The sequence below is a fragment of the Fibrisoma limi BUZ 3 genome, from assembly GCF_000296815.2.
Classification (GTDB): domain Bacteria; phylum Bacteroidota; class Bacteroidia; order Cytophagales; family Spirosomataceae; genus Fibrisoma; species Fibrisoma limi.
This window is the reverse complement of record NZ_CAIT01000006.1, coordinates 1,842,816-1,958,158: the sequence shown is the minus strand read 5'-3', so window position 1 is coordinate 1,958,158 and position 115,343 is coordinate 1,842,816. Positions and strand designations below refer to the sequence as shown.

At 53.3% G+C, this 115,343-nt stretch carries 101 protein-coding genes (2 of these 101 cut by a window edge); 55 read left to right on the top strand and 46 right to left on the bottom strand.

Features of this window, described 5'->3' with window-relative positions:
• Positions 1-852 carry the 3' end of a DNA mismatch repair protein MutS gene (gene mutS, locus BN8_RS15990; protein WP_009282949.1) on the top strand. 1,800 nt of this gene lie to the left of the window's left edge, so the window shows 852 of its 2,652 coding nt (coding positions 1,801-2,652); the start codon falls outside the window, past its left edge; its stop codon occupies positions 850-852.
• A gap of 49 nt (positions 853-901) precedes the next feature.
• Positions 902-1,405 (top strand): Rad52/Rad22 family DNA repair protein, encoded by a 504-nt coding sequence (locus BN8_RS15985; protein WP_009282948.1) that lies wholly within the window; start codon positions 902-904, stop codon positions 1,403-1,405.
• A 50-nt stretch (positions 1,406-1,455) separates the two neighbouring features.
• On the opposite strand, the gene BN8_RS15980 is transcribed toward BN8_RS15985, so the two are convergent.
• The 9 genes from BN8_RS15980 to BN8_RS15945 all read right to left on the bottom strand — a co-directional run bounded on the left by BN8_RS15980 (position 1,456) and on the right by BN8_RS15945 (position 11,834).
• Positions 1,456-2,976, bottom strand: coding sequence for a GH3 family acyl-acid amido synthetase (locus BN8_RS15980; protein ID WP_009282947.1), 1,521 nt, complete (start codon positions 2,974-2,976; stop codon positions 1,456-1,458).
• 142 nt (positions 2,977-3,118) lie between these two features.
• On the bottom strand, positions 3,119-3,331 hold the full coding sequence (locus tag BN8_RS15975; protein WP_009282946.1) for a heavy-metal-associated domain-containing protein: 213 nt from the start codon (positions 3,329-3,331) through the stop codon (positions 3,119-3,121).
• Between the two features lie 33 nt (positions 3,332-3,364).
• Positions 3,365-5,644, bottom strand: a complete 2,280-nt coding sequence (locus tag BN8_RS15970) for a heavy metal translocating P-type ATPase (protein WP_009282945.1) — start codon at positions 5,642-5,644, stop codon at positions 3,365-3,367.
• Positions 5,645-5,814: 170 nt separating this feature from the next.
• Positions 5,815-5,988: an alpha/beta fold hydrolase gene (locus tag BN8_RS33335; protein ID WP_192579059.1), complete on the bottom strand. Its 174-nt coding sequence runs from the start codon at positions 5,986-5,988 to the stop codon at positions 5,815-5,817.
• The gene (locus tag BN8_RS15965; RefSeq protein WP_009282943.1) at positions 5,979-6,683 is read right to left on the bottom strand and encodes an alpha/beta fold hydrolase; all 705 of its coding nucleotides are present in this window, start codon (positions 6,681-6,683) and stop codon (positions 5,979-5,981) included. The genes BN8_RS33335 and BN8_RS15965 overlap by 10 nt, the downstream gene beginning before the upstream one ends.
• A 66-nt stretch (positions 6,684-6,749) precedes the next feature.
• On the bottom strand, positions 6,750-7,331 hold the full coding sequence (locus tag BN8_RS15960) for a Crp/Fnr family transcriptional regulator (protein WP_051041068.1): 582 nt from the start codon (positions 7,329-7,331) through the stop codon (positions 6,750-6,752).
• 156 nt (positions 7,332-7,487) lie between these two features.
• The gene (locus BN8_RS15955) at positions 7,488-9,683 is read right to left on the bottom strand and encodes a M28 family peptidase (protein WP_009282941.1); all 2,196 of its coding nucleotides are present in this window, start codon (positions 9,681-9,683) and stop codon (positions 7,488-7,490) included.
• A 155-nt stretch (positions 9,684-9,838) separates the two neighbouring features.
• On the bottom strand, positions 9,839-10,558 hold the full coding sequence (locus BN8_RS15950) for a DUF4292 domain-containing protein (protein WP_009282940.1): 720 nt from the start codon (positions 10,556-10,558) through the stop codon (positions 9,839-9,841).
• Positions 10,559-10,682: 124 nt separating this feature from the next.
• Positions 10,683-11,834 (bottom strand): hypothetical protein, encoded by a 1,152-nt coding sequence (locus BN8_RS15945; protein WP_040006153.1) that lies wholly within the window; start codon positions 11,832-11,834, stop codon positions 10,683-10,685.
• Positions 11,835-11,989: 155 nt separating this feature from the next.
• Between BN8_RS15945 and BN8_RS15940 the strand changes: the two genes are divergently transcribed.
• The 9 genes from BN8_RS15940 (at position 11,990) to BN8_RS15900 (ending at position 22,955) form a co-directional block, all read left to right on the top strand.
• Positions 11,990-13,210: a nucleoside permease gene (locus BN8_RS15940; RefSeq protein ID WP_009282938.1), complete on the top strand. Its 1,221-nt coding sequence runs from the start codon at positions 11,990-11,992 to the stop codon at positions 13,208-13,210.
• Between the two features lie 270 nt (positions 13,211-13,480).
• On the top strand, positions 13,481-13,969 hold the full coding sequence (locus tag BN8_RS15935) for a hypothetical protein (RefSeq protein WP_009282937.1): 489 nt from the start codon (positions 13,481-13,483) through the stop codon (positions 13,967-13,969).
• A 9-nt stretch (positions 13,970-13,978) separates the two neighbouring features.
• Positions 13,979-14,755, top strand: coding sequence for an exodeoxyribonuclease III (locus tag BN8_RS15930; RefSeq protein ID WP_009282936.1), 777 nt, complete (start codon positions 13,979-13,981; stop codon positions 14,753-14,755).
• Positions 14,756-14,877: 122 nt separating this feature from the next.
• Positions 14,878-15,459 (top strand): pseudouridine synthase, encoded by a 582-nt coding sequence (locus BN8_RS15925; RefSeq protein ID WP_040005872.1) that lies wholly within the window; start codon positions 14,878-14,880, stop codon positions 15,457-15,459.
• 317 nt (positions 15,460-15,776) lie between these two features.
• Complete coding sequence (locus BN8_RS31850; RefSeq protein ID WP_009282934.1) at positions 15,777-17,147, top strand: sensor histidine kinase; 1,371 nt, start codon at positions 15,777-15,779, stop codon at positions 17,145-17,147.
• Between the two features lie 95 nt (positions 17,148-17,242).
• Positions 17,243-17,836 (top strand): RNA polymerase sigma factor, encoded by a 594-nt coding sequence (locus BN8_RS15915; protein ID WP_009282933.1) that lies wholly within the window; start codon positions 17,243-17,245, stop codon positions 17,834-17,836.
• A gap of 48 nt (positions 17,837-17,884) precedes the next feature.
• Positions 17,885-18,673: a hypothetical protein gene (locus tag BN8_RS15910; RefSeq protein ID WP_009282932.1), complete on the top strand. Its 789-nt coding sequence runs from the start codon at positions 17,885-17,887 to the stop codon at positions 18,671-18,673.
• 14 nt (positions 18,674-18,687) lie between these two features.
• On the top strand, positions 18,688-20,172 hold the full coding sequence (locus BN8_RS15905) for a S8 family peptidase (protein ID WP_009282931.1): 1,485 nt from the start codon (positions 18,688-18,690) through the stop codon (positions 20,170-20,172).
• Positions 20,173-20,180: 8 nt separating this feature from the next.
• Positions 20,181-22,955 (top strand): CHAT domain-containing protein, encoded by a 2,775-nt coding sequence (locus tag BN8_RS15900; RefSeq protein WP_051041067.1) that lies wholly within the window; start codon positions 20,181-20,183, stop codon positions 22,953-22,955.
• On the opposite strand, the gene BN8_RS15895 is transcribed toward BN8_RS15900, so the two are convergent.
• The 5 genes from BN8_RS15895 to BN8_RS15875 form a co-directional block, all read right to left on the bottom strand.
• The gene (locus tag BN8_RS15895; RefSeq protein WP_009282929.1) at positions 22,947-23,561 is read right to left on the bottom strand and encodes a 3'-5' exonuclease; all 615 of its coding nucleotides are present in this window, start codon (positions 23,559-23,561) and stop codon (positions 22,947-22,949) included. The two genes, BN8_RS15900 and BN8_RS15895, sit on opposite strands and share 9 nt — an antisense overlap.
• A gap of 107 nt (positions 23,562-23,668) precedes the next feature.
• Entirely contained in the window at positions 23,669-24,904 is a 1,236-nt protein-coding gene (locus BN8_RS15890; RefSeq protein ID WP_009282928.1) for a helix-turn-helix domain-containing protein, read from the bottom strand.
• Positions 24,905-24,988: 84 nt separating this feature from the next.
• Positions 24,989-25,321, bottom strand: coding sequence for a hypothetical protein (locus tag BN8_RS15885; protein ID WP_009282927.1), 333 nt, complete (start codon positions 25,319-25,321; stop codon positions 24,989-24,991).
• A gap of 24 nt (positions 25,322-25,345) precedes the next feature.
• On the bottom strand, positions 25,346-25,960 hold the full coding sequence (locus BN8_RS15880) for a hypothetical protein (RefSeq protein WP_009282926.1): 615 nt from the start codon (positions 25,958-25,960) through the stop codon (positions 25,346-25,348).
• A gap of 14 nt (positions 25,961-25,974) precedes the next feature.
• Positions 25,975-28,416, bottom strand: coding sequence for a TonB-dependent receptor domain-containing protein (locus BN8_RS15875; protein ID WP_040006149.1), 2,442 nt, complete (start codon positions 28,414-28,416; stop codon positions 25,975-25,977).
• 310 nt (positions 28,417-28,726) lie between these two features.
• Here BN8_RS15875 and BN8_RS15870 point away from each other — a divergent pair, with 310 nt between their 5' ends.
• Both BN8_RS15870 and BN8_RS15865 read left to right on the top strand, forming a co-directional pair.
• Entirely contained in the window at positions 28,727-29,191 is a 465-nt protein-coding gene (locus BN8_RS15870; protein ID WP_040005871.1) for a hypothetical protein, read from the top strand.
• Between the two features lie 319 nt (positions 29,192-29,510).
• The gene (locus tag BN8_RS15865) at positions 29,511-30,005 is read left to right on the top strand and encodes a toxin-antitoxin system YwqK family antitoxin (protein ID WP_144051681.1); all 495 of its coding nucleotides are present in this window, start codon (positions 29,511-29,513) and stop codon (positions 30,003-30,005) included.
• 294 nt (positions 30,006-30,299) lie between these two features.
• Here BN8_RS15865 and BN8_RS15860 read toward each other — a convergent pair whose 3' ends face one another.
• On the bottom strand, positions 30,300-30,731 hold the full coding sequence (locus tag BN8_RS15860) for a ribose-5-phosphate isomerase (RefSeq protein ID WP_040005869.1): 432 nt from the start codon (positions 30,729-30,731) through the stop codon (positions 30,300-30,302).
• A 167-nt stretch (positions 30,732-30,898) separates the two neighbouring features.
• Here BN8_RS15860 and zwf point away from each other — a divergent pair, with 167 nt between their 5' ends.
• Both zwf and pgl read left to right on the top strand, forming a co-directional pair.
• Complete coding sequence (gene zwf, locus BN8_RS15855) at positions 30,899-32,398, top strand: glucose-6-phosphate dehydrogenase (RefSeq protein WP_009282920.1); 1,500 nt, start codon at positions 30,899-30,901, stop codon at positions 32,396-32,398.
• Positions 32,399-32,486: 88 nt separating this feature from the next.
• Positions 32,487-33,215, top strand: coding sequence for a 6-phosphogluconolactonase (pgl, locus tag BN8_RS15850; protein ID WP_040005868.1), 729 nt, complete (start codon positions 32,487-32,489; stop codon positions 33,213-33,215).
• 9 nt (positions 33,216-33,224) lie between these two features.
• On the opposite strand, the gene BN8_RS15845 is transcribed toward pgl, so the two are convergent.
• The 5 genes from BN8_RS15845 to BN8_RS15825 form a co-directional block, all read right to left on the bottom strand.
• Entirely contained in the window at positions 33,225-34,208 is a 984-nt protein-coding gene (locus BN8_RS15845) for a glycosyltransferase family 2 protein (protein WP_229368035.1), read from the bottom strand.
• Positions 34,196-35,302: a dipeptidase gene (locus BN8_RS15840; protein ID WP_009282917.1), complete on the bottom strand. Its 1,107-nt coding sequence runs from the start codon at positions 35,300-35,302 to the stop codon at positions 34,196-34,198. Before BN8_RS15840 ends, BN8_RS15845 begins: the two co-directional genes overlap by 13 nt.
• An 8-nt stretch (positions 35,303-35,310) precedes the next feature.
• On the bottom strand, positions 35,311-35,700 hold the full coding sequence (locus tag BN8_RS15835; RefSeq protein ID WP_009282916.1) for a RidA family protein: 390 nt from the start codon (positions 35,698-35,700) through the stop codon (positions 35,311-35,313).
• Between the two features lie 74 nt (positions 35,701-35,774).
• A complete protein-coding gene (locus BN8_RS15830) occupies positions 35,775-37,391 on the bottom strand; it encodes an FAD-binding protein (RefSeq protein ID WP_009282915.1) in 1,617 nt (538 codons plus the stop codon).
• A gap of 30 nt (positions 37,392-37,421) precedes the next feature.
• On the bottom strand, positions 37,422-37,823 hold the full coding sequence (locus BN8_RS15825; RefSeq protein ID WP_009282914.1) for a hypothetical protein: 402 nt from the start codon (positions 37,821-37,823) through the stop codon (positions 37,422-37,424).
• A gap of 161 nt (positions 37,824-37,984) precedes the next feature.
• On the opposite strand from BN8_RS15825, the gene BN8_RS15820 reads away from it, so the two are divergent.
• On the top strand, positions 37,985-38,740 hold the full coding sequence (locus BN8_RS15820) for a helix-turn-helix domain-containing protein (RefSeq protein ID WP_009282913.1): 756 nt from the start codon (positions 37,985-37,987) through the stop codon (positions 38,738-38,740).
• 88 nt (positions 38,741-38,828) lie between these two features.
• Positions 38,829-39,179 carry a VOC family protein gene (locus BN8_RS15815; protein ID WP_009282912.1) on the top strand — a complete coding sequence of 117 codons (351 nt, stop codon included), beginning with the start codon at positions 38,829-38,831 and terminating at the stop codon, positions 39,177-39,179.
• A 124-nt stretch (positions 39,180-39,303) separates the two neighbouring features.
• Here the strand turns inward: BN8_RS15815 and BN8_RS15810 are convergent, their stop codons facing one another.
• From BN8_RS15810 to BN8_RS31845, 7 genes are all read right to left on the bottom strand, one after another.
• Positions 39,304-40,293: a glycoside hydrolase family 43 protein gene (locus BN8_RS15810; protein ID WP_040005866.1), complete on the bottom strand. Its 990-nt coding sequence runs from the start codon at positions 40,291-40,293 to the stop codon at positions 39,304-39,306.
• 81 nt (positions 40,294-40,374) lie between these two features.
• Positions 40,375-41,457 (bottom strand): DUF3592 domain-containing protein, encoded by a 1,083-nt coding sequence (locus tag BN8_RS15805; RefSeq protein ID WP_009282910.1) that lies wholly within the window; start codon positions 41,455-41,457, stop codon positions 40,375-40,377.
• Between the two features lie 68 nt (positions 41,458-41,525).
• Positions 41,526-42,935, bottom strand: coding sequence for a phosphoglucosamine mutase (glmM, locus tag BN8_RS15800; RefSeq protein WP_040005865.1), 1,410 nt, complete (start codon positions 42,933-42,935; stop codon positions 41,526-41,528).
• A 177-nt stretch (positions 42,936-43,112) separates the two neighbouring features.
• Entirely contained in the window at positions 43,113-43,970 is an 858-nt protein-coding gene (locus BN8_RS15795; RefSeq protein ID WP_009282908.1) for a transglutaminase family protein, read from the bottom strand.
• Between the two features lie 27 nt (positions 43,971-43,997).
• A complete protein-coding gene (locus BN8_RS15790) occupies positions 43,998-44,732 on the bottom strand; it encodes a proteasome-type protease (protein ID WP_040005864.1) in 735 nt (244 codons plus the stop codon).
• A gap of 94 nt (positions 44,733-44,826) precedes the next feature.
• The gene (locus tag BN8_RS15785) at positions 44,827-47,433 is read right to left on the bottom strand and encodes a DUF11 domain-containing protein (RefSeq protein ID WP_009282906.1); all 2,607 of its coding nucleotides are present in this window, start codon (positions 47,431-47,433) and stop codon (positions 44,827-44,829) included.
• A 106-nt stretch (positions 47,434-47,539) separates the two neighbouring features.
• Positions 47,540-47,827: a DUF2721 domain-containing protein gene (locus BN8_RS31845; RefSeq protein WP_083882507.1), complete on the bottom strand. Its 288-nt coding sequence runs from the start codon at positions 47,825-47,827 to the stop codon at positions 47,540-47,542.
• A 95-nt stretch (positions 47,828-47,922) separates the two neighbouring features.
• Here BN8_RS31845 and BN8_RS15775 point away from each other — a divergent pair, with 95 nt between their 5' ends.
• Together BN8_RS15775 and BN8_RS15765 are read left to right on the top strand one after the other, a co-directional pair.
• Positions 47,923-48,417, top strand: coding sequence for a hypothetical protein (locus tag BN8_RS15775; RefSeq protein ID WP_009282904.1), 495 nt, complete (start codon positions 47,923-47,925; stop codon positions 48,415-48,417).
• Between the two features lie 247 nt (positions 48,418-48,664).
• Entirely contained in the window at positions 48,665-50,905 is a 2,241-nt protein-coding gene (locus BN8_RS15765) for a T9SS type A sorting domain-containing protein (protein ID WP_192579058.1), read from the top strand.
• Between the two features lie 94 nt (positions 50,906-50,999).
• Here BN8_RS15765 and BN8_RS15760 read toward each other — a convergent pair whose 3' ends face one another.
• The 6 genes from BN8_RS15760 to BN8_RS15735 all read right to left on the bottom strand — a co-directional run bounded on the left by BN8_RS15760 (position 51,000) and on the right by BN8_RS15735 (position 58,394).
• A complete protein-coding gene (locus BN8_RS15760; protein ID WP_009282902.1) occupies positions 51,000-53,501 on the bottom strand; it encodes an alpha/beta fold hydrolase in 2,502 nt (833 codons plus the stop codon).
• Between the two features lie 112 nt (positions 53,502-53,613).
• A complete protein-coding gene (locus BN8_RS15755; protein WP_009282901.1) occupies positions 53,614-54,150 on the bottom strand; it encodes a hypothetical protein in 537 nt (178 codons plus the stop codon).
• A gap of 29 nt (positions 54,151-54,179) precedes the next feature.
• On the bottom strand, positions 54,180-54,755 hold the full coding sequence (locus tag BN8_RS15750; RefSeq protein ID WP_009282900.1) for a hypothetical protein: 576 nt from the start codon (positions 54,753-54,755) through the stop codon (positions 54,180-54,182).
• Between the two features lie 203 nt (positions 54,756-54,958).
• On the bottom strand, positions 54,959-56,077 hold the full coding sequence (locus tag BN8_RS31840) for a sensor histidine kinase (RefSeq protein WP_009282899.1): 1,119 nt from the start codon (positions 56,075-56,077) through the stop codon (positions 54,959-54,961).
• Positions 56,078-56,130: 53 nt separating this feature from the next.
• On the bottom strand, positions 56,131-56,982 hold the full coding sequence (locus BN8_RS15740) for a CPBP family intramembrane glutamic endopeptidase (RefSeq protein WP_009282898.1): 852 nt from the start codon (positions 56,980-56,982) through the stop codon (positions 56,131-56,133).
• Positions 56,983-57,089: 107 nt separating this feature from the next.
• The gene (locus tag BN8_RS15735) at positions 57,090-58,394 is read right to left on the bottom strand and encodes a hypothetical protein (RefSeq protein WP_009282897.1); all 1,305 of its coding nucleotides are present in this window, start codon (positions 58,392-58,394) and stop codon (positions 57,090-57,092) included.
• Between the two features lie 91 nt (positions 58,395-58,485).
• On the opposite strand from BN8_RS15735, the gene BN8_RS15730 reads away from it, so the two are divergent.
• The 4 genes from BN8_RS15730 (at position 58,486) to BN8_RS15715 (ending at position 64,134) form a co-directional block, all read left to right on the top strand.
• Positions 58,486-58,773 (top strand): YciI family protein, encoded by a 288-nt coding sequence (locus BN8_RS15730; protein WP_040005861.1) that lies wholly within the window; start codon positions 58,486-58,488, stop codon positions 58,771-58,773.
• Between the two features lie 72 nt (positions 58,774-58,845).
• Positions 58,846-59,511: a hexitol phosphatase HxpB gene (gene hxpB / locus BN8_RS15725; protein WP_009282895.1), complete on the top strand. Its 666-nt coding sequence runs from the start codon at positions 58,846-58,848 to the stop codon at positions 59,509-59,511.
• Positions 59,512-59,521: 10 nt separating this feature from the next.
• Complete coding sequence (locus tag BN8_RS15720) at positions 59,522-60,328, top strand: PhzF family protein (protein WP_009282894.1); 807 nt, start codon at positions 59,522-59,524, stop codon at positions 60,326-60,328.
• 356 nt (positions 60,329-60,684) lie between these two features.
• The gene (locus BN8_RS15715; RefSeq protein WP_229368032.1) at positions 60,685-64,134 is read left to right on the top strand and encodes an ATP-binding protein; all 3,450 of its coding nucleotides are present in this window, start codon (positions 60,685-60,687) and stop codon (positions 64,132-64,134) included.
• A 24-nt stretch (positions 64,135-64,158) separates the two neighbouring features.
• Here BN8_RS15715 and BN8_RS15710 read toward each other — a convergent pair whose 3' ends face one another.
• The 3 genes from BN8_RS15710 to BN8_RS15700 form a co-directional block, all read right to left on the bottom strand.
• Positions 64,159-65,352: an N-acetylmuramoyl-L-alanine amidase gene (locus BN8_RS15710; RefSeq protein WP_040006143.1), complete on the bottom strand. Its 1,194-nt coding sequence runs from the start codon at positions 65,350-65,352 to the stop codon at positions 64,159-64,161.
• A 37-nt stretch (positions 65,353-65,389) separates the two neighbouring features.
• Entirely contained in the window at positions 65,390-65,800 is a 411-nt protein-coding gene (locus tag BN8_RS15705; protein WP_051041064.1) for a DoxX family protein, read from the bottom strand.
• 282 nt (positions 65,801-66,082) lie between these two features.
• Positions 66,083-67,468: a hypothetical protein gene (locus BN8_RS15700; RefSeq protein ID WP_144051680.1), complete on the bottom strand. Its 1,386-nt coding sequence runs from the start codon at positions 67,466-67,468 to the stop codon at positions 66,083-66,085.
• Positions 67,469-67,521: 53 nt separating this feature from the next.
• Between BN8_RS15700 and BN8_RS15695 the strand changes: the two genes are divergently transcribed.
• The 8 genes from BN8_RS15695 to BN8_RS15660 all read left to right on the top strand — a co-directional run bounded on the left by BN8_RS15695 (position 67,522) and on the right by BN8_RS15660 (position 74,565).
• Entirely contained in the window at positions 67,522-67,974 is a 453-nt protein-coding gene (locus BN8_RS15695; protein WP_009282889.1) for a GNAT family N-acetyltransferase, read from the top strand.
• Positions 67,975-68,077: 103 nt separating this feature from the next.
• Positions 68,078-68,464, top strand: a complete 387-nt coding sequence (locus BN8_RS15690) for a hypothetical protein (protein ID WP_009282888.1) — start codon at positions 68,078-68,080, stop codon at positions 68,462-68,464.
• A gap of 253 nt (positions 68,465-68,717) precedes the next feature.
• Entirely contained in the window at positions 68,718-69,608 is an 891-nt protein-coding gene (locus BN8_RS15685) for a YitT family protein (protein WP_009282887.1), read from the top strand.
• A gap of 25 nt (positions 69,609-69,633) precedes the next feature.
• Positions 69,634-70,182, top strand: a complete 549-nt coding sequence (locus tag BN8_RS15680; RefSeq protein ID WP_040005860.1) for a hypothetical protein — start codon at positions 69,634-69,636, stop codon at positions 70,180-70,182.
• A gap of 106 nt (positions 70,183-70,288) precedes the next feature.
• Entirely contained in the window at positions 70,289-71,542 is a 1,254-nt protein-coding gene (locus BN8_RS15675) for a cation:proton antiporter (RefSeq protein WP_009282885.1), read from the top strand.
• A 37-nt stretch (positions 71,543-71,579) separates the two neighbouring features.
• On the top strand, positions 71,580-72,716 hold the full coding sequence (gene hemW, locus BN8_RS15670; RefSeq protein WP_009282884.1) for a radical SAM family heme chaperone HemW: 1,137 nt from the start codon (positions 71,580-71,582) through the stop codon (positions 72,714-72,716).
• 104 nt (positions 72,717-72,820) lie between these two features.
• The gene (gene mtgA / locus BN8_RS15665; protein WP_009282883.1) at positions 72,821-73,642 is read left to right on the top strand and encodes a monofunctional biosynthetic peptidoglycan transglycosylase; all 822 of its coding nucleotides are present in this window, start codon (positions 72,821-72,823) and stop codon (positions 73,640-73,642) included.
• Between the two features lie 326 nt (positions 73,643-73,968).
• Positions 73,969-74,565: a YceI family protein gene (locus tag BN8_RS15660; RefSeq protein WP_009282882.1), complete on the top strand. Its 597-nt coding sequence runs from the start codon at positions 73,969-73,971 to the stop codon at positions 74,563-74,565.
• Between the two features lie 82 nt (positions 74,566-74,647).
• Here the strand turns inward: BN8_RS15660 and BN8_RS15655 are convergent, their stop codons facing one another.
• Complete coding sequence (locus tag BN8_RS15655; protein ID WP_009282881.1) at positions 74,648-76,174, bottom strand: PKD domain-containing protein; 1,527 nt, start codon at positions 76,172-76,174, stop codon at positions 74,648-74,650.
• Between the two features lie 265 nt (positions 76,175-76,439).
• Here BN8_RS15655 and BN8_RS15650 point away from each other — a divergent pair, with 265 nt between their 5' ends.
• Positions 76,440-77,201, top strand: a complete 762-nt coding sequence (locus BN8_RS15650; protein ID WP_040006140.1) for a M48 family metallopeptidase — start codon at positions 76,440-76,442, stop codon at positions 77,199-77,201.
• 75 nt (positions 77,202-77,276) lie between these two features.
• Here the strand turns inward: BN8_RS15650 and BN8_RS15645 are convergent, their stop codons facing one another.
• Positions 77,277-77,615, bottom strand: coding sequence for a winged helix-turn-helix transcriptional regulator (locus tag BN8_RS15645; RefSeq protein ID WP_009282879.1), 339 nt, complete (start codon positions 77,613-77,615; stop codon positions 77,277-77,279).
• A 92-nt stretch (positions 77,616-77,707) separates the two neighbouring features.
• Here BN8_RS15645 and BN8_RS15640 point away from each other — a divergent pair, with 92 nt between their 5' ends.
• Positions 77,708-78,451 (top strand): SDR family NAD(P)-dependent oxidoreductase, encoded by a 744-nt coding sequence (locus BN8_RS15640; RefSeq protein WP_009282878.1) that lies wholly within the window; start codon positions 77,708-77,710, stop codon positions 78,449-78,451.
• 220 nt (positions 78,452-78,671) lie between these two features.
• Here the strand turns inward: BN8_RS15640 and BN8_RS15635 are convergent, their stop codons facing one another.
• The 3 genes from BN8_RS15635 to BN8_RS33615 all read right to left on the bottom strand — a co-directional run bounded on the left by BN8_RS15635 (position 78,672) and on the right by BN8_RS33615 (position 79,614).
• Positions 78,672-79,211: a cupin domain-containing protein gene (locus BN8_RS15635; protein WP_040005859.1), complete on the bottom strand. Its 540-nt coding sequence runs from the start codon at positions 79,209-79,211 to the stop codon at positions 78,672-78,674.
• Between the two features lie 147 nt (positions 79,212-79,358).
• Entirely contained in the window at positions 79,359-79,466 is a 108-nt protein-coding gene (locus tag BN8_RS33915) for a hypothetical protein (protein WP_374755527.1), read from the bottom strand.
• A gap of 4 nt (positions 79,467-79,470) precedes the next feature.
• Positions 79,471-79,614 (bottom strand): hypothetical protein, encoded by a 144-nt coding sequence (locus BN8_RS33615; protein ID WP_009282876.1) that lies wholly within the window; start codon positions 79,612-79,614, stop codon positions 79,471-79,473.
• A 24-nt stretch (positions 79,615-79,638) separates the two neighbouring features.
• Between BN8_RS33615 and BN8_RS15630 the strand changes: the two genes are divergently transcribed.
• Positions 79,639-80,190 (top strand): sensor histidine kinase, encoded by a 552-nt coding sequence (locus BN8_RS15630; RefSeq protein WP_040005858.1) that lies wholly within the window; start codon positions 79,639-79,641, stop codon positions 80,188-80,190.
• Positions 80,191-80,510: 320 nt separating this feature from the next.
• Here BN8_RS15630 and BN8_RS15625 read toward each other — a convergent pair whose 3' ends face one another.
• From BN8_RS15625 to BN8_RS15610, 4 genes are all read right to left on the bottom strand, one after another.
• Positions 80,511-81,695 (bottom strand): DUF2911 domain-containing protein, encoded by a 1,185-nt coding sequence (locus BN8_RS15625; RefSeq protein WP_009282874.1) that lies wholly within the window; start codon positions 81,693-81,695, stop codon positions 80,511-80,513.
• A gap of 296 nt (positions 81,696-81,991) precedes the next feature.
• A complete protein-coding gene (locus BN8_RS15620; RefSeq protein WP_009282873.1) occupies positions 81,992-82,798 on the bottom strand; it encodes a helix-turn-helix domain-containing protein in 807 nt (268 codons plus the stop codon).
• Positions 82,799-82,956: 158 nt separating this feature from the next.
• Positions 82,957-83,685 (bottom strand): SDR family NAD(P)-dependent oxidoreductase, encoded by a 729-nt coding sequence (locus BN8_RS15615; RefSeq protein WP_009282872.1) that lies wholly within the window; start codon positions 83,683-83,685, stop codon positions 82,957-82,959.
• Positions 83,686-83,701: 16 nt separating this feature from the next.
• A complete protein-coding gene (locus BN8_RS15610; RefSeq protein ID WP_009282871.1) occupies positions 83,702-84,697 on the bottom strand; it encodes an SDR family NAD(P)-dependent oxidoreductase in 996 nt (331 codons plus the stop codon).
• 357 nt (positions 84,698-85,054) lie between these two features.
• On the opposite strand from BN8_RS15610, the gene BN8_RS15605 reads away from it, so the two are divergent.
• Complete coding sequence (locus BN8_RS15605) at positions 85,055-86,224, top strand: adenylate/guanylate cyclase domain-containing protein (protein WP_009282870.1); 1,170 nt, start codon at positions 85,055-85,057, stop codon at positions 86,222-86,224.
• 702 nt (positions 86,225-86,926) lie between these two features.
• Positions 86,927-88,735 (top strand): glycoside hydrolase family 97 protein, encoded by a 1,809-nt coding sequence (locus tag BN8_RS15595; RefSeq protein WP_202806393.1) that lies wholly within the window; start codon positions 86,927-86,929, stop codon positions 88,733-88,735.
• 46 nt (positions 88,736-88,781) lie between these two features.
• Here the strand turns inward: BN8_RS15595 and BN8_RS15590 are convergent, their stop codons facing one another.
• Entirely contained in the window at positions 88,782-89,651 is an 870-nt protein-coding gene (locus BN8_RS15590) for a helix-turn-helix domain-containing protein (protein ID WP_040005856.1), read from the bottom strand.
• Between the two features lie 156 nt (positions 89,652-89,807).
• Between BN8_RS15590 and BN8_RS15585 the strand changes: the two genes are divergently transcribed.
• From BN8_RS15585 to BN8_RS31820, 19 genes are all read left to right on the top strand, one after another.
• Positions 89,808-91,283, top strand: a complete 1,476-nt coding sequence (locus BN8_RS15585) for a c-type cytochrome domain-containing protein (protein ID WP_009282867.1) — start codon at positions 89,808-89,810, stop codon at positions 91,281-91,283.
• A 3-nt stretch (positions 91,284-91,286) separates the two neighbouring features.
• Complete coding sequence (locus tag BN8_RS15580; RefSeq protein WP_009282866.1) at positions 91,287-94,568, top strand: DUF1553 domain-containing protein; 3,282 nt, start codon at positions 91,287-91,289, stop codon at positions 94,566-94,568.
• 6 nt (positions 94,569-94,574) lie between these two features.
• Positions 94,575-96,053: a DUF1501 domain-containing protein gene (locus BN8_RS15575; RefSeq protein ID WP_009282865.1), complete on the top strand. Its 1,479-nt coding sequence runs from the start codon at positions 94,575-94,577 to the stop codon at positions 96,051-96,053.
• 423 nt (positions 96,054-96,476) lie between these two features.
• The gene (locus BN8_RS15570; protein ID WP_009282863.1) at positions 96,477-97,289 is read left to right on the top strand and encodes an alpha/beta hydrolase; all 813 of its coding nucleotides are present in this window, start codon (positions 96,477-96,479) and stop codon (positions 97,287-97,289) included.
• Positions 97,290-97,331: 42 nt separating this feature from the next.
• Complete coding sequence (locus BN8_RS15565; RefSeq protein ID WP_009282862.1) at positions 97,332-99,023, top strand: right-handed parallel beta-helix repeat-containing protein; 1,692 nt, start codon at positions 97,332-97,334, stop codon at positions 99,021-99,023.
• A 21-nt stretch (positions 99,024-99,044) separates the two neighbouring features.
• Positions 99,045-99,332: a LamG domain-containing protein gene (locus tag BN8_RS15560; RefSeq protein ID WP_009282861.1), complete on the top strand. Its 288-nt coding sequence runs from the start codon at positions 99,045-99,047 to the stop codon at positions 99,330-99,332.
• Positions 99,308-99,556: a protein of unknown function DUF1080 gene (locus BN8_RS33330; RefSeq protein WP_009282860.1), complete on the top strand. Its 249-nt coding sequence runs from the start codon at positions 99,308-99,310 to the stop codon at positions 99,554-99,556. The genes BN8_RS15560 and BN8_RS33330 overlap by 25 nt, the downstream gene beginning before the upstream one ends.
• A 4-nt stretch (positions 99,557-99,560) precedes the next feature.
• Positions 99,561-100,745, top strand: coding sequence for an ATP-binding protein (locus BN8_RS15555; protein ID WP_009282859.1), 1,185 nt, complete (start codon positions 99,561-99,563; stop codon positions 100,743-100,745).
• Positions 100,746-101,676: 931 nt separating this feature from the next.
• Positions 101,677-101,826: a hypothetical protein gene (locus BN8_RS33325; RefSeq protein ID WP_009282858.1), complete on the top strand. Its 150-nt coding sequence runs from the start codon at positions 101,677-101,679 to the stop codon at positions 101,824-101,826.
• A gap of 62 nt (positions 101,827-101,888) precedes the next feature.
• Positions 101,889-102,695: a hypothetical protein gene (locus BN8_RS15545; protein ID WP_009282857.1), complete on the top strand. Its 807-nt coding sequence runs from the start codon at positions 101,889-101,891 to the stop codon at positions 102,693-102,695.
• A 105-nt stretch (positions 102,696-102,800) separates the two neighbouring features.
• Complete coding sequence (locus BN8_RS15540; RefSeq protein ID WP_040005852.1) at positions 102,801-104,159, top strand: DUF418 domain-containing protein; 1,359 nt, start codon at positions 102,801-102,803, stop codon at positions 104,157-104,159.
• An 87-nt stretch (positions 104,160-104,246) separates the two neighbouring features.
• Positions 104,247-105,110, top strand: a complete 864-nt coding sequence (locus BN8_RS15535) for a hypothetical protein (protein ID WP_009282855.1) — start codon at positions 104,247-104,249, stop codon at positions 105,108-105,110.
• Between the two features lie 413 nt (positions 105,111-105,523).
• Entirely contained in the window at positions 105,524-105,826 is a 303-nt protein-coding gene (locus tag BN8_RS15530; RefSeq protein WP_040005851.1) for a hypothetical protein, read from the top strand.
• Positions 105,827-105,932: 106 nt separating this feature from the next.
• The gene (locus BN8_RS15525; protein ID WP_009282854.1) at positions 105,933-107,204 is read left to right on the top strand and encodes an alpha/beta hydrolase-fold protein; all 1,272 of its coding nucleotides are present in this window, start codon (positions 105,933-105,935) and stop codon (positions 107,202-107,204) included.
• Positions 107,205-107,283: 79 nt separating this feature from the next.
• Positions 107,284-108,438 (top strand): DmpA family aminopeptidase, encoded by a 1,155-nt coding sequence (locus BN8_RS15520; RefSeq protein ID WP_040006137.1) that lies wholly within the window; start codon positions 107,284-107,286, stop codon positions 108,436-108,438.
• Positions 108,435-110,441 carry a tetratricopeptide repeat-containing sensor histidine kinase gene (locus BN8_RS31825; protein WP_009282852.1) on the top strand — a complete coding sequence of 669 codons (2,007 nt, stop codon included), beginning with the start codon at positions 108,435-108,437 and terminating at the stop codon, positions 110,439-110,441. Before BN8_RS15520 ends, BN8_RS31825 begins: the two co-directional genes overlap by 4 nt.
• A 10-nt stretch (positions 110,442-110,451) precedes the next feature.
• Complete coding sequence (locus tag BN8_RS32515) at positions 110,452-113,184, top strand: tetratricopeptide repeat-containing sensor histidine kinase (protein ID WP_009282851.1); 2,733 nt, start codon at positions 110,452-110,454, stop codon at positions 113,182-113,184.
• Positions 113,185-113,310: 126 nt separating this feature from the next.
• Entirely contained in the window at positions 113,311-115,245 is a 1,935-nt protein-coding gene (locus BN8_RS15505) for a S9 family peptidase (RefSeq protein ID WP_040005850.1), read from the top strand.
• Positions 115,246-115,301: 56 nt separating this feature from the next.
• A protein-coding gene (locus BN8_RS31820) for a sensor histidine kinase (protein ID WP_009282849.1) crosses the window boundary here: on the top strand, positions 115,302-115,343 show its start. 3,636 nt of this gene lie beyond the right edge of the window; only the first 42 of its 3,678 coding nucleotides appear in the window; the start codon lies at positions 115,302-115,304; the stop codon falls past the right edge of the window.

The following is a 115,343-nucleotide window of genomic DNA, read 5'->3' as shown; positions in this document are numbered from 1 at the left end:
GTGATTGAACAACAACTGCCGCCCGGCGAGCCGTACATTCCAAATGACGTTTACCTGGACGATGAAACGCAGCAAATCGTAATCATCACCGGCCCGAACATGGCGGGTAAATCGGCCCTGCTGCGGCAAACGGCCCTGATCGTACTGATGGCGCAGTCAGGGAGCTTCGTACCGGCATCATCGGCGGAAATCGGGTTAGTCGACAAGATTTTTACACGGGTTGGGGCTTCGGATAACCTGTCGCGGGGTGAGTCGACGTTCATGGTCGAGATGACCGAAACGGCCAGCATCCTGAACAACCTCAGCGAACGAAGCCTGGTGCTGATGGACGAAATTGGCCGGGGAACGAGTACGTACGACGGCGTATCGATTGCCTGGGCCATTACGGAGTACCTGCACAATCACTCCGATTGCCGCCCGAAAACGCTGTTTGCGACCCACTACCACGAACTGAACGACCTGGCGAACGACAACCCACGGATTAAGAACTATAACGTAGCCGTCAAAGAGATGGGTAATAAAGTCATCTTCCTGCGCAAGTTGCAGGAAGGTGGTAGCGAGCACAGCTTCGGTATCCACGTTGCCCAAATGGCCGGAATGCCGGGCTCAGTCGTTAACCGGGCGGGGCAGATATTGAAGCAGTTGGAAGCCTCGCACATCCGCGAAGCGAACAAGGAAAAGATCAGCATGGCCGGCCCCTCGCAGGAACAGGAGATTGCGCTAAAGATTTTTGAGGCCGGTGATCCGAAAGCAGAAGCGCTGAAAGAAAAGCTCCGCGCCATCGATGTGAACCGCCTGACACCAATCGAAGCGTTATTGAAGTTGAACGAGCTGGCGAAGCTGGTGGAGTGATGAATCTTAATCTACAGTCAAATTGGAAAATACAGTAAACAACAACCCAATGGAGTTAACCATACTCACCGCCCCACTGACACCACAGGAAGTTGAATGGCGGGTGCAAAGCCAGACCAAAGACGGCCAGAAGATCATCGTCGTGCCGTATATCACCAACCGTTGCGTCATGCAGCGATTTGATGAACAGTTCGGCTGGTCGAACTGGCAGAATGAAATCAAGGAAATCGAAGGCGGCTTCCTCTGCACGATCTCGGTCGTCATGCCCAGCGGTATGATCGTCCGTAAGACCGACGGAGCGAGCCGAACGGACATTGAGCCCGTGAAAGGCGGTATCAGCGACGCCATGAAGCGCTGTGCGGTGCAGTTTGGCCTTGGACGGACCCTGTACGATTTTCCGCGGGTTTTTGTACAAACCACCGACAAATACATACCGGACTGGGCCACGCCGTTGCTGGACAAGATGGTGGAGAAAATCAACGCGGGCGGCACTGTTCGCGATGTGGTAGTGCTCAAACCCGAACACGCCAAGCCGGCCGCCAGAGCCGTTTAGCAAAAAGCCCCGCCAGCGCTGGCGGGGCTTTTTGCTGATCCCTGTGACATTTAAGCAATGCTGTGGATGTACTGCTCAAATTCCAGAAAATCCTCTTCTTTCATCACCCGCGGAATCTTGGTCTGGCCACCGAGCTTTTTGTATTCTTGACTCCAGCGGTGAAACTTCTCGACCGGAATCACTTCGGCTTCCACGCCCTTCAGCGATTTGGTGCGGGCAACCTTGTAGTTCTTGTTCAGTTCGCACAATTCGCCGTCCAGCGAAGCTGCCACGTTCTGATCATCAATGGGCCGGTTGGAGCCGATGAACCATTTGTTGATGTATTCGCCGTTTTTGCGTACAGCCGCGACTACAAACTCTTCAATCGCAATATCGTACTGATCCTGTAGCTTCTGCATCGCCTGGTTCATCTGGTGAACCGACAACTGTTCGCCCACTACGTTCAGAAAATGCTTGGTCCGGCCGGTAATTTTGATCTCCGACCGCTGCTTGTCAGTAATCATGACCGTATCGCCGATCATGTACCGCCACGTACCCGAAACGGTTGAAATCAGCAGTACGTAATCAACGTTCTCCTGCGCTTCTGCCAGCGACAGAATCGTCGCGTCCTGTTTCACCCGCCCATCTTCGTCCATGTTCTCGTTGGTGAAGGGTACGAACTCGAAAAAGATGCCATTGTCCAGAATCAGGGCCATCGACGACGTATCGGGCCGTTTCTGGGTAGCTAGATAGCCTTCCGATGCCAGATACGTATCAATGTAGATAAGCGGTCTGGCCAGTAGCGCTTCAAAGCTTTTTCGGTACGGTTCGAACGCTACGCCCCCCGACGTGTAGACCTGAAGGTTAGGCCAGATGTCGTGGATGGTATTCAGGCGGTTGTGCGAAATCACCTCCTTCAGCATCATCTCAATCCACGACGGGATGCCGCTGAGGCTGCCGATATCCCATTTCGGGGCTTCCTGCGCGATGCGATGTACGCGCTCGTCCCAGTCTTTGATCGACGCAATGTCGACCCCAGGTTTGTAGAATCCCCGGAACCAGGTCGGGAGGTTTGCCGCGCTGATGCCGCTGATTTCGCCCTCCTCGTGGTCGTCTTTTTCAATCAGGCTGACGCTGCTGCCCAGCATCATGATCTGCTTCTCGAAGAAATCGCCGGGCAGATCGAAGTTTTTCAGACTCATCACCTGCTGAATACCCGACTTGCGAATAGAATCGAGCATATCGTCGGTCACGGGGATGTATTTGCTGTTGCTGGTGGTGCCGCTGCTCAGGGCAAAATACCGCTGACCGCCCGGCCAGGTAACGTTCTGATGCCCTTCCAGCAGGTAATGCCACCAGTCGCCGTACATTTTATCGTAGTCATGGACCGGGACTTCCTGCTGAAACGCTTTAACTATGTCGTCGCTGTTGAGGATCTGGGTGAAGTTGTGTTTTTTTCCGAAAGCGGTGAGTCTGGCTTTTTCCAGCAGGTTTTTCAACACCTCGCGCTGGGCCTTCGCCGGGTCAGGTTCCGACGTAATGGAGCCGTAGACATCAATCGCTTTCTTAATTAACTCGCCGATAACAGTCATGGATAATTCGTTCTTGTACAAACACTGCCTGAATTAACCTGATCGACCGGGCTTTGTTCGGTTACCGCATAAAGTAGGGCCCTGGATACAAAAAAGCGGTCTGGTTTCAAAACCAGACCGCTCATCCTGAGGCACGTATTAATTACGCCACTGGCTCAGCTTTATAACCCGCTGTTTCTACGGCTTTTTTTACCGTACCAGCGTCGGCACCTTCGGTTTCGACCGTCAGCGTCCGGTTGGGATCTTTCAGGTCAACTTCCCATTTCTCGATGCCCTCTACAGCGTTGAGGTGGGGCGTAACGGCAGCGACACAGTTGCCGCATTTTATGTTGGTTTTGAATTTCAGCGTTTCCATGAGGTTGTATTGTTGATTCTGATTTTGACTTAACTACAGTTTGAAAGTTCTCAGTCGCAAGCTGTTACTCACAACCGATACGGAACTCAGTGCCATCGCGGCCCCAGCGATCATGGGGTTCAATTGAAAACCGAAAATTGGATACAACACCCCGGCCGCAATCGGAATACCAATCAGGTTGTAAATAAACGCCCAGAATAGGTTCTGCCGAATGGTACGTACCGTCTGGCGCGATAGTTTCAACGCTTTCGGTACCAGATTCAGGTCGGACGTAATGAGTGTCATCTTCGCTACGTCCATGGCAATGTCGGAGCCTTTACCCATCGCAATGCTGACGTCGGCCTGAGCCAGTGCCTGCGAGTCGTTGATACCGTCGCCGACCATCGCTACGATCTGCCCTTTGTCTTGTAAGTCTTTCACGAAGGCGGCTTTGTCGGCCGGTAGAACCTCTGCCCGAACGTTGTCAACCCCGACTTGCTGAGCCACAGCCTGCGCCGTTGCTGCATTATCGCCTGTGAGCATGTACACCGTAATGCCTTGTCGTTGCAGGTCGGCTACGGCTTGCCGGGAGGTTTCTTTCACTCGGTCAGCGATGGCCAGAGCGGCCAGCACCTTCGTTTGGTTGGCGAAATAAATAACCGTTTTGGCTTCCTGCTGCCATTGATTGGTGAGGTCCTTCACTACGTCCGGAAGTTGCAGTCCACGTTGCTCAACCAAGCCCCGGTTACCAACCCAGAACCGTTCGCCATCGCGCTCGGCCGTAATGCCCTGACCGGTCAGGCTGTCGAAATTGCTCATCGCAATCCGTTCGACAGTCTGCTCAGACAGCGCTCGCACAACGGCTTCGGCCAGTGGGTGCTCCGATTTCGCTTCCATCGACAACAGCACGGATTGGTACGTTCTCTGTTGAGTTGGCTCGATTGTCCAGGACCAGTCCGTTACGTCGGGTTTGCCTTCGGTAATCGTCCCGGTTTTATCCAAAACGACGGCCGTTACGCGCTGACCAAGCTCCAGGCTTTCGGCGTCTTTGATGAGGATGTTGTTCTCAGCTCCCTTACCAACACCAACCATAATGGCGGTTGGTGTTGCCAGGCCCAGCGCACACGGGCAGGCAATGACCAGGACCGTAACGGCGGCTAACAACCCTTGTGTAAAGGCATTGTCTCCCCCTGCTGCTACCCAGGCCACTAAGCTAAGCAGCGCAATGCCAAGCACAATCGGTACAAAGATGCCCGCAATTTTGTCGACCAGCTTCTGCACCGGTGCTTTGCTACCCTGCGCTTCCTGCACCATGCGGATAATCTGGGCCAGGATCGTGTTACCACCAACCTGCTCGGCTATGAACTGGAAACTACCTTTCTGGTTCACCGTTCCGGCAAAGACCCGATCTCCGGCTTTCTTCTCGACCGGTACCGGCTCCCCGCTGATCATGCTTTCGTCCACGAACGACTGGCCGTTAGTCACGCGACCGTCGACGGGAATGCGTTCGCCCGGCCGGACGATGATGGTTTGTCCAACAGTTACCTGCGCTATGTGAATGTCCTGCTCGGCGCCATCAACCAGAACGCGCACCGTTTTGGGTTGCAGACCCATCAGCTTTTTAATAGCCGACGACGTATTCGACTTAGCGCGTTCTTCCAGCAGCTTACCAAGCGAAATAAAAGCAATAATGACGGCCGCGGCTTCAAAATACATATCAGGCGCAAGTCCGCGACTTGTCCAGTATTCGGGGTAAATTGTATTGAAGGCGCTGAAGATAAAGGCAATGCCAGTCGACAAGGCCACCAGCGTATCCATGTTGGCTTTGCCGTGACGCGCCTGTTTGAACGCGTTAACGAAGAACTGCCGACCAAAACCGAACACTACCGGGGCCGTCAAAATCAGAGAGCCCCAGCGAATCAGGGTATGATTTACGCCGGGCAGCTCCATAACGAACATGCCCAGAATCACGACCAGCGCAGCCAGCACGGACGCACCGATGGTTTGCCGTTTCAAGGCTACGTAGCGCCGTTGCTGGGCTTCTTCCTGCTGCCGACGGGCCTCTTCTTCGTCTTCAATAACTAAATCGTAGCCGATGGACTGCACCGTCTGGCGCAGAGCCTCGGGGTTTGTCGCCGTATCGTCGTATTCAACCCAGGCCGATTGATTCGCGTAGTTTACGCCTGCGTCGCGTACCCCGGCGGCTGTTTTCAGCATGGATTCCACACTGACAGCACAGGCTGCGCAACTCATTTCTAATACCGGGAAGGTTTTCTTAACTATATGTCGGTTGCCAGCTTTTCCGGCCGGTCGAACCACGGTTTGTGCTTCCATACCCTTACCTATTTTGGAACAGTTCTGAGCGCTCAGAACGGCCCATCATTTACATAACAAAGGTACGGCCTTTGGGGTGCACAAAGTATTACACAATTCGAGAGAGAAGGTACAGGATTGTCGGCTAGCTGGCTGGTTATCCCGAACCTACCCAATGCGGCTGAACAACCTTACTTATCCATAAAAAAAGCAATAGCCTGGGCCACCTCCTTCGGGTGTTCTTCCTGTGGAAAATGCCCGCTTAAGGGTAGTTCATAGACCTGGGCCTGCGGAAAGCCGCTTCGAAACTTAACCAGTTGAGTGGGTTTGATCAGCTTATCCACTAAACCCCAGATTAAAAGCATCGGTTTGTTTTCAAGCCGGCTTCTCTGTTGCCATAACTGGTCAAACCAAGCCTGATCCTCAGCCAAAGAACGAGCAAAAGCCAGGGGGCAGTCCGGCTCGAAAGCTTGCGAAAGGGGTGTATGTATTGCGCTCGAATCGCCTTGGTCAGTTTATGCTGTCCAAACGAGGCTGGTAGCAAAAAACGGGGAGAAACGTTCAGGTATCGGTACAAAAATGGCAACAAGGGACTACGAAGCACGGCTTGAATCCGTCGGAAATCGGCATCTTCCTGGTTGCTCCAGAGCCAGGAGTTTAAAACTACAAGCTTGCGGATTCGTTGCGGGTGCTCTAACGCATACCGGAATCCAATCGGCCCTCCGAAGTCATGCATGACCAGGGTGATATCGGTCAACTGAAGTTGATTTATGGCTTTCTCCAGAGTTAAGCTATGATTTAACGTAGAGTAATCATAGGTAACCGGCTTGTCCGATAAGCCAAATCCAATGTGGTCAAAGGCGATACAGCGAAACCGATGCTGAAGGTTCTTGATTACGTTCCTGAAATCAAAACTCCAGGATGGGGTGCCATGCACAAAGACCAGCGTATCCCCCGTGCCTTCGTCGATGTAATGCTGCCGATAGCCGTTGACCATCAGGTAACGCGATTGAAACGGATACTCATGCCGATCCACCCAGTTTGGTGTTGTGTCTTCCATGATCTGTTATGATTGGTAAGACAAAACAAGCTGACCCAACCCAAACAAATGTTGGTGTAAACCAAGCTAATCCAGGCGCACGGAGTTGAACAGTTTGCTGAAATTAGTCGGATCGATGTGTAGATAAGAAGCAATATGTTTATGCGGAATCGTCAGCAGCAGTTGCGGACTACGGGCGGCAAAGCTTTTGAAGCGCTCTTCGATTGACAAGGCATGCAACTCAAGGTGTCGATGAATAACACCTGCCAGCGTAGCCTCGGTTAGCTTGCGGAACAGCCTTTCTAACGCGGGCGTATGATCAAAGATACGGAGCAGTTCATGGTAGGTGATAGCGAGAAACTCACTATCCGTTAAACATTGCAGGTAGTGTTCGGAGGGCTTCTGAAACGAAAAGGAGTCGGGAATGGCTGACAGATTCGGCGAGTGAGTGAAGACAATAATGTGCTGCTTGTCGCCAACAATGGCGTAGGACATTTGTATGCCCTTTCGTACGAATAACAATTCGCGCTGAATGTCTCCCGGACAAACAATATAATCGCCTTTGTTATAAGCTTTAAACCGTAGGCAGGCCATTAGTTGGTCAAATGCATCAGCTTTAATGTCGTAAAAACGGCGGAAGTATAGCAGAAGATCAATTGGGTAATCCATTGATGAGGGATTTGTACCGATGCTTATTGCTGTGTACACGCCACCCGGCATGGCGTATACACAGCATCAGCTTTCCTAACCTTATTGTGAGGTATTACTCGTAGCAAACTCGATATATCAGGTTCATCGTTCTGTTGAGCATTCTGATTGTAACGCCTAGCGACTACCCCCGCCGAGCATGGCCGGAGCCCCCATGCCCTGGCTCAGTGCCAGCAACCGCTCACTTAACGTATTGATGGCTTTCTTGTACCGCGCTTCGAGGTCCGGTAGGTTGGCTGTTGACTTTAGCGATGCTTCATACAGGAATCCCGGTAGCATCCAGGAAGCGTAACCGCTGTACGGGTCCGACGACGCGTAAAGCGACCGGTACCACGCACCAAATGCCATACCTTTCGGGTCGATGAACGACTGCTCCAATTGTCGTAACCCTTTGTTCAGCTCGGCCAGTTTATCCGTACGGCCGCTTTTCAGGTACGTCTGTCGGGCGTTTTCGCAGGCGTCAGCGTTCTTTTTCAACTCGGCGACGGCCGCTAATAGCGGTTCAATGGAATACGTAGGCGAGTAGGCTTTAATGGCTTTTTCGGCCGCTTTCAGGTGTGTTGCCAGATCGGTTGGATAGCGGGCGAGGTCGTAGGGCAACAGGTCGGCATTGGCCAGCCGGAGCGACATGGTACCAACTACCTGCTCCACCATCGGGCCCATCTTGTACGTTGGGTCGGCAAACTTGTCGTAGAAAAACAGATCATCGTTAGCCGAGTGATAGAGCGTCGGGCCACCCGTTCCGGCGTTGAGCGACGGAATACCGACGTGCATGTACGGGCCGATGTGGTCGGAACCACCACCCAGGTTGCCGATAACCGGTTCGTTCTCAGCAACGGCCGGGGCCGACGAACCCGTCACGCGGGTCGAGCCGGGCTTGGCTCCGCTCTGCGCCAGCCAATGCTGGTAAACCGTTTTGTTGGAATCCGGATACTGTACGGTCTGTGTGGCTTCGATCAGCAATTTTTTCATCGACGGCGACGCACTGGCCCCAAAGATCCGGCCCGATACGGCCGCATCGTAATTCATGTAGGCAACGGCTTTCTGCGTCAACTCATCGCGGAACTGCTCCGACCATTCGGCCGAGCCAATCACGCCAAATTCCTCAGCATCCCAATGGGCGACTTTGATGGTTCGGCGCGGCCGCTGACCCGCTTTGGCCAGCTTGCCTAATGATTCCGTCATGCTTAACAGCATAGCCGTGCCGCTGTTGGGGTCAGTTGCGCCGTATGACCAGGCGTCGTAGTGGCATCCGGCAATGATCCACTCGTCCGGGAACTCGGAGCCTGTCAACGTACCCACAACCTCATACACCCGCGTGATGGCTTTCTCCTGCTGCACTTTCAGGCGTACTTTCAGACTTGAGCCACCTTCCAGCCGGTACGTAAACGGCAGACCACCCTGCCAGCCGGCCGGTACGGCTTTCGCGCCGGTCATGCGCTTCAGTATCTCGACGGCCGAACCGTAGGGGAGGGGCGTCACCGGAATCTTATGGAGCGCTACGTCCTTCGGATCAAGTCGCTTGATTTTGGTCTTGCCGTCCATCGGCAGGGCTGGCTCGAACGGTGTCAGTGGATCACCCGTGTACGGAACCGTCAGCAGAGAGCCGCGCTGGATGATGCTTTCGCTGGGTTGTGGACCTTCCGGAAAGGTGAGCCCTTTCATGTAGCCACTGTCGGCGGGGTCGGTGTAGATAATAACACCCGCGGCACCGGCGGCCTGGGCGTGCTGGGCTTTGTAGCCCCGGAAGTTTGCCCCGTAGCGGGCCATCACGATCTTGCCCTGCACCGAAATACCCATCGCTTTCAGGCGCTCGAAGTCTTCCTTCGTACCGTAGTTGGCATACACTACCTCCGCCGTTACGTCGCCGGAGCCGGAGTAGGCATTCCAGCCGGGCATCACGCGCGGATCTTTGCTGTATTTGTCTTCGGCGAAGATGTACTCCCGAATGTTCAGCGGCTGCCGAACCGGTTCAACCAACTCCACGGCAATCTCGCCGGGGCCTTTGGGGAGGTAGATGTCGTGCGGGTAAATGTCGACCTGCCAGCCAGCCTTGCGCATGGTTTCGGCAATGTAGTCCCGAACGCGCTCATTTTCGGGCGAACCCGCTACGTGCGGGACGCTGCTGAGTGCTTCAAGGTGTTTCTTGAACGCTGCTGACGACTGTTGTTGCTTAAAATCGGCTTCCAGTTTGATCTGGGCTTCCTGGCGGCCAGGTGCGAAACCAGTCAGCGTTTGTGCCTGTGCTGCGCTCAGGCTGAGGCTGAGCGCCAATATCCCGAAGCGGGCGATACGTGAGGAATGGTGTTGCATTGATACAGGTTGTTCAGGTTAACGTGGGTAGGAAGATACTGAAAATAAGCGAGTAGATTTAGCCGGATACGCAAAAAGGCCGGTTCCTACGTAGGAACCGGCCTTTTTGCATGGTGTCAGATTATGAACCCCACACCACTGAGTAAAACAGCGGCTTACTTCGGCATCGCGAAAATAGCCGGATCGATGGGTGCATTGAGCGTCAGCTTCGTCATTTTGGCAACGACGGGAGCCGGTAGATTAGCGCTCGAGATTTCAGCCGTAAACGGCACCGTCAGGCCGTCGACCTGCTTGAAGTCTGAATACGTAGCGACGGCTTCGGCCTGCTGCCCCTGCGCATTGATCAGGGCTTTTGAGCCGAGCAACTGGTACGTATTAGCGTCGATGTAATAATTATAGGTGCCTTCGGGTTGGGATACCTTGATGTTAAATACATCCTTTTCGTTCCGCTTTTCCTTGCCGACCAGTTCGTACGGGTATTTATTTTGTTTGAGGTAAGCCAGTTGCGTGCCGAGAATCTGGCTGTTGGCTTTCGACAGTTTCACTTCCTCAGGTGTCATCTCCTTCGGGGTGGTGCCGCCCATCATCGGGTTCACGGCCCAGCCTTTGTCGCCATCAACGACGTTGGTGATTTGCTGCCCCATGATCGAGAGATCGCTCCGCGACGATTTGCCGACCACAACGGCAGTTTTAGCGGTCAGCTCCTGACCCATCACCGACATGGTCTGCTCGTACTGAGCCGTTTTCACCGCGTTGATTTTGTCCTGTCCGCCCAGTGCGGCAATGTGCTTGGTAAGCACGTCATCGGCCGTTTGTGCAAACGCAGCCGCTGGAATCGCCACAAAGGCAAACAAAGCAATCAGTTGTTTTTTCATGAATAGTTGATTGTAAGCAGAATCAAAGATACCTATTTAACGAAAAAAGGCATTCGTTCGATACTCAGATTCTTGGGCAGCGAGCGAAAAACGGAGTTGGTAGTGGCTCCGTCTGGCCCGTACGTTACAAGTCCATGTGGCGGGACTCCAGCCGGTGCTTAGCCAGCTCTTTTTTCAGGTCCTCCGCCAGTTCGGCGTACTTCTTACCGTCGGAGGTGTCGTAGTCGTTTTTAACGAGACCATTGGCTTCTTCGATGGCTTTGTCGGGCTGGTCGAGGAAGTAATACAGCTTGGCCAGGTTGTAGTAAGCTGAGTACCGCATTTTCCGCTCCTGTTTATCATCCCCGGCGTATTTGGTTTTGAGCGTCTGGAAGTATTCTATCACCGGCTGTAGGTTCTGCGTCAGCGTGGCCACCGACTGCGTGGCCGACATCGTCTTCATCAGGTCTTTGACGGCTTTGATGGCTTCCTGCTGCACGTCGAATTCGGGGTGTTTCTTCGAATCCAGAATCCATAGGTGTTCCCGGTTCTGCACCGGTACGTAGCCATACCAGCCGTTCAGGCTGCCGTTCACTGCCTGAATGGCATCGTTCACGTACTTGTTGATCAACTCCGTTTTGATAGAAGCCTGATTCTGTTCAAAGTAGCGGGACGCATCAATGCCCGAAGTAAACTCTTTGGTAGTGTACGTTATCTGGCTGGGAAACAAGCCACTTGATGTGAGCGACTGGTTGGCGGGGGCCTGCTGGGCAGAAACCGTTACGGCCTGCAAAAACCGGTTGGGTTTAGCATCTTTGTCAGGTTCTTCGGTACGTTTTTTGGCGGGAGCATCGGTGCGGGGGCCGTAGATCCGATACACACCGCCGGCGCTGTACGTCGCCGTCAGGGTGTAATACGTCGTCCGGCTGGTTACCTTGCCTTCTTTGTCTTTATTCTCGACCGTTCGCGTGCGCATATCGGTCTTCTCGAACCGGACGTTCTCGAACCGTACCTGAACGCCCACGGTAGGGTTCGATTCGGTTTTCTGATAGCCAAACAGCCTGATCTTTTCGTAGATCTCGGCTTCGGGATAGGCCGACGCAACGGTGGCGGCTGTTTCGACGCGAACGCCGTAGGAACGCTGATCCGGTTCGACAAACTCCCGCGGCAGACTCAGGTAGCTGACCTCAAAATAAAAGCGGTCGAGGTCCACTTTCTGACCGAGACCGAGCGTAGTGATCAGACAGAGCGCAGCCAGCAAGAGCAGGGCTTTGCGAGTACAGGTAAAAAGAAGCATAGATACGATGGAGTAATAGCGAAAGAACAAACGTAGGGACATTCGTTGAGTTTGCCGCCCGTAAGTTCGTAATCGGCAACTTTGCGGGTGGCCACTTGTCACTTCAATGCCGGTTATCTATATTCATCCATTCAAAACAATTAACAGAACCCACAATGTCCGTTACGTCCCGTTTTCAACTCTCCGCCATGATGTTCTTGCAATTCTTCATGTGGGGAGCCTGGTACGGCCAGATGAGTAAATACCTGCTGACACAACTCAACGCAACCGGCGATCAGGTTGGGAATGCATACACGGCGTTTTCGCTCGCCATGATTGTCGCGCCGTTCTTCGTCGGGATGATTGCTGACCGCTATTTTGCCGCCCAGAAAGTGCTGGGTGTCCTGAATTTAGCCGGGGCTGCCGTGCTGTACTTCCTGATCCAGGAGCAGAATCCGGATACGTTCTTCTGGCTGATTCTGACGTACTGCCTGACCTTCGCCCCGACGCTGGCCCTGACAACGTCCATTGCCATGCAGCAGATGACCACTCCGGAAAAGGAGTTTCCGGGTATTCGGGTGCTGGGTACCATCGCCTGGATCATCGTGACAAACATCGTGGGTTTCTATGGCTTTGGCGATAAGGTGACAATCTTCCAACTGTCGATGTATACGGCGGTTGTATTTGGTGTTTTCTCGTTTTTCCTGCCCAACACCCCACCAAAGCAGACTGGCAATGCGTCGTTTGCGCAGATTATCGGGCTGGATGCGTTCAAGCTGTTCAAAGACCGCTCGTTCGCTATTTTCTTCCTGTCGTCGGTGTTGATCTGTATTCCCCTGTCATTCTACTACGCCATGGCAAACCCTTCGCTGACGGACGGCGGTATGCAGAACGTAGAGAATAAAATGTCGCTGGGGCAGGCTTCGGAGGTGATTTTCATGCTGCTGATTCCGCTGGCCTACACCCGGCTGGGCGTCAAGAAAATGCTGATTGTCGGTCTGGTTGCCTGGATTGTGCGGTTTATCTGCTTCGGTTATGGCACTGTCTCGACGGAGTGGATGCTGTACATCGCTATTGTGTTGCACGGCGTCTGCTACGACTTCTTCTTCGTAACGGGCCAGATCTATACCGACAACAAAGCCGGGGCCAAAATCAAATCGTCGGCGCAGGGACTCATTACGCTGGCGACCTACGGTATCGGCATGGGTATCGGCTCGAAGCTGTCGGGAATTGTGCTGGATATGTACACCCGCCCCGATGGTACAAAAGACTGGACGTCGGTCTGGCTCGTTCCGGCGGGTATTGCGGCCGTAGTACTCGTGGTGTTTGCCCTGATGTTTACGGATAGGCAGAAGGCCGTTCCGGCGCAGGAAGAACTGGCCACGGGGCCGCTGTAAAAAGCGCTGTTTTAATTGCCTAAAAAGGTCATAGAGCAATCTGTGACCTTTTGCATTCTTGAGAAATTTGCATTATTTGACAATAGGTATGGAAAGAAAGCGCATTACATTGTACAATGACCTCAACGAACCGCATAAGCGGCAGGTAGAGAAAGGCGCTGCTGAAACGCCCAAGGAACGATATGCAGGTTTCTTTAGAATGCAAGCACGCCTATGGGCATTAAAAGGCCGACCTAGTATTGTCAAGCGCATAACTATTAGTAAGCCTTCATGGATTTAGAGAACGAAGAGTTTAGATTGTTTGCCGAAAACGCTCAAAGGACTCAGCTTAAATATCTTGTGATTGGCGGCTTTGCTATGTATCTGAATGGGTTGTCGCGAAACACGGAGGATGTCGATATCTGGTTAGAGCCAACCCAGGAGAACGGCGGGCGATTCATTGAAACACTCATCGGTATGGGTTACGATGAATCAGAAATTGAGGTAGTAAGACAGCTTGATTTTACGGAACCCCAAGTGTTTGGATTGAATAATTATATCGATATCCTGACCTATGTCCATCGTAAGTTCGATTTTAATGAATCGTATGCCCGTTCGCGATCATTTCAAAACGATCATGGTCACACGATTTATTTTCTGCATCTTAATGACTTACGTGAGCAGAAGGTAGTGGCTCATCGAATGCAGGACTTACGGGATATTATAATGATTGACGAATTCATCGCTCAGCAAAAACAGTTCGGCGAATCTGAGCAGTAAAAACCTATAATGCAACTCATTTCCTACAACATCAACGGCATCCGGGCGGCTCTGCGCAACGGCCTTGCCGACTGGCTGACGCAACATAATTTTGACATCCTGTGCTTTCAGGAAGTAAAAGCCACGGCCGATGTGGTCGACCTCTCCATATTCGAATCCCTGGGGTATCGTTACCACTGGCATGCGGCCGAGAAAAAAGGCTACTCCGGCGTTGCTACGTTCTCCCGTATTGCCCCTGATAACGTAATCCTTGGCTGCGGCATACCGGCCTACGACTGCGAAGGGCGAATCCTACGTACTGATTTCGGCGACCTGACGCTGCTGAACTGCTACTTTCCCTCTGGCACAACCGGCGAGGTCCGGCAGGGCGTTAAAATGGAGTTTCTGGATGATTTCTACAACTACGTACAACGACTGCGGCAGGAGCGGCCGAAACTCATTGTGGTCGGTGATTATAACATCGCGCACAACGCCATCGACATCCACGACCCTATCCGCAACAAGAATACGACCGGCTTTCTGCCCGAAGAACGGGCCTGGATGAATAAGTGGTTCGGCAGCGGCATGACTGATGCGTTCCGCTACAAACACCCCGACGAGGTTGCGTACAGTTGGTGGAGCTACCGAGCCGGTGCCCGGACGAATAACAAAGGCTGGCGCATCGATTATGTTTCCGTTACCGATAATCTCCGCGACCAAGTGGAAGACTGTCGGCAATTACCTGATGCCGTGCACGCCGATCATTGTCCGGTGTATTTGTCAATGAGCGAAAGAGTGAAAGAGTGAAAGAGCGAATGAGCGCGTGAACAGCGAGCCTCCTTTCACTCTTTCACCACGCTACGGCTACCCTCCGCGGCTGCGGTCCGATTTCGCTCTTTCACTCTTTCGCTCTTTCCCTTGTTGACACCGTGTATTATCTCATTTACAAACCATACCTGATGCTGTCGCAGTTCAGCCGGGAGGGCGACAAGCCGACTCTGGCTGATCTGGCGTTTGACTTTGCCCGGGATGTGTATCCCGTAGGGCGGCTCGATGCCGACAGTGAGGGATTATTGCTGCTCACGAGCGACAAGGCGCTCAACCACCGGCTCCTTAACCCAAAGTTTCGGCATAACCGGACGTACTACGTTCAGGTGGACGGCCAGATTACGGACGAAGCGTTGCAGCAACTCTCGGACGGGGTGACGATCTCGGTAGATGGCAGACCGTATCCTACGCTCCCGGCCGACGCTCGTTTGATTCCCGAGCCGACATTACCGGACCGGAACCCACCAATCCGGTACCGGGCTACTATTCCAACGTCCTGGGTGGCTATTACCCTGCATGAAGGGAAAAATCGGCAGGTACGTAAAATGACAGCGGCCGTTGGCTTTCCCACCCTCCGGCTGGTCCGCTGGGCAATTGAAGGGTTAACTGCCGAAGGTATGCAGCCGGGGGATGTACGCCCGCTGACCAAATCGCAGGTGATGGCTGGATTGCGACTCAGGTAAAAAAGGTCACGCACCGACCAGTCGGTGCGTGACAGATGAGGTTAAAAAGGGAAGGCGTAATTAAGTTGGAATATGGCGTAAATAGAATCGAAAAGCGCTGTTGTTTGTGTACACACTGATAACCAGAATACATCAGAAGCGATTTAATCCAGTTGGCACTGACAAATCTGCAAAAAAATAGGGGGTAGCCGATGCAACGGTAAGTGAAATGCGTATTTTTACTTATAGCAAACCGGAATAGTACGTAGGAAAATGCAGTTGTAGCCGGTTTTTGATCCTGAAAAGCCGATAGTCAACTGAGCTGATGCTTTATCCGTATGCCCACATCCGCTGATACGCGCCTGATGATTGATGGTATGCTCATCATGATGGCGCTTTATTCGCTGCTGAGTTATTTTCAGCAGCAGAAACCCATTTATTGGCAGTATGCCCTGTATATTGCCTGCATGGTCCTCGACTTTCGGCTGAGCGATATTGGTTATGCGCTGCCCGATTATCAGCCCGGGGCCTATTACCCCGAGACCCTGGCCGAATCAATTGCCTATATTCTGTACATTCGCTTTGCCATTCTGCTCATTGACTTGAGCGAACAGGCCCCCCGGACGTATTGGCTCATGCGCAGCCTGATCGGTGTGTTTGCCGGGGCATTACTTCTCGATACACTGCTCTGGCTGGTCGATGTATCGGCCAATGTTCGCAGTACAGTGTACATGGCAAACCGACTGCTTATTTGCGCCATCGCCTTATACATTGTCCCGCAGATCTTCCGGCTGCGTAAGCCCGTCGTATCGTATTTCATTGCCGGTACCCTGTGGCTGCTGATCGGCTCCATCATTGCACTGTTCATGAATTACCTGCCCGAGTCGTGGCTGTTGCAGGGCAATAACGCCCTTACGTTCCCTGTCACTCCCCTGCAACTGGGCGTGGTGGGCGAAGTGTTGTGCTTTACGCTCGGGATGTCGCTGCGGAATCGGGAGAATGAACTTGAAAAAATCCGCTATCAGGAAGAGCTTATCGAACAGCTCCGCGAGAATGAACGCAAGCAGGAGAAACTGCAACGGATTCGCGACGATATTGCCCGCGATATTCACGACGATGTCGGGTCCGACCTGAGCAGTATCAACCTGCTCAGCCAGGTTGCGGCTCGTCAGGTAGACCAGCAGCCCGACCAGGCGAAGGCCACCCTGAAACAGATCGGGCAAACGGCCAAACGGGTGGTGGCGTCTATGCGGGAGATTGTCTGGAGCCTGAATTCGACCCAGACGTCGCTGGAAAGTTTTACGTTCCGGCTGCGCGAAACGGCACTTGGCCTGTTTGAACACCAGCCCACGCAACTCCACCTGACCCTCCCTGCCAACGATCCGGCGTGGGTACTGCCACCGGATGGTCGGCGCGACCTGTTCCTGATGGTAAAAGAAATGCTGCACAATGTCATTCGCCACGCACACGCTCCTAACGTATACGTAACGGTTGGCGTTGAAGACCGTGTACTGTGGCTAACCGTTCGCGACGATGGCGACGGGTTTACGCCCGGCCCGGATGCGCCCCGCTATGGTAATGGTCTCCGGAGCCTGCAGCAACGTGCCGCTGACCTGAACGGACAACTTACGGTGGAGTCAGCGCCGGGCGCCGGTACTATCGTGTCGTTTCGCTGCCCGCTGTCGGTCGAAGAACTGGAGGTCTGGTAGTTGCCGGTGTTTTGGCTTATGGCCAGGCCGGAAACTGTTCATACTCGACTATTGGCTAAATTTCAGTACCTTACCGATGTCCAACCCCTTCCTCTATGCGGAAATTTCCGAAACATCCTTCCGATGGAGACCTGATTGCAGGTATCCGGACGGGAGGCTCGCAGCGACGGCATTTTGAGAATAAGCTCTACGAGAAGTATGCCTACCTGATTCGATCCGGCACCCACAAACATCGGCTGAGCGAAGATGACACCGCCAGCGCCTACTCCGATACAGTCCTTTCCGTAATTGAACACGTCACCATTGGGCGCTTTGAAGGTCGTTCTGAACTCAAAACGTATATCTATCAAATATTTACGAATAAATGTGTTGACTTAATTCGTAAAAAGACGACTAACCGGAGTAGTGTTCATGATGCCCTGTCGCTCGACGATTCGTTCACCCAGTTGCCCGACGAAGCGCGGTCGGCGCTGCAAAGACTTATCGCACAGGGGAGTGTGGAGCGCCTGCAGCGACATCTGAAAGACTTAGGCGACAAGTGCTACACCATGCTGATGGCCTGGGGCGAAGGGTACTCCGACGAGGAGATTGCTCAGCAAATAGGCTACAACACGGCAGCCGTGGCAAAGACCAGCCGGCTCAGATGCCTTGAGCGCCTGCGGGCGGTCTGGACCCAGGGAGTTGAATAGCGGTCAGAACCTGGCTTGTGATCGACCACCGGTTTAATTGATAAGAGTATGGATGATTTTGCAATAATTGAAAGTTACGTAAACGGCCAACTGTCGCCGACGGAGAAAGCCGCGTTTGACGATGCGCTCCGGAGCGATCAGGCCCTGGCCGACGCCCTGGCGTTTTACCTGCTGACGAAGCAGGTAGCGCAACAGGAAGCCCGTGAGCAGCGCCGGGCCGAATTTGAAGCGCTACGGCACCAACTGCCCGACACCGCGTTTGTGGAAGAAACCCCCGTGCGACCATTGTGGGGCAGTACGTCCGGCCGCTGGATTGCCGCAGCCGCCAGCATCGTCTTGTTGTTGGGGCTGGGCTGGTACTTTGTGCGTTCCTCAACGGGGCTGGGCGATCAAACCGAGGTAGCGGAAAATACGGCGCTGAACGCCCAGATCGATCAGTACATTGAGGCAAACTTCACAACGCTGTCGCCGTCGATGAGTGGCGAAGCCGATAGCCTGCAGACCGGGGTAGAGTATTTCAATACGGGTCGACTTGCCGACGCCGGCAGGGTATTCGACGGTATCCTCCAACGACAGCCTGACAACGACACGGCATTAAAATACGCGGGCATTGTTTCCCTCCGGCTGGGCAACTACGACCAAGCGATTACTCAGTTTCGCCGGTTAAGCCAACTGGATCTGATTAAAAACCCCGGATTATTCTACGAAGCCCTCGCTTACCTGAAGCGCGGACAACCGATGGATAAAAGCCAGGCTGAAAAATTGCTTGACGAGGTGATTAATAAGAACTTGGACGGTAAGCAGGAGGCTGAGGAGTTGACAAAAGCAATCCACTAACACGTGTATACACCATGAAACGCTCACCTTCTGATCTGGAAACAGTCTACCCGTTGTCCAATCTGCTCGTTCCTGACTTGATCCCTTACGTGTTGAGTCCACAGCAGCAGAGTCAGGTATTCCCAAAAGGCTTCACGATTGACAAACAACGGCTGCTTGTACCGAACGAGTACATAGTAGTAGGCGAAGGTTTTGTGATGAAGAAGGGGCAAAGGCTGAGCCGGTTTGAAGATCCGAACTACCTAAAAGTGGGCGAGACGTATCAGATTAGGGCGGCTCAACGGGGTAGCATTAACGTTCGCGTCATTAAACGCTGCTACTGCGGAGGCCAGGATGCGGTAGGATTAGCTTTGCTGCAGGAGGAAAAAGCGAATACGCCACTGGTTGAGATTGATACTGTAGGTAAGTGGGAGATCTTTGATGCCAATCAACAACTGATCGGTGATTTACACACCGGTGACGGTAATCCGCAGGGAAAATTAAAAGGCTACCCGAATGCCTACGGTATTGGACCCGCTGTTTCAACCGAGCAGACAATTCCGGAAATTACTATTTCGGCCAAGCCCGAAAAACTGACAAGTCAAAAGAAGCTACCGATTAAAATAGCCATAATCGATTCTGGATTAAAGGCGTCAAAGCGCAGCGTAATTAAGGGGCAAACGTGTCAGAATACGGATACCGGCTGGAATTTCATTAATAACACGAGTGATACGGACGACACGCACCCACAGTGGCACGGTACGCGTATTGCCTCCATCATCCGTTCTGTTTTTGACGAAGCCACCTTGGTACCTATTAAGGTATTCAATGATGCTGGGACCTGCGAATTCTTCGATGTGTTGTGCGCCCTGGAATATGCTCGCAACATTGGCGTCAACATCGTTAACGCAAGCTGGTCGTTCAGTGCTAATCCGGGTAATCGAATTCGTTTGCTGGAGTATTTCATTGAACGGTTAACCCAGAAAGGAATATTCGTTGTCTGCGCAGCGGGAAATGCTATCCAGTACGTGCAGGACCAGAATGGAAAGACGTTGCCCCTGGGGGGGAAACATACGCCCTGGCTTTTCCCGGCTTGTTACAGCCAGAGACGTGTAGCCGGCAATACGACCAGCCCCCACTTCAGCGAAAAGGTGATTACTGTCACGACCGTCGGGCGGACGAGCTTTTTGAATGCCAGAGAAACACGAAGCCGGGGGGCCGTGCAACCAGTAGAGGACCTGTTCCTGGCCGAAAACTTTTCCAAGCGCTTTGTTGACGTGGGTGTAGTGGCTAACTCGGGGGGGCAATTCGTGCTGAGAGATACCAGTTTTGTGGCTCCCGGTTTCACGCCGGCTCCGGGTTCTTCTTATGCCACTGCCTATTTCTCCGGGATTCTTGCTGAAGCAATAAACAACAACGGTCCAATTCGTTCCAAAGATGTATTATTTGGGCAAGTACCGCCCGAAACCGGCGATGTTGATGTAGATCGGGGCATTCGGGTAGGGTATGTTCGTAGGTAAACGCACGTATGATACGGCTGGTCAAACAGGTTGTGTTCACTGGGTTGCTCCTGATGGCCGGAGGGCAGCTAAGGGCGCAGACGTCAAGGACTGAGCTGCAAAAAGCTGCGACTGATGTTGCCAAGAAGTCATCACCTTCCGAACAGACCCGAAAACTTCCTGTCTTCATCGCAACTTGGCAACGGCAGGGCTATGGCATCGATACCTCATATGTGCGGATGCATCTGAATGTAGCCAAAGCGTTTTACCTGACAAACAACATAGACAAAGCTATTGCCTATTGCAAGCAGGTTATTCGTTTTTACGCGTCAGAATCGACCGCTTTCCTCGATCCGGAGGATTGCCTGGCGGCTTACTATCGCTTGTGCTATTTTCAAAATGAGGTCGGACAATTAAAGGCCGCGCGCGAGACCGTGTTAAGTGGCCTGCGTTTTGGTCAAAAATATCCCAAAAGCGAGTGGGTAGCCTCTTTGTACAGCACGCTGGCCTACATCTATAATGTAGAAGGTGATTTTGAGAAAGCGGCTCAGATCGGCGAGCAAGGTGCTCAGATTGGGCAATTGGCTGGTGACAGGGAAAGTCGAGTCAACTGTTTATTTGAGGCCGCCAAAGCTTATCGCTCTTTAAACCGAGTAGCCAGGGCCCACCAGACGATTGATCAGGCCATCCAGATCATGAAGACGTCGGGGGTGAAAGACCGGGATGATGCATCGCTTGCGTTGTATTACGACTTGAAGGCGACGCTATATCGGCGCGAACGAAAATTCGACCGGGTAAAGGAGTACTTTGATAAAGCGTTGGCCATTAATATCTCGTTGAAAGATACCACGGGTATTGCCAACTGTTACGTCGATCTGGGTAACTACTATTTTGAAACCAGACAATACAGCCAGGCCGAACGGGTATTGACTGAAGCGGCCCGTATACACCCAGCCTTGATTAATCGGGCGCGGGCGTTGAACAACCTCGGGGGGGTATACTGGAAGCAGGGGCAATTCAAAAGAGGGCTGGTTGCCTACCAACAGGGAATCGAAACATTGATACCCGGCTTTGCCGGAAAAACGAACGTACGGGTGTTGCCTTCCCTGGATGCCGTTCGCTTCTGCCCGCACAAGGATTTTCTGCTTTCTATCATTCAGGATAAAGCGGATACCTGGCTCGATTCGGCAAAAGCTACGGGCAGTCAACCATGTTTTCGACTGGCTTCCGATACGTACAAACTGGCCGATAAGATAATTGATTTTATGCGCTGGGATCATACCGGCGAAGGATCGAAGCTGTTCTGGCGGGAGAAAACTCGCAGTATGTACGAACGGGCTATTGAGACCGCTTACCGGCTGAAGGGCCCGGCCCAGGCGTTCTATTTTCTGGAAAAGAGCCGGGCCGTCATGCTGGCCGATAAGTTGAATGAACTAGGAGCCAGGCAACAACTAACCGAGGGGCAGATTGAAGAGGAACAACTGCTTCGCCGGAACGTAGCCCAGCGGCAGGAGGAACTCGCTGCCATACCACCCGGCGATAGGGTTGCTTACAGCAAGGCACAAACCAGCCTGCTCGACGAACAGGATAAGCTGGACAGTTTTCTGAAACGACTGGAAGTTACCAACCCGTCCTACTACCGTTACCGGTACGACAGCACTACCGTTTCGCTTGCTCGGTTGCAAACGTACCTGAAGGGCAGGAATGCTTCGTTTGTCAGCTACTTCGCGGGCGACAGTGCCTTCTACGTGTTGCGGGTCAGCAAAGACAACGCCCAACTGATCTGCCAGAAAGCAAATGGTTACACATCCGATGTCAAAGCATTCATGGCGCTGCTGTCAGCGTCGGGTACGATCAACCAGCGGCCACTGTTCGCGCGTTTCTTAGCGTTGGGGAATGGGCTTTACCGGCGATTACTCGCTCCGCTACAGTTGCCGGGCGGCTCGGTTATCGTATCGCCGGACGGTGGCTTTTTGCCGTTCGAGGTGCTTAGCGAATCGGCTGATCATCCAGCGTTTGCCATTAATCGCTATGCGTTCAGCTATGCGTATTCGGCCCGGCTGCTGCTCAGGGAAAGCCCGTCTCGTTCGTCGCTCATGGCCGGAATGCAGGGCGGAGATTTCCTGGGCATCGCGCCCGTGCGGTTCGCTGCCAGTCTGAAGCAAAATACCCTAAATGGGTCGGATGGGGCCCTGGAGGCCATTGCCGGGCGGTTTGGGGTGCACACCTTGCTGACGCACGAGGGAGCGACACGCGGGGCATTTCAACGCGAGGCACCCCATTACCGCATTATACAGCTATTTACGCACGCCGTGGCCAATGATGCCGATCAGGAGCCTACGCTTTATTTTGCCGACTCAACCCTGAAACTGTCCGAACTAGGCGATGGCCGGCTACCAGCCACGCAACTGGCGGTACTGACGGCCTGTAAAACCGGCGTTGGTGTTGACCAGCGGGGTGAGGGTGTGTTCAGTCTGGCCCGGGGGTTTGCGGCTCTGGGCGTTACCAGCGTGGTCAGTACGCTGTGGAGCGTTGAGGATAATGTAACCTACGAACTGACGAAGCTGTTTTATCAGTACCTCGACGAAGGCTACGAAAAAGACATCGCTCTCCAGAAAGCCAAGCTGGACCTGGCGCAGTCGGCAGACCTGCTACCGAACCAGTGGGCTGGTCTGATTCTGATCGGCGATACCCGCCCCCTCGAACGGGCCAGTCCGTGGCGCTGGGCGGCCGGTCTGATCCTTGTTGCCGGAGGGAGCTGGGTTTCTACCCGGTGGGCCAGGCGTCGACAAAAACTAGTTTAGTGTCATACCATCGCCCAGTTTGAACACCTCTTTCAGGCATTTGGCCGTCAGAATGGCGTCTTCGAGCGCATTGTGAAAATCGCCTTCCCGCTCCAGACCAAAATGCCCGGCAATGTCGCGGAGGCTCAGGCCGCGCGGTACCGGCTGGCCGTTCCTGCGTAGAATCCGAAATACAAAATAGCTCAATGTGTGCAGATCGACCAGCGTTCGGGAGTAGGGCCACTTCAGCTTTTCGTAGCGGTAGGCTTCTCTCAGAAAGTTTATGTCGTTGATGACGCTCTGTCCGCAGATGATTACGTTCCGCAGGTAAAACTCGTTGTCGGTTGTCTGTTGCGTTTTGCGAATGCCTAATTGCTTCATGACCCATTCCTCCATCTCGGGCAGTACGTCGTAGATCATGGGTGCATCCTGAAGGTCGGCCAGCGACAGGTTATGAATCTTTTCGGAGTGCGACGAAAAGGCCTCTTCGTTTTCAGGGTACACGTTAGTAAGGTATTGTCCCTTCTCAATCCAGTTGTCGTCGAACAGAACAGCACCAATCTGAATGATCTCGTTATAGTCCGGTTCCGGCCCGGTCATTTCGAGATCAAGTATTAAAAATGGCATATGAAAAATGTTACGTTTTTGTCAGAAAGTAAACGGATTCAATTTTTGAAAATTTTCTGAAAAATAGTCCTGAAATTTTTACGAACTGCTCTGAAAGGCCTATTAAGCTACTGATTTAGTGGGGTTTGTGGGGTAATTATTACCAGGCTGTCCTGATTCTTTTGATGCCCGGAAAACTCCTTCGGCGATACACCCGTGAACTTCTTAAACGCCCGGTTGAACGTCGCCTTTGAATTGAAACCACACTCCAGCGCAATGCCCAGCAAACTCAGGTGTGCATTGTCCGGGTTGTTGACCTGCTGTTTAAACTCCTCAACCCGGTACTCGTTCACAAAGTCATTGAAGTTTCGACTCGTTCCCACATTGATCACCTGCGATAGTACCGACGAATTCGTATGCATTCGTCGGGCCAGATCCGACAGGGATAGTTCGGGTTCGAGGTACGGTTTTTCGTTGGCCATCAATGTCAGTAATTTCTGTTTCCACTCCAGAATGTCGGGATTTTGTACAGCCGCGACCGCGTTGTTATCGGGAATAGGTAATGAATCCTTTTCTACAGTTACTCGGTCAGACGTATCGTCGGACTCACTGGTTGGCGTTTCAGAAAAGACCAGTCGCCGGGCAGGCTGAGGCTGGCTGTAGCCGGTGATACTGACATAATAGATCAGGACGGCCCCGAACAGTTCATCCCACCAGTCCTGCCAGTACGTTAAGTCCAGCCAGATGTCGAGCAGTGTAACCGCAAAACTGATAACTGAACTCATGGTGAGTGCCAGCAGAAAATTGCGGAACCAGTGGAAACTGATCGCTTCGGTGTTAGAGAACTGCGTTTTGATCCAGGCACGGTACTCCCGATAAAGCCGTAAGGAAAGGTACAGGTAAACAATATCCTGAATCGTGGAAAGAACATACGTAATGTCTTCAATGTGAAACGGGTAGTGTACTGTTTCTTTCCAGCGTTCGACGAACGCGGGTCCCTGCAAAAAGACGATGATGTGGTAGCTACTTTCGACCAGAAACGGGACGGCATGCCAAAGGTCGCGCCGACTGAACCGGAAATCGGCGTTGAACTGACTTTTCAGGTAGAAATAACACAGCGGAGGAAACAGAAATCCGAGCGTGCGCGGAAAGAACTCCAGTTCGCGCCAGAGGAACTCCAGGCCGCCGAAGCCCAGCATGTACTCCCAGATGTTGAAACACATGCCGACCAGCACCCAGCCGAGCAGGATGTCGGACAGCCGTTCTTCGCGCCGACCCCGTACCCAAAGGAGGATGGCATACACCCAACCCTGCAAAAAGCCGAAGAGCAGAGGGGTGGAGTAACTGTTAAAAAAAAAGCTCATGCCAGAAAGTGGGCCGGTTGAGTGCTGTAATATACGGATTCCCGTCTTTTTCCGCTATTCGGATAGGAACGGTATGGACGTGATTCAATCGGTGTAACGCATGTTGAGTGCGTTGTCGCCCGACAGCGTCAGTTTCAGAACGGCCATCGCCTTGCCGGAATTGGTAAAGAGGGCAGCCGAGCCGGGTTTGTAGGTCAGCGTCCGTTGCTCCGTGGGCCGAAGCTTATCCAGAGGAATCACTTTCCCGTCGTGCTGGCGCTCCGCCAGTTCGACCGGTGCGCTCCCTGCGTTTCGCATACGGATGGTAAAGGCTCCGTTGTTATTTCCGCCCACAACAAACTGCCTGCCCGGGTCGATCAGCGTCGTTGAATCGCTCAGGCACAGTAACCAAACGAGTGAAATCAATGCGGATTTCATGACCTTCTGTTTTTTAGCGTTGATTTAATTGAAAATGTCATACGTAAGACCGGCGTCAGACCGCTTTACGACCAGAAAGGGTTTACCTGTGTCGATACGGTCGCCGTTCATGACGGTACTCACCTGTTGGTCGTCGGCGAAATACACTTTTGTACCGATTGGGAATTGACGCTTCGTAACCGCATAGGGGGCGAGGGTAAAGATACTGGTGCCATTGCCGCGCTCGCCGGGTTTGTACGTAATGAGCGCAACCTTTCGGAAGCCGATGCTATTGTTCCTGAACCGAACGCTAATCTCGTCGGCAGTACGTTCGGACCTGGGCTTAACACGGGCTGGTGGCTCCGGAACGTCCGTCGTGAGGGTTTTACCGGCATCGTTGGCCGTAACGGTCAGAATAAGCGGCCCATTCGTTTCGCCGTCCTGGCTGAAGTAAAGTTTCGAGCCGACCGGCCAGTTCTGCGGGGTACGTTCGTTACGGTTCATCGTAAACCCGTAGGCAATGCCGGGGCCTTCAACCCGAAACATGCGGTGGTAGCCCAGCGTATTTTTGAGCACAAAGGCAATGCGCTGGGGACTGGTCTGCGCAAAAAGACTGATGCTCATGAGGAGACAGACGGAGAGATACGTAAGCTTTTGCATGGGTTGATTAGGAGTTAGTTAGCGCTTTTAACTTTGATTCGTTCGGCGTCCTCGCTGGCGTTACGCTCGCGAGCTTCCTTGATTTTCTGACTGCCAAACCGGTAGCTGAACTGCACCTTCGCCCGGCGACTTTCCCATTTGCGGTACAGGTCGAACTGCTGCGGGCCAAAGTTCACCGACTGCGCCCAGCGCATGGTGTTGAGCAGGTCTTCGACACCCAGCGTAACGGTGCCGCGCTCATGAAGCACTTTCTTCTGGACGCTCAGGTTCAGGCTGCCGAGTCCGCGATTGTAGAAGATGGTCTGCTGGGTAGGGGCGTTGTAAAACCCTGACACCTGGAGTGTAATGGTCTTTGGCAGCGTGAACGTGTGCTGCATGTAGGCGTTGAACCCAAGAGCTCTGGCATCCAGCGGCCCCTCGTCCAGCGTAGCCACGTAGCGGTTCCAGGTAGCCCCGGCATATACGTAGCTGTTCCACCATTTGGTAAAAGGAATGGGGGTACTGACCGAGAGGCTGAGGACATCGGCCCGGCCAACGTTCTCAACGGTCTGGTACGTAACAATGCCTTTTTGGTGGGTGATATTCGTGAAGTAATCAGTAGTGGTGCTGTAGCCCAATTTCAGCGTGGAAGCCCACTTGTAGGTATAGCCAAGTTCAATATTGTTGGTGTACTGAGGGCGCAGAAAAGGGTTTCCTCGTTCGCTGGTGTATGGGTCGATCTGATACACAAACGGGTTCATGTCCTGGTAGCTCGGCCGCCCGATTCGCCGACCGTAGTTCACCTGAATCAGGCTGTTCTGCGTAGCTTGATACTGCACAAAAGCGGTTGGAAATAGGTTCAGATATGTTGTGTCTGGACGATTTATGAACCGCTCCCTGAGGTCTTTTGACACTCCCTTTACATCGGAATGCTCCGCCCGTAGCCCGGCCTGAACCGTCCATTTTTTCAACTCTTTTTGAATCGATACGTACAGGGCGTTGACGGTCTCGCGGTAGTTGAACTGGTTGGTTCGGTTAACGTCGGGCGTCGTTACGTCGGGTGTTGTCAGACCGCCATCCTGGAGCAAAAACGCCAGCAGGTTGTTGTCTGTGCGCACGTTCGTACGTTTGAAACCGGCTTCCAGCTTGGTTTGAGCCGCTTTCCAGACTTTGGTCAAATCACCTTTCAGCGTCTGGATGGCAATCGTCGTGGCCGCGTCGAAGACGTTGCCGGTTCGGCGGGTTAGTTGCTGGTCGGCGTTGACGTAGTCATTTGTAATACGGCTGGGGTTATTGTTCGAAAACCGCGTATAGTCGGCATCCAGGTTCAGTTCTAGGCCCAGCGTGTCGGCGTAGCGATAGTTCAGAGCCGCGTTGATCCGACTGTTCTGGTTTGGGTTGTCATTGCGGTTCACCAGGCTGGAATCGATCCGACCGGCTGCGTTCCTAATCTCCGTCGTGCTGTACGTACCATACCGATTGTCGGCCGCGTTGCCCGTTAGCACGATACCGACGGTCTGGCGGCTATTAATAAAATAATCGGCACCCAGCTTGTACGTGTAATTGTCCCAACCGTCGGCATCGTAGCCTCGCTGCTCGAAGCGCCGAAATACCTGATTGGCCGTAATGTTTCGGTTAATGGCGATCTGGGTGCGCTGGTAGCCGCCAACCCAGCCGACATTACCGAACAGATTCAGGTTGTTGCTGCGGAAGTTCAGATCCGTAGCCGCATTCCGGCGACCATGAATGCTCTGCGAATAGCCAGCCGCCACGCTGCCGTTCAGCCCCAGCGACTTGTCCCGCTTGAACCGGATGTTGATGATACCGGCGTTGCCCTGCGCATCGAACCGGGCCGATGGGTTCGTAATCAGTTCTACCTTGTCGATGATCGACGCGGGCGTTGATTTAAGCAGATTGGCCAGGTCCGCGGGCGAGAGGTTTGCAGGCTTGCCATCGATGTAGACATTCACGCCCTGCTTACCGGCCATCTGAATGTTGTCGTTCGGGTCAATAACTACGCCTGGCGCTTGTTGCAGCAGTTCATACGCTGTTTTGCCCACAGCCGTTGCGTCGGCCTGTACGTTCAGCACCGTTTTATCGACCTGTTGTTCCACAGCCTGCTGGCGTGCTTTCACCACTACGGTGTTCAGCGTGTTAGCATCGGTGGCTAACTGAATCGGCGAGAGGGTGACGTACTGGTCGGTCGCAACCGTGAAAACGGAGCTATTGGCATTGGCCCGTCCCACAAACGACGCCTGGGCGAAATAACGCCCGACCGCTACGTTGCTGAATGTAAAGCGACCAGCTTCGTCCGTAACGGTTCCTTTTACAAGTGACGAATCGGTAGCCGAAAGAAGCTTGACGGCGGCAAAGGGCATCGATTGTGCAGCAGGATCGGTGACGGTACCCGTTATGGTCTGGGCCACCAGGGGGCTGCTCAGCAGGAGCAGGAGAGCAATGGTAGAAAAGCGTGCCATGTTGTGAGCCATTCGTTCGTGATTGATGGCTCAAAGGTGGCGGATCAATGGCCCTCCGTTCGACTCAATGAAATTTGAGACGTCCCAGATGATGATTTGAGACGGATTAGCCAGGTGGAAAACGACGAGTTACAGAAAGTTTAAGGTAAATGAGCGGCAGGAGCGTAAACGGTGCCCTTAAAGTCCACCGAATAATTAATTAGATATAGAGATGTTGTAAGCTTGTTAACTATATTTTATTTTTCTATAATACATTTTGTCAGCCTAAAAAATCAGCAAATGTATGGATAGTCATCCGATGCATTTACCGATGCATAACCCCCTGAACCCGTTTGATGAAGGACTGCCGTCGACGTTGTCGGCCCAGGAAATTGATTCATTAAGTACCACCCCGAGTGCCAACCTGGCTGTTTTACGTACTAAAAACTGGGTATTTACATCCTGGAAACCACCCGGTTCGGATTGTTTGCTGCACCGCGGGAGTCTAACCTTATTCGAAGATGGTCGTATGCTGTTCTGGGGAGATGTCAGCAGCGAGGACGCCAATGACCAATGGCGGGATGTATTCTTTGATTTTCGGTCGGGTTCCGATGCGCTGCTGGTTCGGGTAGGGAGCTTTTCATACCTGATGGAGGAGCGTCAGTGCCGGGCTGAAGCGCCCTGCCGCTGGATGATTCAGACGGCACCAAATACCCAATTGGCCAACGGATTTGAACAGATTGCCGTCGTTGGTATGAAAGCCGGTGGGTTTATTGGACCCGAGGATTATCTTTGAGTATGAGAATTACAAGGTTCGTATGAGCGGTATCGCAGCACTCTGTTGGATTTTTTCATTAAGTAGTGTTTGTATTGATGATACCTCGAAAAGGGCAACAAAACAACGTGTCGTCCAATTTGACAATGGCACCAATACGTTCGAAGTTATTTTTCATGATCGTCGTAGAAAACTGGCAACACTACGAAGTTTTACCAGAACAGGTCTGCGGCTATCCGAAGAACATTATCTCAACTTCACGTTAGGCATCAAACATGGACAAACCCGCTATTGGTACGAAAACGGGCGGTTGCGTCTGACCTGTGACTACAAAAAAGCAATGGTCAACGGACCATTGCTGACGTATTATGAAGATGGTACATTGAAGCGCAGGGAATATTACCGCCAGGGTCAATTAAAAACCGGTCAATGCTTCGCTCCGGATGGAAACGTAACGCCATGCTTACCATTGATACGCAGGGCTGAGTTTACCGGAGGAAAAGAAAACCTGCTTGATTTCCTGCGTAAGCAGCTTGTTTATCTGAACGTCGATCTGATCGATTCGCCCGCCTTTATTATACTGGAAGCGACCATCCGGGAAGACGGCACGGTGTCGAAGATTACATCACCGACGGAAGTAGCGTACCGACCAAAGGCTGAACAAGTGGTCTATCAGCAGTTTATCGAAGCGCTACGGGACATGCCTCCCTGGCAGGCTGCCATGCTGGATGATATGCCGATAGCCGCGAACATGCAAATCAGTATAATTCTTCGGGACAAGAGGGTGTATCAGGTTGGTTATGGAATTAGCTCGTTTCAGAAAAACATACCGTAATGAGCTTGATTATGAATATATTTCAGCTTGCCCGGTAAAAGCAGAGACGCTGCTTTTACCGGGCAAGCTGAAATGAAAAACCAATAGAATAGCTTCAGGAAGGAACCCCCAAAAAACACCGTCGGTACTCAAAACCAGAGGGTCTGGTAGTCGAGATGTTTATCCGAAAAATTTGCCGTCGCATCCTGAATAAGCATGAAGGCCAACGCCAAAACCACTGCCGGGACGGTCACTTTCAGATTAAGTGAACGGATTGCGACGTTCATCGCCACTTATGCGCTTGTAGCGCATCGATTAATACGTATCCAGTTCCTGAATCCGTCTCAGGTGGCGGCCCCCTTCAAACGGAGTGTCGAGCCAGATCCGGATGAGCTTCAGCGCCGTTTCTTCGTCCATCATCCGCTCGCCAATCGAGATCACGTTGGCGTCGTTGTGCTGGCGGCCTAACCGGGCTGATTCTTCGTTCCAGCAAAGAGCGGCCCGAACGCCTTTGACCCGGTTGGCGGCTATGGCTTCGCCGTTGCCCGAACCTCCCAGTACGACTCCCCGTTCGACCTCACCCCGGGCTACGGCCTCGGCGACCGGCCGTATAAACAACGGATAATCAACGGGTTCTTCCGAATGGGTACCCATGTCGGTAACCTCGTGGCCAAGGTCGATGAGGTGTTGTTTGATGAGTTCTTTGTACCGAAAGCCGGCGTGGTCGGAGCCAATAGCGATTTTCATAAGACGAATACAGGCAAAAATTACAGGCCAAAAGTAACGGAAAGTCGGGCAACACGAAACCATAATATAGTCAAATTTGTACCGCATAGCAGGCGGGAGTATCTTGCACCGCCCTGTCACCTTTGCAGGTGGCCTTACCTGAACGGCAACTGCCAACGTTTCGCTCCATGACGTCTACTAACCAACGGCCAGCGGCCACTGTCCTGTTCATCTTTGGGGGAAGCGGGGATCTGAACCTCCGCAAACTAACTCCCGCCTTGTATAATCTTTTCATAGACAAGTACTTGCCCGAGCACTTCGCCGTAGCCGGCATCGGTCGAAGCAACTACACCGATGAGTCGTTCCGAGAGCGATTGCTGGAGGGCGTACAGGAGTTTTCGCGCCGTAAAAATGGGCCCGAAGATTACTGGACCGACTTCGCGCCCTGCATCACGTATCTTCAGATGGACGGGAGTGATGAAGCTGCTTATGTAAAAATCAAGGATTTTGTCGATCAGAAAACCAGCGAATGGGGCGGTCAGCCGAACATTGTATTCTACCTGGCCGTAGCTCCGCAACTTGTTCCTGGTATCGCTACCAATCTGGGGAAGCTGGATCTGTGCCACGACAAAAGTCACGTTCGGATTGTGGTTGAGAAGCCATTCGGACACGACCTCAGAAGTGCCCACGAACTGAATGAACTGCTGGGCGGGCTGTTTGCCGAAGAGCAGATTTACCGCATTGACCACTACCTCGGCAAAGAAACCGTGCAGAACCTGCTGGCGCTGCGGTTTGCCAACGCCTTGTTCGAACCAATCTGGAACCGGCAGTACGTGGAGCACGTGCAGATTACGGCCGCCGAGACGGTCGGGCTGGAAGGCCGGGGCGGGTACTACGAGCAGTCGGGCGCGCTGCGCGATATGATTCAGAATCACCTGCTTCAGATGCTCTGCATGGTAGCGACCGAAGCACCGGTATCCTTTGATGCGAACGAGGTTCGGAACAAAAACGTGGACGTATTAAACGCTATTCGCCGGATTACTCCCGACCGGGTGAAGGAGGTCGCCGTCCGGGCGCAGTACGGTTCCGGCGAGGTTAAAGGGAAGCAGGCTGCGGGCTACCGGCAGGAGGAAGGTGTTAACCCCGATTCACGGACGGAAACGTTTGCGGCCGTGAAGCTGTACGTCGACAACTGGCGGTGGGAAAACGTACCGTTCTACCTGCGCACCGGCAAATTTTTGCCCGAAAAGACAACCGTTATTACGGTTCAGTTCCGGCCGGCTCCGCACTACATGTTTCCGGCCGAAACGAAGCAGACATTCCAGCCTAACCGGTTGATGATCAGTATACAGCCGGATATGGACATTCGGCTTCGGTTCCAGGCTAAACGACCCGGACAGACGCTGGAGATTGACCCGGTCGAGATGGTGTTCAGCTACCAGACTGCCTTTAAGGGACAGCAGCCTGAAGCGTATGAAACGCTGCTGCTCGACGTAATGGCCGGTGATGCGACGCTGTTCATGCGGGCCGATCAGGTTGATGCGGCCTGGGAAGTCGTTCAGCCGATCCTCGATGCCTGGGAAGCCGACACGTCGTCGGAACTGCCGGCCTATGCGCCCGCTACCTGGGGGCCAAACGAAGCCACAGCGTTGATTGAAAAAGATGGATTTAGCTGGGTGAATGATTAATCGCGTGGGGCATGGGGCTGAGGGCAGGGGAATAACCCTTACCCTTAGCCCTATGCCCCTTGCCCCAAGCCCTAAGACCCAAGCCCATATGCAGTTAATTGTCAAAAAAGACCCTACCGAGCTGGCGCAGGCCGTAGCCGACTGGCTCGTTACCTACATCAATGACGTGTTGCAGCGTCAACAGCGGTTTACAATCGCCCTCTCGGGTGGTAGCACGCCCGAGGCTCTGTTCAAACTCCTGGCCGAATCGCCGTATCGGGAAGTGATTCCCTGGGACAAACTTCATATTTTCTGGGGGGATGAGCGCTACGTCCCTCTCGATGATGACCGGAGCAACGCCCGTATGGCGTACCAGACCCTGCTGAATCACGTACCGGTTGAATCGACGCAGGTGTTTGTCTGGCAAACCAATCAGGACCCTGATGTAGCCGCTGATCGGTACGCTAATATCCTGCATACGTACTTCGACGGCTACAGCCGGACATTCGACCTGGTGATGCTGGGCATGGGCGACGATGGCCATACGCTTTCGCTCTTTCCCGGTACGGAGGTGGTACACGAAGAACAGGACTGGACAAAGGCGTATTTCCTGGAATCGCAGAACATGTACCGTCTGACGTTGACGGCACCGGTAGTGAACAAGGCGGCTGCCGTAGCGTTCCTGGTCGCTGGACCCAAAAAAGCGGCCCCTCTGAACGAAGTGCTCCACGGCGACTATCGGCCCGACATGTACCCATCCCAGGTAATCCGGCCGACCGACGGCGAACTGTACTGGTTCGTTGACGAAGCCGCGGCAGCGCAGGTACAACCGTCGTAGGGCGGTTGGTCAGTAAAAGCTTTCAATTTTCAGAATCTGCCGTTCAACGTGGATCGGCACTACCCGCCGTTTGGGTAGCAACGACAGTAAAACGCGTAGTGCTGCCCGGTAGCCTTTCCGAACGTTCTCATCGTAGCGGCTGCGTTGCTGAATGTGCAGTGTATGCCGCAGGGCGTAGTACCACGGCCGACGGAGCCAGTAGTACCAGAGGGTGTCGCGGGTCAGAAGCTGGATGCGGTGCGAACAATCACGCACGGGCGACGGGTAATGGCGGCATACCATATCCTCGGCATAGGACAAACTCCACCCGCTGGCCAGCATATCGACCGAGAATAGCCGTTCTTCGCCCGCAATGGCAAACTGTTGGTTAAAACCGCCCATCGCCAGAAACGCCTGTCGGCGGATAACGACCGCACAGCACACAAACCCCAGAATGGCCGGACCAGGCAACGGTAACTGACTGGTGAGGGGGCTGTCGCGCATGGCTTCACAGACCGGTTCCAGCCGTTCTTCCTCACCCAGCAGTACTTTGCCCGCCAGAACGCCCAAATGGGTGTATTGCCGGAAGTAATGCACTGCTTTGGTTAATGCGCCGGGCTCCCAGAATGAATCATCGTCGCAGAAAGCAACCAGGGGTGTCTGTGCCGCCCGAACGCCAATGTTGCGGGAGTTCAGCCCCTGGTTGGTAGAAAGGGCTACTACGTTCACGGTCGGGAACGCAGCCCGAACGCGCTCTGGAGTACCGTCGGTAGAGGCATTGTCAACAACGATGATCGGCGGCTCTTCGGGTAAGGCCACCAGATGGGTCAGTGTCCAGAGTAAGGTTTCGACCCGGTTTCGGGTAATAATCAGAACGGAAATGTCGGTATTCATGGTCAGGTTGCTCAAGTGCCTTGTCAACCGGGCCGATGAAAGAATGTTGACAAAGAAGAGCGACGGTGCCGTAGATTTACCGAATAGCCAATCAGCGTCGATTGGGTTTACGTTTTCCACGCGTTTCGCAGGAAACGCAGCCAGTTTTTAGAGAAAATATTCTCAACATCCTCCGCCGAATACCCTCGTTTGGTCAGCAATCCCTGCAGGTTTTGTAAATCGCTGATGGTGTCCAGATCGGTCGGTGACTGCTCGCGGCCGAACGTACCGTCGAGGTCGGAGCCAATGGCACAGTGCAGCGAATTGCCTGCGATCTGACAGATGTGGTCGAAGTGGTCAATCACCGTTTCGAGGGTGATACCAAAATCGGCCGGATTGCTTTGCCGTTGCGTAAAGCCCGGTTTCAGCATCCAGGCGTCGAAGCACCCGCCGATCACCGCTCCCCGTTGAATCAATTGGTTGATCTGATCGTCGGCAAGCTGGCGTTGGTGCGGCACCAGCGCCCGGCAGTTGTGGTGACTCGCCCAGACCGGCCCCTGATACAGATCCATCGCTTCGGTAAAACCCTCGTCGGTTAGGTGCGTTACGTCCAGGATTAGGTTCAGCCGGTCCATTTCGCGGAGCAGGTCGCGGCCTATGGAGGTCAGCGGTCCCGTCAGCCCCGTACCCGGTGCGTAGCGGCCGGTGCTATAATGAGCCGGTCCAATGGCCCGAAGCCCGTAGGCATAGGCGGTTTCCAGATACGACAGATCGACCAGTGAGTCGGCCCCTTCGAGGCTGAGGATGTAGCCTACCGGCTTGGTTTCATTCGGAATACTGGCATCGAGCCAGAGCGCTACGTGTCGGTCGAGCGAAGCCCGGTCGGTGATCTGTACCATTTCCTGAACACCGTCCGGGCCCGGCAACGTCATCGCTTCGTACCACGCCCGCTGGGCCTGGGTCATAGCCCAGGCCTGATGCGGGGAGTTCCAGCCGGCTCCTGGTAAAATACCCCCCTGGCGAGTGGGCTGATTAAACCGGGCGATCTGCGTAGCCACCACCAGACCGATGCTGCCCCGGCGGAGTTCCGGCAGCGAAACGGTGCCTTTGGCCCGGTCGATTTTGTCCGTCATGCCCGCTTCCGATGCCCGGATGGTACTGACCGACTGCCGGTAATCCCGGTTCCATTCGATGGCATTGAGCGCCATGTCGAGGTGAGCATCAATCAGGAACATGGCGACGGCTACGGTAATTTGGCGACTACGTCGATTTCTACCTTGATGCCGTTACCCAGCACCGACTGCACCGTTGTCCGTGCGGGTTTGATCCCGGGGAAGTAGCTGGCGTAAATCTGGTTATATACTCCAAAATCGTTGATGTCGGCCAGATGGACGGTACTTTTCACAACGTCGTCGAACGTACAGCCGGCCGCTTCCAGAATCCGCCCGACGTTTTGCAGGGTCAGGTGGGTTTCGGACTCGATGGTGCCCAGCACAAATTCACCTTTAGCGTAATCGACCGGGCCCTGGCCGGAAACATACAGCCAGCCGTCGACAATAATGCCGGATGAATACGCGCCGGTTGAGAAACCTTCTTTTACGTCGGGATGGTGTACCTGAATTTTTGTTGCCATGTCTAAAGTTTGGTTTGCGCCCGCTAAAGTAGACGCTTTATCGACATGACGCGCCGGTTGTTCTAAAATTAGGGTCAGACGATCGGCTCATCCAGCACCACGGCTTTATCGAGCCCGCAACGTTCCATGAACTCGTTGGTGAACACTTTCCGGGTGTCGTTGTCGAGTAACTGGTTTCTGGCCAGCAGCCATGCATCCACGCTGGCGTCGCCGTACATACTCCGAATCCGTTGTGCATCCAGGTTGAAGTTGACCTTACCCCAGTGCAGTGTGTACGGAATACCGAGCGCTTCCAGGCGGTTCCAGGTTTTTTGCAGGAACTGCCGGGTTTGCTTCGACTCGATGCCGTCGAGTTCCAGCACGCACGTAACGGGAAAGCGCGTGAATCCTAACGTAGCGGGTGTTTGTTTGACCCATCGCAGACCCAGCACACCCGGAAAAGCCGATTGTTTATTCAGGCTGATGATCTCTTCCAGAACCCGGGGGCTGTCGGTAGCGTCGATCCCAATGGCCGCGCTGGACGCTTTGCCCCGAATGTTGGTATAGCCAAAAAAATCGGCCATCGTTCCGACCCAGCCGTCGGTATCATCCAGCGCCTGTGGATACAGCGCATTGACCATGGCCGGTACCAGCTTGACCGAGAAGGGCTTCAGGTTGTCGAGCAGCGTCTGGATCAGCCCCATCGTATCGTCGCCGTAAACGAATCCCGGTTTGGGTGGGGGCGGCACGGCACCGGCCGGCTTCACAGTATGTTTGTTCAGGATGCGAACAAAGGCCCCGTGAGCCGGATTAGCCCCGGTCGTGTCGAACTGGTGGGGATTAACAATCATCTGGAAATGATACGGTTCGCTACCATCGGGTTGCGTGGGCAGTCGCAGGGCCGTTCGTAAACCGGAAAAATCAAGCTGGGTCATGGCTCGTTTCAGGTCATCGTTGTAAATAACGCGGTCGTTGCTGTACGATTTCATCCAGAACAGGGGTTCGGTCTGGAGCATGACGCCGTGAATAAACCCGAAGCTGCCGAAACTGACCACGGCCGCGTTGAACAGGTCATCGTCGCGCAGGACGTCGGTTACGCCAAGCCAGTCGGTAAACGCCTGGGACGCCACCGGGAACGACGCCCGTTCGAGCCAGACGTGGCGGTCGGTACCCGTAACCAGATGCAGGCCGACGACCGTATCATGCACCGCTCCCAGGTTAAAGGCTGCGCCGTGGGTACCGGTCGAAAACGCACCGACAATGGTCTGGCCATTACTGGCTCCCGACGCCCGCATCGATTTACCGTTGGCTTCGAGCATTTCTTCAATGATGTGGATGGTCGTGCCGCATTCGGTGAAGAACAGGTCGCCGGCCGAGTGTCCGGCATTCAGGTAATCGGGAGCGACCATCGAGTTGCCCAGCGGAAAGGTCTGCATCAGGGCGTTGGCGTCGACCATCCCACCGTTGGTAACACCCACCTGCGTAAACGACCAGTTTTTGCCGATCGCCCGCAGGCGCAGGTTGTTACTGATGGCGTGCTGAATCAGCCATTGGAAGTTGGCGGTTGTCTGGCGATACTGCGCCTGACTACCCGATACGGTCGGAATGCGTAGTTTGAACGACGCCCCCGGCGTCAGGGGCTGCGTAAAGTTTTCGTGCCGGTTGGTGAGTTCTGTCACCGACAGGCGTTCAAGTCCGTTTGGCAGGCTCATGGGAAAAGGGGAGGAGGGTTAGCTGAAAACTTAACGGATACCTAATGGCTGAGGAACCGGGACGTAGGGTGCGCAGCACCACCGGATACGGCGTTTGGTAACGATGCCGAGTGTGAGTGTCGTGAGTACGTAGTGGCCAAACGACGACTTGACCGTTACGCCGTTGAGGTGGTTAAACCGTTTGTCGCAGGGCGGATGGATGTCGGCGGGTTGCTTCAACCCCCAGAAATAAGCCGTTACGACCGTATCCGTGTACGTAACATTATCGGGGGTGTCGCAGTCGGTTTCAGTGACCACGCGCGTCGTCATGCAGCCGGGCAGCATTGGCATCAGCAGAAACAGCAGCACGGCTGTCCAGCCACGCAGTCGGCCTGAACGGCCTGGTACTGAGCTGGATTGCTGTGTTACAAAAGGAGAATGGGTTAGGGACATGGTGTCGGGCGTTTGGATGATCGGTTGGTCGGATTATACGAAATCCGGCAAACACAACGGTCGGCCGATTGAGGAAACGGTCGAGCATTTGAGAAAGCGGCTGTTTCGTACTTGCCTGAGAACCTGTTATTTTAGGGCCTCAACTCGCGTCTTTCTGACAGATGACCTACTACGAAGTGCTACCGGCTCTGCCATTGCAGCCTTATGTCGAGTGCTACTGGATTCGGCGGGGGCGGCCGGTGGCACAACCGGCACGGATACTGCCCGATGGATGTACGGATGTACTTTATGTATTCAGCCATTCGTCGGCTGTTTCGACGGGGTCGCTGCTGGTCGGCACCATGACCCGGGCCGTGCTGAGCTCGGTGGCCCCGGAAGCGGACGTACTGGGAATACGTTTCAGGCCGGGTGGTCTCTTTCCTTTTGTGCAGACGCCCCTCCACCTGTTCACGGATGAGCTGGTTGAATTGGCCCTTGTGCAGAAGCAGTTGGGGGATCGGCTTTTTGCTGAACTCAGCGACACCGACGATTGGCTGGCCCGCATCGCTACGGTCAATCAGGCGTTGCAAAAACGGTTGTCTGCGGGCTCACTCCCTCCTCTTTCCGTGCTGGCCAGTGTTCGGCAACTGGAAATGCAGCGCGGTCAGTTGTCCATTGATCAACTGGCCGATCAGATCGGTATCAGCCGCCGACAACTGGAACGGCAGTATCAGCAATACGTCGGGGTGTCGCCTAAGCTGCTGGCCCGAATCCTGCGCTTTCGGCAGGTGCAGACCCTGCTGCAAACCCAACCGGCCGATTCGCTGATGGGATTGGCGTTCGACAATGGGTATACCGATCATGCCCACCTGACGAAGGAGTTCAAGGGGTTTGCGGGCATTACGCCAAGTACGTTCGGAGCGGATTTTATAGCCTGATTGCGGGCTGTTTTGCGTTGTGTCGCATTTTTACAAAATAACTGTCGGGCGGGTTGGGCATCTTTGTAGCCACTAACCAACATTGTTCATGAGCGCACCCGAACAGAACCTTCGTATCGACTACATTGAATTTCCGGCGGCTGACCTACCCGCCACCCAGCATTTTTACCAGACTGTTTTCGGCTGGCAGTTTGAGGATTACGGACCAGAGTACACCAGCTTTTCGGACGGCCGGATAGCCGGCGGTTTCTACAAAGCAGACGACCTGAAGGCCACGCAGCCATTGGTCGTCATGTACGCGACTGACCTCGAAGCGGTTGAGTCGGCCGTACGGGCCGCGGGCGGAGCGATCACACAGGCAATCTTCTCCTTTCCCGGTGGCCGACGGTTTCACTTCACCGATCCGAACGGGAACGAACTGGCCGTCTGGTCGGAGTAGATATATCCCTTCAGAATAGCTTTTGCGTCTCACCCCAAACCCCTGAAGGGGCTTAGCGTTGCTAATGTTAGAATCTTGAAGTGGCGGAGCTAAGCCCCTTCAGGGGTTTGGGGTGAAACTCGTATTAGTTCAACGTCCGTTTCCTGACCCCCTCTACGGTCAGTTTCACGGGTTTGATCGCGCCGTTCTCGTCGAAATACATGTGTTCGATGCAGGTTTCGCGGTGGTTGCCGTCGGTTTCGGTCAGTGGTCGCCGGTGGTAGAAGATGTACCATTCGTCGGTACCGGGCACTTGAACTACCGAATGGTGGCCGGCGCCGGTGGCTACCTTGGGGTCCTGTTGCAGAATCTTACCGACCCGCTCAAAAGGACCGAAGGGGGAGTCGGCCACCGCATAGGCGACCGAATAGTTGGGGCCTGTCCAGCCGCCCTCCGACCACATGAAGTAATACTTACCGTTGCGAATGAACATGATTGGGCCTTCGACGTAGCCTTGCGGGGTAATTTCCTTAAAGGTGGTCCCATCCGGAAACGGCACGACGCCCGTAAAGTCGTCTTTCAGCCGGGCAATGTTGCAGTGCCGCCAGCCGCCGTAGATGAGGTAGTACTGCCCGTCTTTATCGCGGAAAACAAACTGATCGATGGGTTGTGCGCCGTTGTGAAACTGGCCGATGAGCGGCTTTCCCAACAGATCTTTGAACGGTCCGGCGGGGTTGTCGGCCACGGCCACGCCAATCCCACCTAACTCCTTGTTGCTCTGGATGTCATTGGCACCAAAGAAGAGGTAATACTTGCCCGCCTTTTCAACAACGGCCGGTGCCCACATGGCGCGCTTAGCCCATTTGACCGCCGTTGTGTCGATGATACGTTGGTGCTTTGTCCAGTTAATCAGGTCGGTCGACGAAAACGCGTCCATGAACACCTGCTGGTTATAGGGTGCCGAGAACGTAGGGTACACCCAATAGGTTTTCTTGAAAATCGTACCTTCCGGATCGGCGTACCAGCCGGGGAAAATCGGATTGCCAGAAGTCGCTTTTGACGCGGTTGACTGAGCGGATAAAGACAAGGGAAGCAGAATAGCAAACAGGCAAAGGGTGAAAAAGGAGCGAGTCATGCGGGCAGATAAATGGGTTGACATGCCGAACGGTTCCGGCGTTATAGCACGACAAAGAAAAGGCATAATCGGGTAAATCTACTATGCCCTGGCAGCAGATACTTGCCTCCGCTTCGACCGGCTGGTGTAGAGCCACAGCCCGACGAGGAGCATACCCCAGACAAATACTGGTACCAGGTACTCATCCATCGGCAGGGAATACCCAGCCGGCATCAGATCATCCAAAGCCGGGTTGTAGACAACGTTCAGGCGATCGCCCGCCCGGGCCGTTTCGTAATCATCTTCGCTGATTGCTATAACGCGTTCCTGGCGTTGAAATCGAACAGTTGCCCGGTACGAATAGGTTCTGAACGAACTTCGTCCATGCCGGCTTCGCCCGCCACTTTTCGAGACTTTGTCGGTGCTGAGAATAGTAACCTGCGCGGGCTGCCCACCCGAACGAAGCCGGTTCCAGTAGTTGTACTGCTCAACGGTATCATACGTTAGGAAAACACTCAGTCCGACCCAGGCAACCACAACAATACCTTTACCGATAGTTTGCAGCAGGGGCACCGGAACAAGGTAGTTGATCAGGCTTACGCTCAGGAAAAACAGAACGGAAGCCGCTACGATCAATCCGCCCAGCACCTTATTTTCGGTCGTAACATCGTTTACAACGGTCCATTTTACCAACCGTGAGGTACGATGCATTCGGGGGTGAGGTGGCTCCGGGTCTGGCTGCCGGAAGCTATCAAGGTCAGCCAGATAGAGTAGTGTAGTGTAAGCGCCACGACTGACATAAGACGTATCCTGTACGTAGCGGGCCTGATAGTGGTTCTGGTTGTAGTGGAACGTAATGTAGACGCTGTTGCCCAGAAAATCCTTCCAGGAACGCTGTGCATAACTGACATCGTCAATGTGCACCCGGATGGACCGGCCTTCACGCTCGAAGCGGCTCTGGAGTCTGGTATCGTTGTATACGATCCAGAGGAACCAGGTTATGGCCCCGACAACCGCTATTTGCAGGAGCAGAACAAAGATCGTGACTACACGTTTCAATACGTCGAGAAGTTGCTGGCCCATGCTTTCGAATACGTAACCGCCTGATGATCTTCGGAAGATAAACGATTCTGACGAGTAAGTCGAAAAGCGTTGAGGGAACGGAAACGCCTGGAAAGCAGACATGGTAAAACGGACACGGCCAGCTTACAACAGTAAGCTGGCCGTGTCGCTACGAATCTATGCTATGAGGCTTATCGCTTTTCGGCGAGGACTTCCTTAATGTCCGCAATGATTTTACCGGCGAGGTGTTCGGCCGTCGCCAGCGTATCTGACTCGGAGTAGATCCGGATGATCGGCTCGGTGTTGGATTTACGCAGGTGCACCCACTCTTTATCGAACTCGATCTTGACGCCGTCAATGGTGTTGATCGGGTTACGGGCATACCGCGCCTGAATCCGCTCCAGTACGGCATCCACGTTGATGTCGGGGGTTAGTTCAATCTTGTTCTTCGAGATGTAGTAGTTCGGGTACGTCCGGCGCAGCATGGATGCCGACTTACCGAAACGGGCCAGATGGCTCAGAAACAACGCAATACCTACCAGAGCGTCGCGGCCGTAGTGCAAATCGGGGTAGATGATACCGCCATTGCCTTCGCCACCGATCACTGCCTGTCGGTCCTTCATCATCTCCACTACGTTCACCTCGCCCACTGCCGACGCAAAATGCTGGCCGCCGTATTTCTTCGTAACGTCGCGCAGGGCCACCGTCGAGGACAGATTCGATACCGTATTGCCCGGCTGGGCATCCTGTGGTCGATTTCGTAGCACGTAGTCAGCCACGGCGACCAAGGTGTATTCTTCTCCAAACGGCGAACCATCTTCGCAAATCAGGGCCAGACGGTCAACGTCGGGGTCGACAACAATTCCCAGATCTGAACCCCCTTTTTCAATCTCCTTGATGATGTCGCGGAGGTTTTCGGGCAGTGGTTCGGGGTTGTGAGCAAACTGGCCGGTGGGTTCGCAATGTAGTTTCGTGATCTGCTCGACACCGAGGGCTTCCAGCAGCATCGGTACGGCCAGGCCACCTGTAGAATTAACGGCATCGACCACCACTCGGAAATTACGGGCGGCAATGGCGTTGCGGTCAACCAGCGGCAGAGCCAGAATCTGGTCAATGTGCTTCTGAAGCCAGGTCGCATCCTGCCGGTAGCTGCCCAGTTTCCGAACCTCCGCAAAATCAAATGCCTCGGCTTCTGCAAGAGCCAGCAGGTCGGCACCGTCGTCGGCCGAAATAAATTCGCCCTCTTCGTTCAGCAGTTTGAGCGCATTCCATTGAATGGGGTTATGGCTGGCGGTCAGAATAATACCTCCCGCAGCGCCTTCGCCCGGAACAGCCAGTTCAACCGTGGGGGTTGTGGACAACCCCAGGTCAATTACATCAAGGCCCATGCCCTGTAACGTAGCTGACACAAGCCGGGAAATCATATCGCCCGACAACCGTCCGTCGCGGCCGATCACTACCGTTTTGCTCTGGGCGTTTCGCTGCCGGAGCCACTGCCCGAAAGCCGCCGTAAATTTGACCGCATCCAAGGGCGTCAATGCTTCTCCGCTGCGCCCTCCAATCGTTCCTCGAATCCCGGAAATAGACTTAATTAATGCCACGCTGATGGGTTCAGAATGTGTACCAGATGTTAGCCTGCAAAGATAGCTGTCTGTAGCCAGTCGACAGTAGGCCATTTAAAAAAAGATGTTGGGGCTGCGTTTGCCAAAACAAGCGGTAATAGCCCCGTTTGTAAACCAAAGCCCCTGTCGATTATATAAACGGAAACGCCAGTATACTTAGTGGCTGAAATTAGGCACCTGCCCGTTATTGATCAGTAACTCGGCCCGGAAGGTGGACTGGGCTTTACCTGTAAACGTGCCGCTGATGGGAGCGGCCAGTTCGGGCTTGGCCGTTGAGGTCAGAAAAATATGCCGGTTGCCGATTAATTCGTTTTCTGTTGGGTCAAAGCCCCGCCAGCCGGCGCCCGGCAGGTACACTTCGGCCCAGGCATGAAGCTGATGCTCCTGCTGCGGATTGCCCGACAGGTAGCCGCTCACAAACCGGGCGGCAATACCCAGGCTCCGGCAGGCTGCCATGAACAGGGTCGTATAGTCACGGCAGGAACCCGTTCGGTTCACCAGGGTATGTTCGGGTGCAAACGGAGGGCCTTCGGGACGAACTTCATAGCGGAACTGGCGGATATTCCGGTTGAGCCGCAGCAGAAAGTCGACCGTATCACCATTCGCTTCGTCAACCAGACTCCGCGCCCATTCGTCGACCAGCGCACTGGGATTAGTGCCGCTCAGGTACGGAAGCAGCAGTTCCCGGATGGCTTCGGGGTACACGAATGGTACCCGGTGCGCTTCGTGCGGAAAAAAAATGAAATTGAGCGAGTTAAATTCGCTCGACTCAATCTCCATTTCCATCGTTACGTTCAGGTGCTGGGTCTGACCGGCAAAATAAACGACCTGCTGCACGTTGCTTTCTACGTCGACATTGCGTACGATCTGCGTAGGCGTCGGATCGATGGTCAGTTCGTAGCGAAGCAGCCGCTGATGCGGGTACGGACGGGGGTAGAGGTAAAGCGTATGGGGCTTTAATCCAACCGGCTGGTCGTAGGTATATGCTGAGGTATGCCGAACGTAGAGCTGCATGGAAAGAGCCAGGAAAGGCAGGTTGTACTACCTGACCGAACGCATTTTCTCGAAGATTGGGTCCATCCAGTAGGTCGGAAGTTTCCGAACGGAATTGCTCAGCAGGGCGCTCCACTGGTGCGACACTTCATCCATGTCGTCTTTTTCCAGGCGATATTCGGTCATGTGGAAGCTGTTTTTCGGGTAAATGACCACATCAAGCGGATAATCGACGTCGTTGGCGCTGACCCGCGTGGCATCGAACGCCAGAAAGCCGATTTTCAGCGCTTCCTGCAGACTGGTTTCGTAAGATAGATTCCGGAACAGCAGGGGTTTGCCGTAGCCTGAGTTGCCAATTATCTTGAAGGGGGCGCCATGATCGACTTCGACCCAGTTGCCTTCCGGATACAGCAGATACAGCTTGTGCTCGGCGTCGTCTTCAAGCTGCCCGCCAACGATGGCATTCAGGTTGAAGTTCAACCCACTGGCCGTAAGTGATTCTTTGTCTTCCTGCGCTACCCGCTTGACCTGTTCGCCAAACGCATTAACGGCTTTGTATAGCTTGTTAAACGAGCGGTCCTGCTCGGCGATAACTTCCCGAAAGTATGTAATGGCCTTGTCGCGTACGGACCGCAGGCCCGAGGTCATAATAAAGAGGGAATGATTTTCGACTTCATGAACCGAAATCTTGCGATTTGAGGAAACCTCAGTGCCGGAAGTAAGGCGCGTGTCGGCGATGGCGACTAAGCCCGACGCTACCTTGATGCCTAAACAATACGTCATCCTGTACAGTGGGAATGCAGGTTGTATGCCGAACAAATATACGGTTTGCGACCGTCTTTGTTCGGCAATATGCATCCTTTTCTGCAAATCAGGCTTATTTATTTGGCTTCTGACCCATGAACCGGTGTTGAACGGAAGCCGATGGTTTGGGCGAAGTGGCTGGTTGCGTGCTGCTTTCGGTAGCGGCCAGGCGTCCGCCCGACGAAGCTCCATTTACGCGCAGGCTGACCTGCGCGGTGTCGTCTTCGCCGTTGGTTGTGCCGTTGCCGGGCTGGCTGTCCGGGTCGGGCTGGCCGGCTGCGCTGATCTGGGCCGCATTAACGAGCGTGCTGCCCCCGGTTACATTGGCTACGAACGACAGGCTGGCTTCCTGACCCGCACCAAGCTGAGCTATGGACCCGGTCACGACGGTTCCGTTGGCCGTCATCCCCGACGCCGACGACGAAAATTGCAATCCGGCGGGTAGCTCGTCGCGGATGGTGATATTGGTAGCCGTCTGCCCCCCCCGGTTCCGGACGGTGAGCGTAAACGTAACGGGCTGACCAACCTTGACCGTTGATCGGCTGGCCTGTATGACCAGGCTCAGGTCGGCTTTATTGGCGTCCGGGGTGGGTTGGTTGCTCTGCACGGCCGGAAGCGGAGTCTGGTTCGGGTTAGGCGAATTAAAGTTACCGGCCGCTTCCGAACTAAGGGTTCGTACCTGGGTAGAGGCTGCGTCGTCCTGGCCATCGCCGGTGCCGGAGTTCGGCTGGCTGTCGGGGTCAGGACCGGACGTAGCCGTCAGTTCGGCCGCGTTGACGTAGTTGCCCGCTGCGGTTAACCGGGCCACGTACCGCCGAACAATCGAATTGCCCGCCGGCAGGTTGGCTACGGTGCCGCTGACTATACCATTGGCGGCCGTCATGTTGCTGGACGAGACAAAAGCGAGGTTTGCCGGTAGCCGGTTCTGTACCGTTACGTTGCCTGCATCGCAGCCGCCTTCGTTCCGGATGGTCAGAAAGAACGTAACGGTGTCGCCAACGGCGGGGGTCCGACGGCTGGCCTGCAGGGATAGAGCCAGGTCTGTTCCGCCCGCACTCACCGTTCTGGTGGTGGCATCCGAGAGGCAACCATATACCGGGTTCCGGGCTTTGAGCGTGTACGTTCCTGCCGACGGGATGGTGATTGACTGGGTGGTGGCACCGGTGTTCCAGAGGTTAGCCCCGTTGTAGTTGGATGTCAGCGTCACGCTCCCCGTTTTGCAGAATGTTTCTGAGCCGCTGAGGCTGATACTCGGCGTGGCCGGGCGAACTTCGGCGGGGACCGTTACCGCGGGCGGAAAGACAATACGTTTCTGTGGGTTGCGCAGCCGGGCCGAGTACGTTCCGGCTCCTACCGTCTGGCTGCGGTCAGTGCTGCCGTTGCTCCAGGCGTATTCGTAGCCATCAGGCTGGGTCAGAACGAGCTGGTTACCCGTTGGGGCGCACGCGATACTGGCCATGGGCTGCGCCTGGGGCAGAATGGGCTGGATGCGTCGGAGGATATCGTCGGTGATGGCGTTGGCCCAGATTTCGCCCGCTTTGGCCTGTCCGGCAGGGGAAAAGTGCAGACCGTCCGGCCGATCTTCGCGCGAAGTGATCTGGTCAATGTCGGGCCCCTGATACGTATTGTAGTTGGCCCGATTGATCACCTGTGACTGTGCCTGCCGGACGTTATCGAACGGACCGTACACAAACGACGACAGGGCGACGATGAAGCCCAGATTCGGCTGGTTAAACTCCTGGCGAGTCTTGTCAATAACGCCGTAATGGTGTGTAACGATCAGGTCGGTGGGATTGCCGCGGTCGTTTTCGCCGTGGTGAATCAGCACCGCCCGCAGTCCCGTTGACGGTACGTAGAGATTCATCAGGTTGCGCAGATTCACGTAGGGCATCCGGAGATCGTACCGGATGAAACCATGCTCAAACGGAATGTCATAGGCCGATTTGTAGACGTGCTCCATGTTGGAGCCGCCAAATCCGGCGTTGTAGATAAGGACCGGAACATTAATCCGCTGGGTCAGCACATCGCCCATGCGGCCCCAGAGCCACGCTACTTTCGAAAAAGGTGAAGGACCATTGTATTGAAGCAATTTTTCGAACGCCAGACCGGGCAGATAACGCGTGTCGGCGGTGAGTTCGTACTGGTAAAACGTAGCTGCGCCATCCGGTGTGTCGGTGTGCAGCGGCACAATCGTTACGCGGTCGTCGGAAGCGCCTTCGCGGGTGGGGCAATAGTCGACCCCGTCAATATAACAACTACTACCCTGGGCGTTGGAATGCCCTAAGATGGCAAATACCTCACCGACGCCGAACCGTTCGACTACGTCCGTGCCGACAACCTGCCCGTTGCGCAGACCACGTACTTCGAGCTGGTACCAGCCGCCTTTTATCACCAGATTGCCATTGAACTGACCGTTGATCGGATTGACCTGGATGGAAGCCCAGTCAGTGCTGGTGCCCTGTCCGGCAGCCCGGGCTACCACGCGGGCTTCGACCCGATCAATGCCCTGCGAGAAGCTACCTGCCACCTGAACGGTTGCCTGGTTGTTGTTGTCGCGTTGCACGACCATCCGGTTCGTCGGATACGTAACGTCGATCTGAGCCAGTGCCTGAAAGGCCGTCAGCCAGGCCAATAGGGTAGCTAAAAAGGCTGTAATCGGTCGGTAAGTACAAAAAAGCATAGTAGATAAAGCTGCCCTACCTCAGGTGGTAGCGGGGATTATAGCCAAATATAGCTTTATCTTGAGTAAACGGTTACCATTTTGCGTTATTTATTAATTATTTATTTTATATCGTCCTTGTGGCTGGAATGTCGGGAACGTAACGAAAATAGTCCAAGACTGCGGTTGCCCAGTTGTTTTCCATATCGCTCAGGATTCGTACGTTACGGATCAGAATGAGTCGCCGGTGCAGGTTCTGAATCTGGGCCACGTACACCGTATCAGGATTAACGCAGAATTTTTCGTGCAGGCCGCGGGTCAAACTCGACAGCGTCAGAAACCGGTTGGTGAATGCAATCATTGAGAGGAAGATAGTGGAGAATAAGAGAGCGGGTGTGCTAACGGTCAGCTCCATAACAGGCATATTTTCAGTGCTAAACGTTTGTTTTTGCCAAACGTTTGTGTTGATTTGTATTGCTTAAGGCCAAAACCCCTTTCGACCAAATACCGATGAACTTTGACGACGACGATGACGACGACAGTTACATGGACTGGGATGGGTTCGATGAGGACTATGACCCGGAAGAGGCACGTCGGGAGATGGAAGCAGAAAATCGGCGGATCAACAATCTGCCTATTCTTCGGAAAGCCAAGGAGTTGATGGAGCTGACGCAGGCTATCGTTGACACGTTCAATAAGGAAGACGATGTGCTGATGATGCATGAACAGATGCTGGCCAATGCCATGATGCTGGCCCCAAAAATTGTGGGTGCCGAAGGGGGTGATCTGTATACCCTGCGGATGGAAAATGCCGTCATCATTAAGATGCACGCCCGGGAGCTGCTGGCTCAGACCTCATACTGTAAGGCCGAGAAACTCGCTAATCCGGCCTATCTGAACCTGCTGCGTGAAGAAATCGAGCAGTTCCGTGTCCTGTTTGTTGATTGGGTGAACAGCTTCGATAAAGATAACGATGCGCCCGACGACTGGGGCTTGTTCTACTAGGATTTCCTCAATACGTATGGCACAAAAGGTCTGCTTCATCAAGCAGACCTTTTGTGTTTTAAGGCTATTCAATAATAAAAGTGGACGTATGATGAAAATTTAAAGCTGCCATAACCTGAAGCTATAGCATACATGACGTAAACCAATAACTTTGCTTGCATATCTTATCACCAGATTCATGAAAAAATATTTACCCTTTTCTTTTCGGTCGAGGAGTTGGTCCGTGTGTTTTTTTATGCTTGTCGGGATGGCTATGGTAGCAGGTGTTGAGCCGGTACAGGCCGCTTCCGAACCTTCCGACAACGTACTGGCTCCCCCCGTTATCACCGTAGCGCCAAGATCTGCTTCTGCCTGTGAAGGCTCCACTGTGTCGCTCTCCGTAACCGCAACCGGCACCAACGTAACATATGCGTGGTTTCGTAATGGCCAGGCAATTTCATCAGCAACATCGAGTTCATTAGTGTTGGCCAACATAACGACGGCCAATGCCGGCGACTACACGGTTCAGGTTACCAACAACGAGGGTTCTGCCAACACCAACGCATCGCCGGCCCGAATAACCGTAAATCCCCGAGTTACAATTACCGCAACGACCACGCCCGTAACCTGCGCGGGTGGTGCCAATGGTATTGCCGTGCTGGCGGCAGCGGGCGGAACGGCACCGTATCAGTACCAACTGGGTAGCAGCGCGTTTCAGGCATCGCCGACGTTTACGGGCTTGCGTGATGGCGTGTACCCGGGTGTTGTCCGGGATGCAGTCGGCTGTACGGCCCAGACAAACGTGCAGATCTCGCAGCCCGAATCTATTTCGTTAGTGCTGCAAGCCGTGGCTGCCAAATGCCCGGGCGGTTCAGATGGGGGAATCGTCAGTACGGCAACCGGCGGAAACGGCGGCTTCCGGTATCAGATCAACGGGGGGCCTTACCAGGAAAGCGGTGTGTTTTTTGACCTGAGAGCCAATACCAACTATTTCGTTACGGCAACAGACCGGATTGGGTGTACGGTCAGTCTGAACGCCTTCATCGGTGGGCCGGCTCCGTTCGACGTGAAACCGGGAGTTAAACTGGCCAGTTGCGTTGGTTCTGCCGATGGTACCGTCAGCCTGACCGTAGCGGGTGGAACCGGTCCGTATCAGTATCAGCTCGGCAACGGTGCTTTCCAGACCAGCAACACATTTACGAACCTGGGGGCCAATACGTATGAGTTCACGATCCGGGATGCTATCGGCTGTATCAGCCCTAAAACAACCGTTCGGGTTGAGCAACCGGCTCCGCTGGTGGTGCGGGCAACGTCCATTCCAACCAACTGCTTTGGCACAACCAGTGGTTCGATCAGCGTGACGACAACAGGTGGAGCATCGCCGTTCCAGTATCAGCTTAATACATCGCAGTCGTTCCAGGGGGAGAGCATATTCCGAAACGTAGGAGCCGGATCATATACCGTGACGGCCCGGGACGCCAACGGTTGCCTGGCGACGACGCCGGTATCGGTCACCAGCTCCCCGACCCTGCGGGCGCGGGCGGCTACGGTGCCGGCTGCCTGCTGTAACTGCCCTACAGGCTCGGTGATCCTGGCCAGCGAGGGTGGCGCTGGAACGCTTCGCCAGTATAACCTGCCCGGCCGGCCCATCCAGGCCAGCAGCCAGTTCACAGGTCTTGGGCCCGGTACGTATAAGTTCAAGATTATTGACGAGGCCGGTTGCGCCGATTCCCTCGACGTAACCGTAGCGAACGCATCGCCCGTAACGGTAGCGCCCAGCCGGACCCGAGACGTAACCTGTCCGGGTCGGCGTGATGGCGAAGCGGTCGTGCTGCCGACGGGTGGTCGGGGGCCATACACATTTTTCTGGCAGACCGAACGGCGGGATACGCTGACCAGCCGCACTGGATCGCAGACGGGACTGGCCGAAGGTGTATATACCATCACGGTCCTTGACAGCAATCGTTGCCAGTCGACACCAGCAACGGTAACGATCCGGTCGATCTTCCCGCAGCCACCAAAACCAGTTGTTACGCTCAGCGGCAGTTCGCTGACGGTCAACGATACGACCGGTATTCAGTGGTATTACCGGACTGACACCACGGCCGCCCGGCCGTTGCCCGCTGCTACGTTGCCCACACTGACCCCCTTTGCCAGCGGTCTGTATTACGTAATTGTAACGCGGAATGGTTGCCCATCACCCCAATCGGATCCGTTCCAGTTTGTGCTGACAGCGGCTCCTGAGCCGGTTACGGAACTGGCCATTCGGGTGTATCCTAACCCGGTAACGTCGGAACGGTTACAGGTGGAAATCAATCAGGTACAACGCTCAGCGGTAAAGCTCCAGATGGTCGATCTATCGGGACGCAGTGTAAGTCAGAAGAATATCCCCGCTTTTAGTGGGAAACAGCAGGTCGACTGGGCCTTGCCGAACCTGCCCGCCGGAATGTATCTGATCAAAGCCGAAGCCGGACAACGGCAGTCGATGCTGCGCGTGATGGTACAATAGAGAGGGAGGAAAGGAGGAAGGGGAGGAAAGTAGAAAAGGGGGCAACTACTATCCCTCTTCTCCTTTCCTCCCCTTCCTCCTTTCCTCCCTCTTCTTATAACTTTTCTTCAAACAGTTTCAGGATGCGCTTATACTCGTCCATCCAGCTTGTTGGCTCCACAAAGCCGTGATCTTCAACGGGGTACGAAGCCAGTTCCCAGTTTTCTTTCCGAAGTTCGATCAGTCGCTGCGCCAGCCGTACAACGTCCTGGTAATGCACGTTAACATCCACCATGCCGTGGCAGATCAATAGGTGACCTTTCAGGCCATCAGCAAAGTAAATGGGCGATGATCGGCGGTACGCCAGCGAATCAGACTGGGGTTCGTTGAGGATATTGGCCGTGTAGGGGTGGTTGTAAGCCGCCCAGTCTGTAACGGGGCGCAGAGCCGCACCGGCTTTAAACACATCGGGCTGAGTAAACAGGGCCATTAATGTAATGAAACCCCCATACGAACCGCCGTATATGCCAATCCGCTTCGAATCGACGCCGTGGTTCTGTACCAGCCAGCGGGCCGCATCCACATGGTCGTCGAGGTCCTTACCGCCCATGTGGCGGTAGATACCCGTCCGCCAGTCGCGGCCGTAACCAGCGCTGGCCCGGTAGTCGATGTCCAGTACGGTATACCCCTTGTCGGCCAGCAGGTTGTGGAACATGTACTCCCGAAAATACTGGCTCCACCACTTGTGGGCGTTTTGCAGGTAACCGGCTCCGTGCACGAATACGACGGCTTTGCCGTTAGGATTGGCCGGTTTGTACAGACGCCCGTAGATCGTCTGGCTGTCGCGGGCGGGAATGGTAACCAAGGCGGGGTCCCGCCACGCATACGCTTTAAATTCCTCGGTAAGGGAGTTGGTTAGCTTGATTGCCGGACGGGTGCTTACCAGCGGTACGGTTTCGGCTTTACGGCTGGCCAGTAACGTGGGGCTGAGCTCGGATAGGTAAAGCTCCCAGGGCTGGTTGCCGGATGAGTAGCGAATGGCGAGTCTGGTTTCGTCCGGCGACAGGGTTACGTCGTTCGCGCCGGTCATGGTGGTCAAACGAACACGTGGCCCACCCGTTACGGCCATCCGGTAAAAATGCTGTTCGCCAGGGTGTACTTCGTTGGTTTGCAGGAAGAAATGGGTCTTGTCTTTCGACAGAATTACCTGCTGGACTTCAAATTTCCCTTTGGTCAGTTGCTTTTTTTCGCCCGTCAGTACGTTAATGGTGTAGATGTGCGAATACCCGTCGGCCTCCGACTGATACCAGATCGTCTGGTTATCGCTCAGGAAATTCATGTTGCCGGTGGCGTACGTAAAGCCCATCCCTGGTCCTCCAATCCAGGCTTCGTCGCGCTGGCGGTCCAGGAGCGTCAGCTTCAGTGTTTCGGGGTCCAGCCGCATAATCCAGCGGTCTTTGTTGTCGAGCGACCGAACGACTACCACGCACTGCTTACCGTCGTCAGACCAGACCGGGCCGTTGATGACCACCGGCCGTGTCGTATTTTTCTTCGCCGTATCAGCTTTCGCGACCCCGGACCGGGTAGAATCCCGTTTGGTGCCCACGGCTGGCTGTCCGGTGCCAGCGGTTGCCTTGGCGTAGTCGGGCTTATCGTTGATACCCGGAATAGCCTTTACGCTGACCGCCCGCACGGTATCCTTCTCAATATCGTACACAAAAAACTCCTGGGCCGCCAGGGGGGCACCCACCTTTGTGCGGGCCGCAATATCTTCGGTATATCCGGTCTCGGTTACGTAGTTGGGTACCTGGGCGGTTTTAGCAGCCGTCGGATTTTTTGCCAGCCGGTACGTTACGAAACGGCCGTTAGGGCTAAGCTGCGGGTTAAACAGTTGTCTGTCTTCGAGGTAGATCTCTTTCGGGCGCTTTGGGCGGTCGGCTTTGCTGATGCGCTCCGCTTCGTCGCGTTTGTCTTTACGCTCCTTAAGTACCTCGAACATCCGGAGCTGGTCCTGCTTCAGAAATTTCTCTTCATCATTAGCTTTGGGCTCCGCTTTTTTGTTGCCCTGCCGGAAGTCGGTGAGCTGACTTAGCTCGCCCGTTTGCAGATGCATCTGGAACAGATTGGAGCCACCCCGCCGAAAGACTACGCTTTGTTCATCTCCCGAAAAGCGTGGGTCCGCTTCGGTGTCGACCGTATTGGTCAGTCGCCGGACGCGGCTGGTTTTGACATCGATCAGGAACAGGTCGCCCTGCTTTTCGTACAAGCGTAGGGTACGGGCACGGTTGTAGGCGCCGGCTGCCGGCGGAACGGCCCGACGCTCGGCGGGCGCGACCTTAACAGGCTGACCGGGTTTGCCGTCTTTAGCCAGCGTGACCTTGTACAGCGAATCGCCCTTGGCTTTCTCGGGGTTCCAGCTAAAGTAGATCGTTTGTGAATCGTCGGACCAGAACGGATTGGACGGCGAGGTGCCAATCCAGACTTTGGGGTCCTGCATGATTTTTTCGATGGTAAGTGCGGGCGGGAGATCGGCCGGTTTCCGCACGGACTGGGGTGAAGGCTGGGCTAGTACCCGACCGACCAGCAGAACCGTCAGCAGTGGTGACAGGTAGTTCATTACGGCTTAGATGAGACGAAACAAACCATAAAAATAGCGATAAAAATGAAAGGGTTGATGAGCGTTTTCTGCAAGTCGCTCATCAACCCGGCTGCATCGGTCGGCCGACCAGTTAGTTCGACCATTTCATTGTCATCCCCTGGGAGTCGTTCGGGCTGTCACGTAGCACCATCTGTTTCTGGCCCTGGTTCGTCACGACGTCATAATAATACGTCGTGACCTTCAATTCGCTGGCTTTGGCATCGCGCTTGAAGTTGTTTTTGGGGTAACACGAGTAAAAGCCCCGGTAGTTGCCGCTCTGCGGAGTGAGCGTAAACGACTGCTGGTCTTCGTTGAACTTCACTTTACCTTTGATGTACGTAAATGCTTCCGTGCGGCAGTTGTAGCTGCTGGCCGAGTTGATGACGTATTCTTCAAACTCGCCGTTAGCTTTAAAATCCAGCACGAAAGCCTGCTCGAACGGCTTGCCCTGGTAGGTGCCGTCGTAGCCCCAGAAATTGCTCAGTGAAAACGTACCCCACATCCATTTGCCGGTCGCTTCGGTTGGTACGTTACTTTGAATGGCTGGGTCGATTTTGCCTGAATTGTCGGTTGTGCAGGCGATGGACAGCGACAGCAGGGCGAATACGGTAAACAGGTGCTTCTTCATGATTGAGTTTTTGTTGTTAAAAAATGAGGTTATAAGCGCGGAAGAGGAGACAATAGGGGTTGCTTGAGCCGGCGGGTCGTCAGAACCACCAGGGCCAGCAAGGCCCACGCAACGGCGCTGTAGGCCGAGGTCAGGTTAAAGCCCAGTTCGGTAGGAATCCAGAATTTGGTAGTTAGGGCCATGGGCAGCCATAGGCCACACAGTAGTGGAACGAAACGTTGCCAGCCCGTCAGCCGATGAGCAGCTATGACCGCGATGCCGAAAACCAGCATCAAGACGTTGCTCAGCGGCCAGCCCATATCCAGTGCCCAGAACAGGGCGGGCTTGTAGGCCGGAGCGACCAGTTGCCAGACATTTGATACGTTCGCGATGGTCAGCGTACCGAGTACAATTAGCGGAAAAACCCGCCCGAACCGGCTGTTGCCGGCTACTCCAAGGCGAATGAGGGCGATCATGCTGCCCATCCAGGCCGTAATGTAGAGGATACCCCATGCACCCGTCCACCAGGAGTCGGCCAGGGGTTTGTACTGGCTTTCGACGTATACGCCGATGGCCATGAAGGGGGCACCCAGCATTGCCAGAATACCCAGGGTCTTGTTGTTCATTGTCGTAGTTGTTGTTTGCTTACATACCGGGCAGGAGTTGGGGGCTGCGCCAGGGTGATGATGCAAAGCAAGCGCATCGGTCTGCGGACACAAACGACGTACCGACCGACTCGTCGCTTAGACTGCGTGAGTTGGCGAATCCAACGACTGAGTCGCGGGGTGATCAAACCAATGTAGGGGGAAAGAAGGGGAGGCCGAACGACTTATAAATCGATCGCCAGCCGAACATCAAACACGCTGTCCTGATCGGTAATGGCCAGTTGATGACGGTTCGGGTAAATCAGAGCCAGCCGTTGCCGAACGTTGCTGATACCGGTACCCGTGCTGCTTTCGAGCCGGTTCTGGGAAATGATACTGTTCTGGCAGCGAAACAGCACATGACCATGCCGAACCGTCAGCCGAATATCGACAAAACAGGGCTGATCCATGCTGATCCCATATTTGAAGGCATTTTCGATAAACGAGACCAGCAGCAGCGGAGCAATTTCGGCCGGGCGACCACTGGGCGTTGGTTCTTCATCCCACTCCATTACCGAGCTGACCCGAATGGTATCGCGCAGGGGCAGCCGCATCCGGTGCAGGTCGACAGTGTCTTCGAGGAAGCGGATCTCTTTCCGGATGGGTGTGCGGTCGCGACGTGACTCTTCGACCATATGGCGCATTACGCTCGAGAGCTGCTCAATACCGGCGGCCGTACGTTCGCTGTCGCCCGACAGGGCCATTCCATACAGGTTGTTCAGGGCGTTGAAGAGGAAGTGCGGATTCACCTGCGCTTTCAGGGCGGCCACCTCTGCTTCCATTTTTTGCTGGTATAACAATCGCTGGTTTCGGCGCGAATTACGGTAGGCCCGAATGCCCGCAAAAAGCAGCGCATAAAGCCAGCAGAACGCGATTACCGAAAAAACAATGCCATTTTCCAGCTTCAGACCGGTATACCCGTAGTAGAAGCCAACCAGAACCGACAGCAGGAAGAAGTAAAAAATTTCAATACCTACGAACGCGATGATTGGGCCGAAGCTATCCCGCCGAAGCAGGCGTTTAAAGATGGCGTAGTTGCCGTGGACGGTGAGCAGATAGATCGTACTGGCAACGAGGGTTATGCGGGCGTGTGCCCACAAGTCGTTGCGGTATTTATAGATTGGGATCAGCTCGGCCCGCTGCGGGTCAATAGGAATCCAGTACAGCAATACGTACGACTGAATGAGGTCATAAACCAGCCAGATAGCCAGGTGTATGCCAAACAACCGTATCTCCCGGCTGAGGAGCCGCTGTCGGACGGCGGGCCAGAAGGTAGTTTTGACAACAGGCAGGCTGACGTTCATAGGTGACGAGATGGATGCCGGAAGATATGGCGTAGTTTGCTATGTGCGGTTAGTCAATGACTTAGCTTATCACGGCCAGCCGTCTGGGTCGGCAGCAGTCGGTTTAGAAACAGGTAACAGCCAAACGTAATCAGGGCGGCTCCAATCAGTACACCCATGTACAGCGGGTCGTTGCCGATCCATTGCCGGGTGTAGTTGCGGCTCATGTCCAGATTCTCCTCGAACAGCAGACCCAGCGAACCAATGGAGTTGTTGATGAAGTGCAGAAATATGCAGGGCCACAGCGACCGCGTCCGGTAATAAAGCCAGCCCAGCGCAAGCCCCAGAATGAAGGCACCGACCGTCTGGACGGGATTCAGGTGCATGATGCCAAAAATAGCCGCCGACCAGACAATGGCTTTGGTGGGGCTGTACCGCTTCAGAAAACCGTCCAGAATAATACCCCGGAGCAGGATTTCTTCAACAACGGGAGCCGCCAGCACCGCCGACCAGATCAGGTCTTTGGAGAACAGCTCTTCCAGCATTTGCTGCATCCAGGTAGGTGTGGGCAGGGCAGAGGTCAGCGGTTCGATCAGCAGGCCGAGCGTGACCGTGCCGATGGCAACCACCGGAAAGGTAATGGCCTTAACCGGGGCCAGAGCCAGTTGAAAATTGCCGCGTTTGCGGAGTCCGTACCGGATCGTCAGGGCAAAGGCCGCTACGTAGACAACCAGCTCGGGCAGACCGTAGAGATCCCAGTTGTTCTCCTTCGAAAAATAAGTCAGCGCCCCAATGGGAATGGAAAGCGGAATCTGCCACAGAAACAGGACGATAATCAGCCACCAGGCCTGCCGCAGCGACGGATACGCAGGATTAGCTCCTCCAGTTGACCATTCGGTTGTCATTGTGTATGAAGTAGGTTCCATAAAGCCGGTTCGTTCAAGGAATTAGTACTGACAGACCAAAACTAACGGCTTCCGGCTGCTGGATCAACAAAGTGGGATCAGGAGCAGGAGTTATGTGACAAACAAACCTATTCCTGGGATATCGGTTCCGGCTTGCGGACTACGTTCAGTTCGGCGAGACGCTGGTAAGCCAGCCATACCATGCCGCCTACGCAGCCCACCGTAGCGGCTTCGAGGGCATAAATCAGCAGGTTCGTGGGGCTGGCCAACTGACTGAGCGAATTGAACAGGGGCTGACCGTAGTAAACAGACACGAACGGCTGCACAACCACCAGCCAGTTAATCCCCACCAGAAAAACGATGCGCCGACGATTCGATAAGGGAACAAGTTCAAAGACAAAGGCCACCAGAAAAATAAAGATGTAATACGCCATCGCACTGGCCTGCAACAGCATGAACCAGCCAAACGTAATGATCCAGAGGGCTGGAAAGGCTTGCCGATAGGACAGGTGCCGGTAACGTAAACCCGTAGTCACCAGGAATAGCAGAGTCAGGCAGAGGCCGATCCAGTTCAGGGTTTTGAGCGGTACGTCGGTCATCCAGACACCCAGAAACGGCCGCAGCACCGTTGACAGATTAGGGGAAAAGGGGAGATCGCCATGCTGCATGGGCATCAGGAAGGCCGTACCCACGATGACATACAGACCAAGCAGGGCCGGAACACCCACCAGCGCCAGCGCCCCCACAAATCGCGCCTTGTTACGTACCAGAAAGAACACCGGAAACAGGATCATCACGAAGGTTACCTTCAGACATAGTAAGGCAGCGGCCATGATCAGTCCAGCCCGAAACCAGGCCTGACCATCAGACAGGTGGCTGCGATTGAGTACCTGTACCGACAGCAAGCCGAAGAGCCAGAGCCAGATATCTTCCTGGCCGCCCAGCAGGCAGATCACCAGCGGGGCGGGTTGCAGCCAGTAGAGCAGCGCCGACAGGGCCGAGTCGCTGGGTGTCTTACCGGCGCGGGTCGCGTAATAGCGGTACGTCAGATGCACCGTGAGCCATTCGCCCAGCAGCATCAGCAGAACGATAGCCTTGGCGCTGTGCCAGACCACGAGCGGTAAGGCCAGGATGTAGGCGAAGATAGGCGCATGAAATGACCAGAAATCAACGTAAACCAGGCCCCCCTGCAACGCTTTGGCACCTTTTTCGTAGAAGAACGGAACATCGCCCCGTGGGTATTCATCCAGAATCAGATAGACCACAACGAACGGAATGAGCCGGAATGCGACAAAAGCGCCCGTCAGCCACCGGTTTTCCTGGCCGTCCAGGCGGTGCCGGAAGCGCTCGGCCCGGGTGCTGACGTAGAAAATGAGCCCGGTCAGGAAAAAGGAGAGTAAAAGTTTGCCAATGAAGACTAGCTCGACGGACATTGGATACGAAAAAAGATGGTATCTTGGCGACTTCCGAACACAAAGTAACGGAGCCTCCAGCAAACGGCTTATTTTTCAATATTACTTTTTTATGCAATACGTTGTACATGCCTACGACCATACCGACGCCGACGCGTATGACCGGCGAATGGCGGTGCGTCCGGCGCATTTTGATACGGTTCGGGACCTCAAAGCGAAGGGGCAATTTATCATTGGGGGGGCGCTGCTCGATCCGGATGGGAAGATGATTGGCTCAATGCTGGTGGTTGAGTTCGAGACGGAAGAAGCCCTTCAGCAGTGGCTTCAGCGCGAACCGTACCTCATCGGCAACGTATGGGATAACGTAGATATCAAACCGTTTCGTAAAGCAGACGTTTAAGAAAGTGGGTTTGTGCTACCGGCACGGATGACCGGCCGGACAGACCGATTTTACTGAATACAACCTGGACGTATGATTCAAGCTGCCATTTTTGATATGGATGGTCTGCTGGTGGACTCTGAACCCCACTGGCGGATCGTTGAAATAGATGTGTTCCGAACCGTTGGCCTGGAGCTGACCGACGAAGACTGCATGCGGACGACCGGTTTGCCGACCCGTGCCGTAGTCGACTACTGGTACGAACGCTTTCCCTGGACCGGCCGCGACCTCGACGAACTTAGTGATGAAATCCTGGCCGGAGCCTATGACCGGATCGGTCGGCTGGCCGGCCCGATGCCGGGATCCCTGGCTATTCTGCAATTCTTCAGAGAAAGGTCGATACCAATGGCTATTGCTTCGGCCTCGCCCATGCACCTGATCGAACTGGTAATCGATCGGCTGGGCATTCGGGACTATTTTACCGTCTGGCATTCCGCCACACTCGAAGCCCACAACAAGCCCGCGCCGGATGTTTATCTGGGTACCGCGCGCAAACTGAACGTATCGCCCGCCGATTGTCTGGCTTTTGAGGATTCCGGAAATGGGTTAAAATCGGCTCACGCAGCGGGTATGCGTACCGTTGCCGTGCCGGCGGAATATGAACTGGATGATCCTAAATTTGCCCTTGCCGACTACATCATTCCTTCATTGACAGCTTTTAACGCCGAATTATTCCTAAAACTCGAAACCGTAAACTGACTTCCGTTACATGCGCCTTTATCAACTTGACGCGTTCGCCGATCGGTTATTTGCCGGTAATCCGGCCGCTGTTTGTCCGCTGGAGCATTGGTTGCCCGACGAAACCATGCAGCGGGTCGCGGCCGAAAACAACCTGGCTGAAACCGCATTTTACGTCAAAACCGACCAGCCGAATCACTACCATATCCGGTGGTTTACGCCTACTGTTGAAGTCGATCTCTGTGGCCATGCAACGCTGGCAACAGCTTACGTTGTCTACTTCCTGGAGGACCGCCCGGAGGTTGACGAAATTCAGTTCGATTCCCGCAGCGGTACGTTGAAAGTGTGCAGGGGCGAAGACGGCTGGCTGACGCTGGATTTTCCCGTGGATGTAATACAGAAGCCTAACGTACAGCCTCCAGCGCTCCAGAACAGTTTTCACGAACGGCCCAGTGCCATTCTGAAAGGCCGCTCGGATTACCTGCTGGTATTCGAACGGCAGGAACAGATCGAAGCCCTTGACCCCGATTTCCGGGAGTTGAGCACGGTACCTGCCCGGGGCATTATTGTCACGGCACCGGGCGATCCCGACAGCGGTATTGATTTTGTATCGCGGTTTTTCGGCCCTCAATCCGGCATTGACGAAGACCCGGTTACGGGCTCGGCGCATACGACACTGGTACCGTACTGGGCCGAGAAGCTGGGCAAAACGGAACTGACGGCCCGCCAGTTATCCAAACGGGGTGGGTTCCTCCGCTGTAAACTCCACGATGATCGGGTCGATATTACGGGGCAGGTGCAACTATACCTCAGAGGAGAGATTATTCTGGGGGATTAATCAGCCGTAATCGACACTGGGTACATAGTCCTGCTGGTGATAAAAAGCTCATACTGGCACCCCAGTCGACTCGGGGTATCAGTATGAGCGGAAATTTACTGAGTGACTAAACGATTGATTAAGAGCATGATAGGTTAGTTATCTTTGTTGGCAAGTGATTGGTAGAGAACTGTGTGTAGATAAGGAAAATAGCTGTATCTCTTTGTTGTCAATATTGATTTAAGTTTGTATCAGGTTAAGGGAGTATGACAGAAACGTAGTTGGTCGGGATTTGAATGAGGGGCAACTACTGATTCGCTGGCCATTCCCCCTGAACCACTACATTGTCTATACCAGTTTGTTTCAGTAGCATGCCAATGATGAGTGCGACCGAATCTACCGCGCAGTTTCTGGCTGGGGGTGGAGAAATGGGAAAGCTAATCCGATCGATGGATTGGTCGAAGACACCTCTCGGACCGATTGAGGAATGGCCTCAGAGTTTACGTACGTCGGTAAGTCTATGTCTGTCCTCTACCTTCCCAATTCTGATTGCCTGGGGCCCGGAAACTATTCAGCTTTATAACGACAGCTACCGGCCAATCTGCGGGGCCAAACATCCGGAATCCATGGGGCAGAATTTCCGTATCTGCTGGGAAACGGCGCTACCCGTGGTCGGCGATGCGTTTACGCGTGGGCAACAGGGAGAGGGTACCTACATTCAGGACCAACGGATGTTTCTCGACCGGAATGGGTACCTCGAAGAAGCGTTCATGACGTTTTCGTTTGCACCCATCCGCGCTGAATCAGGGGAGGTAGGGGGCATCTTTCACCCCATTACGGAAACAACCGACAAGATGCTAAGCGCCCGCCGGACGCAGTTGCTGCGGGATATTGCCGCCCGGACCGGACCGGCAAAAACGAATACGGAAATCTACGAAGGGTTGACAAGCGTGCAGGCGGATTTTGCACTTGATTTGCCTTTTCTGCTGGTCTATGAACTTGATTCTGCTGGCAAATCGGCCCGGCTTGTACACAGCACGGGGCTCGCGCCGGATAGACTTATTTCGCCTGATTTAACCGAAATTGATGCAGAAAACACGAGCTGGATAGGCAACCTGACGAGAACACAGGTGATTAAACAATTGGCTGAAACCGTAAGGCCACTGGTCAATGGACCTTATCCGGAGCCGCCCCACACGGTCGTGTTCCTGCCGATTCAGATCTCCGCCCGAAGCGAACCCTTAGGCTTTCTGCTTGCTGGGGTAAGCCCCCGCCGGGCACTCGACTCCGACTACCTGACGTTTTATGACATGTTGGGCAATACGATCAACTCCGCATTCTCGAACGTATATGCCTATCAGGAAGAACAGAAACGAGCCGAAGCGCTGGCTGCTATTGACCGGGCCAAAACGGCATTTTTCAGCAACATCAGCCATGAGTTTCGCACACCGCTGACGTTGATGCTTGGTCCGCTGGAGGAGCTTATTCATAGCAAAGACGCTCAGACACCGGCGCTGGAGCAACCCCTGAAAACTACTCATCGCAATGCCCTGCGTCTGCTGAAACTGGTCAACAATCTGCTTGATTTCAGTCGGCTTGAAGCGGGGCGTGTCCAGGCAACGTACCGCCCCGTCGATCTGGCCGGACTCACGACCGATCTGGCCAGCAGCTTCCGGTCGCTTATTGAAAAAGCGGGTATGCAACTGGTCGTAAACTGCCAGCCCCTCGATGCCGCCGTGTACGTGGATGTCGACATGTGGGAGAAAATTGTGCTCAATCTGCTTTCCAATGCCTTCAAATACACGTTGCAGGGCACCATCGGGGTTGAACTGACCACCGAAGCGGACATGGTTGTTCTGCGGGTATCGGATACCGGGGTCGGTATTCCTGAGCGCGAACTACCGCATATGTTCGAGCGGTTCCACCGGGTCGAAAATGCCGGTGGCCGCACGCACGAGGGGACCGGTATCGGCCTTTCGTTGATAAACGAACTCGTCCGGCTGCACCAGGGACAGGTCGAGGTTACCAGCCAGGAGGGTGTGGGTAGTACGTTCACCGTTCGTATTCCGCTTGGCAAACAGCACTTGCCCGCTGGTCAGGTAGTGGAGGAGGAGCGTCACGACGGCATCAGCCAACTGGCCAATAGTTTCCTGAAGGAAGCCAGTACCCTTCTATCGGGCGAGCAGTCGCCGACAGCAACGGCCGACCAGGCGGTGGAACAGGAGAACCCGGATAAGACCACTACGATTCTGGTTGTTGACGATAATGCCGATATGCGGGCGTATCTGGTCCGGTTGCTGGAGCCTCACTTTTCCGTTCGCACGGCCGCAAATGGTGTCGATGCCCTGCAGCAGGTGTTGCTCAATCCGCCCCAATTGATTCTGAGCGACGTTATGATGCCGGTCATGGATGGGAAAGCGTTTCTGCGCGAGGTCAAGGACAATCCGGCAACGGCCCGCATTCCGCTGATCTTTTTGTCGGCTCGGGCGGGGCAGGAAGCCCGGATCGACGGATTGGAAGCCGGGGCCGACGACTACCTGGTGAAGCCGTTTTCCGCGCAGGAACTGCTGACCAAGGTACGTACGCATGTAGACTTGTCGCGTTCCCGGCAGCAGGCCGAAACGCGGTTGCGGGCACTGGTGCAGCAGGCACCCGTGGCCATGCTGCTGGTCAAGGGCGAGGAGTTAACGATTGAGCTGGCTAACCAGGCCGTTCTGAACGTATTCGAGTGGCAGCCTGACGTATTAGGTAAGTCGCTGTTGACGGTAATGCCGGAATTGACCGGACAGGATGTTGTGGAGCAATGCCGGCAGGTATATCAAACCGGCCAGCCCTATCATGGCTGGGGCGTGTCGATGCCGGTGTATCGCGACGAGCGGCCGGAAACTGCGTATTTCAATCTATCCTGTACCCCTTACTACGAAGGCGACAACCGAACCGGTGTTTTGCAGGTCATGACGGAAGTGACTGCGCAGATTCAGGCGGCCCGGCAAACCGAGGAAAGTGAAGCGCGGTATCGGCAGCTTTCGGCCGAACTGGATCGGCTTGTTCAGCAACGTACCCAGGAACTCGAAACATCGGTGCAGGACCTGCTACGTTCCAACGAAAACCTGCAGCAGTTTGCCTACGTCGCATCGCACGATCTCCAGGAACCCCTGCGTAAAATCCAGTCGTTCGGTACGGTTCTGGAAAGCCAGTATGGCGATATGCTGGACGACGCGGGGCGGGACATTATCCAGCGGATGCAGTCGGCGTCGAGCAGGATGTCTTTGCTTATCAAAGACTTGCTTGCCTTCTCACGCATCTCGACCCGACAAACGCCCCCTGCACCTGTTTCGCTCAGGGATGTAATCAATCAGGTACTCGATACGCTGTCGATCGTTATTGACGAATCTGGCGCACAGATTCTGGTCGATGACTTGCCCAAAGTCCCGGGCGATGCGTCGCAACTGGGGCAGCTCTTTCAAAACCTCCTGAGTAACGCTCTTAAATTCCAGCGGGTTGGGGTAGTGCCGGAAATCCGCATAACGGTTAATGAACTCGCAGCCGGAGAACTGCCCGTTAGCGTAAAGCCGGCGCGGGAAACCACAACCTACTACCGCATCGATGTCACCGACAACGGGATCGGCTTCGAAGACAAATACGTCGACCGCATCTTTGGGGTCTTTCAGCGCCTGCACGGCCGAAATGAATTTGCTGGTACGGGTGTCGGGCTGGCCATTTGCCGAAAAGTGGTGCAGAACCACGGTGGCGTCATCACGGCTACGAGTCAGCCAGGGTCGGGCTCAACGTTCAGCGTGTATCTACCCGCCGGGCTCTCTACTTAAAGCGGTTCTATAGCTACGTTCTGATCATTTTTGTCGGACAAACCGCTTAATGCCCCGGCGGATGGCTTTGGCCATTTGTTCGCGGTACTGTTCCGTCGCGATCAACGCTTCGTCGGCCGAATTGCTTAGAAACGGCCCTTCAACCAGTACGTTCGGGTAATCGGTGGGGCCGTTGAAAAAGAAGTTGAAGTGGCCAACGTTGCCAAACTCGCTCGTAGTGGCTTTGCCAACCCTCGCCCGAACCAATTGATTCAGAACGGCCTCACTAAGCCGTCGGAAACCGACGTGTTTGTAATACGTACTGACGCCCCGCACCGCCGTATTGCCCGACGAGTTGAAGTGGATGCTCACCAGCAGATCAGGCAACGCCCGACGCATGGCCCTGATTCGGTCACTGGGGCCAATGTTGGTATCCGACAGGCGCGTCATCAGTACGGTAGCGCCGGCCCGTTCCAGCCGCTTCTGAAGCCGTTGGGCTACGTCGAGCGTCTGGTTTTTCTCCAGCAGGCCCGATTGCAACCCCCGTGCACCCGTGTTGGAGCCACCATGCCCGGCATCAACGGCGATGGTCAAACCCCGGAGCGAACGGCGCGTCGGTGGACGCCTGACCCGGACGATTAGTGTCGATTGGCGGTAATAGATCGAATACCCCCACGACTGCGCTTGCTTCAGGTCGATGTACACCCGGAAAACGTCGTCGGTTAGCTGTTCAAACCACACGGCACGAATCGCCTGCACCGAACGTAGCTGGGTAATCCAGTTGGTGTTGGCCGTTGCACCGAAGATATCAATCAGGATACGGCTGGGGTCAACCTGTTGCTGGCTTCGGTAGGGCAATCGGGCGGGCAAACGAATAGCTACATAATCGAAACGGGCGGGTTTGGCTGTATCGCCGTAAACCGTCCAGTTGCCAGTCAATAAACCCGTCGGGCTGTGACCGGTAGGCAACGTATCGGTGGTGACCTGCGCAGCCGGCACAAAAGCCGTTAGAGCGCCGGCCAGCCGAATGCGCCAGAGCCGTTGCGTGGTATCAGGCCCCCGGTCGACCCGACCCGTAATGGTGAGCACTACACCGGAATCAAGGGTTTCCATACGGGCACCTCCGAGCCGGTCGGTGCCGAGGCCGTAGTACAGAGGGGTTAGCGAAGAGGTAGTATAGCCCGTTAATAACGTATCCTGAATAGCGGTTGTCTGGGCGGAGGTCCTGGTTGAACCCATCAGACTAATTATCAGAAGAAACAGGAAGCGTAAGCAGTTAGAGTCCTTCATCAATCGAGGGTTTGCCAGGGCCGTTGAGTAAAAGAAAAACGCTCATGGCGAATAGGTTAATGGCAGGCATGGCGTTTTTATACGTGTCGCCGATGGCTACGTGAGCGACGAGGATAGCCAGCGAAAAATTAATCAGCAGGGCCAGGGCGGCCCACCGGGTTTTGAACCCCAATACCATCAAAATAGCCCCAAGGAATTCTGCGTAGGCCGACAGGGCAGCGCTTACGAGCGGAAAAGGAAAACCCAGGCTTTTGAGCCATTCCGCATAGCCCGGTACGCCTTCGGTTGGGTGCAGGGCTGTGTGTCCGGCTACGTCGTATAGTTCGTAGGCGAACGCCAGTCGCAGCAGAAAAGGCGCGTAGGGGCGAAGTTTGTGTAGCGTCGACGCAATGTTCATTGGCAACGGATGGGTAGACATTTCCGGCGCTCCCCAGCGGAGACAATCAGTACCGTAAATTTTTTAGTCATCTTGTTTGTATTTATTCTAAATAAGCCTGACATTTGTAGCGTAAACGACAGTTAGAGTATGTTCGCTGAGTCAGAGCAAGTTGGAGTTAAGTTCAATGCAGTAGCCAAATCACTTGGCGACAACCCTTTCGTTGGTCAGGAGTGCGTTCTGAAAAAGTGCTGCAAGAAATACAAGAAGGGTAAGCGCTGCAAGAAGTGCCCCGATCATTGATTACTTCTCGGGTATGTACCAGAACGGAATCTGGTAATACATCTTCGGTTTGCTTGCCGAATCAGGTACGGTGAGCTTCAATACATTTTTCCCTACAGGTAAGTTTTCTGCCGGCAGTACGGTAGTCAGGCCGCGCTGATCGTTATCGGGGCGCTGGGTAAACAGATATTCCGGCTGCTGGTACACCGAATCGTTCATTGCAACCTGGAAATATTTCGCAAACGTCTGTAAATACCAGCTCGCCCGCTCTTTCCGTTTTTCTTCTTTTGTCAGCGTATCGGACCAGGTCGGCTCGATAAACCGCTTGTTTAGCTCCGCATCCAGCATTTTCGGGTACGCGATAAAAAGCCGGATATACGGCTCCCGAATCACATCCGACTGAATACTGGCTTTCTTGATCAGTTCACTGGCTGGCCGCAGATTATCAAATGAGTTGGCGTCGGCCGTTCGGCCAGGGTCACGAAAGGTAATAAACGAACGACCGTCGAACGCACTGACAGCACCACTATGCTGCGTAATCTCAATAACCATTGATACGATCAGCACCCCTGTAAAAAACAGTGTAAACGTCAGCAGTCGGCGTTGTAGGATCGCCTTGGGAATCTGGCTGTAAAACGTGAACAGGATATAGACGGCCGGACGGTATAGACCAAGGAACATGAGGCTGCTTGCCTGGGTAAGTTTAAACGATGCAGGAGCCAGCCGGGGATTATCGCGGAATTTTGGCAGATTCATGACTAACATCATAATCATATAAACGACAAAGAATCCCAGGAGTATAGGAGTCGCTATACGTTCGAACGTAGCGTAGGCAGTCGGGGAAAGCAACCACTGGATAAGGGTAACGGAAACAACCAGAATACAGTAAAGGAAGGCGACTCCGAGCAGTGTGATCGTTAGCATAAAGGCCAGGGCAAAAATGACGTTGCAGCGCTGGTCGAGCCGAATAGCGTAGTCAGAAAGCCGACCCATCCGTCGGGCATATTCTTTTTGCGCGTATTGACTAAGGTTGTAGATCTGATCGTATTTGATACCGTCGGGGTAGACGGCCAGCAGGCCAACCAGCCCGACCCAGAATGCCCGCATGATGAAATTGACAAGAAAAGCAGCAAACAGAACGTAACAGGCTCCCTTGCTCAACCCGATTACCTGAATAGGCAGGATATCGTGGAAATAATCGTTGTTGAGCATGAGGTTGTACCGGTAGTAATTCAGGGCGCTGTCCAGTAGCTCGGGGAGGCTTAAGGTAGCATACAGGGCTGCGCCGGAGATAACCAGTTCCAGATTCCAGCTCTGGCTGGCAAGTTCGCGCAGTTGTTCGTGGCGTTCGGTAACGGCGGGCTCGGTAACTTCGGGAGTCTGAGTTTCAGTAGCTTGTTCAATCATAGCAACGTGTACGGGACCAACCATCAAAAATAACTTTTTTGCCCATTTTGCCTATGCAAATTCAGTATAATTCGATACCTGGCCTGCCTGAGGAGCCCTTACGTTCGTCGTTGATTAGGTTACTGACCGGGGTGTTTGTCAACCAGTCGGCGGAGGAGGTTGCCGCCGACCTGACGTATCAGCAGCATCGGTCTCCGCTCGTGATACTGCTCGCAACCGACCGGGAACAACTTGTCGGCTGTAAAATTGGCTACGAACGCCAGCCGGGGCATTTTTATAGCTGGCTGGGCTGCGTCGATCCGGCGTATCGGGGGCGTGGGATTGCCTCGGAGCTGATGCGCCAACAGCACGACTGGTGCCGACAAAACGGCTACCATGCAATCCGCACGCATACGTACAATCAATGGCGGGAGATGCTCATCCTGAACCTGCGCCACGGCTTCGACGTCATCGGAACGATGCAGGGAAAACGCGGCCTGACCATTGTGCTGGAGAAAAAATTGTAAATAAAACAAGCTGGCGCTCAGTCGCGTTTTAACGAAAATGCCGTTGGCTGGAACCCAGTCGGATACATTGCACGTTCGACCAATAAGGTAGAACTTTGTTAGCATGAAGCAGGCGACGTTGGACATACGACAGCAGATCAAGTGGCTGGGTGGCCTACTGGCCGTCTGGTTGCTGGTATGGCTGTATACCCGACCGGAAGCTGCTACAGCCCCAACGAGCAAACAAGCCTATCTTTCGTGCGATGTACCGAATACGGCTGCTGACGAGTCGCACTGTGTGCCCCAGGTGCACGGGAACGCTTCTGTAGCGATCATCAGTCAGCGGGCGGGTTTCTCATTTACTTCCCCGTTGTTTATTCTGCCGGGCTGGACGAGCGAAATATATCGCCAGTTGATTGTTTTTGCGGCAGAACGCCCCTTTCATTCGTACTACTCCTTTGGTTTTCTGCGCTCTATCTTCGAGCACCAGATCACCATCAATGCGCCCTGAGCCATTGTCTCTTCATCGGTAGCTGCTTCTGCTTTCATCGAACCAGTCGGTTTAGATGTCATTCGTATTTCGGTCGTCGGTCATGGATGCGTCGGTCAATGTACTGCTTGACATCCGTCTGACCTGACCCGCCCGTATCATCGGCATTGTGGGGTGGGTTTCGTTTGCGCAGAGGGAAGCAGCGGCCGGGTAGGGGGCCAATTCGTGCCGGGTCCTGGTGGATACGTTCAATTATTTCATTCGCATTCTTTATATGGTATCATCTACAACACTCATATCTTCTTCACAAACGCAGCTCCGGTGGTTGAAAGACCTCGGATTTCTGTGCGCCGGGGTTCTTTGTGCCGGCATGGGTCTGAAAGGGTTTTTACTGCCCAACAACTTCCTCGACGGCGGGGCCATGGGTATTTCGCTGCTCCTCGAACTGGTTACGGGCGTTGAACTCGCTTTTCTGGTCATACTGGTGAATATTCCGTTTATCTGGATGGGTTTCCGGCAGATTTCGCCCGGTTTCGCAATGCGTACCGTTGTGGCCATCGGGCTGCTGGCGATTTGTCTCGTAACCGTTCCTTACCCAGTTGTGACCAGCGATAAACTGCTGATTTCAGTATTCGGGGGTTTCTTTCTCGGGGCCGGTATCGGGCTGGCCATCCGGGGAGGGGGCGTTCTGGACGGCACCGAAGTACTGGCTATTTACGTAAGTCGCCGTTCAGCCATGACGGTGGGCGACGTCATCATGGTTATCAACATCCTCGTGTTTGGCGCGGCTGCCATGCTGACAAACATCGAAACGGCGCTGTATGCGATGCTCACGTACCTCTCGGCTTCGAAAACGATTGATTTTCTTATTCATGGTATTGAAGAATACACGGCCGTGCTGATCATCTCGGACGAACACGAAGCTATCCGCCAGATGATAACGGAGGACATGGGCCGTGGGGTTACGGTCTTTAAAGGCGAGAAAGGATACGGTAAACGCGGCCATCGGGACAAGGACACAAACATTCTTTACGCGGTGGTAACCCGCCTTGAGCTAACGCGGCTGAAAGACCGGATTGAGCGTATTGACGATCAGGCGTTTATTGTCAATCACGGTGTCGATGATGCCAAAGGGGGCATGGTCAAGGGAAGGCCAATTCATTAGCCGGATCACAAACGCTGGAAAGGCTATGGAAGAAAACATTGCACCAACCGTTCTGGGCGCGTGGGTGGGCTGCTGTGGGATCTGGGTGTGGAGCCAGACCCGGCAGACCCACTGGGAGCATCGGCGACCATTGGCCCAGGTGTCGCAGCGGGTGAAACAAACCCGGCGTGCTTTGTCCGGTGTTCTGCTGGTCGCGTCGAGTGTGATTGTCCTGTACTGGCCCACTGTAGCGATGAGGTCGTGGTTACTGCCCATCGAGTTGATGAACCGGCCAGGCATCAATCAGGTTGGGATGTTTGTCATCAAGCTGGCTTTGCTCTGGATTGTGGTCATGACCGTGCAGCGTGATCGGTGGTATGGGGCCTGGTGGCGCGACCGTACGTTGTCAGTCAAACGCTGGCGCGACTGGGAGCCGTACTACGCCAGGCACGCTGCTTTGGCCGCGGGTGGGCTGCTCCTGGGGTTGTTCATTACGTTGTCGAGTGCTGCCACAGCCCTGCTTTGCCTGATTGGCTGGTGGCTTTGCTGGCGCCTGTGGCGGTTCAGCCTACGTTCGTATATGCCGCACCGATGAGCAACCGGGGCCGTAGTTGGTGTGTCCACAGGCTCAGATAATACATAGACGAAAATCAAAAAACCACACGGGCGGGTAGTGTGAGATACGTGCTCGAAAGAAAAGTATGACATCATATAATCTGTTGCTGGTGGTTCTGGGGGTGGCTATTCTGGTAGTTTCCTGGCTGCCGTCGCTGCTCAGGAACCACCCCCTTTCGTATCCGACCGTAGTGGTGGGACTGGGATTGCTCCTGTATTCATTTCCGTTTCCGCTGCCCAAAGCTGATCCGATTCAGTATAAAACCCTGACGACCCACCTGAGTGAGTTGTGCGTTATCGTGGCCCTGACTGGCACCGGGCTTAAGATCGATCGACGTTTCTCGCTCCGTACCTGGCGAATGCCGCTTCGACTGGTGCTATACACCATGATTCTGACCATTGCGGGAATCGCGTTGGCGGGCTGGTTGGGGCTGGATCTGCATCCGGCGTCGGCAATGTTGCTGGCAGCCGCCCTGGCTCCGACCGATCCGGTACTGGCCAGCGATGTGCAGGTAGGCGATCCCGGCGAGGGAGGGGAAGATGATGTCCGGTTTGCGCTGACGGGCGAAGCCGGGCTGAACGATGGGCTTGCTTTCCCGTTTGTATACGGCGCAATTGCCCTGCTGCCTTCTGCTGCGTCTCCCGAGTCGCGTCTCATCGACTGGCTGACCATGGACGTACTGTATCGGGTAGTCGTTGGCGTGCTGGCGGGATGGCTGTCGGGCCGGTTGCTGTCGGCCCTGATTTTTGGGCTACCGCAACGGATCAGCATCAAAACCACCGCCTACAGTTTTGTTATCCTGGCTGTTACACTGACGACCTACGGACTTACGGAACTGGTCAAAGGCTACGGCTTTCTGGCGGTGTTCATTGCCGCCATTACGCTGCGGGGCTACGAACGGTCGCATGAGTACCACCAGCACATGCATGATTTCACAGACCAGATTGAGCGAATGTTCATTGTGATACTGTTGCTGTTGTTCGGGGGGGCAATCGCGCAGGGGCTGCTGGCTCCGCTGCGCTGGTCAGACGTAGCCCTTGGGCTGGGGTTGCTGTTCATCATCCGCCCGCTGTCGGGTTTTCTGACCCTGATCGGCACCCGGGCCACCCTCAGCGAACGCTGGGTAATCGCCGGATTCGGCATCCGCGGCATCGGCTCATTTTTTTACCTGTCCTTTGGGCTGGAGAAAGGTAATTTTCCCGCGCCTGAGCGATTGTGGGCTATTCTGGGTTTTGTGGTGCTGGTATCAATAGTGCTGCATGGCATCCTGGCTACGCCGGTCATGAACTGGCTCGACCGTCGGCACAATCGGCTGGCGGCTAAAGAATCGGTTAGCTGACGGGAACCTGCGCCGACCGTTCGTTGTCATACTATTGATGCACTTGTATCTTCACATACCGTTTTGTAAACAAGCCTGCCATTACTGTGATTTTCACTTCAGTACCAGTCTGAAACAGAAGGGGACGCTGGTGGACGCGCTGTGCCGGGAGATTCGCCTGCAACAGGATTATCTGCCTGCCCGAACGCTGGAAACGATTTATTTTGGTGGCGGTACGCCCTCGCTGCTGACCGAAGCCGAGCTAGCACAAATCTTCGGGACGATTCACGACCTGTATACCGTAGCGCCCGGTGCTGAAATTACCCTCGAAGCCAATCCGGATGATCTGTCGGCCGACAAACTGATTATGCTTCGGCGGTACGTGAACCGGCTGAGTATCGGTATTCAGACGTTCGACGAAGCGACATTACGCTGGATGAACCGGGCCCATTCGGCCGCCGAAGCCGAGCATTGTGTCCGGCTGGCTCGCGACGCCGGTTTCGACAACCTGAGTATCGACCTGATCTACGGCATTCCCAACCGCCCGGCCGATCGCTGGCAGTACGACCTCGACCGGGCGCTGTCCCTCGACGTACCGCACCTGTCGGCCTACGCCCTGACCATCGAACCCGATACGGCGTTTGGGCGCTGGCAGAAAACCGGCAAGCTAATTCCCGCCGACGATGCGCTGGCCGCCGAACAATTTACGGAACTGACTCAGGCGCTGAAACAGGCCGGTTACGAACATTACGAAATCTCGAATTTTGCGAAACAGGGCAACGGTTCGGCGGCTCATTATGCCCGGCACAACACCGCGTATTGGCAACGCCGACCGTACCTGGGTGTTGGGCCCAGCGCCCATTCGTATAATGGTCGGAGTCGGCAATACAACATTGCGAATAATTCACGTTATATCAAGGCAATTGAACAGGGTGAACTGCCGGCAACGGTTGAAAATCTGACGGTTGCCGATCAGGTAAATGAATACTTACTGACGGGTTTGCGAACACAGTGGGGCTGCTCACTAACCGAACTATCGTCGTTGCTGGGCGCTGATTTTACGCGCCAACAGGCCAGCGACCTCGCCGACATGCAACGGGCGGGCTGGTTGATTATGGAGAAGGATAGCCTGCGACTAACCGAAGCGGGCAAGCTTTTTGCCGACCGGGTGGCGGCTACATTATTTGTCGAATAACAGAAGGCAACAATTGGTTGCTTTAGTGAGTAGAGTAAAAAAGGGCAGCCTGCTGGTCGGCCCTACGGCAAAATTTCTCCATTTTCGCAGCATAGACCAACCGAATGAATACGCAGCGCCCGTCCAATACCTTTCGTCAGCCGCCCCGGCCCCGTCAGCCTACCCCGTCGTCCTATCGGTCGAAGCCGGCCGGTCGCTGGCGTCGGTTCCGAACGTACGTGCAGCAACGGCCGTTGTTCGAGCGCATATACAGGTTTCTACTCAAGACGTTTCTGATCTTGTTTCTGGGGTCAATCGGCTACGTGATTCTACTCAAATACGTGCCTGTCTGGATTACGCCCCTGATGGTGTCGCGGTGGGTCGATACGCTGGGGACCGACGAAAGCAGCAAACTCTACAAGGACTGGCAGTCGTACGACGACATCAGCAAGGAAGCGGCTCTGGCGGTGGTCGCTTCGGAAGATCAGCATTTCCCGACGCATTGGGGCTTCGATTTCGAGGGAATCCAGGACGCTATCAAGGAAAATCAACGCCGGAAACGCCCTCGGGGAGCCAGTACCATCTCGCAGCAGGTGGCCAAGAACGTATTTCTCTGGAATGGCCGCAGCTATATCCGAAAGGGGCTGGAGGTGTATTTTACCGTATTGATTGAGCTGGTATGGGGTAAGAAGCGCATCCTGGAAGTGTACCTGAACGTAGCCGAAACCGGTCCCATGACCTTCGGCGTTGAAGCGGCCAGCCAGCGATTCTACGGACACTCGGCCAAAACCCTGACCCGCGACGAAGCCGCCCGGATCGCGGCTGTGCTGCCCAATCCCCGGCAATTTTCCATCAAACGTCCATCGGGCTACATCCAGGGCCGTACGCGATGGATTAGTCGGCAGATGCGCCGGCTGGGTGGGCAACGCTACATCCGGAACTTGTAAATCAATACTTAATTCATTCTGGTACTACGCTTTATCCCAAACCGCTGAAGGGGATTAGCTCCGCTAATTAGACCTCCCTCCTGACATTTGCAGCGCTAAGCCCCCATTTGGGTTTGGGGTGAGGAAACGCAAGAGCTATTCTGAAGTAGTATCAATACATTAGCAGGTGATTGAGCGGGGGCATTTCGTCGGTTGAAATGCTGCATCCGCCGATGTTTTTGAACCATCCCGTCTATTCCATAGGTATTTCTGCTTGGCTTTCCTGCCGAATTCGTGTAGTTTTAGATAGAAACAAACCGAATCGTTCCAGTAAACCCTAAACCCTTATGAAAACAGTACTCCTTTCCGTGGCCGCGTTGCTGACGGTTTCGGCGGCCAACGCACAAACCTGGATGGTTGACAAATCGCACGCCAAAGTGGGCTTTACCGTTACGCACCTGATGCTGTCTGAAGTAGACGGTAATTTCAAGACGTACGATGCCAAGATTACAGCCAGCAAGCCCGACCTGTCCGATGCGGTGGTTGAACTGACGGTCGATGCCAACAGCATCGACACCGACAACGAACGCCGGGACGGCGACCTGCGGGGAGATCGGTTTTTCAACGTAGCGCAGTACCCCACGATCACGTTCAAAAGCACGTCGTTCCAGAAAGTTGAGGGTAAAAAGTACAAACTCAACGGCAACCTGACCATGCACGGCGTTACAAAGCCCGTTACGCTGGATGCCGTGCTGACCGGGCCGGTTACGATGGACAGTCCCCGGGGCAAGCAGGAAAAGGCCGGTTTAAAAGTAACGGGTACAATCAAGCGCTCCGATTTCAGTCTGGGTACCATTCCGGTAGCGGTCGTGAGCGACGAGGTAGAACTAAAGGCCGCTGGCGAGTTTGCCAAGCAGGATGCCTCCATGGCCGAAAAGAAATAGCCGATATGCCGTATTAACCCAGAAAGGCGCCATCACTGGCGCCTTTCTGGGTATTTGTCCTTAGCCGTCTGAATCAATACGCCTATTTGTCGATCTGAATGTTAGCCTGAGCGTTGGATTCGAACGTATTGACCGTCGATGCGTCGTTGTTCAGGATGCAGTTGTAGCCGACATAGATACCGTGACCGGCGCTGCCACTGATTTTCGTGTTCTTGATGGTCATGGTAGCCTTAGCGCCGTATACAGCAATGTTCGTTTTCTTGCCCGATACGATGGCGTTGCTGCCGCCGTAGCTGATTTCAGCATTTTCGATTACGTTCTGCGTACTGGTTGTGTAGCAGATCAGTCCCCGCCAGTAACCCGGTGTACGGGTAGCCCCCGTGATGGTAATTTTCTGCGTCGGTGTGCCTTTGGCCGACAGATAGGCGTCGTCGCTGATGCGGATGGCGGCATCGCGGCCCATCTCAATCGTTACGCCCGGGTTCAGTTTCCAGCCGTTGCTGACCGCCAGGTCGGCCGTGATGCGGTACGGTGAGTTGTCGGTAAAGTTGGTCCAGACGATCTCATCCACGTTCCCTTTCCGGATGGCTGACCCGAATACCTCCACGACGTTACGACCGTTGCCCCCGGTGAATGATGACGCTGCATCCAGTTTTGCTACGTTGGCCGCATCCAGCAGAATACCCGCGTCGGTGTTGTTGCGGAACGAGTTTGACGAAAATTCGCGAAGGATTGCGCCATCCTGTACGTACAGACCGTAGCCGTCGTTATCGGAGAACAAGCTGTTTTTCAGGCCAATCTGCGCTTTGCCGCCACCGAACAGGGCCATACTGGCTTTCACACCACTCAACATAACACGGCTGCCGGCGTGCAATACGTCGATGTGCTCGAATACGTTGGCATTGCTGCCCGAATAGACCATGATACCAACCCAGTAGCCTTTGTTTTTTTCAACCCCTACGAAGCGGATTTTCTTACCGGCTTCACCCTTGGCGATGATCACCCCACCGTCGTTGATGTCGAACCGGGTATCGCGCTCGAAGGCTATCACTACGCCCGGATTAATGGTCAGCTCCGATGTCAGGACGATGCTCTTGGTAACGATGTAGTCGGGCAGGTCGGGGTTGGCCACGCGGTCGTTCAAGACCGTTTTAACCGTAATGTTCGAGGTCAACGCCAGCGGCTGCGCAACCGAAGCCGCTACCAGAACCTTGTCAGTGCTACGTCCGTTGGCGTTCGAAACGGTCAGTTCCAGCTCGTATTCGCCGGTTTCGTCGGGCGTGAAAGTTGGCTTGGCCGTAGCCGGGCTGCTCAGTGATACCGTACTTTTTGCCGGTTTGCGGGTGATGGCCCACTGAAACGAAAGCGGAGCGCCTTTGCTGTCGGTCGATGCGCTGCCGTCGAGCGTAACAACCTGCCCCACTTGTACGTTTTGATCAGGGCCGGCTGCTGCCGTCAGTGAGTTGGTGGGGGTTGGTTCGACTTCGGGGTCTTTCTTACAGCCCGTTACGAGGAACGTAGCTGAAAGCAGAAAAACAAAAATCTGTTTGGTTAAGGCCAGGGTCCGTTGACCACGCAGGGCCGGAGAAGAGGAAAAAGTTAGTTGCATGAGCCGTATTTGTTGTGTGTTAGCTGGCTCAAAGTTGGGGGTAACCCATGCACCGGCCCAGGACAACCCCTGTGAAATGATCAAAAACCTGAATGAATTGACATACGAGTATGACGAAGCGGTGAGGCTGCCGGATGACACAGCCCGATTTCGGCTGGGCTACTGGCTCGAGCCAATAAACCGATTAAACGTTTGTCTGGTTAGCGAATCAAAGACATACATTCGCGTAGGAACGAATGTGCATGTTCAACAAAAGACTCGACCTATGAAACGCATAGCAATCATATTGTTTCTGCTGACGTCAGTACCAACATTATCGCTGGCGCAGATCGACCCCAGTCTCATCCAGGCTGGGCTGGACGCCCTGAACTCAGCTACGCTGACCAACGCGCAGGTAGCGGCTTATTCACGACAGGCCGTGCAGCAGATGGATGCGCAGAACCCGGTGGCTGGCCCAAATGATCCCTATACACTCCGGCTGAACCGAATTGTGCAGCGGCATCGCACGGTAGCTGGATTACCTATCAATTACAAGGTGTATAAAGTCCCTCAGGTAAACGCCTTCGCCACCGCCGACGGTAGTGTACGGGTATTCAAGGGATTGATGGACATCATGACCGACAGCGAAATTCTGGCCATCATTGGGCACGAAATTGGTCATGTGGTCAATAAAGACTCGCACGATGCGATGAAAAGTGCGCTCCGGCGCTCAGCCGTACGCAATCTGGCGGCTTCCAATTCCGGGGTGATCGGTCGGTTGTCGCGGTCGCAGATCGGGGGTGTAGCCGATTACCTGCTGGGCGCTTCGTTCAGCCGTCGGCAGGAAACTGAAGCCGATGATTACAGCTATACCTTCCTGCGAAAAAATGGGTATAACGTACTGGCCCTGGCTACGTCGTTCGAGAAGCTGGCGAAACAGGGCGGGGGTAGTGGCCGACTGACGCAATTCGTCTCGACTCACCCCGACAGCAAAGCCCGCGCCGACCGGATTCGGGCCCGTGCCCGCAAAGACGGGTTGATACGATAAAACGCTTGTGATACCAGAACGCCCCCGTGGTGCTATCCTGACAACAAGTCAAGATGGTCCATGGGGGCTTACCGGTCACCCCATAATTACCTTGCGATGGGTTGATCCCCATTTCGCTAGATCATCAATGATGCCTTGTAATGTCCAGCCATACTCGGTCAAACTATACTCGACTGTCACAGGCTGCGTAGCCAGGACGGTTCGTTCGATGAGTTTATTCTGTTCCAATTCTTTAAGCTCTTTGCTTAACTGCTTGTTGGAAATACCCGCTAAATCGGTCGATATGTCGGAAAATCTTCGCCTGTTATAATAACACATTGTTGACAGGATGGAAATCTTCCATTTCCCATTCAACACATCCATAGCGTCGTGGATCGCCATGATGTCTGCTTTGTGACATACTTGTTCAGCCATCAGTTACTTAGTTACCGTAAATACACCGTTACTTCTGGTAACTTAGTTACCAAAGTAAATGTTCCTCCGATGTATTCAATAAAAACCAAACGATGGATTTCAACAATAAGCATGTAATTATAACCGGTGGAAGTCAGGGAATCGGCTTTGCGACAGCAAAAGCATTTATTCAGCACGGGGCCACTGTTTTGATTACGGGCAGAAATGCAGAAAGTCTGCGAAAAGCAGCCGATGAAATTAATAGCTCGAACTTACAAACGCTGGTCGCCGACACCTCAAACATGGCCGGAATTATGGCCCTGGAAAAAGTGGTAGCACAAAGCGGTAAGTCCGTCGACGTGCTCTACCTCAATGCCGCTATTGGGGTCTATACCCCGATTCAATATGTTACAGAAGCGGATTTCGATGCGCAGTTCAATACCAATGTCAAAGGGCACTTCTTTACGCTTCAAAAGCTCATCCCGCACTTAGCGGATGGGGCTTCCGTGATCTTTACCTCATCTGGCGTGGTGAGTGCCGCGGGTACAGCAAGCAGCGTGTACTCGGCCACCAAAGCTGCTTTGAACAAGATCGCCGATATTGCCGTCAATGAGTTGGCAGAACGAAAGATCCGGGTAAATATCGTCAGCCCTGGCCCGATTCAAACGCCGGGTCTGCTTTCTCTGGCCACCGCTGAAACGCAAGCCTACCTGGCTACGAGAAGTGCCCTTCAACGACTGGGAGATGCGGAAGAGGTTGCCAATACCGTTTTATTTCTGGCTTCTGCGGATGCCAGCTACGTGAATGGGGCTAATATTGCTGTTGACGGAGGGTCAATTCAGTATATGCTCAAGTAATTGGTTTTTTGCCTATAAATGGCCGGACAGTTAAGCGTCCGGCCATTATACGTCCTATTTATCACCAAAGGACTATCTCGCCAAACGCGTAGTTAAGCTACTGATACAAGAACGCTTCTTTGTCTTTAGGAGGAGCGTTTCAGGAGACGATGTAGTTTTTAGTTGCTGAGCTTAGCACTGCCCTGACAGAGTCTACGAAGGACGGTGATTACTCAGCCCTTTAATACCGTATTCCCAAAAGCTTGGCTACCCAACCCAGCGCTTTGATGGCCCCATCTGGCGGATTTTTAGCAATGATTTCGGCTCGATAGTTATTCATCAGTACACTCATATATAGCATCGTTCGTAGATTCATCCGAAAACGGTTTCGACGCTGGTCGGTCAGCTTGTCAAGTACTTTACAGACATCCTCAAAATAGTTCTCCATCTTCAAGGCTGGCTGATGGGTGTTCAAGACGCGTACCATCTTATCGGTCGGGTTACGAAAACAGTGGGTGACCCCCTTGGGAACCGAGAGTTGATCCCCCTCTCTGGCGGCAATCCACCGATCATGGATATAGAATTCCATATCACCCTCCAGCACCTCATAGGTTTCAATGGCGTCGGGGTGAGCATGCACTAAGGGGTCCTTCATATTACAACCCGGCAATAACTCCCAGTGGAGGTCTAAAGACTTGCCCAAGGTGTCGGCACTGGCTTGTAAGACGGTAAACTTCATACCGACAGGAGTCATATCCAAGATTTGCCCTTTAGTAGCCATCCTGATGATCAATGGTTTAGGTTTGTGAATATAAGCGATGATTGGCTAAATAGCCAGTTGATTTCACCACATCAATAATCTTGTAAGGTACCGCTAGCTTACCATATCTTAAAAAGCCCCGATTTATGAAGCAGTGTCATGCATCAGTCAACCGTTAGTTTGCTCCTGCCAGGCTAAGTATCGATAAACCGTCGCTCGGCTTATATGAAACAACTGACCAATCTCTAAGATCGTATGCGTCTTCAGGGCATACATGGTCTTAACCGCCCGTGCTTTTGCTTGAGTTTCTGTAGTAAGACCTTTCGGACGGCCCCTGCAGGAAGCTGTAGTCATTAAACAACAGCGCGACGAGATTGCTCAGAAAAACGCCCAGAACGAACTCCTGCTGAAAGAGATTCATCATCGGGTCAAGAATAATCTGGAAGTGGTGTCGAGTTTACTGGCGTTACAGTCAGCTAAAGTCACCGACCCAAACGTACAGGAAGCCATACAGGCCAGTCAGAACCGGGTGCAGAGTATGGGCATCATTCACCAGAAACTGTACCAAGGCAAGCAGTTAGGGGCGATTGAGATGCGCGATTATTTTAATAATCTGGGCGAAAACATTCTCAATTCGTTTGATGCAGCCAGTCGCATCACCATCGAATGTCCGATGCCCGAGCTAGTACTGGATATTGACACGGCGGTTTCCGTAGGGCTCATAACGAATGAGTTAATAACAAACTCGCTTAAATACGCATTTGTCGGTAGGGACAACGGCACCATTCGTATCAGCTTGACGCGGATGGACGACGATTCATTGCTGTTGATGGTAGCTGACAATGGGATCGGTAAACAGCCTGTGGAAGCCGTCAATGAAACGGGCTTCGGCACCCAGTTAGTGGAGCTGCTTACCCGCCAGCTTGAAGGCACGCTTACCTACGAAAACCAGAATGGCACGTTGGTTAAACTCCGCTTTAAGCGGCCAGTTATTACCTAAGTGTTGACAAAATAAGAACCCTGTATTTGACCGTTTGCCTATCTTGTAACCAATTTCCGGCTTTCGGTAGGGGTCATTTTTGTTATGTGATAACCTGTTGATTACCGTACCGTTTCGTCTCCTCTCCTCTTTCTGGCCGCTTTCGACCACGAAAAGTGTTCATTCAAGAAGCAGATGAAGGAACGCCCTCAGTCTCAATTGGGAGCGTTTGTTGAGATTGAGCAAATGATCTCTTACGGAACTATGACTAAGAGGAATTAATCCTCCCTACTTCATAACCTAATTCTAGACAGTACGTAGTAAAAGTGGTAACTTTTGTATTACCTCAAAATGTCAAAATCCGCTGTGGCAACCACATCATCCCACAGCAACCTAAGTTGCCCTCCTTTTTTTATTTCCTTCAGCTCAATGGTAAACTGCTGCTTTATATCGGTTGATTTTTGGATGGGCATACTGACCCTTATAAGTTCTTTCGTCCGGTCAGGGTCGGTGGGCCAATTTTTAAGATCAGTGCTAAAAATGAGTGTCCATTCCTTTACTTTGGGAATGGTATAAATACTATAGACGCCTTTGGGAAGTACCTTTTCCCCTATTTTGATGTCGTTTTCAAAGGTGATCGTTGTGGGACCATTGGCGCCGGTCCGCCATAAGGAATCGTAGGGAACCACGCCCCCAAAAATCGGTCTGCCTCGCTTAAAGGGTCGCCCGTAGGTCAGTGCAATGGTTGACTGCTGGATGCTGGCCTGTAGCGATTCAGTTGGCGAGGGAATGCCAATGCCCGGTGTTTTGCTCATTCGTTTGGCAACCGCATCGATGTCAATTGGCTGGTGTTTTGTTACATAATAATTCCAGGGTGTTCCTATACCATCCATGCTTTCTATTCGGCCCTCCTGGGTCACGCTAATAGCGGTGTATTCCAAAAAGGGGCCACCAAATATAATTTTGTCTTTGGTCTGGTAACGAACTCCTATGTCGTAGACGCCGATGTTATGATTGATCATTTTTAAGGGGAGTGCCTGCGACCCAGACCTCGCCAGGCGTCGGCATTGCCATTCCATGAGAGAGATCAAGGGAACCCAACCGCCGACAAAATCCATTTTTGGGGCTGGGTGGCGGAACAACTTCTCCACATTTGTGCCAGCTTCCGAATTATAGTAGGTGCAGGTATCGTTCCGGCAGTTCATATTTAATCGATATTCAAAAGCACCCGATTTTGCCGCAAAGGGAAGTGAGCTGTTGAGCGGGTTCATGGCGTTTATATTGAATTCACGGATGCTGCCATCGGGGTAAAAGTGAATGCTGAACTCGCCGATGTAATCTTCGGGAACGCGGATAAACGCTTTACCGTAGAGGTGATTATTGATCATGGTGTAGGTTTCCACTAAAACCGTATCCACGCCCATTCGTCCTATAAAAGAGGCTGTATAAGGCTGGTTGCTTTGCCCGAAACATCCCAACGTGGAGAGGAGCGCCCACACGCTTAGAAACACTCGTTTGTTGTCCATATTGAAATTGACAAGTAGTGTTGAAACACAGTTATTAAGATAAGCTTGTCAGGTAAAGTCATTACTAGCAAAATTATCGATGCCCCAATTAGGGAGATTGTAGAAATACGACATTTCTTGGCTGCTTGATTGAACTAGTAATTAGCTGATACCTATCTCGACAAGAAGCCTGTTAACATACAGCAGCTAGTTGAAATGTCCTTCGTCTAATATGGGAGCGTTTTACTGGACGCTTAGTCTTTACGGTATCGTCCTCCGGAAAAATGTTGACTCTTAGCTGAGCCTCGGTTCGTTCGCTATAGAGATAGTAACTGAGTGGGAGCAATCCCATACTTCTTTTTAAAGGCAAAAGAAAAATGAGAAAGATCTTCAAATCCTACTTCGAGATATACCTCTGTGGGTCTTTTCTTCTTTTCCGCTAGTTGATAATAAGCCAGTTCGAGCCGTTTATCGGTCAGCCATTTCTGGGGCGTTACATTGAAAATTTTCCTGAAATCCCGGTTAAAGGTCGACAAACTCCGACCCGTTAAATAGCCTAATTTTTCCATCGGCAAATTGAACATAAAATTGCGCTGCATAAAATCAACCAGGTCAATTTTTCCCGGTTCATGAAAATGAGCCAGTATATGGTCGATGCTTTTATCGATTGCCCTCAGAATACTTATGGCTTCTGTAATTTTTAACGAGGCAATATTTGCAGGCAGATCTTTCATCTCAAAATACGGAATCAAGGAAGACAGGCAACTTGCCAATAAAGGATGGTTGCTGAAGTGATATATTTTTTGTGATTCCGGGGCCTTTGGCTTTACTTCTAAATGGGCATAAAAATCCTTCAATCGTGCTGTAGAGAGATGCATGACTACTGTTTTGTGCGGCTTTCCATCCTTGGGGTAATTGATGATAGTAGCCAACAGGTTTCTTGGGATCAGGAAAATATCTCCTTCCTTAAAAATAGAAGTGGTATCAGCCTGAACGATTTTTGTCTCACCCGAAATGAACCAAATTAGCATGTGGTGCTCAAACAGAATGTCTGATTTGAAAAACTTGTCCTCATAGCAGGAAAGTTTGATGTCATCCGTTATATATTTTGCTTCGTATTGCATGACTATTTCTTAGTTCTTTTCTGTATGGAAAATAATACTGTAAAAACAAAAAATATCATTTGCTGAGCTTTGTTTAAACGTCCGGTTTAACTGTTAAAGGACAGCAGTATCCATATTGTCTACTACCGTCCTTTTGACATTGTAAGTCCATCAAACAATCATACGGATTGTCCGCCATCGATTAGATAATTAGCCCCAGTGATAAAGGCGGCATTATCGTCAGACAGGAAAGCAATCAACTCTGCTACCTCGCTAGCTGTTCCAAACCTTGCCAGGGGAATGCTACTGATCATTTGCAGTTCAAGGGTATCATTTAATCCCATTTTGTTCATAATCTCGGTAGCAACAGGCCCCGGACTTACCGCATTCACACGGATTTTTCGTGAAGCCAACTCAAGGGCCGCTATTTTCATCACCGCATTGATGGCTGCTTTACTTGCTGCATAGACCGAAGCAGTTGGTGGTGAAATAGTTGCTGAAGTTGACGACAGGAATATCACCGAAGCACCATCGTTTAGGATAGGGATGAATTTGCTCAGGGTAAAATAAGCTCCTTTGAAATTCACATCCATAATTTCATCAAATACCTGTTCGGACGTCAATTCTATGGGGGCCGATTTTGTTATGCCGGCATTAATGAGTAAAATATCGACCTTACCAAATTGTTCTGAAATAGCCGAGACCAGCCTGTCGATATCCGCTAACCTGGATTGGTCAGCCATCATTCCAGTGATATTCAGTTCCGATGCTGCCTTTTCAACCGCTTCCTTTCTTCTGCCGGTTATAATGACGTTGGCACCTTTTTGATTTAATTCGTTTGCAGTGGCATAGCCAATACCGCTGTTGCCGCCCGTAATGACGGCAATTTTATTTTTGAATGTTTTCATTTCGTTGAGGTTGAAATTAACTTATTGAAAAGAATAGGCCACTGGCTTCTTCGCTCCATTTCCACAGGCGTTTGGCATCAGCATCGTCCAGCGAATACCGTTTTACCCCCGGCGATATCTCGTTATCGGATGCTAATGGAGCTATATCCGCATCTTCGCAATACACCCCACCAATGCTATTGAGTAAGGGTGTTGTGGCGCACCAAACTGTTGTGGCAGCTCCCTGTGGTATGTTTTTAAGTGAAGCCAGTACTTCGGGAAGTATATTGCCCTGTTCATCCACAAAACCCATTTTCTGGAAAAGTTCCAGTGGGGCTTCCCTTCCTAATTCCGTTCCTCCGATAGAGCCCGGGTGGACAGAATAGACTCTGACACCAAAGGGTTTAGAACGAGTATCCAATTCGAGTGAAAATAGATTGACAGCCGTTTTGGATTGACCATATCCTTGCAAGGTTTCGTATGGCCGGTTTATAAAATTCGGGTCCTCAAAATTAAATGTTCCGAACTGGTGGCCATGAGAAGATACATTGATTACCCTCGCTCCGTTTGCTTTTTTGAGTGCTGGCCATACTCTGGCCGTCAACTGAAATTGTGCCAGGTAATTCGTGGCCAGTTGCGATTCGATACCACGGCTATCCCGGCGTAAAGTCACCCACATGATGCCTGCATTGTTGATTAGCAGATGAAGCGGTCGGCTTGTTGCGATAAATGCGTCGGCAAATGCATCGATTGAAGCGGGGTCCATAAAATCAATGCTCTCCAATTCCACATTTGGAATACCGGCTAAATTTTTCCGGGCCTTTTCCAGGTCCCTCGCCGGAACAATTACCGTGGCCCCGGCTGCGGCCAACACCCTAGTGGTTTCTAAGCCAATGCCCGTATTGCCGCCGGTCACAATGGCAATTTTCCCGGTGAGGTCAATCCCATTAATCACCTCCTGTGCCGTCGATGTTGCGTTGAAGCCTGAACCGATGGGCTGCTGTAAAGCTCCTTGATAATTAGTGTGTCCCATGTTATTTTAATTTATTGTGATGGGACAAAATTACCGGGTTGTTAGCGGGTGGACTTTGTTTAGAATGTCAATTTACTTTGTTTAACCTGTCAGGTTATCCCTACTGCGTAGATCAGTTTGTAGCCTCCGTTCAGGATGCTGTTTGAGTACTATTCGGTTCAGCCTATTCAGCATCGGTAGGTGGGAAAATTAGTTGTTCCCTAGGCCAACGGAACGATTTGGTTATCTTACAGGGTAAACGTCTGTCCACCTTTGAGGGTACTCTAACAAAAGCGTTTTACTAAGCTGGGCAACGTGGCTTATTCAGAAAGGGTTGAAACTAGCCCATTTCCAACATCTCTCCGTTAACTTGGCAAGATGAATCCTATGGACAAAAAATTTGAATATACCACCCTGGCCCAGCGATATACCGCCCGTTTCCCGGTCCTAACCTATGTGGGCACTCAGGTGAATTTTTGGATCATTGCCAACTGTTTGTTGATAACCATTTTGACTTTACACGCTCGACTAATTAACCAGGTAGTTCATATACCGGTAGCAGCAGCATTCGGCCCGTCGCTGTTAATAGCTATCCTGTTTGGGGGAGTATGGGGAGTAAGTCTAGGATTAACGAGTTATTATCTGGATCGGAAAATAGCCAGAAAACGATCGCTCGGGAATGTAATTCTAGTTAAGACCGGGGGAATGCTGATCCTGCTTTATCTCATTTTCTGGGCCTTACAATTTATCCTGTTTGATTTAACCATTTCCCCCCATGTCATTATAGCTGGTGTTACCCTAAAAAAAGAGGCTTGGGGTCTTATATCCACCCTGCTACTAGTCTATTATTTTTTTATGACCCTGATCATTAGCTTCATCAATCAAATTAATAAGAAATATGGACCGGGCGTTTTGTTACCCTTGTTGTTGGGGAGATACCGAACTCCACAGGAAGAAGAACGGATTTTCATGTTTATGGATTTAAAATCGTCGACTTCCACCGCCGAGCAATTAGGTCATATCCGCTATAGCTCCTTTATCAGAGACTGTTTTGCCGATATTAATGAGGTGCTTTTTCCCTTCGGTGCTCAAGTATACCAGTACGTTGGCGACGAAATTGTGATCATGTGGCCCGAGCATGAAGGCCTGAAAAACTACGTCTGTATCCGCTTTTACTTTGCCTGTACAGACCAGTTCCGGAATCGAACGGAATACTATCAGTCAACCTATGGTTTTCTGCCAACCTTCAAGGCCGGTATGCACACCGGTAAGGTAACGGCCGTAGAGATCGGCGAAATCAAAAAAGATATCGCTTACCACGGCGATACATTGAATACCGCAGCCCGTATTCAGAGCGTTTGCAATCACTATCAAAAAGATTTTCTAGTCTCCGGACACTTAATCACTAAAATGGGCCTCGATCAACGACTGAAAATTGAATCGCTGGGTAAGATTCTGCTTAGAGGCAAAACAGAAAAGGTTGAGATCGTAAGTGTTGACCGGCATGATCCTAAAGATCTGACAAATAGACGTGTTGAGTTTAAATGATAAAGAATAATTATCAAACGGGGGCCAATGGCAATCAAGAACTAACCATTGTTGACCTAAATGGAGTTAATAGCAGTACATAAGTCAATCGACTGTTGCACACTCAATACGCCACGGGGCGCCCCGCTTGCTCATGGGTCTTACCCGAATTTCTATCTGAGTCTTGTGCTTCAGTGAGCCAGTGGGGTCCTAAATCGCTCCATGAGTCACTAGCTCAGCCGAAGGCGGTAGGGCATCCCCACTGGAACTGGTTTACTCTCAGTTTGAGAGCCTTCCAAGGTAGAATATTCTTGGAATATTCACAGGGGACAAATCTAAAGGCCGATGCGACCGTAATTTTACGCCCCGTTGGAAAAAGAACCCCTAGAATAAGTATTTCTAAAGATTGGTGGGGTAAAGCGTAGGAGGAGTAGTAGAAATCTTTCAAAAACCTACCTTGAAGTATACCAACATTCGGTAAGGAACCGTCACTAAAAACGCCGAATTTATAAACAAACATATGAAGTTTTCTTCGTTGAATGCCGGAGAAAGTTCATGAACGACCTTACGTCTCAGGCGGGAGCGTTTTAGGAGACGGTAATTTTACTATCTGTCAAATGCAGTTAGTAGCGTACGGTCAGCAAAAAAGCCGCATCCAGATTAAACCGAAGCGGCTTATTGCTACCATCTACTGTGTTGCTATAATTACCCGATTCGCTGCGGGTGAGTTCGCCAGATGGTCAGCTTGCGTTTTCGCTGTCGATGCAGACCGTGGGTAGCGAAGCGGGTAGCCCTCATTACGCCATTCAATACCGCAACCAGCCGCTGATTGCCTCATCGCGACTAGGGTTGAAGGCCAATCCAAACGGCTTTGGCGGAGCGGGCTGGTTTAAAGATCTGCGGGTAGTACGTACTCAACGCCGTACTCAGCAAACGAGCTGGCAACCCGTAGCGGGCGAACGAAGTAACATACCCGACCATTTCAACGAACTGGTAATAACGCTGGCTCCCACCGATGCCCGCCGAAAGGGTATTATGCAAGTGGTAGCACGTGCCTACAACGAGGGCGTTGCGTTCCGCTACGAGTTTCCCGAAGACCTGAGTACCCAGATTCTAGAGTTTACCGAAGATCTCACCCAGTTTCGGTTGCCCTCCGGTACGCAGGGGTGGTTCACGAATCGGGCACAGGCGGAGTACGAAAAACGTCCGTTACAGAACTGGTCTGCCCAGGCCGAACTGCCGCTGACCCTCGAGCTGCCCAACGGCGTCTGGGCATCCATTGCGCAGGCCGAACAGGTCAATTACCCACGGGTTCGGCTGAAAACGACCGGGCCGGAAGGGGAACTGCAAACCCAGTTGTTTGGCGAGGTAGTGGAAACCTCACCCTATGCCACCTCATGGCGGGTTGTGCTGGGGGCTAATGAGCCGGGTAAACTGCTGGAACAGAATTACCTGATTCCGAATCTGAACCCGCCCAATGCGCTGTCGAAGCCGGACTGGATCAAGCCCGGTCAGGTGATGCGGGAAGTGACCCTGTCCACATCTGGTGCCAAAGCGCTGGTCGATTTTGCCGTGCAGCAGCAGATCGCCTATCTGCATTTTGATGCAGGCTGGTACGGGCATGAGTACGAAGTAAAGGAGGATGCTACGACCGTGACGGTTGATCCAAGACGTAACCCAAAGGGCGATCTGGACCTGCCCGAAGCCATTCGGTACGCCCGTTCTAAAGGTATTGGAGTGATACTTTATGTGAATCACCGGGCGCTGGAACGTCAGCTTGACACGCTGTTTCCGTTGTATCAGCGCTGGGGTGTGTCGGGAGTTAAGTTTGGTTTTGTTCATACGGGTTCGCACCGCTGGACCACCTGGCTACACGAAGCCGTTCGGAAAGCAGCTCAGTACAACCTGATTGTGGACATCCACGACGAGTACCGACCCACCGGCTTTAGCCGAACGTATCCGAATCTACTCACACAGGAGGGGGTTCTGGGCAACGAAGGGTTCCCGGATGCGACTCATAATACCATCCTGCCCTTTACACGCTATCTGGCCGGGGCTGGCGATTATACCTTCTGCTTCAATACGGACATTGTCAGACCGGGGAAAAGTAAAACTACACAGGCTCACCAACTGGCCTTGCCAGTACTGTATTTTAGCCCACTGCAATACGTATTCTGGTACGGTCGGCCCGATCAGTATCCCAATACCGAAGAGTTTTCGTTCTGGAAGGGCCTGCCCACGGTTTGGGATGAAACCCGTGTGTTGGGCGGTCGGCCAGGCGAGTTTGTCACCATTGCCCGCCGACAAAAAGACGCCTGGTATGTGGGCTGCATCACCAACATCCAGGCCCGGAGCGTCACGATTCCGCTGAGCTTCTTACCGGCAGACAAATCGTTCACGGCCGTGTTGTACGAAGACGACGGCCGCGGCCATGTGAAACAAACCAGGCTGACTGTCACGGCTTCGACCACCCTGAAACGGGACCTGCTGGCATCGGGAGGTCTGGCGCTTTCATTAAAGCCTGGGAACTGAAATAAACGCAAATTGTCGATTAAATGTATAGCTTAAATGGGCAAAGCTAAACTCGCCCGCTTTGTTTGCGATAGGTTCCGGGCGGCAGTCCATAACGCCGTTTGAAAAGTCGGGAAAAGTAATAAATGTCGGCGATTCCCACCTGCTCGGCTATGCTTTGGAGCGATAGGGATGTTGTTGCCATCAGTAGCTGCGCCCGTTCCAGTCGCTTGTTGATGATGTAGTCGATAGGGCGGATGCCCAGTAATGCCTGAAACTGCCGCGAAAAATAATCGACATGCAGGTGCTGAAGCGCAGCCAGTTGTTCTACCGTTATTTTTTTGGACAAATGGGTGTGGATGTAACTCAATACAGTCCGGAACTGGATAAAACCTTGCTGACGTACTGGCGAAGCGCTTTTGGTTTTCTGTATGAATCGCGAGACCAGTTGTAACATAATGCCCTGTGTCTCCAGACCAGCTCCAGCCCACTGATCAGGTTTTGGTGCGTTAAAACTCAACAAGTCCGACTGGTTATCGTACGCTTTGGGATCGATATTAGCGAGTGTGCGTTCAGGGTTTAAGAGCAGTAGTCTCTCAAATAAGTATTCATCCAAGGGAAGGGCGGGTAACTCGTACTCAAACGCTGCGTAATCAAAAATAGACAGCCCGGTTTCGGTTTCTTCCAGAAAATGAAGATAATACTGAGATAGCGTGTTATCGCAGTGGTAGCGACTGATCGAGTAACTCGGAATCAGATAAAGATTCCCTGGTTTCAACGTGTATTTTTGCTGGTTGTGCCAGACGTACGCTTCCCCATCCTGAATGAAATAAAGCCTGCAAAATGGACTGACTACCCCATTAAACTGCCACTCAGGGCCTACTGTCAAGGCACCACAATGCAAAAGGTTGAGTTTGAGTGAGGGTATTGCTTCCATCTGTATGACGAGAGAATGGTGGTAGCTCGCTCGAAAGGAGCGAAGCTCAAAGTCGGATTTGTACAAAAATAAGTCTACTGCATTCATTTTCTTAGCCCAATGAGACTTCTATTTTTGTATCAATAAAATCCTTAAATCCGACAATTACGCCTGTCCATGAGTACGACTGAGCTATTAGGACGCCTTCACCCGCTGCTGGTGCATCTGCCCATCGGTATTCTGCTGTTTGGGCTGGGGCTCATGGTAGTGGGTCGCAGGAAAAAAACGGATGTGGAAACCGCCGTTTCGTTCGCCTGGGGACTGGGTGCCTTGTCGGCCGTACTGGCTTGTGGAGCGGGCTGGCTACTGGCTCAGTCGGGAGAGTACGACGCCGACATGGTGTCCAGGCATCAATGGACGGGGCTGGCTACCGCTGCCCTGGCTGGGCTTACCTACTGGCTCAAAAACTACCGCTGGCCGCTGGCCCTGACGACGGCCGTGCTGCTGAGTGTAGCCGGGCACTACGGCGGAAACCTGACGCATGGGGAAGATTACCTGTTTCCCGGCACTACACCCCTGGCCGAACAGCCATCCACAACGCCCCTTTCGGCATCGGTTGTGGCTGTCAATGGGCAAGCTGATTCGGTAAACAAGGGCAATCAACCGCTCATACGCCGGACGTTTATGTACCGCGATGAAGTGGTTCCTATTCTGAAAGCGAGTTGTTACAACTGCCACTCGGCCACCAAGAAAAAAGGGGGGCTTCGGCTCGACTCGGAAGCGTTTATCAAAAAGGGGGGCAAACACGGTGCGGTGCTGTCACCGGGTAATCCTCAGAAGAGCAAGCTCTACACCTACCTGGTGCTGCCCGAAGACGACGAGCGGCATATGCCCCCAAAGGGTAAACTTCAGCTCACGCCCAATCAGGTTGCGGTTATTTATCGCTGGATACAGAAAGGGGCTTCGTTTAAAGAGGAAGTAGAGGTCATTCAACCGGCCGAAACGAATACCCTGGCTGCCGAAAGGGTGGGGCTACCCCCGCAGCTCTTGCCGTTGTCCTCCGATTCGGCCCGGGTGGTTGTACCATCGACGGAATCCGCTCCGGCAACGGTAGAATCGACCCTGCTGGCCAAACCCGTTGCGGCATCCGACCCTACTACGGTGGCTGCCCTGAAAGGGGAACAGATTTCGCTGGTGAAGCTTGCGGAGACGAACTACCTGTCGGCCAATTTTATCAATGTCAAAGCCTATAACCGGCAACAACTGACCCAGCTGTCGAAACTGGGTGGGCAGCTCATGCACCTGCGGCTGAGCGGTCAGCCGGTAGGGGATGAGGATCTACCAGAACTGGCGTCAATGACCTCGCTCACCCGGCTTGCCCTCGACCATACCCGGCTGACTGATGCGGGTCTACGGACGTTGACATCCCTACCCAATCTGGAGCAGTTGAACCTGTACGGAACGGCGGTGAGCGACGAAGGGCTGGAGGTCCTGGCCCGTTGCCCAAGCCTGAAAGTGGTTTATCTGTGGCAAACCCAAACAACGCCCGAAGGCATTCAACGGCTGCAAAAAGCCCTACCCAATCTGAAAATCGAAACCGGCACGGGGCAACTGAGTCGCCCGACTCGTCCCGATTCCAATAAAACGATCTGAGGTATGCTACGAAACGTCCTTTTTTTTCTGACTACGGCCTGTTTGCCGTTTGGGGGATGGCTATTACCTACCGGAGGAGATGGCGTAAAGCGTCCGGCTGATGGCGTTCGACTCCCGGCCGAGGTGGCAGCGGCCTACGAGAAATTACCGGCTCAGCTCGATTACAACCTGCACGTTAAGCCCATCCTGTCCGACAAATGTTTTGCCTGTCATGGCCCCGATAAGGCCAAGCAAAAGGCGGGTCTTCGGCTCGATGTAGCCCAGGCTGCCTATGGCCCATTGCCCGAAAACCCCGGCAAAGTGGCGATTAAACCTGGTAACTGGGCCAAAAGCGAAGTAGTGCTACGAGTCCTGTCAAGTGATCCAGATTACCTGATGCCCACGCCGGCCTCGCACCTGACCCTGACGGCAACGGAAAAGGCAACCCTGCTTAAGTGGATTAAAGACGGAGCCGTGTACAAACCCCACTGGGCCTTTGTGAGGCCAGAGAAAAAGCCAGTTCCAGTTAGTGAACCCACAGGGGTATTCATGCCGGTTAACGAAATTGACCACTTTGTGCTAAGCCGATTGAAGCAGGAAGGACTGAGCCCATCGCCGGAAGCGCCCAAAGACCTGCTGTTGCGTCGGTTGTCGCTCGACCTGACGGGCCTACCCCCAACCCCGGCCGAACTCGACGCGTTTCTGGCCGACCAGAGCCCTGATGCTTACGAAAAACAGGTGGATCGGCTGCTGGCATCGCCCCATTACGGAGAGAAAATGGCTACCGACTGGCTCGACCTGGCCCGCTTTGCCGACTCACACGGCTACACCGTTGACCGGCTGCGCGATATGTCGCCCTACCGCGACTGGGTCATCCGGGCGTTTAACCAGAACATGCCCTACCGCACCTTTATTCACCAGCAACTGGCGGGTGATCTGATGAAAAGTACTGACGATGGCCCGACCACCCGCGACAGGCTCATTGCCACGGCCTTTAACCGGCTGCATCAGCAAAATATGGAAGGGGGCATTGTGGAAGAGGAGTTTCAGACAGAATATGTGATGGACCGCACCAACACCCTGGGCGATGCGTTTCTGGCGATCTCGCTGGGTTGTGCCCGCTGCCACGATCATAAGTACGATCCCATTTCGCAGAAAAACTATTACGAGCTTTTCAGCTTTTTCAACAACGTCCGGGAGGCCGGTCAGATTTCCTGGAACGACGACTTGCCCACGCCCACACTGCTATTGCCGACCGAAAAGCAGGAAGCACTGCTACGCTTCATGAAGTCGGCCGTTACCGAGCAGGAACAGACGCTCAGCCAGGCGCTTGAAAAAGCTAAGCCAGCCGCCGAAACCTGGATTGGCTCGAAAGCCTACCAGCAATTGGCCGGGCAGACGATGCCACAAGCCGGTTTACAGGGCTATTTTTCCTTTGAGGATTCGTTACGGAACAGCGTAGAACCGAAGCAGAAAGGCAGCATGAAACGCGACGCGGGCGAAGGGACCAAACCCGTGTTTGAAAAAATAGCCCGCGGGCAGGTTCTCACGCTCGATGGCGACGCCTACGCTGACCTGAATGGTGTAGGCGTATTTCGGCAGTCGGAGCCCTTCACGGTGGGCTTATGGGCCTGGTTTCCGAAAAACTTCAAAGAGGGGGTCATTTTTCATAAAGGCAATGCGGAGCGGTTGTATAATTTCAAAGGGTATCACCTGATGTTGAAAGGCAACCGCCTGGAAGTGAGTCTGGCCCACACGGCACCTGCCAACGCCATTACCCGACAAAGTTCGGCGACTATCCCGCGCGAAACCTGGGTGCAACTGACCATGACCTACGACGGTTCGTCTAAAGCCAATGGCTTGCGGCTCTACCTCAATGGGGCCGAGCTTCCGCTGGAAACGGTAGTGGATCAGTTATACAAAGACATCATTTTCTACGACAAAAAAGAACCCGCCCTGCAAATCGGCGGCTGGTGGCGGGGCCTGGGCTTTAAAGGGGGAAAAGTGGATGATGTGGTGGTCTATAACCGGACCCTGACCCCGTTTGAAATTCGGATACTGGCTGGTAAAGCAGGCTGGGCATCTCTGGCCAGTAAAGCCTCCCACGAACTGACAGCAGCCGAAAAGGAGATGCTAAGCGCCTACTACGCGTCGGTGGAAGATGCCGACGTAACGGCTGCCCGGCTCGAGTTACGCAAACGCCGGACGGCCCTGAGCGACTCCACCCGGCACATTGCCGAAATCATGGTCATGCAGGAAATGCCTACGCCCAAAACAACGCACCTGTTACAGCGCGGCCAATACGATATGCCAGGCCCGGTGGTGTCTCCCAACACGCCCGGCAGTATCTTACCCTTTCCGGCTAACCTGCCTAAAAACCGGCTCGGGCTCGCCCAATGGCTGACCGATGAACGAAACCCACTCACCGCCCGGGTGGCCGTGAACCGCTATTGGCAAACCATCTTTGGGACGGGGCTCGTCAAAACGGCTGAAGACTTCGGCAATCAGGGCGAGGCCCCCAGCCACCCGGAATTACTCGACTGGCTGGCCGTTACCTTCCAGCAGGAGTTGGACTGGGATGTAAAACGACTGGTAAAGCGGATGGTGATGTCGGTTACTTATCGGCAGGATTCTCGCACGAGCGCGACCTTACGGGAGCGAGACCCCGAGAACCGATTGCTAGCTCGCGGCCCTACCCTGCGGCTGAGCGCCGAGATGATTCGGGATAATGCGCTGCTGGCCAGTGGCCTACTCAATCCGGCAATCGGAGGGAAAAGCATCAAGCCCTATCAGCCCGAAGGATTGTGGGAAATCAACAGCATGACCTACAAACCCGATTCAACGGACGCCATTTATCGTCGGAGTCTATACATCATTGTCAAACGGTCGGTGCCCAACCCGACCTTAGCTACCTTCGATGCGCCCGCCCGCAGCAGTTGTATCGTGCGTCGGCAACGGACCTCAACGCCATTACAGGCACTGGTAACCCTCAACGACCCAACGTTTGTAGAAGCCGCCCGCGTACTGGGCGAACAAATGGCCCGGCAACCGGATACACGAAGTGCCATACGGGATGCCTATCGGCGGTTGACAAGCCGCACGCCACCCGACCGGGAACTGGCATTGCTGGTCAGGCTGCACCAGGTTGAATACGAGAAATTTAAAGCTAATACGGCGAAAGCCGCTGGCTGGTTGAACGCCGGATTGCGCAAACCGGATGCCACCCTCGACCCGGCACTGGTTGCGGCCCATGCCGTGGTGGCCAGTACGATTATGAATTCAGATGCCACGTTAACCAAACGCTAATCACCCATGACACCGCATCACGACGAACCCGGACGGCCCCAAATCCCGGATCTGGAAGCACTGAACAATGGGCTTGACCGACGTAATTTTCTCCTGCGGACAGCCTCGGGACTGGGGGCGCTGGCCCTGAGCAGTTTGCTGGGAACCTCGGCAACTGCCGCTCCCGAAAAGCTTCTGGAACGTGTTCGAGAACGGATTGCCCCCCGCGCCAAACGGGTGGTTTACCTGTTCATGGCGGGTGGACCATCGCAGTTCGAAACCTTTGATTATAAACCGAAACTGATGGCCATGCTAGGCAAAGGCCTGCCCGATTCGGTTCGGCAGGGGCAGCGTCTGACGGGTATGAGTGCCAATCAGGCGGCTCTGCCCATTGCGCCTTCGCTGTACCGGTTCGCGCAGCACGGTAAGAGTAAAACCTGGGTGAGTGAGTTGTTGCCCTACACGGCGCAGGTGGTCGATGAGCTTTGTATCGTCAAATCGCTGTATACTGAGCAAATTAACCACGACCCGGCCATCACGTTTTTTCAGACGGGGCATCAGTTGCCCGGTCGCCCGTCCATCGGCTCGTGGGTGAGTTACGGGCTGGGCTCCGAGAATCAGAACCTACCCGCGTTCATTGTGCTGGTGTCGAAAAATGCGGCTAAAGATCAACCGCTTTACGCCCGGCTTTGGGGCAATGGCTTTTTGCCGTCGGAGTATCAAGGCGTTCAGTTTCGGTCGGGCAAAGACCCGGTCCTGTTTCTGAACAACCCCGACGGCTACGATGGTGCCGACCGCAAGGCCATGCTGGATTATCTGACACAACTGAATCAGCTTCAGAATGAAAGCTGGGGCGACCCGGAAGTCAGCGCCCGGATTTCGCAGTACGAAATGGCGTACCGGATGCAGACATCGGTGCCCGAGGTGATGGATACGCGTGGTGAACCCGACGAGGTGTTTGACCTATATGGCCCTGACAGCCGGGACAAAGGCTCGTTTGCGGCCAATTGCCTGTTGGCTCGGAAGCTGCTGGAAAAAGACGTTCGCTTTGTGCAGCTCTATCACCAGGGGTGGGACCATCACGGGTCATTGCCCAAAGGAATGAAGAATCAGTGCCAGCAGGTAGATCAGGCGTCGGCTGCGCTCATCGTTGATCTGAAACGCCGGGGACTTTTGGACGATACGCTGGTGGTCTGGGGGGGCGAATTTGGCCGGACAGTGTATTCCCAGGGAACACTGACGACCACCAACTACGGCCGCGACCACCATCCGCGCTGCTTTACGATGTGGATGGCGGGTGCGGGTGTCAAGGCGGGCTTCACCTACGGGCAAACCGACGATTTTAGCTACAACATTGTCCGTGACCCTGTCCACGTCCACGACTTTCAGGCGACGCTGCTGCATCTGCTGGGTGTTGACCACGAGCAACTGACCTACAAAGTGCAGGGCAGGCGGTTTCGGCTGACGGATGTGTCGGGGAAAGTGGTGAAGGGGATTCTGACGTAAACGGCACTTTTCTCGACTCCGCAACACGAGCAATAGTGGAATGCCCAGTATCCACCCCCTATTAAATTGACTCGGGTTTAAGTATCGGAGAGAATATCGCCTTTCTCCAAAAATAGCACCGTAACCATGAGAAAGCGCTACCTTATTGCATTCTGCCTTCTATTCACCGGGCAGTTGCTGGCGCAGTCAGCAGCGCCCAGAGATCCGCAAAAAGCGTATGCTGCCTGGCGCCAGACGGGTTGGTTTGTTTGTTCATTGGGGGCCATCGGCTGGGCTCGGTACGCCCGAGTCACATTCTCATGCCCGCAAAAGCTCCCTGAACCCACACGGTAGTATCCCGGCTTCCGAATACGATACCCTTTACAAACGATTCAATCCAACCCATTATAATCCGAATAACTGGCTCTGTTCATTTCCGATGAGGTGGCTTGGGGAGCCGGTAAGTGGCCTGTGGCGGCAGCCCATGTTGAGCAAGCGAGACGCAAACCTCCGTCCATTGAGGAGCATCAGTTTTATTGTCATGCGTTGGGCCGTGAAGTGCCTTATGCCATCTATCTACCCAGCCTTAACGCTGTGCCGCAAGACAGTTTTCCGGTATTATTTATCCTTCACGGCGATGGACGTACGTATCAGACGATTATTTCCGATGAAGCGTGTCGGCGAAACCTGATTAATCGAAAGATAGCCGTCGTGTTTCCGAATGGCGAACGTGGGTGGTATCTGGATAGTCGAACTAACCCAACCAGTCAGTATCAATCCATGCTCGTGGAATTGCTGGCCCATATTCGCCAAACCTATCCGGTCTATCGTTCGGGTAAGCAAACAGGAATAGCTGGGTGGAGCATGGGGGGATTTGGGGCTATGCATTTTGCCGAAACGTATCCGCATCAGGTGAGTGCCGTGGCCACAACCATTGGTTTGGTAGATTTCCCCAACCCACGTTTACCAAAGGCTAAAAACTATCCGGTTTCGGCGGTTTTCGGGATGGATACGACGGCTTGGGCTGGGGTGAATTGCCTGAATAGAGCTGAAAAGCTGGCTGGTAAACAAATACTGCTGATTGCCGGGAAAAAGGCGTTTGATCATACCATGAACCACCACTTTCATCGTCGCCTTCAGCAACTGAGGATTCCACATCAGTATGTTGAATGGGATGAAAATCATGATTTTATGATGGTCAGGAAGTCATTGCCTGTCCTGCTCGATTTTTTTGAGCGTACGCTTAAAAGGCCATAGCTTACATTGGCTGATAAAGTCACCTTGTCCTAAGTTAACCTTATGCAGAAATCACTTTTTCTGGTTATATGCTTTCAGATGGCCATTGTGACGGCCCTGGCGCAGTCCTTTACCCTGAGTACTTACAAACCCAACGGGGATGGAAAAACCGACGATACCCCGGCCTTTAAGCGACTCTTTGCGGACGTAAAAAAAGCAAAGGGCGGCACCGTCACCATACCGGCGGGCACGTATTACCTAAGCGGGGTCGATTCCATCCAGATTCCTTCCAACACTGTCGTGATGGCCTATGGAGCCCAGTTTTATTTACCCAAACAGCTTGGCGACAAAGCCCGGATTGTGCTGTTCTCGGGCACCGATGTTGAGCACTTTTCGTGGTTTGGTGGGTATTTTCAGGGCTATTGTTTTGACCATCGCAGTCCGCCTAACACCTGGGAGCCTAACGTCAACACCCGTGTGTTTGTCATTCGGACGTCTCCGCAGGGACGCACAGACCAATTGCTGTTTCGGGACATCAGCTCCGAAAAAATAGCGGGAGCCGTGGTCACGGTGCTGGGCGTTCATAAAGATTCGCAACACCGGGAGGTGCTCAATTTCGCCACAAACGTTACCGTTGAGAACTGCACGTTTCTCAATACCGGGAAGTTCATGTGGGATTACGGTATGTTGTGGCAAATCATCGTTTTCCCGGAGATGTACACGGCGGCCGATCAGGCGATGGCCCGCCGGTATTTCCGCAATGATCTGATTCGGGAGGGCGTTCAACTAAAAGCGGGTCAGGATAAAGTATTCCTCAACAATCAGACTCGTACGATTCCGGTTAGTTCGTCCGATGCGCCCCAACAGGCTCTTTGTTTCTTCGGGAAAAATCTGCCGGGTAATCTGGTCCGTGGGAAACAGTACTTTGTGGTCGAGTCTGGCCCGGACTATCTGAAAATCAGCGGTCAGCCGGGCGGTAAACCAATCCGCTTCGATCAGAATGTGGAAGAGCGTATCTCGCTGATCTACAACCTGCACGAAGCCTACGCTTACCTGTACGCGCCCGTGGGCGCAGGCCCCGGCAAAGGGTGCATCGATTTAATGGGTTGCCGGAATACCCGCGTTCAAGGGTGTAAAATCTCGGCTTTGGGTGATGCGATGCATATTCACAGCAGCCAGAATAATCTATTTGCCAATAATCAAATCCTGGGGGCCAGAATGGGGGCATTCTTTCTGGCCGAATACTGCAAAAATTCGACTATCACCGGTAATACGGTCGATGGGACCAATGGGTCACGGGTCATTAGTATCGAACGATCCAACGAGGACGTGACCGTGATCGGCAATACGTTCCGGGGCGGTGGCCGGGGGAGCTGGATCAACCAGCCTAAAAACCTGATTATTCAGGGGAATATTTTTATTAATAACACGACCAAATGCGAACGTGACCCCTGGCGCGGTCGGCGCTCATTCAAAACGGGCGATTGGGAGAGCTATTCGGAAATGTATTTTACGACGTATGAGCCCAATGGTCGCTACGGGCCGGTGATCCTGCGAGACAATGTGTTTGTAACGGGTCCCGAAGCGAAAGGGGTCATTGAATTGTTCCCACATGGCAGCGATCTGCTGATCGAAGGCAATATCTTCAAAGGCGGTAACACGACCATTCTTCAGGGGGAAGACACTGACCTTACACTGACAAACAATCGAGGGGGCACCCTGCAACGCGTGCAACAAACCACAATGACGCATTAAATCCTGAACTACATAAAATCGATGAAAAAGAACCTGATTTTCGTTAGTGTGCAGCTCCTGGCTCTTGCCCTGACTCTATCTACTCTTGCACAGCCCAACTTGCCTAAGCGAGCCACCCCGCTCCTCAAAGCCGACTTATCCAATGCGCTGGACGAAAAAAAAGTCTGGCGTTTTGAAGATGGCATCTTGACGGCATCGGCCGACGAACAGCTCTGGACAAAGCAACAGTACGAGAACTTTGTGCTGGAGCTGGACTTTAAAATGAAAAAGCGACCAACAGTGGCGTGTTTGTATATGCCAGCGATCTGAAAAACTGGATGCCGTATTCGCTGGAGATTCAAATTGCGGACAATTTCGATCCGAAATGGGCCAATTCGCCCGCAAGCTGGCAGTGTGGGGCTTTGTTTGGGCTTCAGCCAGCCACCCAAAAAGTAGTGTTAAAAGCAGCACGTCTCTCCGAGCAGCAATTGGGTAATAGAGACAGCTTTTGTTTGCTCACTATTTCTACTAACTTTACTCAACACATTGAGTAAAGTTATGTTTCAGCGAAAAGAGCTATCCCTACTCCGTGGCCGGATGGACGAGCCGCGCCGGTTTATGCAAGTGCTGATGGGGCCTCGACAGGTGGGGAAAACAACCTTAGTGCGCCAGCTCATCCCACAGCTTCCCTTCCCCGCACAGTATGTTTCGGCCGATGCCGTCAGCGCAGCCAATGCCGCTTGGATTGCCCAGCAATGGGAAGCGGCCCGCTTCCAACTCCGTAATAGCGGTGATCAACAAGGGCTGCTGATCATTGACGAAATACAGAAAATTGACAACTGGGCCGAGCAGGTCAAGGCCGAGTGGGATCAGGACACATTTAATCAAATTCCGCTCAAAGTGATCTTGCTGGGATCGGCTCGCCTGTTACTCCAGAGGGGCTTGAGTGAGTCGCTGGCAGGTCGTTTTGAGCTACTGCCCTTGACCCATTGGAGTTTGGTTGAGATGGAAGCGGCTTTCGGCCTGACGGCAGATGAGTTTGTTTGGTTTGGGGGATACCCAGGGGCGGCTTCCTTAATTCATGAGCCGGACCGCTGGCGGGATTATGTCTTGAACAGTCTGGTCGAAACGACGGTCTCCAAAGATATCCTGATGATGACACGAGTGGATAAACCCGCCCTGCTGAGGCAGTTATTTGAGTTAGGCTGTAGCTACTCGGGCCAGATTCTGTCCTACACTAAACTGCTGGGCCAACTTCAGGATGCAGGCAATACAACGACCTTATCCCACTATGCCCAATTATTAGATTCAGCCGGCCTGTTGAGCAGTCTGGAGAAATATGCCGTTGACAAGGCCCGACAGCGGGGTTCAATTCCCAAGTGGCAGGTTCAGAACAGCGCCTTATTCAGCATCTTCTCGCCCTATACCTTCGAGCAGGTCCGAGCCAATCCGGTCGAATGGGGCCGTTGGGTAGAAACAGCGATTGGGGTTCATTTGAGCCGGGCCACCCAGCTAAGCAACCTAAAATTGTTTTACTGGCGGGAGGGCAACGACGAAGTAGATTTTGTCCTTCAGCGGAACAATCAGGTGGCCGGTTTAGAAGTGAAAAGTGGCCGTCGGCAGAGTGCGCCCGGCATGGTAACGTTTCAGCACAAAGTGCGTCCGCATAAGGTTGTGTTGGTTGGGCAAAGCGGCATTCCGTGGGTTGACTTTCTACGAGCCGATCCGCTGAGTGTATTCTGATAAAATATGCGAGCTCACTGTACTGACACATTCCCCCTTATTGACAGCACACTGTACTGACGAAATCATATTGAGAGTCAGTAATGGCGGAAAAATTCCTAAGCATGGCCATACATAGGGCTTTTTCTTACTGTGCTGCTTTTAACACTCCATTTTATCGATACAATCCACTCTTAGACTCACTTAGTTAGAGGAAATACTACAAGCGTCAGTTCGTAACATGAAGGTGTCATCTGGATCACGTTCAGCGATTAAGGGGGTTGTGTCCCAAACGTTATAGCTTTTGGCCTAAATCAACTAGGTGGTGCCTTGAGCCAGCGTCTACCTTTGATTTATTCAAAATCAGCCACTTACCACAAAACTACGACCACCATGCAATCGTACCAGTACACCCCCGTTTCGAACAATGCTTTCGCTCCATCTCTGATCGCAGCCACCTTCATCGCCAAACAGTTACTACTCTCCTCGCCGACGACGCTGATATTCCACTAACAACTTAAGGGGCTAAAATTGGTCAGTTCTTCTTGGCTTTTCTGAGCCCTTACTGCGCTATACTCGTCTTTCTCGTCTACTACCTCAATCTCCCTTTCTTCCATGAAAACGAACCAAATCCACTTTGCAAAAACCGGGCTAATGCTGATTATAGTCAATTGGGGCAGTCTTTTCAGTTGCAGCCAGCTAGCACCCCCACAACCCCATCCCAAGGATGAAATTTGTAAAGTGGCCTGGGTAGGGGCAGTGACACCAGGAGATAGCCAGAAAACCTGGCCGACAGACTCGTCAGTTGAAACGCCCTCAATACCGCACTTAACGCATGGGGATTAGAAATAACTTATCCATCACCCACTTTCCGGCTGGGCAGGAATGTTTCGGCTAGCGTGAGCGACCGGTTCGGACCAACGTTGGTCGGTAAAACTGCACGATTCCGGCTGTGACCATTAACGCCATCGGTACGTTCACTGGCGAACTGCGTCTGTTCCGGTTGACCTATAGCAGCGCTTTCGGCTGCAAGACCGTCAAAGTCACCCGCAACTGTATCATCGGCTCTGGAGAAGACCGCATCCGGCTTCTGCGTAACTAAACCGGTTGGATCTGCTCGTCAGCCTTGCCTTTGCTTAATTACTTGTTAACCTTTCTAAACACATGAAGATTAGGATCAACTCCCGCCAATTGCTTGCTTTGTTATTGCTTTTGGGAACTGCGACCACCTACGGGCAGGTGCTACCCACCCGGACTGACACCTATTTTCCGTCGAGCCCGCTCGGTTGTGCCAGTCATCAGGTTCACCCGGTCGAACGTACATTGTCAACACGAACCCGGTTGCCGGTTATCACTCACGTGGGAGAGGTGGTACTGACTACCGGTGTGCGGCTCCGGGGCCCTCTGAACTACCAGCTACTCACACATACGCTACGGGTTCAGCAGGCTAACGCCTGGCACACCTACCAGGCCGATCAGATACGGTATTTCGTCTACACCGACCGGACCGATGATCGGGTACATCATGTTACTGCTTTCACTGTACGTCTGGCATCGGGCGAACTCCAGACGCTCTTACTCGAAGAGTTGATGCCAGGCGCACCCATTCCGATGCTGCAACTGCCCTCGCCAAACGGTCGCCACGAGGCCATCAGCCAGGGGCTGCCTTTGCCCCGCGCAGCTAACTGGCAAACAAAGCAGCCCTGCTTTGTCTGGTTCGACGGGCGATTACTGGCTCCCGATGCCTTCGTCAGAACGGAAATTGATGCGTTGCTGACCATCGTTCCGCCATCCGTACAATACTGGGCCGCGGCTTACCCCCGCCCGACCAATCCTAAAGCGCTGTTGCACTGGCTGTCAGAGTTTGAATCTGAAATCAAGCGTGCTCGGTCCAACAATGAGACCTACTCAACACCAACCACGTATCCATCTGCTTATGGCTATGGACCAGGGACTGACATGAATCTGTAAATAGATAAAATTGGGAGTGCAGGAAGCCTCGGCTAGGTACCAATGCACTTATTCACAATCTGTTTAAACACGAAACCAGTAACACCCCTTCAATCACCTTTTTGTATGACTCCTTTTCTAACGACCGAACCTATTGCCGTTGCTCCGGCGAGGCCCGTTTCGCAAACCGAACGCATTCGGACCATCGACATGCTGCGGGGCGTAGCCCTACTGGGCATTCTGCTCATGAACATTCCCTTCTTTTCCATGGCTGACCGTTTTTCGGATGCCTTCCGCAACGACCCCACCAACGTCAATTTCTGGGTCAGTGCCGTCATTACGGTGCTCTTTGAAGGCAAAATGCGGGCGTTGTTCTCCATGATTTTCGGCGTTGGCATCATCCTGTTTGTAGCTCGAAAGGAACAAGCCGACCGGGCCGCGTTCGGCTTGTTTTTCCGGCGCATGGGCTGGCTAGTGCTGTTCGGCCTGATTGATTCGCACGTGCTGCTGTGGATGGGCGACATTCTGTATTTCTACGGCATCATCGGTGTGATTGCCTTCTGGTTCCGGAAAATCAAACCAGGCTACCTGGCGCTGGGCGTACTGCTGGTGGCCATTTTCGATAATGTGATGTACGTATCCTTTTATCAGGATATGCGCGACAAACGCCTGGCTTACCTAGCCGTTGAAAAGGTGCAGCAACAGGGGCAGAAACTGACTCCGGCTCAGGAGCAGACCGTCAAGGACTGGCAGGCCGTACAAGAATCGTTTTTGCCCAACAAAGCCGAAGTCGCCGAGCATACCCGACTGATGAAGTCGCCCAACTACTTTACGGTGGCTTCGTGTCATCGAAAAGAGGTATGGGATTCGCAAACCAAATACCTGATTTATGGCATCTGGGACCCACTCGCGCTGATGTTACTCGGCATGGCACTCTACAAATGGGGTTTCGTGACGGGCCAATGGACACGTCGGCGCTACTGGCAAACCATGCTGGTGGGCTACGGACTAGGCTTGCCGCTGGTAGTCTTCAGCTTTTATGCCAGCTACAGTCGGCATCTCGCCGATACGGAGGCCTTCGTCCGGTACATGGAACAGCATCCGGTTATCTGGACTGCCTTGATTTACCCCTTCCAGCGCATTCTGTTGGTGATGGCCCATGCCAGTTTAGTCATTCTGCTAATCAAATCAAACGCAGCGAAGGGGCTGCTGAACCGGCTGGGGGCAGTGGGCCAGATGGCTTTCACCAACTACGTGATGCACACGGTCATTTGTACGCTGGTTTTCTACGGCTACGGCCTGAATCAGTACGCCGAGTGGCAGTTCTACCAGCTTTACTTCTTAGTGGCAGCTATCTGGGTACTGCAACTGATTGTCAGCCCGATCTGGCTGCGGCATTTCTCTTTCGGCCCGCTTGAATGGGTTTGGCGTAGCCTGACCTACTGGCAACGGCAGCCCATGCGCCGAACGGTCTCTCCAAGTTGAAACCGCGGAAACCATAATTAAGCAACGCAATCCTCTTTTCATTTCCAATCACAATTTAAACCCCGGTGCGCCGGACCCCAACTTCCAATGAAACCCAAATTCCTTTTCCGCCTGCTGCCCGCTTTTATGCTGGCTCTGTCACTATCTGCTGCCGCCAACGCCCAGACCACCCCGCCGAAAGTCTATTCGGAGGTGTACTACCACAAACTCAAGCCTGGCCACACCTTCGCGGAGGCCCGCGCCGTCGAAAATGAGTTCAAGAAACTCCACCAGACCCAGGCCAACGAAGGGTTCATCCTGGGCTGGTACATGCTTGCCCTTGAAATGACCACCAACCCCGGCAAAGAGTTCGACTATGTGACAATCAAGGTTATGAGCAATCCGGCTTACTTTGACAACAGTTACCCGCAGAAATACTTCACTGCCGTGATGGGGGCCGATTACCAGACCAAACTCACTGATCTCTACAAGCGCATGGGCGAGGTGAAGGAAGTGGTGAAAACCGAAATCTGGGAGAACCTGGAAAGCGCGAGTGCGGCCGCCACTGTACTGCCTACGCCCGATAAATTCCCGGTCTGGCTCAATACTACATACAAGGCCAAAGAGGGGCAGTACGACGAGTACATGAATCGGGTCAAAAAGCAGAAGGCATACTCGCAGGAGCGGATCAACAGTGGCGACGGCGTTACCTGGAACTTTTCCGGGCTGATGTTGCCCTGGTCGGCGGAAAAGGCGTATGATTTCTCTTCGATCATCACCTTCCCAACCATGCAATCACTGCTCACTTCCTACGGAAATTCGGGCGAAGCGGCTTTTAAAAAAACGATGCCGGGCGTAGACATGAAGCAGTACTACAAAGAGCTTGAGGCCATGCGTACCGTGGGCCGGCAGGAAATTTATTACCTGCTGGAATACGCTGTCAGAAACCCGGCCGAAACAGCTAGAAAGTAGCCCCATAGTCCAGAGCCACGCCGAAATGGTGTGGCTCTGTCGGGAACAGTTCAGGAAGCTAATCAGCCCAGTTCCATCCAATTTTACTAAAGAGCGTGGGGTACAGTGACCGTCGAGAGTACGGAGGGTGCAGGCAGTACCTTTCGGTCACCAGTGCCAGTTTACATCGGCCTGTTCTGTCTCAAATCTTACAGCTTTTGTCCTAAATGGGATAGCCCCTTCTTTCGTGAACAGAATACCTTTGATCGAGTCAGCATCAGCCGATTCAGGGGACAGGTGTTTGGCTTAGTATATCCACCATCATACAATGCTGATTCATAAAGCTCATGAAACGTTACCTTAACCTTCTGATGCTATTACTGATCACGTTTTGCCTCCTGGCAACTGGTTATAACAACTCTTCCGTTAGTCCAATGCCCCCCTCCCCGGAGATACCGGCCAAATCCAGCGTGGGGCGGCAGCACAGTCCTGACCGCCAGGAACCAGGTTCACAATCAAAACCCATTCAGCACGTGGGCAGCCGTTCTCGCCAGCCCGACGTTTATAGGCTCCCGTATCAGTCGCTGGCGGCTCAGCGACTGATGCAAAACCCGGGCAGGGGAGTGCAGATTGAGTTGTCGGAGGATGGTCTCTGGCTTATCGTGCGTCCATACCAAAGCAGTTCCGATATGAGCGAACCACTGCTCGGGCAGGGAAAAGAAACACCTTCGGATTAACTAATTGTCGGCTACTGTCCACGGTAGATATGGGCTGCATAAATAACTTGAAACGGCCGGATTTGCCCGCCCCGCAAAGTGAGTAAACTATTGACTGCGCGAAAAAATGAAAACGCACTTTCTTATCATTCTATTGGCGTTACTGCCTCAACTGACAACTGCCCAAACGACCAATCAGATTATGGTTGGGCACATCGATAGTCTTCAATCCAAAATCCTGAGAGAAAAACGTAAGATCTGGGTGCACCTACCCGAAAGTTATAGTACCGGAGTTTACGCCAAACAACGCTATCCGGTGGTGTATCTGCTCGATGGCGACGCTCATTTTTCGTCCGTGGCGGGCATGATTGATTATTTGAGTTCGCGGGGTAATGCGCTTTGTCCCGAAATGATTGTAGTCGGCATCCTCAATACAGACCGGATGCATGACCTGACCCCCGGCGTACCCAGCGACACGATCATTCGCAAGTTTATGCCAACGGCGGGCGGAGGGGAAGCTTTCACCTCGTTTATCGAAACGGAGCTGATGCCCTACATAGAGGCCCATTATCCAACCCAGCCCTATAACCTGTTGATCGGCCATTCGCTGGGTGGGCTTATGGTGGTCAATACCCTGCTGCACCGTCCGAAGCTCTTCAACGCCTACATTGCCATTGATCCCAGTATCTGGTGGGAAGCCGGTAAACTGCTTGCCGAAACGAAACAAGCATTAGCCAGCAAAACCTACCCGAATCAGGCGTTCTACCTCGGTTTCTCCAATCTTAAGCCGGCAGAGATGAGCCTGGAGCAGGCCCGCACCGATACGACCGACCGAACAAAAAGTATCCGCCAGTTACTGACGCTGTTGGATGCATTAACGACCAACAAACAAAACGGCCTACTGGCTGACGGTAAGTTCTACCCTGACGACGACCATTTGTCGGTCCCGCTGATTACGGAGTACGACGCCATCCGGTTCATGTTTAGCCGCTATAAGATGCCGTTCAGCCAGGAAGAGCTGTTTAATCCGGCATTCAATACCGATTCGGCATTTGTGGCTCATTACAAAGAAGTCTCACGATGGATGGGCTATGCCATGCTTCCGCCCGAGTCGCTGGTAAACCAATGGGCCTATACGTACCTCCAGAACGGACCAGTTTTTCAGGCGAAGGCAGAAGCGTTGTTCAGGGCCAACCTAAAAAACTACCCTCAAAGTCCCAACGTCTACGACAGCATGGGCGATTATTACCTGGCGCAAAAGGATACGACTAACGCCATCGCCAACTTTAAGAAAGCCCTTGCCTTAAAAGAAATTACTGAAACCCGAAAGAAGCTGACCGATTTACTGGCTAAAACCAGCCCCGTGCCCGTGGCTAATAGGCCGAAAAATAAGCTTTAAAATCACTCAATAGTGTTCTTTCCGGCGAATGCACGGGTCCAAAAAAGCGAACAACTCAAAATCGTACAACACCCTGACTATGAGTAAATGTCTATCTCTTTTTAGCGTCTATCTGGCTTTAAGTCTGACCACCTTTGCCCAGCCTGCTCCTCGTGCCCGAGACCTCGGTATTCCATTTACCGGAACGCCCGGAAAGTTCAACGCCATTACCGATGTAAGCGGGGTACAGGTCGGCTACAGTACCATCATAGCCGGGCAGGGAAAAAACATTCGTGGCAAAGGGCCCGTCCGGACGGGTGTTACGGCCATACTGCCCCGGGGCCGCATGAATAATCCCGTTTATGCCAACTGGTATACCCTGAATGGCAACGGGGAAATGACCGGTACCACCTGGATCACCGAATCGGGATTCCTGGAAGGGCCGGTGATGATTACCAACACCAACAGTGTGGGTGTCGTGCGCGACGCGGTGCTCAAGTGGTACGTCAAAACGGGCTGGTACAAAGAGTATTTCTGCACCTACCCGGTGGTGGCCGAAACCTATGACGGATTCCTAAATGACATCTACGGATTCCACGTCAAGGAGAGTCATGCGTTTGAAGCACTCGACGGGGCGAAAAGCGGCTCCATTCAGGAGGGCAATGTCGGGGGCGGCACGGGCATGATGTGTCTGGGTTTTAAAGGGGGCACCGGCACGGCTTCGCGCGTGGTGAAGGTGGGCGATTCGACATACACGCTTGGCGTACTAGTTCAGGCCAATTTTGGGGCTAAACGGAATCTGACCATAGCGGGTATTCCGGTCGGGATAGAGCTGAAGGACACGCTGAATTATGAATTCAAAGCACCGCCTTCGTTCCAGCCGGGCGACGGGTCAATCATCGTCGTGGTGGCAACCGACGCCCCTTTGCTACCCCATCAACTGAAACGAATCGCGGCCCGGGTTCCGCTGGGCATCGGCATTGTGGGTGGCCGGGGGGAAAACGGCTCGGGCGACATCTTTCTGGCGTTCTCAACGGCTAATCCGGGCGCTTTTCAACGGGATGCGTTTACTCAAGTTGTCGAGCTGCCTAATGACCGCATCAATCCACTTTTTGACGCGACGGTACAGGCGGTTGAAGAGGCTGTCATCAACGCGATGGTAGCGGCCGAAACGATGGAAGGCATCAATGGCAACAAGGCGTACCGCCTACCCCACGAAAGCGTGCGTAAACTCCTGAAAAAATATAACCGATGAAACCTTGTCTCGGTCTCCTCCTGCTGGTCCTCGCTCCATTGCTATTATTCGCGCAAGCGACCCTGCCAGATTCATTCACTGCCCTGCAGACACAACTGGCAACTCAGCCCGACTCCATCCAAATGGAACGACTACGCGATTTTGTGCAGGCCAGGATTGACCACGGCGTGTTCCCCGAAGCGGTGGCCGCCAATCAATTCATGGTAGCGATGGCAGAACGAACCGGAAACCGCCTGTTTCTGGGTCAGGCGTACGTCTCGGCGGGCGATATCGCCAAAAGTGAGGGCAACCCTTCCCAGGCGATTATTCAGTTTCAGCGGGCGGTATTACTCTACCGGCAACTGGGTGAATGGCACCGGCAGGCGAGTACGCTGGGGCGCATCGGCGGAACGTACGTCGACATCCAAAATTTACCTTTAGCCGAAGAATATTATAATCAGGCATTGACCGTGGCCCAAAAGCATGACCTGAAGCGCGACATAGCGTATGCCTATGGAGACCTGGCGACGGTGTATGACCTCCGCAAACAGCATTCTAAAGCCCTTTGGTTCAATGCCCAAAGCATCAGTATTTCTAAATCCATCGGTGCCGACTATTCGGTAGCGATGTTCAATCAGGGTATTTATTTTAAAAATGCGGGCCGTTACCGCGAATCGGTATCCGCCTATCAGCAGGCATTACAATGGGCCAAAGCCCATCAAGATACGTATATGGAAGAATATATCTATCTTAATCTGCCTAATACGCTGCTGTTGCTGAACCGTCCCGACGAAGCCGAACACTATACGCAACTGGCTCTCCAATCCGTACGGAGTTTCCCCAATCAGGAGCGGCATCTCCAGGAAATTTATGAAACCCTGACGACTATTTACGAGAAAAGAGGGCAGTATCAACAAGCTCTGGACTATCATAAGCAGTGGGTAGTCCATCGCGACAGTGTGTTCAATGCCGAAAAAAGTCGTCAGTTAGTCGAAGCCGAAACCCGGTTTCAGACCCGCGAAAAACAGCAGCAGATCCAACGGTTAGACGAAAACAATCTGCGCCAGAAACAACAACTACAGTGGCTGATCGGGGGCGTTTCGCTGCTGGTCCTGTTGTTAGGGATTATGGCTTGGCAATACCGCGCCCTTCGGCGGGCCAATGAGCGGGTTAATCAGACACTGAACGAACTGCAACGAACGCAGGACCAGCTGATTCAGAAAGAAAAAATGGCCTCACTCGGCGAGTTGACAGCGGGTATTGCCCATGAGATTCAGAATCCACTCAACTTCGTCAACAACTTCGCCCAGCTAAGCGTGGATTTGGCCCGTGAACTCCAGGAGGAATTCGATAAAGTGTCTATACCCGCGGCTGACAAGGCTTACCTGGGCGATATTGTGCAGGATTTAGCCAGCAATCAGAGCAAAATTAACCAGCATGGGCAACGGGCCAGCAGTATCGTTAAAGGCATGCTCGAACACTCCCGCGCCGGTTCGGGCGAACCTCAACTCACCAACCTGAATGCGTTAGCCAATGAGTATCTGCGCATGGCCTACAGTGGCTTCCAGGCCAAGGATAAACAGGGTTTGACCAGTGATAATCCGGCGGATCGAGACCCATTCAATTCCCAATTAATAACCGACTTTGAGGCCGATCTCGCGCCCATTGAACTCGTCCCGCAGGACATGGGGCGGGTGTTGTTGAATCTGTATAATAATGCGTTTTACGCCGTCCGTGAGCGACAAAAGCAGGCGGGGGACGATTACCATCCCACGATCCGGGTCAGCACAAAACGGCTCAAGAATAAGATCGAAATTCGGGTGCAGGACAATGGCACAGGCATTCCCGATTCCATCAGAGCTAAGATTTTCCAGCCGTTTTTCACCACCAAGCCTACCGGTGAGGGTACGGGGCTGGGCCTATCGTTGAGCTATGACATCGTGACGAAGGGGCATGGGGGGACGCTAGCGGTGGAGAGTGTAGCGGGTGAGGGGACGGAGTTTACGATTACATTATTGATTTAAGACCTTGTCTATGAAACCCTACGTTGTTGCTTTTTTGCTCCTTCTTTGTTGCTTCAGCCGTTCGCAGGCTCAACAGGCTGCTACGATTTACCGGATCAAAATCGATAGCCTACAGGTGCTTATCAATCGTCAGCCAAAAGCTGACTCCAACACCGTGAAATGGCTTAACTACGTAGCCCGCGTTTGCTTTTACGATATGCAGTACCAGCGTGGGCTATTGGCGACGATTGAGGCCCGGGAACTGGCTAAAAAACTGCATTACGCCAAAGGAGAGGGTTTGTATTGGCGGACACTATCCATTTTTAATGCGGCACCTCTTGCGTTTTATTACTATAATTTTCTGGCAAAGTGGTTCTACACCGACCGTAAGCAGCAGGAAGAAACCGTTCGATTATGGGCAGGATTGCCTGGTGAGCGGAATGTTGAAAAAATGAAGGCAGAACTGTTGACTGCTTTAACCTACTTTGAAAAGCATTTGGACCACGAGGTGTTGGCCAATGTGCTTGTCGCCTACGCTAGTTTGATCAAGCCGAACGAACAAACTGCCTACTCAGCGAAGGCCATCCGATTGTTCAGAGAAAATAACCAACCTATCCCCCCCTTCTTTATCGCAGCGGTGACGATGCAGCTTTCGGGGCAGGCGGGCAACGAGAAGGAAACCAAAGAGGCCGAAATTGAGACACGAACTATTCTGGCAACGACAAAAGATAGCCGTGAGAAAGCATCTATGTATTATTTCCTCGGCCAAATCTACGTGAATCAGGGTCGGAAGGATTTAGCTTTTGACGTTGTTCATCAAGCCGATAAGCTACTGGAAAAGTTCGGTGAGAAAGAATTGCGAATTAACGTACTATATCGGCTGGGCATATTGTGTTTCGATTTGTCCCTGCATAAGAAAGCCGCCGACTATTTAAAAAAAGCAGCTATCCTGTCTGCCGAAAATATCAATAATAGTGCTGCCGGACTAACCGAGCTTTATCTACAAACAGCCTTCTCTTTAATCAACCTGAAAGAATTTAAGGAAGCCAGTTATTTTATTGAAAAATCCCGAAACGCACCGACGGGTCTGCACAGTGAACTTACCCGGAGATATAATACAGCCCGGCAATATGATGCGATGGGGCAACTATTGATGGGGCAGGGTAAGTATCAGGAAGCGTTGAAAAACTTCGCCCAGGCACTTACCTACGCCAACCAAACCGGCGACTCCATCCGGCTGGCTTCCTACATGACCTACTATATGGCCCAGTGCTATCAGAAATTAGGGCAATTTCAGGAAAGCATCCGATACGGGAAATTAAGCTATGAGAAAGCCTTTCCAGTCCACGTCCTGGGAACGCAACGTAACTACGTGATTACAAGGACATCGCTATTACTCTCCGAGGTCTATGAAGAAGCGGGGCAGCCCTTAGAAGCCTACCACTACCTGAAAGAGTATCAAAAACTACGAAAAGAAGCCGACCAGAAAGACGAGGCTAATCATCTTTTGGATGTCGAAATTCAAGCAGCCATTGAAAAAGGGGAACAGGAAAAAAAACGGCTGGAAGGCGAACAACACCTGCAGAAACAACGCATCCTGGCTATTGAAAAACAACGGGAAATTGACCAGTTAAAAGCACAGGCCCAGAATCAGTTACTTCAAGCCAGAGCCGAGCAGGCTGAGTTGGACAAACAACTCGAAACGGAGCGGCTGGAAGCCAGAGCCTTGCAAAACAGGCGACAGCAGGACTATAAAATCGCGTTGCTGAATCTGGACATTGACACGCAACACAAGGTCAGAACGGGGTTGCTGGGTGGACTAGCCCTGTTCGCTCTGTTCGTAATCGGGTTGGTTCGTCAGAATCGGGTCAAGCAACGCTTCAATCAAACGCTGACGAAGCAAAAAGTGGAGATAGAACGGCAACGCGATCAACTAAATGAAACCTTAACCGAGCTGAAAAGCACCCAAGCCCAACTCATCGAGAAAGAAAAACTGGCCAGCCTGGGCGAACTAACCGCTGGCATCGCCCACGAGATTCAGAACCCCTTAAACTTTGTCAATAACTTCTCGGAGGTTTCCACTGAGTTGATTGAGGAACTGAAAGAGGAAGCTCAGGCCGGGCACGCAGAGGACGTATTGGCCATCGCCGACGACCTGTCGAGCAACCTGCAAAAGATTCACCACCACGGGGACCGGGCGGCTGCCATTGTGCGGGGTATGCTCGAACATAGCCGTACCGACTCGGGTGAGAAACGACCCACCGACCTCAACGCCCTGGCCGACGAATACCTCAAGATCGCCTACCACGGTCTGCGGGCGAAGGATAAGAACGGTTCGACGGATCGATTCAACTGCGAGTTGGTCACCGACTTTGCTGCAGATTTAGGCCGGATCGAGGTGGTGCCCCAGGAGATTGGCCGAGTGTTGCTGAATCTGTACAACAACGCTTTCTATGCCGTCCAGCAACGGCAACGTTTGGCCCAGGAGGGCTATCAGCAGACGGTTGAAGTCCATACCAGTCGGGTATCGGATCGAGTATTAATCCGGGTCAAGGACAATGGTATGGGCATTCCTGAGGCTATCAAAGCCAAGATTTTTCAGCCTTTCTTCACCACCAAGCCCACCGGTGAGGGTACAGGGTTAGGTCTCTCGCTGAGCTATGACATCGTGACGAAGGGGCATGGGGGATTGCTGGCGGTGGAAAGCAGGGAGGGTGAGGGAACAGAATTTAGGATCACACTCCCTTTACTTCAACCTTCATGATCGATTTTTAATAATTCATCCAGGCTATCCTACACCATGATGAAGCTTAAACATCTTTTCTCTTTAATACTGACCACTTCTATAAGTACCGTCGCTCTTGCTCAACCGACGTGGACACCAGCGTCTATGATCCACTATAAGCGCGTGAGCAATCCCGTCATCACTGAAGATGGGAAGTGGGTGACCTACGTTGTTTCAAGCCCACGTATGGAAGGTGAACAGTCCGACTTTCTCTCACATATCCACCTGGTTAGTGTAGATGGTACCATAAAGAAGCAGTTGACGGCTGGTGATAAATCCTGCACCAATCCCCGATTCTCGCCGGATGGGCAATACATCAGCTTTACATCGGGGCGGAATGGTACGAATCAATTATACCTGATTCGACCGACGGGCGGAGATGCCTGGCCCATTACGGCGCAGTCTGGCAACATAGGAGCCTACCGCTGGTCGCCGGATGGAAAACGTATTGCGTTCATCATGATCGACCCGCGCACACCTGCCGATGAAAAAGACCGTCTGGAACGGCGGGACTGGACTATTGTGGATGTGTTTCGCAATGCCCATCTCTACACCATTGATCTTACCCAACCACAGGATGGCTCCTGTCCCGTCAAACAGCTTACGAATGGAGCTTTCCACGTAACCGCTTTCAACTGGTCGCCAGACAGCCGGACCATTGCCTTTTCGCATCAGCCAGTCAGTTGGGCCGAACGCTGGGAACAGCAGAACATTTCGACCGTAGCGGCTGATAGCGGTGCTGTTCGGTTACTGGTATCGACCAACGGAGCTGATTACAACCCGCTTTATTCGCCCGATGGAGAATCGATTGCTTTTCTTTCGGAAGGTGGACAGCCCGATCCACTAAAAAAAGCGGTGGTGACAACGGGAGTTTATCTCGTACCGGCCCAGGGGGGAGCCGTCCGCAAGCTGGCTACTACGCCCGATGAACGATCCACACTACTGGGATGGACACCGGATAATCGTTCGATAGTGGTTACAGAAGCGCTTGGTACGCAGACGGGGGTATTCCTGTTGCCAGCCACGGGCGACGGAGTACGGGCCTTGCCCATCCCAGAAAAGGGAATCCAGCAGGCCCACTTCCTGAACCGTAAAGGGGATTTGGCTTACGTTTATGAAACCACGGAAACGCCGATCGAAGTGTACACCGCCAGTCTGGCGAACCCGACCGGCCACCCCTTAACTGATATTCACGCTTCGTATGCTGAAGGGCAAACACTGGCTCGTACCGAACTAATGCGTTGGAAAGCCCGCGACGGCAAGTATACGATTGAGAGTCTGTTAACCTATCCCACCAATTACCAGAGCAATCGTCGGTACCCACTACTCCTGATGATCCACGGGGGACCATTAGGCAACTGGACTCAAACCTATACAGGTGCTAACTACGCCCCCGGCCTGACTGGCTCCAGCGTTCCGTATCCGATCCAGGCATTTGCCCAGCAAGGTTATTTTGTCTTGTGGGCTAACCCACGGGGCAGTACCGGCTACGGCCACGCGTTTCGAGCGGCAGTTTACCGTAATTGGAGCGAGGGGCCCTACCAGGATTTGATGACGGGCATAGATAAACTTATTTCGACGGGAGTAGTGCATCCCGACAGCCTGGTTGTATCGGGATGGAGTTACGGCGGCTATTTAACGGCCCTTATGCTCACCAAAACCAATCGCTTCAAGGCAGCGATGGCGGGGGCAGCTATTACCAATCTGATGAGCGACGTGGGCACGACCGATATCCCCTATTACGTGGCTGGTTATTTTGGCAAAGACTTCTGGAACGATCCAACAATCTATGCTGAGCAGTCGCCCCTATTTCATGTCAAACAGGTTCAGACACCGACGCTCATCATCCATGGCTCTGCTGACATGCGCGTTCCCCCAGAGCAGGGGTTGCAGTTCTATCGGGCATTGCAGCAGCTTGGCGTACCGACGCAGATGGTCATCTACCCGAGGCAGCCTCACGCCTTTACCGAACCCAAATTCATTCAGAATGCGGGTGAACGCACTATTGAGTGGTTCAACAAATACCTGGGTCGGAAGTAAGTGGGGGGAACGAGAACCGAGTTTGTCATTCATAAACTTATTACGATCAACGACCGATGAAGCCATTCGCTATCCGGACGGTACTGGCTTTGAGTATC

Coding starts and splice junctions, on each gene's coding strand:
- BN8_RS15985 (WP_009282948.1), top strand. CDS start 902: ATGGAGTTAACCATACTCACCGCCCCACTGACACCACAGGAAGTTGAA.
- BN8_RS15980 (WP_009282947.1), bottom strand. CDS start 2,976: ATGACTGTTATCGGCGAGTTAATTAAGAAAGCGATTGATGTCTACGGC.
- BN8_RS15975 (WP_009282946.1), bottom strand. CDS start 3,331: ATGGAAACGCTGAAATTCAAAACCAACATAAAATGCGGCAACTGTGTC.
- BN8_RS15970 (WP_009282945.1), bottom strand. CDS start 5,644: ATGGAAGCACAAACCGTGGTTCGACCGGCCGGAAAAGCTGGCAACCGA.
- BN8_RS33335 (WP_192579059.1), bottom strand. CDS start 5,988: ATGCTTTTAATCTGGGGTTTAGTGGATAAGCTGATCAAACCCACTCAA.
- BN8_RS15965 (WP_009282943.1), bottom strand. CDS start 6,683: ATGGAAGACACAACACCAAACTGGGTGGATCGGCATGAGTATCCGTTT.
- BN8_RS15960 (WP_051041068.1), bottom strand. CDS start 7,331: ATGGATTACCCAATTGATCTTCTGCTATACTTCCGCCGTTTTTACGAC.
- BN8_RS15955 (WP_009282941.1), bottom strand. CDS start 9,683: ATGCAACACCATTCCTCACGTATCGCCCGCTTCGGGATATTGGCGCTC.
- BN8_RS15950 (WP_009282940.1), bottom strand. CDS start 10,558: ATGAAAAAACAACTGATTGCTTTGTTTGCCTTTGTGGCGATTCCAGCG.
- BN8_RS15945 (WP_040006153.1), bottom strand. CDS start 11,834: ATGCTTCTTTTTACCTGTACTCGCAAAGCCCTGCTCTTGCTGGCTGCG.
- BN8_RS15940 (WP_009282938.1), top strand. CDS start 11,990: ATGTCCGTTACGTCCCGTTTTCAACTCTCCGCCATGATGTTCTTGCAA.
- BN8_RS15935 (WP_009282937.1), top strand. CDS start 13,481: ATGGATTTAGAGAACGAAGAGTTTAGATTGTTTGCCGAAAACGCTCAA.
- BN8_RS15930 (WP_009282936.1), top strand. CDS start 13,979: ATGCAACTCATTTCCTACAACATCAACGGCATCCGGGCGGCTCTGCGC.
- BN8_RS31850 (WP_009282934.1), top strand. CDS start 15,777: ATGCCCACATCCGCTGATACGCGCCTGATGATTGATGGTATGCTCATC.
- BN8_RS15915 (WP_009282933.1), top strand. CDS start 17,243: ATGCGGAAATTTCCGAAACATCCTTCCGATGGAGACCTGATTGCAGGT.
- BN8_RS15910 (WP_009282932.1), top strand. CDS start 17,885: ATGGATGATTTTGCAATAATTGAAAGTTACGTAAACGGCCAACTGTCG.
- BN8_RS15905 (WP_009282931.1), top strand. CDS start 18,688: ATGAAACGCTCACCTTCTGATCTGGAAACAGTCTACCCGTTGTCCAAT.
- BN8_RS15900 (WP_051041067.1), top strand. CDS start 20,181: ATGATACGGCTGGTCAAACAGGTTGTGTTCACTGGGTTGCTCCTGATG.
- BN8_RS15895 (WP_009282929.1), bottom strand. CDS start 23,561: ATGCCATTTTTAATACTTGATCTCGAAATGACCGGGCCGGAACCGGAC.
- BN8_RS15890 (WP_009282928.1), bottom strand. CDS start 24,904: ATGAGCTTTTTTTTTAACAGTTACTCCACCCCTCTGCTCTTCGGCTTT.
- BN8_RS15885 (WP_009282927.1), bottom strand. CDS start 25,321: ATGAAATCCGCATTGATTTCACTCGTTTGGTTACTGTGCCTGAGCGAT.
- BN8_RS15880 (WP_009282926.1), bottom strand. CDS start 25,960: ATGCAAAAGCTTACGTATCTCTCCGTCTGTCTCCTCATGAGCATCAGT.
- BN8_RS15875 (WP_040006149.1), bottom strand. CDS start 28,416: ATGGCACGCTTTTCTACCATTGCTCTCCTGCTCCTGCTGAGCAGCCCC.
- BN8_RS15870 (WP_040005871.1), top strand. CDS start 28,727: ATGCATAACCCCCTGAACCCGTTTGATGAAGGACTGCCGTCGACGTTG.
- BN8_RS15865 (WP_144051681.1), top strand. CDS start 29,511: ATGGTCAACGGACCATTGCTGACGTATTATGAAGATGGTACATTGAAG.
- BN8_RS15860 (WP_040005869.1), bottom strand. CDS start 30,731: ATGAAAATCGCTATTGGCTCCGACCACGCCGGCTTTCGGTACAAAGAA.
- zwf (WP_009282920.1), top strand. CDS start 30,899: ATGACGTCTACTAACCAACGGCCAGCGGCCACTGTCCTGTTCATCTTT.
- pgl (WP_040005868.1), top strand. CDS start 32,487: ATGCAGTTAATTGTCAAAAAAGACCCTACCGAGCTGGCGCAGGCCGTA.
- BN8_RS15840 (WP_009282917.1), bottom strand. CDS start 35,302: ATGTTCCTGATTGATGCTCACCTCGACATGGCGCTCAATGCCATCGAA.
- BN8_RS15835 (WP_009282916.1), bottom strand. CDS start 35,700: ATGGCAACAAAAATTCAGGTACACCATCCCGACGTAAAAGAAGGTTTC.
- BN8_RS15830 (WP_009282915.1), bottom strand. CDS start 37,391: ATGAGCCTGCCAAACGGACTTGAACGCCTGTCGGTGACAGAACTCACC.
- BN8_RS15825 (WP_009282914.1), bottom strand. CDS start 37,823: ATGTCCCTAACCCATTCTCCTTTTGTAACACAGCAATCCAGCTCAGTA.
- BN8_RS15820 (WP_009282913.1), top strand. CDS start 37,985: ATGACCTACTACGAAGTGCTACCGGCTCTGCCATTGCAGCCTTATGTC.
- BN8_RS15815 (WP_009282912.1), top strand. CDS start 38,829: ATGAGCGCACCCGAACAGAACCTTCGTATCGACTACATTGAATTTCCG.
- BN8_RS15810 (WP_040005866.1), bottom strand. CDS start 40,293: ATGACTCGCTCCTTTTTCACCCTTTGCCTGTTTGCTATTCTGCTTCCC.
- BN8_RS15805 (WP_009282910.1), bottom strand. CDS start 41,457: ATGTCTGCTTTCCAGGCGTTTCCGTTCCCTCAACGCTTTTCGACTTAC.
- BN8_RS15795 (WP_009282908.1), bottom strand. CDS start 43,970: ATGCAGCTCTACGTTCGGCATACCTCAGCATATACCTACGACCAGCCG.
- BN8_RS15790 (WP_040005864.1), bottom strand. CDS start 44,732: ATGACGTATTGTTTAGGCATCAAGGTAGCGTCGGGCTTAGTCGCCATC.
- BN8_RS15785 (WP_009282906.1), bottom strand. CDS start 47,433: ATGCTTTTTTGTACTTACCGACCGATTACAGCCTTTTTAGCTACCCTA.
- BN8_RS31845 (WP_083882507.1), bottom strand. CDS start 47,827: ATGGAGCTGACCGTTAGCACACCCGCTCTCTTATTCTCCACTATCTTC.
- BN8_RS15775 (WP_009282904.1), top strand. CDS start 47,923: ATGAACTTTGACGACGACGATGACGACGACAGTTACATGGACTGGGAT.
- BN8_RS15765 (WP_192579058.1), top strand. CDS start 48,665: ATGGCTATGGTAGCAGGTGTTGAGCCGGTACAGGCCGCTTCCGAACCT.
- BN8_RS15760 (WP_009282902.1), bottom strand. CDS start 53,501: ATGAACTACCTGTCACCACTGCTGACGGTTCTGCTGGTCGGTCGGGTA.
- BN8_RS15755 (WP_009282901.1), bottom strand. CDS start 54,150: ATGAAGAAGCACCTGTTTACCGTATTCGCCCTGCTGTCGCTGTCCATC.
- BN8_RS15750 (WP_009282900.1), bottom strand. CDS start 54,755: ATGAACAACAAGACCCTGGGTATTCTGGCAATGCTGGGTGCCCCCTTC.
- BN8_RS31840 (WP_009282899.1), bottom strand. CDS start 56,077: ATGAACGTCAGCCTGCCTGTTGTCAAAACTACCTTCTGGCCCGCCGTC.
- BN8_RS15740 (WP_009282898.1), bottom strand. CDS start 56,982: ATGGAACCTACTTCATACACAATGACAACCGAATGGTCAACTGGAGGA.
- BN8_RS15735 (WP_009282897.1), bottom strand. CDS start 58,394: ATGTCCGTCGAGCTAGTCTTCATTGGCAAACTTTTACTCTCCTTTTTC.
- BN8_RS15730 (WP_040005861.1), top strand. CDS start 58,486: ATGCAATACGTTGTACATGCCTACGACCATACCGACGCCGACGCGTAT.
- hxpB (WP_009282895.1), top strand. CDS start 58,846: ATGATTCAAGCTGCCATTTTTGATATGGATGGTCTGCTGGTGGACTCT.
- BN8_RS15720 (WP_009282894.1), top strand. CDS start 59,522: ATGCGCCTTTATCAACTTGACGCGTTCGCCGATCGGTTATTTGCCGGT.
- BN8_RS15715 (WP_229368032.1), top strand. CDS start 60,685: ATGATGAGTGCGACCGAATCTACCGCGCAGTTTCTGGCTGGGGGTGGA.
- BN8_RS15710 (WP_040006143.1), bottom strand. CDS start 65,352: ATGGGTTCAACCAGGACCTCCGCCCAGACAACCGCTATTCAGGATACG.
- BN8_RS15705 (WP_051041064.1), bottom strand. CDS start 65,800: ATGAACATTGCGTCGACGCTACACAAACTTCGCCCCTACGCGCCTTTT.
- BN8_RS15700 (WP_144051680.1), bottom strand. CDS start 67,468: ATGATTGAACAAGCTACTGAAACTCAGACTCCCGAAGTTACCGAGCCC.
- BN8_RS15695 (WP_009282889.1), top strand. CDS start 67,522: ATGCAAATTCAGTATAATTCGATACCTGGCCTGCCTGAGGAGCCCTTA.
- BN8_RS15690 (WP_009282888.1), top strand. CDS start 68,078: ATGAAGCAGGCGACGTTGGACATACGACAGCAGATCAAGTGGCTGGGT.
- BN8_RS15685 (WP_009282887.1), top strand. CDS start 68,718: ATGGTATCATCTACAACACTCATATCTTCTTCACAAACGCAGCTCCGG.
- BN8_RS15680 (WP_040005860.1), top strand. CDS start 69,634: ATGGAAGAAAACATTGCACCAACCGTTCTGGGCGCGTGGGTGGGCTGC.
- BN8_RS15675 (WP_009282885.1), top strand. CDS start 70,289: ATGACATCATATAATCTGTTGCTGGTGGTTCTGGGGGTGGCTATTCTG.
- hemW (WP_009282884.1), top strand. CDS start 71,580: ATGCACTTGTATCTTCACATACCGTTTTGTAAACAAGCCTGCCATTAC.
- mtgA (WP_009282883.1), top strand. CDS start 72,821: ATGAATACGCAGCGCCCGTCCAATACCTTTCGTCAGCCGCCCCGGCCC.
- BN8_RS15660 (WP_009282882.1), top strand. CDS start 73,969: ATGAAAACAGTACTCCTTTCCGTGGCCGCGTTGCTGACGGTTTCGGCG.
- BN8_RS15655 (WP_009282881.1), bottom strand. CDS start 76,174: ATGCAACTAACTTTTTCCTCTTCTCCGGCCCTGCGTGGTCAACGGACC.
- BN8_RS15650 (WP_040006140.1), top strand. CDS start 76,440: ATGAAACGCATAGCAATCATATTGTTTCTGCTGACGTCAGTACCAACA.
- BN8_RS15645 (WP_009282879.1), bottom strand. CDS start 77,615: ATGGCTGAACAAGTATGTCACAAAGCAGACATCATGGCGATCCACGAC.
- BN8_RS15640 (WP_009282878.1), top strand. CDS start 77,708: ATGGATTTCAACAATAAGCATGTAATTATAACCGGTGGAAGTCAGGGA.
- BN8_RS15635 (WP_040005859.1), bottom strand. CDS start 79,211: ATGGCTACTAAAGGGCAAATCTTGGATATGACTCCTGTCGGTATGAAG.
- BN8_RS33915 (WP_374755527.1), bottom strand. CDS start 79,466: ATGTATGCCCTGAAGACGCATACGATCTTAGAGATTGGTCAGTTGTTT.
- BN8_RS33615 (WP_009282876.1), bottom strand. CDS start 79,614: ATGATGAATCTCTTTCAGCAGGAGTTCGTTCTGGGCGTTTTTCTGAGC.
- BN8_RS15625 (WP_009282874.1), bottom strand. CDS start 81,695: ATGGACAACAAACGAGTGTTTCTAAGCGTGTGGGCGCTCCTCTCCACG.
- BN8_RS15620 (WP_009282873.1), bottom strand. CDS start 82,798: ATGCAATACGAAGCAAAATATATAACGGATGACATCAAACTTTCCTGC.
- BN8_RS15615 (WP_009282872.1), bottom strand. CDS start 83,685: ATGAAAACATTCAAAAATAAAATTGCCGTCATTACGGGCGGCAACAGC.
- BN8_RS15610 (WP_009282871.1), bottom strand. CDS start 84,697: ATGGGACACACTAATTATCAAGGAGCTTTACAGCAGCCCATCGGTTCA.
- BN8_RS15605 (WP_009282870.1), top strand. CDS start 85,055: ATGAATCCTATGGACAAAAAATTTGAATATACCACCCTGGCCCAGCGA.
- BN8_RS15590 (WP_040005856.1), bottom strand. CDS start 89,651: ATGGAAGCAATACCCTCACTCAAACTCAACCTTTTGCATTGTGGTGCC.
- BN8_RS15585 (WP_009282867.1), top strand. CDS start 89,808: ATGAGTACGACTGAGCTATTAGGACGCCTTCACCCGCTGCTGGTGCAT.
- BN8_RS15580 (WP_009282866.1), top strand. CDS start 91,287: ATGCTACGAAACGTCCTTTTTTTTCTGACTACGGCCTGTTTGCCGTTT.
- BN8_RS15575 (WP_009282865.1), top strand. CDS start 94,575: ATGACACCGCATCACGACGAACCCGGACGGCCCCAAATCCCGGATCTG.
- BN8_RS15565 (WP_009282862.1), top strand. CDS start 97,332: ATGCAGAAATCACTTTTTCTGGTTATATGCTTTCAGATGGCCATTGTG.
- BN8_RS15560 (WP_009282861.1), top strand. CDS start 99,045: ATGAAAAAGAACCTGATTTTCGTTAGTGTGCAGCTCCTGGCTCTTGCC.
- BN8_RS15555 (WP_009282859.1), top strand. CDS start 99,561: ATGTTTCAGCGAAAAGAGCTATCCCTACTCCGTGGCCGGATGGACGAG.
- BN8_RS15545 (WP_009282857.1), top strand. CDS start 101,889: ATGAAGATTAGGATCAACTCCCGCCAATTGCTTGCTTTGTTATTGCTT.
- BN8_RS15540 (WP_040005852.1), top strand. CDS start 102,801: ATGACTCCTTTTCTAACGACCGAACCTATTGCCGTTGCTCCGGCGAGG.
- BN8_RS15535 (WP_009282855.1), top strand. CDS start 104,247: ATGAAACCCAAATTCCTTTTCCGCCTGCTGCCCGCTTTTATGCTGGCT.
- BN8_RS15530 (WP_040005851.1), top strand. CDS start 105,524: ATGCCCCCCTCCCCGGAGATACCGGCCAAATCCAGCGTGGGGCGGCAG.
- BN8_RS15525 (WP_009282854.1), top strand. CDS start 105,933: ATGAAAACGCACTTTCTTATCATTCTATTGGCGTTACTGCCTCAACTG.
- BN8_RS15520 (WP_040006137.1), top strand. CDS start 107,284: ATGAGTAAATGTCTATCTCTTTTTAGCGTCTATCTGGCTTTAAGTCTG.
- BN8_RS31825 (WP_009282852.1), top strand. CDS start 108,435: ATGAAACCTTGTCTCGGTCTCCTCCTGCTGGTCCTCGCTCCATTGCTA.
- BN8_RS32515 (WP_009282851.1), top strand. CDS start 110,452: ATGAAACCCTACGTTGTTGCTTTTTTGCTCCTTCTTTGTTGCTTCAGC.
- BN8_RS15505 (WP_040005850.1), top strand. CDS start 113,311: ATGATCCACTATAAGCGCGTGAGCAATCCCGTCATCACTGAAGATGGG.